A 93,737-nucleotide genomic window follows, 5' to 3' on the forward strand; every position below is an offset into this window, starting at 1 on the left:
TGTTCCACTATTAATACCTTACCTAAGGCTATGCCCGGAGAAGCACTAGTACCTGTAAACATATAATTACCCCTTTCTAAGCTTGATTGAAATTTGATTCTATTAATTTTACTAATCCTTCAACTGCTTCTTTCTCATCGCTACCTTCAGCTATAATTGTAATTATATCTCCTTCAACTGCTCCCATGCTTAAGATTCCCATTATACTCTTAGCATTGTATTCTTTATCACCGTTTATTGCTTTAATTTCTGATTTATATTTAGAGGATTCACTAACAAAAAGACTGGCTGGTCTTGCATGTAATCCTGTTTTATTTGTTATTTTAACTTCACTTTTAATCATATCTTGATAACCTCTTTTCTTTTATTAGTTTATATTTAGATATTCTGCTATTTCTTTATCTATTATTATTGTTACATTAGAATGTACTTGTAGTATAGATGCTGGTACATTTGTACTAACCTTACCATCTATTATTTTAGAGATAATCTCTTTTTTGTTCTCTCCATTGGCCAATAAAAGTATCCTTTTTGATTTCATTATCGATGCTAATCCCATAGTAATTGCTTTCTTAGGTACTTCTTCTATAGAATCGAAGAATCTGCTGTTTGCTTTGATTGTATTTGTCTCTAAATCAACTAGGTGGGTACCAGTAGATAATTCTTCTCCAGGTTCATTAAATCCTATATGTCCATTGACTCCTATTCCTAATAGTTGAAGATCTATTCCACCCTTCTTTTCTATCAAGGCATCATAATCTTTACATTCTTTCTCTATATCTTCTGTTAATCCATTTGGAATATGAGTGTTGTTCATATTAATATTCACATTATTAAATAAATTCTTTTTCATGAAGTATGAATAACTTTGTTCATGAGTTGAATCTAATCCATAGTACTCATCTAAATTAAATGTCTCAACTTTAGAAAAGTCTAAGTCTTCCTCTCTATGCAAATTCACTAGTTCCTTATAGGTACCTATAGGTGTACTCCCTGTAGCTAGACCTAGTATAGGATTAGATTTTGTTTTTATTTCTTGGGCAATTATATCAGCTGCCTTTTTACTTAATTCTTCATAATCTTTCGCTACTATTATTTTCATGTTACTTATCCTCCACTAATAACCTATAGAAACTCTCACCATTTTCAGGGTTTGATACATTAAAATACTCAGCTACTGTAGCTGCTATATCTGATAGAGTCTCTCTCTCTCCGATATTAATATTATTTAACCCTTTGCCATATGCCAGTAGAAATGTTTTTTCTCTAGTATGTTGACTATGACCAATAGTAGGATCATTCCCATGATCTGCACTTATAAAGAGAATATCTTCCTCAGTCATTTTTTCTAATATATTTCCTAGATATTTATCTGCAAGCATAATTTTATCCGCATATCCTTGAATATCTTCTGCATGGCCTCTCAAATCTGTTTCTTGAACGGTGGCTGAGATTAATCCTTCATTCATTTTATCTATATTTTCTATTATTTTTTTCATTACTAGTTCAGTATCTACTGCCGGTATTTTTGTTGCTTTTTCACATTCTATTATATCTTGCATTTTACCTATTAAGGTAACTTCTCTATTTTCTTTAGTTAAAATACTTGAAATTTGTTTAGAAGGGTCTACCCCATATCCCATATGTCTAGCTTGATAATCTTTTTTATATACTCCTGATTTTGGTGAATTAACTCCAACTAAACCATCATCTCGCTGTTCTATGCTATTAATGAGTTGCTCTGGACTAACTTCATGACCCCCTAAGGCTATTACCCTATTTACTTTTACATTTTTCCTTACAACTTGTCCTATTTCCATAACTTTTTCAAAGGATATATAGTCTAATGGAGCACTTATATTGTATATCTGTCCATAATCAGTTTCTATATTATCTGCTACTATAACTACTTTATTAACTAATAAATATTGTTTTTCTAGGTCAGGTATTTCTACTTCATAGCCTTCTTTTTCTAAAGCTTCTTTTACTTCATCTATACAATCAACAAAGGGTTTCATCAAAGGTTTTTTAGGATCAGTACCCATTATTTCCTGATGCCCTGCGTAACTATCTGCTCCATAATGTTTAAGGTTTAGCTTACCATAACTACCTTCATTCTCAACACTTTTTAGTCTCTCATGCTTTAAAATTTTATTTATACCTAACTTTTCTAAATTAGGTATCTCTATTTTATCAGCTTTATCTAATATATGTTGAAAGGTATTAGCTCCTTTATCTTGGGGTCTAGTCTCCACTACATCATCCATGTAGCCCACCCCTAAACTATCTAATATTAGTACAATTGCTCTTTTTTTCAATTAAATCACCGCCTTATCTAAGTTTATTTCCAAAACTGTCATAAACTCCAATAATTCTAGGTTCATCCTTTTGTATTCCTTCTACTAAGACAACTTCACTTCTTGTTACAAATATTTGTGTTCTAAAGGAATAGATTACAGTATCTCCTACTGATGCTTTTTTCTCTCCTATTTTTAAAGTCCCATAATAATCTATAGATTCTGGAGATACTTCTTCCGCTTCTAGTATATTTTCTTTCATAGCTTTAAAGTCTGTACCAACCATTGCTTTTTTTAATCTAGATCTTCTATAAAATCCTCCCCCATATACATAGGCTTTATCTTCAAAACAATGGGATATCTCACTTAAATAAATCATAGCCGGTATCTCTTCTAACACATTATTCCCATGAAGAGGAGTGGTTCCTGTTAGGGCGTGACCTGGTTCTCCATGGGTTCCCCCTATTTCTTTGAGTAATGGTAAAGATGCTATAGTGTTAGCACTAGGAGTATTTATCTGCTTTATATCTATATCCAATTCTTCACTTAGTTTATTTGCACACCTTATTGCTGTATTTGCATTTTCTGTAGGTTGAATTTGATTTTCATTACAGGTATATAAAAAGCATGGGAAGGCTGTAACTCCTACTATATTTACACCTTGTAGCATTTTTATTTCTTTTGCCTTTTTTATTAATTCTTCTTCTTTAAATCCTCCAACTTGACCTTCATAAATCATATCCTTAGATCCTACTACTTTTAGTAGTATATCCTGTTTCATTCCTAAATTTATAGCTTCTTCTGATATCTCTTTTGCTTTTTCTACAGTAAAGACAGTAATAACTTCTGGTTTATAAAATAATATTTGTTTAATCATATTAGTAGGTATTTGAACTAAATGTCCAACATTTCCTAATTTTATCCCAGCTTCAGCTAATCTTATTGCTTCCCAAGGGTCCACTGCCACAGCTTTTTCTATACCACTTTCAGCAATCACTTTAGCTACTTCAGGGTTCCTTCCTATCTGTTTTGTCATCATATATAATTTTATATTTAATTCTTCAGCTTTCTTTGCAAGTTTTGTAGCATTAGATCTTATAGCATCTATATCTAGGATGTATGAATTAGGCTTTATGTCTCCATTTCTATGAAAATCAATTGCGCTTTTTATCAGTCCTTCATTTCTTTTTATCGTCATATCTAGAAACATTTATTTCTCACCTTCCTTTAAAACCCTTTTTATAGATTCTTCTAATACTCGAAGAACTGTATTTGAACCTGATCTCATCGGATTTATACGTATCATATAATCCTCCAATTTAGGATCCGATTTTAGGAAGGTACCTGAAACTCTATAAAACATAGCCGTCACTTCATATCTTGATTCAGCTCCTATTGGGTAAGGTGCCGCACCTAATTTTGTACTGTTTTCTAGAACTTTTTTAGCTATAGGCTCCTCAAATTCTACTAATATTACTCTAGATTGAGCATTTGCTATAAATGCTGATTTAACCCCTTCTACTCTTCCAGCATTTAATATTTCTATTACTTTATTAATTTCCTGAGCTTGTATTGCTAAAGATACAGGAGCATATACTAGGGATCTTAAGGCATCCATAGCTTCATGACCTTGAACTTGGCTACCTCCTGAATAGTTAATTCTTCGTATTTCTTCTATTATATTTTTCTTTCCCACTACACAGCCTACTCCTTGAGGTCCTAATAGTTTAAATAAAGAAAAAGCGCTGACATCTGCTCCTAACTCTATTCCTATTTTTTCAGCTTTCATTACAACATAATTATCATCTATTAATATAGTAATACCCTTATTTACATCTTTAATTTTTTTTATAACTACTTCTAAATCATATTTATCATCTAACTTTTGTCTTGAGTGTTGTATAAGTGCAAAATCTACAGCTTTAAATTTTTCTTTATCTTCCTCTAAAATATTGTTAAAGTCTACCTTCAGAGTTTCCAATCCCATAGATTCTACTATAATCTTTGTTGTTGGATATATAGGAGCATCATGGATTAATATTTTTTGTGTAGGTTTTAGAACTGAATTCATAACATTTCTTATGGCTCCTGTGCCTGACCCTCGAACTAGGACAGCATCTTCTGCTCCAAAAAATTGAGCTAGAACATTTTCCACTTTTCGAGTATATTTAGGTTGACCTATTCCTGGTACTACTCCTAGGTCTCCTCCTTGAAAAAATTCATTCCCATCAAAATTTTGATGGATTATATCAACTAATTTAAATTGCATTTCTTTTGCTTTTTCTATATCTACAGTCCTTATAGGATATGCTTTCATATATAAACCTCCTATATATCTAATAAGTTTTTTGGATTTTGTTTTAACATAGTATCAATTTCTTCTTTACTTACTCCTGCTTTTAAAAGTTTCGGAATAAAATTATCTAATAAATAACTATATCCAATTCCTCCATTGACAGCTAAGTGAGATTTCCTAGTTATGTCTTGAGATAATACTATTTGATTTAAATGTCCTCTATTTATTAACTCTTTAATATGTTTCACCCTATTTTCATCAGATTGATAATTAGATTTACCAATGGTATCAAAGGCCAAGTAACATCCATTATCAGCAATTCTTAGATGATAATCTAAATCACAATTTAAGTCTAAATGACCGATTACCACTTTATTAAGATCAATATTATTTTCTTTCATAAATTTTATTTGCTCTAATGCATAGGTCCCTAATGTTGTATGGGTTGAAAATGGTCTTCCTGTTTCAATGTGTGCCCTTGCTGCTACTTTAAATACCTTGTGTTCCATCGGTGTCATAGTATCTTTACTAGTACCAATTTCTCCTATTACATGAGCTTTTGCATTAGTCCCATCTATTCCTTCTAATATATCTTTAATCAATAATTTACTTAGCTCTTTCTTTTCCATTTCATATACGTAAGATGGTAAAAATGGTTCCTTGTAAAATCCAGTGCTAGCTACTACATGAATTCCCGCCTCATTAGATATTTTTTTCATTACTTCTATGTTTCTACCCATACCTCTATTTGTAACTTCTACAAGAGTATCTATACCTTTTTCCTTTATTAATTTCATTTCTTTAATCAAAGATTCTATATCATCAAATCTCGTATCTAAATCTTTCTTTTGTGATGATAAATCTATACTTAAATGTTCATGTATATAGGTGTTTCCTAAGTCATCTTTATTAATTATTCCATTAATAGTTGCTATACTCATATTATTCCCTCCTAATTTAGTCTAAATAAAGCCCTTATTCTTTTTCTTATATCCTTCTATAAAATATCTGCTATATAATTCTGGAACAGAATACAGTTTTCTTATCATATCACCTAATTTTATAGCTGATTTCCCACTTTCTAGTCCCTTCTTTGCAATAATTAATACTCCTATCCCTAATTCCCTAGTGGGAATAGTTACAGCAGTAGCATCAATCATATTAGCTACTTTTAATAGATATTTTCCAGACTCATTCTGTATATTAGAGCCAACCTTCCCCCATGTACCTAACACTGAATCTCCTAAACCATATATATCTATCGGTCCTTCCATTGTGATGATAATATCTATATCTTCTTTAAATATTTCCTCACAAAAAGGAATCGCCTCAAGTCTACTTTCTATCTTATTAAAATCTTTTTCAATTATTTCTACAGAATCTTTAATCCCATCTATAACTCCATTTAAAGATTCCCTCATGTCTATTCCATTTGGTAATAAAATAGATTCTTTTTTAGGGATAACAATTTTTATTTTTTCATTTTTGTTTTCATCAATACTTACATTTTTTTTAGTTATAAGAGTTTCTATTGCTGATTTACATATATCATAACTATGAGATATAACTCCAATCCCTGGAGTGAACTTTATATTATCAGTTGATGCTTTAATACTAGTTCCTTTAAGCCCCATTCCCTTAGCCATTATCGAAAATAAACCAGTACTAATTGCAGGAGCTAAAACTGATCCGCCCCCATCTGTTCCTATTGCCAAATCATTTATTCCTTTTAGTATGTTAACGCATCCTCCACTGGATGAACCTGTCATTACTCTGCCAGTTAATGGATTTATTAAGTCTATATCTATAGCCCTACCTCTTTCGGACATCTTATCTATAGTATGAAATAAATAACCATTATTTTCTTTTAATCTTTCTACCAGTTTTTTATCTATTTCTTCTGTATTCTTAACACCAAATAATACTAAAGAACTATCCGGATTTTCTTCCAGAGTAATAACAGCTTCTTCCAATATTTCTTTTCTACAATATACTACACTACCTTCTTCTTCCTTAGCCTTTAAGACTGCTTTACTTACTTTATTCATTTGCATTAGTATATTTTTCTGTGTTGAATCCATATTAAAACTCCTTTTTTTCTAATAAAGTCAAGGTTTCCCTTGACTTTATTAGGTTCATTACTATATTTTTTTATGCTGGAGGTGTAAATAATCCTATTACTGAAAGAATGTTAACTAATATTCCTACTATTATTGCAGATATTGGTCCTACTGCCATTTTAACTACTGGTTTACCTGCTATTTCATTTAATATATAAAGACCTATAACAATAAAGAACCCTATACCAGGAGCAATCGCATTAGCAGCATTCATACCCCCTACTAATAGTGCTATTTCTAGAAGTTTTGACATTGCAGTACGGATATTATCGCCAGACTTTCTTACTCCAGGGAATTTATCTAAAAGCTTTGAAATTTTATCTAGGAATAATACTTCTCCACCTATAACAAGAGCACCAGCAATAGCTGCTACGATAGGATTCGCGATAAATAAACCTATTGCGAATACAAATGTCATTCCTACAGGGGCATATACTCCAGTTGCTATAGCAGTTGATGCTATTAAAGGTATAAATCCTATACCTCTTGCTAAAGCTGCAAAACCAGCGTCAATTGCTTTTCCATCTTTTAATAAGTTAAGAGATATTGGGTCTCCTGCCATAAGATCCATAGCAGTAGCTGCTGCCACAAGACCACCCATAACCATTAAGTATGGTACATTTTTCTTGATTCTCTTTACTCTCTCTCCAAATACAGACACTAAGTCCACAGCTTCTTCATCTGATTTTTCTCTTACTGCAAAAATAATTAATATAATCATACCTACAATTAGAGCAGAACCTTCTGGATTAATATTTATTGAAACTGCTCCTATAGCTAATGGACTTACTACTATGGCTAATTGTCTTGCTAATACTGAAAATCCTAAATTTATTAAACCTTTTTTAGCTCCATACTGATATCCAGTAGCAAGAGCTGGGAATGCTGCAAAGGCTATTACTATTGGAGCTCCTACTTCCCCTAAACTTCCCATGAAGTTAACAGGTAGTAATTCGAAAGCTTTTACTATACTTTCTAATCCAAGTAATATTCCTGCACCATATAAAGCACCTATTATCCCAGAGATTACTAGTCCTTTTTTGCCATCTGGTGAAGATGTACCAATTATATCTGTACCTAATAATATTGAATGTATCAGAATAATACTTGCTGTTAATGAAAATGGGATACCAAACCCTATAACTAATCCAAAACTCATTGCAAAAGAAGTAGCTGCAAGTTCTTTTCTACTCATTCTTCCCTCGATATGTTCTGGCATTATAGGTCTTAACCCGTCATTAAATACTGCTATACCTTTATTGGCCATAATAGAAGCTAAGGCTCCAATTAAAGCTATTAATATGATATTCATTGTCTTCCCCCTTAATTATTATTTATTTTTTTAAAATTTCATTTACAATAATAGGAACTGCTTTTTCGTAATGATCACCAGTAAATCCAAATGCTACTTTTCCTTCTGATACTGCCTTAACTATTTCTTCTTCTTTAGGTTGCTTACCTGGCATAGATACTGTTGCACATTTATCTCTAGTTAATAAAGCTATGGCCATACTTAATGCTCCACCACCACCAGTGTGACAAGCTCCTAAATAATAATCAGCCTTTCCTGTCTTAACAGCATTAGCAGCTTGTATATCAGATTTTACTACTACTTCTACCTTTTCACCCCCTAATTCTTTTACTAAATCAGCTATACTCTGTTTTTCTACTTGTCCACCAACTACAAATTTAATCATTTATATTCCTCCTCTTTTTATTTTTTTACTAAAGTACATGCATGCAATGCTAAGAATCCTTTTTCTGATTCTGGTATTTCTATATTTAGTTTTGTTTCAATTGCTTCATAAAATTCAGGTAGTTCACAATAAATTTCACTTTGTTTAACTTCTTCTAATGCCATTTCATTCATCTCTTCTATTTCTTCACCTTTCTTTATCCTAGATAAAGCCATAGCTAAATGAGTCACTAACATAGAGGAATTTTCTTCGGTCATTTCTAAGGAATATTTGTTTTCGAATTTACTAATAAATTCTAAAGTAGCCTCCTTTATATCTTGACTTATCTCGCCAGCTTCTTTTAATATATCCAGTCTTTGTTTCAGTAATTTATCCATTTTTAAAACCCTCCACTCAATGTACATTTTTTTGTATATTAATCTAAAAAAAACTAATATATTGGTATTATTTCATTATTCATAACTTTTTTTTGAATTTTTTCTACTTCTTTTAAATCAATAAATCTATTTAATATATTTCCAAATTCTTTATTATTCTTACTTATTACAACCACTGCTATAGTATCTTCTTTAGCAAGTTCTCTTGTCTTCTTGCTTGATAAAGGACAAATATTATATTCTAGATTTTTTTCCTTTATCTCATCCACATTCCAAATAGCTGCATCAACTTCATCATTCTTCATTTTTTGTAGTATTTGATTATAAGGAGTTTCTACGTACTCCACTTCCTTATCTCTACATTCATTTGAAGTAAGTATTACTTGATCTATAGAATTAGTATCTATTGCTATTCTCATGCCATCTTTAATATTACTTTCATTTTTATCTCTAAAAATCACAACATGATTTCCTACATAACTACCTTCGCCAAATTCATGTACTATTTCAATATCAGAAGATTTTCTTATTTCTAATTTAGCTGCTAACTTTGAAATTATAGTAAAACTATATTTACCTAATGTTAATGCTTCTATTCTTTTTGAAGACCCTCTCATAAAAGCTAAACTGAAAGGTATATCTCTTTCCTCAAAACCTTTATAAAGACCAGTAGCTAACCCCTCATATCTTTTAGAATAAGGTAAAGGCATTACCCCCATTATTACACTGAAATCCGAGACTTCCCATAGTTTTTTATAATTTATTCTAACTATATAAGTACCTAAATGGCCTCTAGATTCTAATTCTAACCCATTAATTTCTTGTAGAAACTTAAGGGCTGATTGAACTGTACCTCTTGCTGTATTAAAAATTTCAGTATATTGACTTACTGTCTTTATTCTATCACCTTCATAATAAGTCAACATTTCTCTAGCTAATAGTATAATTACTCTTCCATTTTTGGACATTAGTTTATTTTTATAATCATTCATATTAAATTCAACCTCTCAGGAGAATACATTTTTTTGTATATTGTAATTCCATTATAACAGATTAAATATAAAATTCAAGGATATAATTATAATTTTCTTTCAATTTTTCTATACAGAAAATATTTCAAAAAAATTTAGTACTAATCAAATAAGGTTATATATGTAATAGAGTACCTAAAAGATTACTACATTTATATCTATGAAAGTATATAATCGTTAAAAAATTAGGTAGTATGTGATAAAATGTTTATGAAGACGAAATATTCGCATCTCGAAATATTATTATGCAAAAAGGATGTTTTAAATGGTAAATTTGTCAGATGATTTAACACCGAAAAAAATGAGAAAAAATATATTGAATTTAGCTTGGCCTGCAGCTCTAAGGATGTTTTTACAAAGTATTGTAGGTATAGTGGATATTATGATGGTGGGAAGTATAGGGGCCCACGCTTTAGCCACTGCTGATGTTAGTAATAGGTTTGTTTTTGTTACTATAGGAATATTATCTGCTTTAACTATGGGCTCTACAGCTTTAGTCGCAAGGTATAAAGGAGCTAAAGACTCTATAAAAACTGATAATATAATAATTCAATCTCTACTAGCTGGTTTTATATTATCCATAATTGTTGCAGTTTTAGGCTTTATTTTTGCTAAGGATATTCTAAATGGAATGATGATATTAATGGATGAAGTTGATCCTTTTATATTAACTGAAGGAAATATATATCTAAAAATAGTATTTACTTCTATGATTTTTGCTCTACCCACTTTGATGATTAATTCTATTCTTCAAGGATTAGGAGATATGAAAACTCCTTTATATATAATGGTACTAACAAATATAGTAAATGTCCTTGGAAATTACTTATTTATTTTTGGTATTGGATTTTTACCACAGCTTGGAGTTACGGGAGCTGCTCTAGGTACTGGCCTTGGAAGACTGGTTGGTTTCTTAGTAGCTATATATGTATTATCAAGTAAAAGAACTGTTATTAAGATACATTTCGATAAGGTAAAGTGGAAGCTTGATTGGGATATTATAAAAGAAATATTAAATATAGGAGTTCCTGCCTCAGTAGAACAATTAGTTAGACAAGGAAGTCAGATAATATATACTATTTTAGTTTCAGGGTTAGGAACTATAACTATAGCATCAAATGCTTTAGCAATGAATATTAATTCCTTACCAATGATGATAGGATTTGGCTTTGGATTAGCTGCTACTACTTTGGTAGGTCAAAGCTTAGGAGCAGGTAAAGAAGATTTAGCCACAGAATATGGGAAGCAGACTACTTATATAACTATGATAATAATGACAATAATATCTATCCCAATGTTTATTTGGGTAGAGCCTATAATCAAACTATATACTACTAACCCTGAAGTTATATCCTTATCCAAACCGGTAGTAAGAATGGTAATAACTATCCAACCTATATTTGCAATCTATATAGTTTTAGTGGGAGCATTAAGAGGTGCTGGTGATACTAGATTTACTATGTTTACTACTATGGTTGGTAATTGGACCGGAAGATTACTTTCAAGTCTTTTCTTTGGATATGTTTTAGGATTAGGACTAATAGGTTTTTGGATAGGAATGATGATAGATATATCATCAAGAGCTTTAATAGTATTTTACCGATTCAAATCTAAGAAGTGGCAAAGAATATATGATAGAAAAGAAAATATAAGTAAAAAAGCAGCTTGAAATAGATAATACCTATACAAGAATTCTTGTATAGGTATTATTCTTTTTTTTACCATATTAAAGCTTAAATTGAAAATTCAAAATCGTCTATTGAATATTCATCATCTTTATCTTCATTTTTATCTTCACTTTCTCTTTTGCAAGAATCAGATAATAGGGGTAAATCACAAGCTTTAGCTCTAGATGGGAAAAGTATCACTTGTTCATAATTAGTCGGATACAAATCTGCATCAAACTCTTCTGTTATTGGTTTATCAATAATGTTGTCATTTTCATCATATTGACTATTTAATACATCTACAATTATATTTCCAATTTGTCTACCTAGCCGTAATCCTTCTGAAAGATCAGCTGGAAAATGTACCCCACCATATAGTCTAGATAATGAATTTTCTTCTGCTAATTCTCTTAACTTATTAGCTTCTGATGGAAAGAAATAGCTTAGTATAACTTCTGCTGTCCCAGAAATAACTGAATGTCCAGAAGGATAAGCTGGAAATTTAGGAGTACATATCTCTGTAACTAATTCTTGATCTAGCTGGTTTGGTCGTGCTACATCCCAAAGATACTTATAGTACCAAGCAACTATAAAAGCATCATTTATACCAGCATGAACTGCTGCTAGTACTCTAGCTGCATATACAGGAGTAAGTCTGTAAGTATCTATTAGTCTATCAATTATGGGTGTCCACTGTTTAGTTGCAGGCCCATCTCCCCAATACTCTGCTATTACTTTCTCCTCCTGAGTCAGATTATCCAGGGTTTCTTTAACTATTAAAAGCTCTTTATTGAAGTTAAAATAGTCTGGATTCAATATATCAAAATTAATAACTTTACCATCTAATGTTGTAAACTCTCCTTCTGTATTTCTATCCATAAAATACAATGGCCATGATCCAGCATTAGGATCTAGTCCCTGGGGAACTGTGTCTTCTCCTGCATATGGTAATTCAGACCATTTTCTTGACAAATTTATATCTGAACATTTTTTATTTTTATATGAGTCTATATTCATAGTAACCCTCCAACATATGACTTTTCTTAGTTCAATATATGTTAGAAAATATTTCTATGATACTAATGGTGTGTTAAATTCAGAATATTTTTTTAATTTTTAGATATATATCATATATTATGATAAAATAGACTATAATATTAAAGGTGGGAGGGTTGTACTTATGGTGAAATCAAGTAAAAACTTAACTTTATTATTTTACTTTTTGATATCTTTTATATATATAGAAATCATTTTTAGAAATTTTACTATCGGTGATATTTGGACTTTTGGACTTATATATTCTTTTATTTTTATGAGTACCATCGGAATTATTTTCTTTATTATATGTAGTTATTTTAATGGAGGAGTACAAAAAATCATAGGAGTTTTATTGTTAACATCTATTGCGTTCATATACTCTTCCCAACTAATCTACTATAAAATATTTAAAACTTTTTATAGCTTATATTCTGCCAGTAATGCTTCTCAAGTTCTAGAGTTTTCTAAAGATATATGGTCAATAACTCAAAATAACTTAATTTTAATCTTCCTATTATTTATTCCATCTATCATGTTAATTATCTTTGGAAATAAAATAATACCTCTTAAAAAAGTCAAATGGTACTATAAAACTGCACTAGTAGGATGTATTATTATATCTCATATTATAGGTATTGTTACTTTGTTTTTCAGTGATAAAGATCAATACTCTGCTTATGATTTATATTTTGATAGTACTTCTATGAATCTATCTGTAAGTAAATTAGGATTAATAACTACAATGAGACTAGATTTACAAAGACAGTTAACTGGATGGTCTCCAGAGTTAAAGACAGACAATATTGATATTGCAGAGTATTCAAAGTATAAAGCTAGTAAAAATATTTTAAAAAAAGAGCCTACAGAACAAACAAAAGTAGAGTACAACACTATGGATATTGACTTTGATGGATTGATATCTACGGAAAGTAATAAATCCATCAAAGAAATGCATGAATACTTTAATTCCATACCTCCTACACCCAAGAATGAATACACTGGGAAGTTTAAAGGATATAACCTTATATTCATAACTGCCGAGAGCTTTTCTCCCTATGCAGTTCATGAAGATTTAACCCCCACTCTCTATAAGTTAGTAAATGAAGGTTATAATTTTACAAACTTTTATAACCCTATCTGGGGTGTAAGTACAACGGATGGTGAATATGTAGCCTGCACTGGATTAATTCCTAAAGATGGAGTATGGAGTTTTCTTAAATCTAGTGATAATCATCTTCCTTTTGTTATGGGAAATCAATTGAAAAATTTAGGATATAAAACAGTAGCATATCATAATCATAGTTATAAATATTATGATAGACATTTATCCCATCCTAATATGGGCTATGAATATAAGGGAATAGGAAATGGTCTTAAAGTAAAAAAAACTTGGCCTGAATCTGATATAGAAATGATGGAGAAAAGCATCCCTGAATATATAGATAACGAGCCTTTCCACGCCTATTATATGACTGTAAGTGGTCATATGCAATATAACTTCTTTGGAAACTATATTGCCTTAAAGAATAAAAAATTAGTAGATCACCTGCCCTACTCTACTGAGGCAAAAGCTTATATATCTACTCAGATTGAATTAGATAAGTCATTGGAGTACCTCCTGGATAAACTAGAAGAAAAGGGTGTGGCTGATAAGACACTTATAGTATTAAGCTCCGATCATTATCCTTATGGACTAAACAAAGAAACAATAGATGAATTAGCCGGTCATCCAGTCGAGGAAAATTTTGAAATATATAAAAGTCCACTCATTATTTATGCTAAAGGTATGGAGCAGGTTACTATTGATAAGCCTTCTTCAAGCTTAGATATAATCCCTACTGTTTCTAATTTACTAGGATTGGAGTATGACTCAAGACTCCTTATGGGTAGGGATATATTCTCTGATTTTGATCCTTTAGTTATCTTTCAGAATAAAAGTTATATAACTAATAGAGGTAAGTATAACTCAATTACTAAAGAGTTTATTCCTAATAAAGATGAGGTAATAGAAAATGAATATATAAATATGTTTTCATATATTGTCAATAGTAAATTCTACTATTCTGCAAAGATTCTTGAAACAGATTATTATAATAAAATATTAGATGAATATAAGAAAAAAATAGCTCAAAATTCAACAGGAGAAGAATAGAATTCCTCTCCTTATTATTTTTCTTTCCAATACTTAGAGCCATCCCTTTTTCTGGACAATAGTTTATAATCAATCATTCCTCTTCTTATCATGAAATAATCTCCATAAGTATGCCATTTATCAATGATATCATTTACTTCTTTTTCACTATATTCTTTACCTTCTTCAAATTTATCAGCTATGTATTTTACTACTTCTATTTTTAATAAATGTTTTGAAGGCCAACTTTTGACTCTTCCCTTTTCATCTAAGAAGTTTTCAAATTTAGACATTTTATCTCCCCTACCTTTCTTTAATCCAATAGCTACTACAATCTTTAGTTCTATCAAAAAATCCATATTCAATTAAATATCGTCTTATAGTAGCTATATCAGGATAAATTAATTTTAATATATTGTTTAATTCTTTTTCTGTGTACTTTTTTTCTTGATCAAATATTGATGCAATCTCTCTTAAAACAGAAATTTTTCTTTTCTCCTTTGATGGAAAGGATTTTAATATTAATGGATCTTGTGATTCAAAATATGTGTTTATTACCTTCTTATGTTCATTATTAGTTATAATGTATCGTTCATCTAACATTTTTGCTCCTCCATGAGGTTTAACTAATCTCTCCTTTGAATCTTGATTAGTTAATAACTCCACCGACTCAAAAATTGCCAGATATAATTTTGCCTGTTTAGCCTTTTCTCTAAGTATGAATCTTTGATGTCTAACTGTGGAAGGGGCTATTCCATTCTTCTTAGCAATTTCCTTGTCCGATAGCCCTTTAGATATATCTTTTAATAAACTACTTTGTTTTTCAGTTATGCCAGTATATTTTTTATCATAACTTAGTAAATTTTCTAATACTCCTCCATGTACTACCTTATTGTGCTCTTTTATTGCTTTATATGCTTCATATAAACGGTTTTCTATTTCATAAATTCGTCCAATCTCAAAGATATCCCCACATTGTAAACATTTATAATGTTCTTCTTTGGAATTAAACTTGTAACCATTTTTTATTTCATTTAACTCCGAATCAAAAATTTGGTTATCCATCATAACCCTCCTTCAGTTTGCTTAATATATAAACATTTTATAATATTGTTTATATATTTGCAATATATTTATTGTGATAAAGGTCGAAATATTCTGATATAATATAGTAAATGGAAATAAAGGGGAGATTGGATGCTTAAATTAATTATAATGAACAATGAAGAATTTGATAACTATATGGAGAACTCTATTGTTCATTATGCGAAAGAATTAGTTAATTCTGGAGCTTATAAAGAGGAGGATTCATTAAAGGTATCTAAAGAGACTTTTAATAGATTCTTACCTGATGCACTAAATACAAAAAGACATAATATAATGAATATATTAAATGAACATGGTGAGAAAATAGGTATGATTTGGTATGGTCCTAAAGGAAATCAAGATAGTGATGAGGCATTTATATATGACTTTTCTATCTCTGAAGATTTTAGAGGTAAAGGATATGGTAAAGAATGTCTGAGCTTTATTGAGGATGAAGCAAAAAATAATAATTTCAATAAAATATCCTTACATGTTTTTGGTCACAATAAAAGAGCAATAGGATTATATAAAAAAATGGGATATGAGCCCTTTAGTATGCATATGTCAAAGGAAATAAAATAAAGATAGGGGACCCCTATCTTTATTTTATTTAGATGAATTTATTATTTCTTCTATGACCCTTTCTTCATTTTTTTCATGTTTTACTATGCCATAGTTTTCTTTGAACTTTCCATGCTTATTCTCATATTTATTAATAGCTTTCTCTACATTACTTCCATCACATGTAATCACTAGCTTAACCTGATTTGAAGGTACTCCTTTCAAAAACGTTCTAATTGCCGGCGCTGGTCCTCCTGCCCATAGAGGGGATAACACTATATATTCTTCAGATCTATCTATTTCCCCATTAATCTTAATACTAACTTCTTTACCTATTGTGGCATAAAAACCACCTTTGATAAATCCTAGTATTCCCTGCCAGCTTTTATTATCAGTTACTTCTATAGCTTTAGTATCTAGTCCATTAGCTACTTTTTCCGCTACTCTTTTACTTACACCTGTCCTTGAGAAATACACTATGTTATATCCCATAACATCATCTCCTTATTATTTCTTAAGAGTCTTTCTATATACTTATAATTAATTATAGGCATATTTTGTTAAATATACAACAAGATTAAAGAGATTATTTTTTAAAACAGGAGTTTATATGATCGTTTATAACTCCTATTGCTTGTAAATGAGCGTATATCGTAACTGACCCTACAAATTTAAAACCCTTCTTTTTTAAATCTTTGCTTACTCTATCTGATAAATCAGATTTAGGTGGAACTTCAGATATATTATCATAATTATTCATTATAACTTCATTATCAGAAAATCCCCATATGTATTTATCAAAGCTCCCATATTCCTTTTGAATTTCCATAAACCTATTAGCATTATTTATTGTTGCTTCAATTTTTCTTCTATATCGTATAATTCCTTCATTATTGAGCAATTCTTGTATTTTATTTTCATCATAGGTAGAAATCTTTTCATAATCAAAATCATCAAAAGCCTTTCTAAAATTCTCTCTTTTTCTTAGTATTGTTATCCAACTAAGTCCTGCCTGCATTGATTCTAACATTAAAAATTCAAAGTGCTTTCTATCATCATGAACTGGTACTCCCCATTCTTCATCATGATATTTTATATATAGGTCATCCCCTTTACACCAGTCACATCTATTCATACAAATACCTCCTTTTCTTTTCATCTTATATTATATAACTTTCTCAACACTAATCCATTATCCTCGGAATAAAATATATAGTAATATATCTTTTATATGAAAGGAGTCTCAATTATGGAATATACAATGATACCATCGGGACAGCATCAGCTACCCCCGTTACCATACTCATATAATGCTTTAGAGCCTATAATTTCTGAAGAAACCTTAAGGTTACATCATGATAAGCACCATAAAGGATACGTGGATAGCCTAAATAATGCCGAAGTTAATCTAGTAGAGTCACGACAAAATAATGCTTATGAATATATAAAATACTGGGAAAATGAATTAGCTTTTAATGGTTCAGGACATATTTTACACAGTATTTACTGGTCTATCATGGCACCTATCGGTATGAGAGGAGAGCCTGGACTTTATACAATGGATGAGATAAATAAGTACTTTGGTAACTTTGAGAATTTTAAAGAACAATTCATCAATGCTACTGCAAAAGTAGAGGGTTCAGGCTGGGGTATACTCACTTGGCAACCTACTTGGAATCACCTGGAAATATTGCAGGCAGAAAAACATCAGAACCTGACTCAGTGGAGCGGGATTCCTATCCTGGTATGTGATGTATGGGAGCATGCATATTATTTAGACTATCAGAACAAAAGAAAAGAATATATTAATGAATGGTGGGACTTGATTAATTGGTATGAAGTCGAAAGAAGACTTTATTTAGCTATGATGGGTCAAGTGCCTATGACTTCCATGAGTTTCTGTTAAATGAAAGAAAGAGGCAGAATAAATTCTGCCTCTTTAATATTATATTTGCTTTTTTATTAATGGATAAAGAATTAAAGCTAGAGCTCCTCCGATCAATGCAGTAAATAACTGTGGTAGAGAAAAGGCAGTAATTATTGGTGAAGGTATTTTAGGCATGAAATAGGGCAATATCATCCTAACTGCCATAGCTAAAAAACCAAATTTAATAAAGGAAGATATTATTATAGCACTCCAGTCTTTCCCTTTAAAATTCATCTTATTATGTATTAAGTAAAATACTACAACTAACACTATATTTCCAGTAATAATTATTGGTATTATTGGAAGTATTCTAATTATACCCACCATAAAGGCAATCATAGGAGTCATTGTTCCAATAAAAATACCAGAAATAGGTCCTGAGATTAAAGTAGCTAGGATCAAAGTCATATTAACTAAAGGTCCTACTAAAGGTTGAGCAAATTCTCTAAACCCTATCTGAAATATAAGAGCTAATGATAATAGAAGTGCTGTTCTAACTAGTTTTTTAGTATCCATTATGAATCCTCCTGTAATAAATATCACTACTACAATTATTATATAATAAATGCTATAGAGTTTTCCATTTTATTATTATTTTAAGGTTTCCTTCATTAAGTTCTGCTGAGATACTATGTCCCATCTGTTCCACTAATTGTTTAGTTATGGCAAGGCCTAACCCTGAGCTATTATCACTTCGGGTTTTATTTGCAGTGAAAAACCTATCAAACAGTCTAGATATATGATCTTTTTCTAAATCTTCAGCATCATTTTCAAAGCTCATTAAAATATAATTATCCTTTTGTTTTAATTCTATTTTCACAAAGCTATTACCGTATTTAATCATATTCTGAATTAGGTTAGAAATAATTCTCCTAACTGCTTTCTCATCTGCAATGGTAGATTCTAAATTATTGTCTATCTCTATAATTGGCTCTATACCTTTTTCTATAAAATCATTATAAAAGGAAGCTATTATATCTGAAGTTACTATAGGTAGTTTTATAGACTTTAATTGAAATTGGTATTCTTTTCCTTCTAGTCTAGAGAATTCATAAAAACTTGATATAAGAATTTCTAGAGATTTAGCTCTTCTTTTTATAATATCAACATATCTTTTTTTGTCATCATCAGATAAGTTATCATCTTCTATAAGCTGAATATATCCCATTATTGATGTCAAGGGTGTCCTTAAATCATGAGACATGTTGGCAATAGCTTGTTTAAGCTCTAAATCCACTTTTTTATATTCACTTTTCATTTCTTGTTTTTCTACTAAAGTTCTATTTATCTCTGTAACTAATTCTTGTAATATCTTATCAGTAGAAGAAAGCTGTATTTTAGAATTCGTATCTATTTTATTTATTCTCTTTAATTGATTAGTTGTATTTTTAATTTCCTTCTTTAAAAATACATAAAGGGTGAAAAGTATACCTATTATAATAATAAGAAAAACAATTATTAAGTTTTGCATATTTTCCACCCTCCTTATATTCTATTTAACTTCTTTCTTGCTAAAGTATATCATACTTGAAATACTAAATACCACTACATAGGATAATCCTACTAATACTGCAAACCTTATTTCAGAATTAGTCAAAGTCTTCGATACAAGAACAGTTAATTGACTAGTTAATAAGATATCAAAGGCATATTGAAATTTATCCCATACAAAGTGGGTTAATAGATTTAATACTTGACCTAAGAATAGAAATAACCCTGCGTATAAAAATCCAAAAATAGTATTTTTGTTCATTACTAAGGCTAAGAATGTTCCTAGGGTAATAGCTCCCATCCATAGGGTAGAGGCAGCAAGTAATCTTATACTAAAATCTTGGAATAAATCTATATTTACATTCTCATCTATTCCGAATATTATGGATCCACTTCCAAAGAATACTGTTAAGATAATTATAGCTGATAGAATAGCTAGAACTGCTGTCACTATTAGTTTTGAAATAACTATTTTATTTCTAGAAATACCAAAGGACATAGCATTCTTTAAGGTTAGATTTTTTTGTTCCTCCGCCGTTACTAAGTCAATGAATATCAATACTAAAAATAAAGGCATGGTTAGCATTCCGATACCAATTTCAAATAAAGTGGATACTCCTATAATTTCCATCCCTGGAGTAACCTTTAAAGCTATATTTAATACTATAGTTAATACAGAAGTAATAACAACAAAATTCCAAAAAGCCATTCTATTAAAATTCCTATAAGCTTCAGCTCTCATATAATTAAGCATTCCCATTACCTCCTACTCTCTTAATAAAGTAATTCTCAAGACTTTCTCCAACTTGATGGGCTGAATAAAGTATTATGTTATTATCTACTAAAGTTTTTATAACTACTTCAGGTGTATCAATTAACTCATATAATCTAATTTCATTTTTATCTCTAACCTCATAATCAGTACAATTTAATTCTTCTTCAATTACTACAGAAGTTTTCTTTGCATCCTTTACCTTTAACGCTAAGGAACGTCTGCATTTTTCTTCTATTTCTTTAGAAGATAATTGTTCAATTAAATCACCATTATTTAAGAACCCATATTTAGTTGCGATCTGAGATAATTCTCCTAATATATGACTAGAAATGATTATAGTTATATTTTTTTCTTTATTAAGTTTAAGAAGTAACTCTCTAATTTCTACTATCCCTGTAGGATCAAGACCATTAATAGGTTCGTCTAATATTAATAAATCTGGGCTTCCTAATATAGCTGCAGCTAATCCTAACCTCTGTTTCATTCCCATTGAAAAGTTCTTAAACTTCTTTTTACCAGTATCACTAAGTCCTACTAACTTAAGGGCTTCATCAATAACATCCTTACCGACAATACCTCTTTGAATTCTAAAATATTCTAGGTTTTTTCTAGCAGATAAATATGGGAAAAAACTTGGAGTTTCTACAATAGCCCCGGTTCTCTTTCTTACTTCGTTTAATCCTTCATTAGAAGTCTCTCCAAAAAGTTGAATCTCTCCCTTTGTAGGTAAAGTTAAGCCTGTTATCATTTTTAATAATGTAGTTTTCCCTGCTCCATTTTTTCCAATAAGTCCATATATATCCCCTGACTTAATTTCTATATTGACATTATTCACAGCCAGTTGATTTCCATATTTTTTTACTAAGTTGTTAGTTTTCAGTATAGTTTCAGACATTTTTAATAACCTCCTTTTCTTTTATACTTATATTGTAGATTAGAATATAAAAGAAAATATAAAGAAAAACTTAAGAAAGTCTTAAGTTTTATCGTTCATCTTGAATCCAATTCCCCAAACTGTATGAATGTATTCTGTATCAGGATCAGCTTTTGCTAGTTTTGACCTTAAATTACTCATATGTACATTAACCGTATTGTCATCTCCTAGATATTCTGAATCCCACACTGATTCAAATAAGTTTGCCTTTGTAAATACTTTATTGGGATGACTCATCATTATCTTTAATAGTTTAAATTCTCTTGCAGTGACTGCTATAGCTTGACCTTTCACTTCTACCTCAAAGGTCTCTGTATTTAAAACTAAATTTTTATGTTTGAATATGTTTGAATTATTATCTCCATTAGAGAATATTAAATATCTTCTTAACTGAGACTCTACTCTTGCAACAACTTCTTCTATATCAAAGGGCTTTGATATGAAATCATCGGCTCCTAATCTTAATACTTCTACTTTAATATCCTGTCCTGGTTTTGCAGAGATGACTAGAATTGGTATTGTTTTAACATTTCTAATGTCTGAAATAAGTTCCTCTCCAGTAATACCAGGAATCATTAAATCTAATAGGACGAGGTGATACTCCTGCTGTTCTAAGCAAAATTTAGCCTCAGATCCAGAGTAAGCACTTCTTACATTATATCCTTGTTTACTCAATATTTTATGTAATAAATTATTAATGTCTGCATCATCTTCAACTACTAATATATTGATATTATCCTTCATTATAAAAACTCCTTTTTAACTTTTCCTAATTCTTTATTCAATATTATACAATAGTTTTCCTGCATTAAATAGGGACAGAATATATTCTGTCCCTATTTATAATATTCTAAATAAAATCCCGATTTATTGAAATAATAAATAATAAATCTAAGGAATGTGTGATTATATGAAAAAAGATATCAATAATAACAAGTATAATAATTTAAAATTTACAGATATACTTGCAGTTGATAGAACAATTCTTGCCAATGAAAGAACTTTTTTAGCTTATATTAGAACTTCATTAAATGTTTTAGCAGCTGGTATATCTTTTATAAAACTTTTTAAATTTTTACCAATTCAAATTTTAGGATATATCTTAGTCCCATTAGGACTAATTATCTTTATTATAGGGCTCTATAGATTCTTAAAAATCAATAAAAACATTCATAAGAATGATTAATATCTACTTTTCTTCTGTTTCTTCTGTTAATTCAATAATTTGATCAACGGTTATCCATTTAAATAGGGACAGAATATATTCTGTCCCTTTAATTTATATTTTTATATATTAGTCTGAGGTTTAACTACTGCCCTAGCTTCTTTAACTATAAATATTATATATCTAAATAATACATATACCACCATAGTAGTAGCCCATATAGTTTCAAAATTAACTACATATTTAAGGAATGGAATACCTTTATCAATACTTAAAAGATATTTATCAGCCATAGTGATAGCAATAGCACTAATTACAAAAGGAAAGGTAAAAGCTGAATAACTAGGATAAAATTTTAGTCTTAGCATTTTTATCATTAAAATTAGACCATAAAGAGTCATAAGTAAAGATAAAGCTATTAAAAAAATAACCATTCCTAAATTCTTATCAGTAAAGGAACTCATATAACCTGCTAATAAAAGACTAGCAGGTGCTGCAAATATTATTGTTATCGGTTGAGCAGGTTCTGGTATTTCCTTAACAGCAAACACTCTATATAACACTAAAGGAATTAATGGTAAATAGACTATTAAACCATACCAAAAGATTATTTGACCTAATTTTGTCATTCCATAAGCAGGAGCAGTAACACTACCTACTACAATTCCTACATATAAAACAAAATAACTAGCAAAAACTTTTTTTATATTAAAATTAAATATAAATCTTTTAGTAAAGTATACCACTAAACTTACATTTAATATCAATGCAAATATCCAAACTGCAAAGGCAAATTGACCTACATAGGGCTTTATATATGTAGATAAAATCATCATCCCCATAGGAAAAGTAGCTAATACTCCTGCAATCACTGGATTTTGTAAACCTTCTAAAATAACCTTAGGAAATAAGAGTAATTTTAATACTAACATAATAAATATCAATCCCGAAATACTACCTAGTAATATACGAGATGATTGACTATAAGGAGCTATTAAATTTCCTAGGGCTGCTAGTCCAAGCATTAATCCACATATCGGTATAGGTAATTTTTTAATTAAAATCATATAGCAAACTCTTTCTCATCAATGTTTATTAAATCTAGTTCTCTTACAATTATCTTTGCAGTACTCTCTGCTATTTCCCCAGTAAAGGATATACATTGTTTTTTATGTTCTCCAGAAGCCATATCCATTCCTTTAGTAAGGATACTACAACATAGAACTTTATGGTTTTTCTTAAATCCTTCTTGTAATTCATTAGCTAATTCTAAGGTTTTAACACTTTTTGGATCTTGAGGATTAGTACCTTCTTTTCTTCCAAAGAAATATCCCATCATCATTATACCACCAGAAACAGCTCCACATACACACTTAGATCTTCCAATCCCTACTGGAAATCCTGATGCCATAGCTATCATTTCTTCTGGCATATCAATTCCAAAATTGTCTCTTATAGAGCTCACTACTGCTTCTGAACAGTAAAATTTACCTTCTCTAAATAATTTTTCTGCATCTTCTCTAACTTTTTTAATACTTATTTCTTTATTCATATTAATTACCCCCAAATATACTTTATCTTTTTCTTGTCAATCTAAGGTAATTATAGAATTTTTAATTTTATCTTTCAATCTTTATAGAATAAAGTAATAATAGAATCCAAAGGTATAAGTTTTATCTATAAAGTAAAGCATCTACCAACAATCGTGGTAGATGCTTTAAAATCTATCATTCTACTTTTCTTCTATTTCTTCTGTTAATTCAATAATTTGATCTATTACTGATCCAATGTACTCTATAGTATCTAATAAAGGTTTATCTGTAGTTATATCTATCCCTGCCATTTTAGCCAGTTCTACTGGTGTTTTTGTTCCTCCTGCTTTTAATACTTCTTTCCAATCCTCTACAGCTTTTTCTCCTTCATTTAATATCCTTTGACTAACTCCAGTTGCTACTGTAAGTCCTGCACTATATGTATAAGGGTATAATCCCATATAATAGTGAGGCTGTCTCATCCAGGTAAGTTCCGCACCTTCATTTATTATTACGTCATCTCCCCAAAATCTTTCTAATACATTTCTCTTTATTTCATTTAACTTTTTAGAATGAACACTTCCACCTTCATCAATTATCTTATAAACTTCTCTTTGATATGCAGCCTCTAATAAGTGAGTTACGAAGTTATGATAGTAAGTATTGCTAATCATCGAAGATAGTACCCATCTTTTAAGTCTTGGATTATCTTCTTTTTTAATAAGATAGTTACTTAGAAGCATTTCATTTATAGTAGATGGTGCTTCTATAAAGTAAAGGGATGGTGCTTCATTAAATAAACTATTATTTTCTTGAGCCATAACAAAGTGTCCTGCATGACCAAGCTCATGAACTAATGTGAATACTTCACTCATAAGTCCATTCCAGGTAAGTAAAATATATGGATGGATACCATAAGGTGTGGCGCAGAAGCCTCCTGTGGATTTACCAATATTTTGAGCAAAGTCAACCCATCTTTCATTATAGGATTTCATCACTATATCTAGATACTCATCTCCCATAATAGATAAAGCACCTTCTATATATTCTTTAGATTGCTCTATAGTTACTTCTGGGTCATAGTCAGGATCTATAGACACTTTAAGATCTGCAAAGGTTACTTCCTCAAGGTCATAGACCTTTTTTATAAGCTTAGCATACTTTCTCATATGGGGTGCTAGTTTATCCATTATAGTATCAATTTGTCTATCGTAAAGCTGCCTTTCAACCTTTTGGTCAAATAGTAAATAATCAAATACAGAAGGAAAATTTCTCATGTTTGCCATGATTTTTTCTTTTTGTACTTGAGTCTGATATGCAGTAGCTACTGTATTCTGGTATTCCTTTAGCTTATCAGAGAATTTATCAAATGCCATTCTTCTCAAATCTGTATTTTTATCTCCTTGATATGTATTTTCAAAAAGTACAAAACTAAGGGGATATTCTTTTCCATCTACCTCAAATTTAGGAAAATCCATATCTACTAATTTTGATTGATTGTATACTTTATAGGGTGCTTCTAATACTGGAGAAATACTAGCAAAGGCTTTCTCTACCTCTGGATGTAAAGTATGAGGTTTACTTCTTTTTATATCCTCAATATATACCTTATATTTTTTCGTTTTTTCTATGGCTTCATCTAATATTTTATCTTCTGCTTCTTTTAATTCACTCTCAATAAAGGTAACTCTACTTAACACTTCTGATAGTATGCTATCATTTTTTATAAGTCTAGCTTGATTTTTATCATCTGTTTCATCTACAGATGTTGCTAAATATGTAAAGTCATTTGTAAGCATTGCTTTCTGATATAATTCCTCATATTCTTCGATGCAATTTAATATGGTATCTGAGTTATTTAAGGATCCTTTATACTTCTTTTCGATTTCTTTTGATTTTTCTACTACTTCATCTAAAGCCTTTTCATATTCCTTTTCTGTTTCAAAAATGTGGGATAAATCCCAAGTAAGTTTCTCGTCTATCTCACTTCTTCTCTTCAATTCGTTACTCATACATATCTCCTTCTTTCTTTAAAATATATTAAATATACTTCTTTAATGTAGGATTGTCCCACATTTGATTTCATGCAAATATTCTGAATTAACTAACTATTGATATTATATCATAATTATTATCCTCTGAATAAGTACAATACTTAATTAGACATTTTGTTTTGATATCTACTTTAGTATTACTCTTCATATTCAGAATAAGCTTTCTGTCTAGAAGAATTAAAGTACTCTTTCAACATTATAGGTCCAGCTAATATTTTCTTACCTACAAATAGGGTACCATCCTTCTTAGTTTTAATTTCCCATTTAACTAACATAATATTTCCTTCTATAATTTCTATTGCTGTTATACCTCGAGGGTGAACACAGCTTCCATCATTAAAATATGGTGGCTCATGTGTTTCAGGAAAAACAGATCTATGAGTATGACCACAAATCATCATCTGATTTTCTTCTATTACCCATTTAGTTAATTTTTGACCCACAGACTTCTTCTTTTCATAGTCTTTTGCTGGACTTGTAGGATCATTTACTCCCCATATCTCCAAAGGTCTCCACAAATACTTCACTAAAAATCTTCTTAACCTCCACATCTTATCATTCATATAATCTATTTGATGTCCATGAACTAAGAAAATTTCACTTTCCATATCTTTATGCTTTAAAACTAATCCTTCATGAATATTTATATTTTTAAATAGTGGGATATATTCTTTTGTTCTCTGATCAAAATAATAGTAAAGATTATTCTTTATAAAGTCTTCATCTTTTTTTACCATATCATGATTACCATAGATAAAATACAATCTATCTTTCTTGTAAAATTCAGATAAAATCCAAAATATATCCTTGTGAACTCGGATAATTTCTTGCATTGTATTATTCTCCCAAAGTTCATCTCCATCACCGATTTCTATATATGTATAGTTTTCATTATAATAATGGGTTAGAGCTGTAAAATAGATATTTTGATTCTTAAAAAATGTATCTGCCCAGCTCCCATCACCTCTATGACAATCACTCATCAGAACAATTTTAGATGAATTATCATAGGAAATTCTTTCAGCTGATTTAAAAAGCTCAGATAAATGTTTAAAACCATACATTTTTACCTCTCCCTTATAAACTAAAATTTAATCCAGAGGGAATTTTCATTCCCTCTAAACTATTATTATATAAACTCACTTTTTATCCAAAAACCACTGTATTTTCATATATATCTCAATCAATTTTCTAATTTTACCTAAACTTTTAATATTTCGATATATTTCCGGTGATTGTTTTTGTAATGCTTGCATTTTATCAGACATATTTTCATAGTTATCAGTTATATACTTATAGTTATCACATAATTTTCTGTTTTTCATTTGCATAATTCTATCTGTTTCTTCAGTTCTAGTATAAGGCTGTGGTGCACGGGGTCTATTATATTTTAACCTTACTGTGTGTTTTTTTATTCTAATCTCATTGTCTTTATAATTTGCATTTCTTAATCCTTGAACAAATGAATTCAACATTATTTCATCTTTTAATTTAATTTTTATATCCATTGATAATTCCCATGGTTCTGAGTACATGCCAAGTATAAATCCCGTTAACCACCAATGCTTTCCTTTCCTTTTGAAAAGAATTCTCCCATCCTTCTTTAATGAATAGGATATTTCAAGCATATCCTCATCACTGGCACAATAGTAAAATGTTCCATTGAAAAAACCATAAATATTTAAATCTGGTCCTGTTGTATTATATACTCCTACTTCACATCCTGTAGTTAAATCATATTGTCCTTTCCAAAACTCAATCATCCATCTTTTATTGTCATACTCAAAGTATATAGGCTCACAATCTATAATCATACCTAAAGGTGCTGCGGCCTCATCATACAATCTACAATATCCCATCTTTCTTTGCCATGCATCCATATTAGAGTAGAATATATTTTGCTTTGGATCATAAGAATATCCACTAATATCTATTACTTTCTCTATGGTCTCATCATATGATTCTTCTCTTTTCTTAGTAAAAAACCCTTCTATAATCTTTATATGTTTTTTGGATATAAATATTCCTATTATAGATATAGTGAGTACAACAGCAATTAAAATCCATTCATCAAAAGTCCCATTACTTAACTTACTATTAGTATTTAATATAATTCCTGCTATCCTATTTCCAAAATTAATATCTATTTGCATAAAGATCACTGTATACAGATATAAGATCCCTTTAGAGAACCAATTCATCATAAAACCACTCCATATTTATTTTATATATTATTGTATTCTCCCTAGGGTCATTCTGCTATTTAGAATAATAGAGTCGTATTTTTAGACTATCCTCCTCGCTTACTTTTTTGTAACCCTTAAATGATAAAGTTCATATATTATATTAGCCTCAGCTAACAAAGTTAGCTTAAGGTAACTTTTATATTTATTCGATTAATAATTAAATTAAAGGAGGATTTTAATATGAATACTAATTTAATTTCACTAGATAGATTACCGATAGGTACTTTTGGTAAAGTTAAAAAGCTTAATTCAGAAGGTATCGCAAGAAGAAGAATGCTAGATTTGGGTCTTATAGAAAATACAACTGTAGAATCTTTAAGAAAAAGTCCTGCAGGAGATCCTATCGCCTATGAAATCAGAGGTGCTGTAATTGCTTTAAGATCAGAAGAATCATCAAAAATATTTGTAGAAATAGTTTAATGTTATAAATAAAGGAGGTTTAATAAATGGGTTTAACAAATCAATCAACAGGTACTGGTGCCTTAAAAGAAATGTTTGAAGTAGAATTAGAATCACTGGAGGATATAGTTGTAGCCTTAGCCGGTAATCCTAATACTGGTAAAAGCACAGTATTTAATAGTTTAACAGGCCTTAATCAACATACAGGTAACTGGCCTGGTAAAACAGTTACTAATGCTCAAGGAAAATATAAATATAATTCTAAAAGATATATTTTAGTAGATCTACCAGGAACTTATTCCCTATTAGCAAATTCTGCAGAGGAGCAAGTAGCAAGGGATTTTGTGTGTTTTGGAAATCCCCATGCCACAGTGGTAGTTACAGATGCCACTTGTTTAGAAAGAAACCTTAATTTAGTTTTACAGATATTGGAGATAACAAACAAGGTTGTAGTATGCGTAAATCTTATGGATGAAGCAAAAAGAAAAAAGATCAATGTAGATCTTAAAAAGTTATCTGAAATATTGGGAGTTCCAGTGGTGGGAACTACTGCAAGAAGTGGTCAAGGACTAGATAAGCTAAAAGATACAGTACAAAAGGTCGCTAAGGGAGAAATAGAAACTAATCCAATTAAAATAAAATATAATAAAATCTTTGAAGATGCTATAGAAGATATAAAGGAGTATTTAGATAACACAGTAGAAGATAAAATCAATACTCATTGGACTTCACTCCGTCTAATAGATGGGGATCAACCTCTGCTAGATTCAATGAATGAGTATCTTAATATAGACTTATCAAAGGATGAACTCTTAAAACAGAAATTAGAGTCTGTCCATGCTAATTTATATAAAGAAAGTATACGAGACCATATAGTATCTTGTATTGTAAAGACTGCTGAAGGTATAAGTAAGAAAACAGTGTTAACAGAAAAGAAAAAACATAATGAAATAGACCGAAAATTTGATAATGTATTAACATCTCGAATCTTTGGTCTACCTATAATGATTGCCCTATTAGGAATTATTTTTTGGTTGACTATTCAAGGGGCAAACTATCCATCCGCCATGTTAGCCCAAGGGCTATTCTGGATTGAAGGACAATTAACTATATTCTTTAATTGGTTAGGTACTCCCACTTGGATACACGATATCTTAATACTAGGTATGTATCGTACATTGGCATGGGTTGTATCCGTTATGCTTCCACCAATGGCTATTTTCTTCCCTATATTTACCTTACTAGAAGATTTGGGATATTTGCCTAGAGTAGCCTTTAATTTAGATCATTACTTTAAAAAAGCTTGTGCCCACGGAAAGCAAGCCCTTACAATGTGTATGGGTTTTGGGTGTAATGCTGCCGGTATCATTGCTTGTAGAATAATTGATTCTCCAAGGGAGAGATTAATTGCAATAATTACTAATAATTTTGTTCCTTGCAATGGTAGATTCCCTACTTTAATAGCTTTAGCTACTATTTTTATAGCCAGCGGAGCTGGTGCTTTTAATTCTGTAGCAGCTACTTTATCTATTTTAATAACTATTATATTAGGAGTATTCATTACTCTTATGATATCTAAAATATTATCAAAAACAATTTTAAAAGGATTACCTTCTTCCTTTACATTAGAATTACCTCCCTATAGAAAACCTCAAGTAGGAAGAGTAATTGTTAGATCTATATTTGACCGTACTTTATTTGTATTAGGTAGAGCAGTAGCAGTAGCTGCTCCTGCTGGTTTAGTTATTTGGGTGATGGCAAATATAGCTGTAGGAAATGTTAGTATATTAACCCACTGTGCTCAATTTTTAGACCCATTTGCTAATTTATTAGGTTTAGATGGATATATACTGATGGCGTTTATATTAGGGTTACCTGCTAATGAGATTGTCATCCCAATATTAATAATGAGCTATATGTCTAAGGGATCGATGCTAGAATTAGATAGTTTATCTGAAATGAGACAATTATTTGTAGATAATGGCTGGACTTGGTTAACTGCAGTATGTACGATGTTATTCTCATTAAATCATTGGCCTTGCGGAACTACTCTTTGGACCATACGGAAAGAAACTCAAAGTCTGAAATGGACTTGGGTATCATTCATAATTCCTACTATCACAGGTATAGTTGTTTGTTTTATAGTAGCTCAAGGTGCAAGATTACTTGGATTAGTATTATAAATAAAAAAATAACCACAAAAATTGTGGTTATTTTTTATCTATAAATTTCTTGAAACTTTCTACAGTTTCTTTATCTTCTCCTTCTAAATACTCTTCAGGTATATCAAAGGTGTCTAACTGTATATTCTCATCTATCATTAATTGTTGTAATTCTTCTATGAATATACCTCTCTTTCCTAAGGTATCACAGGAAGGGCTTCCCATTATTCCTAATATCCCTATGATTTTATATTCATGATTTAAGTATTCTTTCATTTGATTTACTACTTTAGATGCAAGATTTGTACAAATTTCTCTATATTCAGGTGTGTCATATTCCTCTTTTGTTTTTGGTGGGCGATCTTCGCCTAAAAATGTAAATTCAGGACAAGGTAACTGAATAATAGATATATTATTATCTATTATTACTCTAATGATATCATTAAAAGCCCCTTGGGCTCTCTCCCATTCCCTTATTACTGAATTCTGATTTAGTACACAATGAGCTATGTAGATAATCTGTTTTTTCCTATGCATTTTTAGTCCCTTTTTTAAAAATTAAATCTTTAGGCATCTTTTGAACAATAAATACTACTAATAAACAACTAACTATCTTATCTATAATATTACCCGTAACTCTAGGGATAAATGCTGCAGTAAATATTTTTTGTCCACTAGCTAAAAGCCATGCAAATATAACATCAGTTCCTCCTCCTGTTACCCCTCCATATACCAGTACAGCAATTGGTGTTCCTATTAATGGAGCTACTACAGATAAAATAAGACCTGTTATGATTGCATTCTTTATATTGAATTTGTATTTCTTAGCAATAAATCCTACAATGAGACCAATTACAATATTAACAATTGCAAAAGGTATATTTTTAGGATTGGTAATCATTCCTTGAATAATATTAGTTAATCCTCCTGTTAATGCCCCGGCAAAAGGTCCTAGGACTACTGCTATTAATATAGTACCTATTGTATCTAAAAATAATAGTGGGATTTGTAAAGATTGTACTACTGTTCCAAATACAATATTAATAACAATTCCCAACGAAGCTAAAATCATAGCATTAGTTGATTTAAAAGCTGAACTTTTCAATATAATTCCTCCTCAAAATAATATGTAGTATTACAGACTTAATTATAGTTATTTCCTAGATAATAGTAAAATAGAAATATTTGATATTATGAGGAAGAGGTATTCACTTTTTAAATAACATTAAAAAATAAAAGGTAATGGCTTATAAGCCATTACCCTTCTCTTTAATCTTCTCAGATTAAATTCACCTCTGTAATCAATATAATCATCCCCTTTCCTAATGATCTAACCGGTCAATTATATTATCTCACCTATATAAATAATTTGATAGGTAGAAAACAATTATATTTATTTTTTACTATATATGATCTTTTTAATAGTTTCTTCACTTAGGAAAAATCTATCAGCTATTTCATCAATGCATTTACCCATTCTAAACATTTCTACTATTATTTTATTTCTTTTATCTATAGCATTTCTAATACCACTAGAATAACCCCAACCAACCCTTTTACCTTTTTTAGGTATATATATTAATGTTCCATCAATGTACTTCTGAACTTCTTCTAATAGGTGGGCTGGTAATACTTCTATCCCTTTCTTGTAACTCAAATAACATTACCCCCTGTAATAATGATTTAGATTTTTCTATACAATTCATCTCTATAATCATTTTCCCACCTCCTAAAAATTAATTAAATATCTTTCTACTTCCATAATACCATATACTGATAATAAAGTAATTAAAATCCTTAGTATTGAATTCAATACTAAGGATTTTAATTAATCATATGATAGGTGTTATTAGTAAAACTTCTTCATTTTCATCATATATTCTATTAAATTGGGATATAGGTAGTGGATTTCTTCCTAGCCCGGTTTCAAATGTATATCCAGGTCTTCTATATACATCAATAAACCAGTCCTTATAGCCGGCGTAAGCTGCTGCATAAGGAACATCTGATAAAGTATAACCGGTTATATCAGAATAAATTTCTCCTATAGCCCGAGCTCTTGGAGGAGTAATATCAAGGTATTGCCAATAGATAACCCTCCCCTGAGTATGATAAGCTAACACAATATCAAAATCATTCTCCACTGTAAAGTCTACCATAGCTTGAGATTCTGGTTCTGAAAGTGGAGCTGGACCTCCATACCTTGTAGGTCCAGGACCTGTTACTCCTAGATCCTCTTCTTGGTCTTTAGCCTGTTGCCATTCAGCAGGATAGTTTCTATTCAAGTCAACTCCTCTGATATTTGCATTCCATACTTGAGAGAGAGGCTCCCCTGTATCATTCCATTCAAGAATATCTTCATAGTAAGGATTTTCAGGAGTTATCCCGTTTATTACTACATCTACTCCATCAGGATTTACCATGGGTACTATATAAATACTACTACTTTCCCAGATTTCAGGTACATTATATCCCCTTATAAAAGATCCTGTTACATAGGCTTGTAAAAATTTTTCAGCAAACTTCATCATTACTGGAGAATTAATCCACTCCAAGGAATGATGACTGGCATTATAAAATACTTTCCTAGGTCCCCTTCCTAATCTTAAATAGTAAAGTTCTCTTCCTAATACACTTTCTCCTGCACTACCTACTTCTAAGAAAGGATACCTTGCCTGTAATCCTCTGATGTTCATTTCCATAATATCGTAAGTATAACCTACATCTGTTAATACTACATCAATCCCATAGGGCACAGTAATCTGTGTTCCTACAATTAAATTGTTAGGATCTATCCCAGGGTTTGCCACCCTTATTGCATTTACAGTAGTATAGTATCTTCTAGCTATATTATAAAAAGTATCTCCTGGTCTAATGGTATAGGTGTCATATCCTTCGATAAATCGTTCTAATAAATTCCATGTGTTTGGCCCTACTATTCCATCCACAGTAAGACCATTATCTCTCTGAAACTCTATCACTGCCTGTCTAGTAGCATCTCCAAAGACCCCATCAATAGGTCCTGGATCATAGCCCACCTTGCTAAGAACACTCTGTAATAATTTCACATCATTTCCTGTAGAACCAAGCCTCAATGTTTCCATAGTTTCACCCCTATTATATTTCTCTAATATATAATATTAGTGGAGAGGTTTACTTGTGCTTAATCCTTAATATATATTTATCATTTTTTGCTTTCTTTGATTGAACTGAATGTTATCCAATTCACTATATCTTCGAATACTTCATTCTTATTTATCTCATTAATCATTTCATGTCTTCCACCTTCATAAAGTTTAATATCCACATTCTCAATACCTATATTCATATAAGATTCATATAATTTTCGAACTGATTTTCCATATTTTCCTACAGGATCATCCTTCCCAGATAAAATTAATATAGGAAGTTCTTTTGATATGTTATCTAGTCTCTTCTTTTTATATAATGTAGAAAGACCTGTAAAAAAATAATAAAAGAAACCTGTAGTAAATACTGTTCCACAATAAGGGTCTTCATCGTATTTTTTTACCTCTTTTTCATCAGAAGTGAGCCATGCGAATAGTGAATCGGAGTCATTTATTTTCTTATTATAGGTACCAAAACTTAAATTATTAATTAAATTACTCTTTTTCTTATCTCCATTTATTTTTCTCTCTATGCTAGATAAAACTCTACCTAAACTCACATCTACTCCTTTCATCATAGCAGAACCTGATAGTATGACACCTTGAATCTCATTTCCATATCTAATAATATATTCTTGAGCTATAAATGAACCAAAGCTATGTCCAAAAACAATTATAGGAAGCTCTGGATATTTATTTCTTATTAAGTTTTTAATAATGCTCTGATCCTCTACAATATTATTAAATCCATCTTCTCCAATATACCCCAGTTCCTCAATTCTGCCCGCTGTCTTTCCATGACCTCTATGATCATTTGCATACACAATGAACCCCTTATTATTAAGATACTCAGCAAATTCTTTATATCTCTCTGCATGTTCAGCCATTCCATGAAATATATGTATAACTCCTTTTGGGTTCACTACATCATCCCAACAATAGACGTAAACTTTATAGTTGTCCTTTCCAGTAATATAGAAACTATTTTCTATATTCATTTACTTACCATCTCCTTGGAAGTATTTATTTAAATAGTCTTAAAATAACGTCATTTGTTTATTATCATACTTTCTTTTTATTTCTTGGCGTATATCTGACATTTTATATAGTAATCCGTATTTTTTACATTCTGAAGCTAATACTTCATATAACTTCTTCTCATTCACAGATGTACATTCATAACTATCTCCATATGTATTAATGTATTTTTGTTTTAATCCAGGAAATAATTTATCTAATTGTTTGTAATAGTATATTCTTTGATTTTGCCGTAATGTTACTGCAAAGTATCCAGTAACATATTTTGCTCCACTTTCATATGCAGCCCGTACTATACTCTTAACATTTTCTTCTGTATCATTTATGAATGGTAGTATTGGCCAAATATGTACTCCTGTAAATATCCCTTCATCAGATAGCCTTTTTAGAGCTGTGAATCTATCTGATGATACAGTAACATTCGGTTCTACTTTTTTGCAAAGTCCATCATCATAAGTGGTTATAGTAAACTTTACTACTACAGGTGAGTGAGTTTTTATCTTTTTTATTACATCTATATCCCTAACTACCAAATCTGATTTTGTAAGAAGACTAGACCCAAAACCATATTTATTTATCAACTCAAGGGCTCCTCTCGTTAATTCATGTTTTTCTTCTAAAGGATTATAAGGGTCACTCATAGCTCCTGTTGCTATTATTCCTTTTTTTCTTTTTGACATTAATTCTCTTTCTAAAAGTAAAAGCACGTCCTTTTTAGCCCTCACTCTATCAAAATTAAGAACTTGATAACAAGAACTCCTTGAATCACAATATATGCATCCATGACTGCAACCTTTGTATATATTCATATTATAATTACTGCCAAACCAAGTATCTCCATCAGACCAGCTAGATAATATCTGTTTTGCATCTATAAATTCCATCTTAATCCTTCCTCCACTTAAAATCTCCTTATAGTATATATCTTTATTCCTCCTTGCCCTAACTTAACTCTAATTAACTATTAAATCATTTCTTCTTTAAAATATACTCAAAAAATCCTGAGATGTGCTTTTTACCATCTATAAACCGTTCAATGATTTTCTTTTCTTTATATATAATATCTGAATCAACAAAAAACTCTTCAACTTCATTACCTTCATAATGAGCAAATAATATCTTACCTTCTTTATCATCTTGTAAAAATTCTCCCTTATTCTGCACTAATCCTTCACAATATGTAGAACATTCATAAGATAAAAAGTTTACAAATAATAATCCTCCACTTTTCACTACTCTTTCTAATTCTTTCATTGCAATTTTACAATCTTCTTTTGGCATATGAACTGTAGTATTGTATGTATATACAAAACTAAACCTTCTATCTTTAAATGGCAGTTCGTTCATATCACCTTCTATGATGTTTAAATCAACTTTATTTCTTTTACAGAAATCATTTGACTTATCTATTTGTTCTTTAGATATCTCTATTCCATATGTCTTATAACCATATTTTTTAAAAATGAAAAGTGGAGGATAATCCCCTCCTGCACCACAGTCCAAAACTTCTTTATCTAATGAACTTGTATTACAATATTTTAGAAAATTATAAATAGATGCTGGAGCTACAAATTTATCCATAAAACTCCCCCTTGAACTATGTGAATTCTTATTCCCTAGGTTCAAAACTCTTTATGTAATTAATTCTTTTCTTCCCAGGATTATAGCACTGGCACTGTTACCTATTATTATTTTATTACTATGTTGTTTGACTAAAAATTCTGAAAATCTTGAGCGTTTAACTATATCCAATAATTTATATGTATTACCCCTTGCTATATAAATCACTTTACATTCTGATGCTATACTCCAGTCATCGTATAAATCTATCTTTTTTATATTAGTTATCCCATAATTAAGCATTTATTCTTTAAAGAATTCAAGATAAGATGTCTCTGATCTTGTAGTTGCCGAGGGTACAAAGCCAATTAAAGCTTCCTTTGTCATATGAGATAACCATTGTTTATCTATTTCTTCTGATTCTGGGTAATAACTACCACCATTTAATATAATCATTTTCTACTCCTTAATTTATTCCGGGTGTTTTTATCACTCTTTAACCAATGGTTTATTCCTTTTCCAGCATAGGGTTCATCTTTATATCTTGGAGTTACATGTAAATGGGCATGAAAAACAGATTGTCCCCCAACTTCACCAACATTCCATCCCACATTATATCCATCTGGATTAAACTCTTCATCTACAATCCTTTTTACCTCATGAAGCATATCGTATGTTGCTTCCCATTCATCTTTACTCAAATCAAATACCGTTTCTCTGTGCTTCTTAGGTATAATTATTCCTTTACCCTCAAGGTTATGATTATAGTATTGCATATAAATGCAATACTCATTTTCTAACACTACCTTTGCCATCGAGTCACCTTTAAAACCACAAAATGGGCACTCTTTCATAATATTTCTTCCTCCTTATTTCATAAAAGACACTATAAATATATCAATTCTTAAACTAAACTTTTTTCTAAACCTACAAAAGCAAAACTATTTTCATTATACTCTTTATCTCCATATACACCTAAAACTTTATCAAATCCTGCATTTGTCCAAAACCTCAGAGCTTTCCAGTTTTTCAAGTAAACTCCTATGCTAATTCTTCTATAGTTAAGTACTCCTCCTTCTTTAGAAATAAAATCTATAACTTCTTGAGCATAACCTTTCCTTTGATAATCGGGAGCAATCAATAAAATCCCAATAAATAATGTATCTTCTGTTGGATATCCGTGATATGTATCAAAGAAACCTATTATTTTACCTTCTTCTTTGAGATATATTGATTTTAAGGTATATTGTTCTATACTAGCTTCTGGGGTTGGTGGTAAATCTCCTTCTTTAAAGCACTTTTCAATATAATTATTAGGGAATTTACTTCCTTCGAGATATTCCTTATCTCCCTTATTCCATACTTCACATATTTCCTGTAAATCTTCAGACTCTTTTCTTGTTGCATTTCTTATATATAAGTTTTTTGTTTCTTCTTCCCTTTTTAATAATCTTCTCTTTTCCATAACAATCTTCCTCCTTTTTATTAATAACTTAATCTATTTACATTATTTTAAACATGGTTTATCATTGTTTATTAATTATATAAATATAATATTATAAAGTTTGTTTATTTTCAATATTTTCTAGCTATTTCAATACATAATAAAAAACATATACCACTAAGATTTAAATCTTAGTGGTATATGTTTTTTATTAACAAATATATTTTACTTATATGTTAAAATCTATAAAATTAACTATCTCCTCTATATTTTTCTTTTTTCTGAAATCTAATATATTTTTGTTGCTCTTCTGTTTTGCATCTATCATCTCCATAATATGCCTCCAACATATACGATTTCAGATTCTATTCCATTACCTCTACAAGTTCGAATAACTCTACTATAAAGATGGTATCGTCTGTTAAATCTTTATCTTTAACGGTGTTGTACCAAGCTATACAATGATCCTTTTGAAACCTTTCAATATCTTCTCCATCACCTTCTCCCCTTACTAATCTCATATCTGGATTTCCAAAGGTAGTTTCGAAAATATCTAAAATTCTAATATTACATCTTGGTTCTTCTTCATTATTAAATACCGTTACAATTTTACCCTTTCTCCCAAATACTTCTTCCAATTCCTGTTCCTCATAAAGTATTTTAAAACTACAAGTGGCTGTTTTCATTCCATCAATAATTTGTTGGATTAACATCTCTCCAACTCCATTATCTCCATCCCATCCAAAGTATGATTTGTCTTCATAAATTTTCATAGTGACCTTCTCCTTTTATATGTTACTTATCTTTAATTTACATAATAATGGACTTAATTCCTTCAAGGTATTAATCACTTCTATATTATCTTTACTTCCATTATATGTTCCTGCTCGATCTAACCATATTGCCTTCATCCCTGCTTCGCTACTTCCAATCGCGTCTGCATCCCATCTATCCCCTATATATATGCAATCCTGAACATTAACTTGTGCTTTTTCACAGGCATGTAGGAATATTTCTCTTTTAGGTTTAGCAATCCCTAATTCATTAGATGTAACTATCACCTTAAATAAATCAAATATTCCTGTATTTTTTAGTTTATCTGTCTGTTGTGGAAAATAGCCATTACTAATTATTCCGAGTTGACTACTTCTTAAGTTGCTTAAACACTCAATTACATCCTCATACAATCTCCAATTATTTTCATAGGCTTCTAAGTATGTATTAAATGATTCTTCAACTTCTTCATCACTCAAATCTACATCGAATTTCTTATAAAAAGCCTTCATACGCTCTACTCTTTGTTCAGAATGAGATAACTTTCCTTTTAAATATAACTCATAATACTTTTCTAAATTTTCACTCCACACTTTATAAACTTCCTCTTCGCCATAACCCCAATCTATACTCTTTACTTTTATCATTCTTATTAAAGCCTTCTTAACTGCCGAATCATGATCTAATAGTGTTCCATCCAAGTCAAAGAAAATCATAAATACCTCCTCATTTTCTCTATTACTTATTCTATTACTTCTTCCTTCCAAAGGATGCTCCTGTAGCAAATACTATAATCTTTTTAGAGCATAAAACTTATACCTAAGCTCATAAGAATCCCAAATAATATGCTATATATAATCATTTCTAGTTGGAATTTTAGAAAAAATTTCTTAATTAAATATTCCTTTTTAAAATAAACAAAACCTTCTATATTATCTATAAAGGGAGATGTAGAAGCTATATGTGTATATATAAATACTAAGCTGCTAAAAAAGGTAAGTTTTAGTATAAATGATAATTCTCCTAAAGCATTTAATAATGGAAAAAGTACAAGTGACATTAACAATCCTCTTAGAATTTGAGCTGGTAAAAAACAAAGAGAAACATGGATACTCTCTTCTTTATTTGACATATCTCTTAAAAAATCACAATGTCTTTTCTTGCTTTCATAAATATCTTTACTGAACTTCAAAGCTATTGCTCCTGCAATTGTATATGCTAACCCATGAGCTAATACAAATAACAAACTAAACTTTATATAATACATCACATAACCTCCTCATATTTTATTACTCTATACAACTTATCGTATCTAAATATATTAACTAATGCTTCCATCTTCTAATCCTTTCCTAACTATATCCTTTATCTAATTTTTATTATTATGTTTTGCTTCATAGTAAGCTATTCCTAAGGGTTTGGCTTTCTGTACGTGTTCAATAATTTGTGCAATGTATTCCTTGTCTGTCCAATCATTACTAGATCCAACTGCTTCCATTAAAGCTCTTTCCCACGGCTCATATGTATTTGAATCTTTTTTCTCAACTGCTTTTTTTAATAAATTACATAATGTGCGGTCTTTCCATGACATATCTTCTTCATTCCATGCACCTCTACAATAAAAGCAGGGAATATGTGATAATTCCATCTTAAAATTACGTTCTCTTAATTGAGTCATTGCATTTTCATCATAGGGAGATGCTCCTACTGCAAAAACAATAATATCCTTATCTTTTAATCTTCCATAATTTTTTTTAATAAAAGAAATACCTGAAATTCCTGTGGCATATATACCGCCTCCAAGGATGATAACATCGTATTTTTCTACCTCATCAATTGTAGCTTTTTTTGTTTCAATTATGTCACAAGAAAATTCTTCAGATAACCACTCTGCATATTTTTTCGTTGCCCCATACTTAGACTGATAAATTACCACTATGTTATTCATATCTTCTTCCCCCTACTTTAATATATTTTTCCTTATCTCACATATAAATACAAAACACTCTACTACGAGATAAAATTTTACGATTCTAATACATTATCTTACAATATAGTATTAGATTTATACTTATTTATAAATTTCATATACTTGTATAACTTAACCTTTAAAAAAGTGAGCTCTAGAGATTACCTCATATATTTCTATTTTCACTTAATAATATATCTTTAGATGTATATTACTACCAAATGAAAAGTTTTAATATCAACCAACTAACTCCTGAACAAATAGTTATACTTATAATAGCAAGGATAAGACCTTTTCCTAAGCTACCATTAATATGATATCTATAATCTTTATATGAATCATTATCTTCAGTTCCTGGAATTATTAGATATTTTGGAGTAATAGTACAAAATATTAACCAATCCATAATTAATAAGTCAAATATATTCCAGGTCATAATCACTATGAAGCTATGTAGGAATAAAATTGAATATCTTGTTGCGTGCATTGAGTATGCCATTGTAATAGTTCCTAATAAATAAACTATTAGAATAACAAACATAGGAATAGCTAGTATATTGAACTTCTTCTTCTCTTCTTTGGTTTTTGGAACTACAGTTTTTCTTATCTCTAGAGGATAGTTATGTAGCTCAAGTCTTGGATTTATTATTTGAATAAATGTCACCATTGCACCAAATAAAACTGAAAAAATTATACCTTCAAGTAAAGCTCTTCTAAATAATATAATAATATCATCTCCTTTACTGTTAGTTTACTTCCCCCTACTTTAATATATTTTTTTATCACTAATCTTCTTATCTAAATTCCATTGTTGTAATTCATATTAAAATGATTATTGTTATAATATTCATATAATTCTATCTTTATAATGAAAATACCTTTTATATTATTCAATATAACTAGAAGCCCTCCAATATATATTGAAGGACTTCTAATTATTTACTTATTTTACCTTGATTCTTTGTATAAATTCTGCGTTTATTAACTCATTCCCTTTTTTTGTTTCTATCTCAATCCAATTATTATTAACTTCAAGTATTTTTCCTTCTACATTGATACCAAAGGTACCTGTAGATATCTCACATTGCTTTCCTATATACTTATTTATAATTTCATTTATCATAATTCTTACATCTCCTTTATTTTTTATTTTCAAAACTACTCCTTTTATTGCACTTCTTTGCTGAGGTAAAATAATAAAAAACAATACAAACATAGGAAAAAATATAGCAATCCAAATTGCAGGGTTCAAATAGGTATCCTCCTTTTATTTAAATCTTAAAAATCAAATTCATATAAGTAATACTCAAATTCTTTATTATATCCAAACTTCTCTGCCAAAGCTCTTGAACCAAAATTCTTCTCCATACATTCCCAGTAAGGCTCATATCCATTATCTTTACAATACTTCACAAATTGCCCTACAGCTTTAGTTGCAAGGCTTTTTTTCTATGTTCTTCTTTGGTTTTTATATGGGACTCCATAGAGTCTTCTATCATAAAGCTTGTCACACAGGAACATACTGCAGTATTATTATGTAAAATACAATATCCTACTCCATATTTAATAAAATCTTCTATTGAATCCCACCATTCATAAATAGCTTCTTTTACATATTCTAAGTCATATTTATTATTATTTAATAAATCCTCATCTACTTTTCTTAAGTTATATCCTTCTTCTAAAGGTATATGATCAAAGATAGTATCTTGAAGATTCTTATGTTTATAAACAAACTGCTTTGAGATTTCTATATTTCTATTCTCAAATATACTTCTTAGAGTATTATCCCATTCCTTACTGGTACCACTAAATTCAAAGCTATTTAATCCTAGTTCCTTAGCTCTTGGGTATATTTCTTTATCTATGAAATTATTTATATAGTCATTAAATTTAGGATTATTTTCATCTCCAACAAAGTAAAATCCTTCTATTCCTCTAGACCATACCATGCTAGTTTGAGGATTTTCTATATCATCTACAAATACCCAGCCAGGATTGTACCCTTCTACTACTGCTTTTATTTCTAGGTTAATAAAGTCCCCTCTTAATAAAGGCATCACTTTAGAAAATTCTTCTTTTCTTAATTCGTATATCATACTTTTATTCCCCCTTAAATCATACTATATTTTAAATATACCCTCTAATATCATCTTAGCTTTTCCTTGTAATATCACTCTATCTCCTTCTACTCTACATCTTACATAACCTGTCCTCTTTGATGCCTGAAATCCTAATACCTCTTCCTTTTGAAGCTTTTCTATCCAATAAGGTACTAAGTAACATATGAGTCATATATATTTCTTCCTTAATTACTTTAATCCCTTCTATCACACTAAATTATTTCATAATACTCTTAATATTTAATTGCTTTTTATATACTAATAATATATTCTAATTACAAAATCACTACATAGATATTAATTGATAAGGAGGGATTGATTTATGAACTTACTAAAAATCAATGACTTAACTGAAGGGGAAACCTTAAAGATTTTTGATCTAGCTGATAGGTTAAGAGAACAAAAGACTTCTAATATTTTACAAGGAAAAACTTTTGTTTTATTTTTCCCAGAAACCAGTTTAAGAACCAGAGTAACTTTTGAAAAAGGTATCAGTGATTTAGGAGGTAAAACTATTTTATTCCCCCCTAATACCTTAGATAAAAAAGAAAAGCTAGAAGATGTTATAAGTTATATGGAGAATTGGGTAGATGGAGTTATTGTAAGACATAAGGACTATTCTACAATAGAAGAATTAGCTAAGTACGCTTCTATTCCTATTATTAATGCAATGACATCCGAAAATCATCCCTGTGAAATATTATCAGATGTTTATTCAATAAGCAGAATAAGAGATAATTTCACAGATCTAACCTACACTTTTGTTGGAGAAGAGGGTAATATTTTTAATTCTTGGTTTAATATTTCAAAATTAATGAATCTTAATCTTCATCATATATCTCCTAATAATGATATAGAATTAGAGGATGTACTTAGAGTTACAGATATAATCCTAACAGATCCTCTTCCATCAGATCTAATAAATGATGAATATATAAGTAAATATCAAATTACATTAGAACGAATGAAATTAACAAAAAAGAACTCTTTATTAAATCCCTGTCCACCTTTTTTTAGAAATGAAGAAGTAAGTAAGGATGTAATAGATTCTGAATGCTTTGTAGGGTATGAGTTTAAGAAAAATTTAATATATGTGCAACAAGCAATTATTTTATGGTGCTTAGGAATATATGATATTTCTAGTATATAATGACTATTTATATTAGCATATTTATTCCATTATTACACACTCTAATTAATAGAAAGTGAATTCTATAATATTAAAGGAGTGGAAAACCTTGTCTAGAAAAAAACTAGTTGTCCCGGAAGCTCGACAAGCTTTTGAGAAATATAAAATGGAAATTGCTAAGGAATTTGGTGTAGATGACCCAAGAGCTCTAGCTTCACGACATACTGGATATATAGTTAGAGATTTAGTAAAAATGGGTGAAGAACAAATGATTAATAAAGACTCTTAATAATATAAAATCCGAGATAAATCTCGGATTTTATATTATTAAGCTATTTTATTTTTAAGTTTCTAAATCTATTTAAAGTAGCAGCAATCTCATATTTTCTAGGAAGAGCCATGTTACCAGGATTTCCTTGGTATGGAGAAACTGTATCTAAACCTTTTGTATTCATCTCTTCATATACCTTATCCACTGCTTCTTTTAATGTTCTCTTATCATTTGCTATATTATCCATTATATACTTAATTATAAATGAAATAGTATTGGTCTGGTCAGAATGGATTAACTGTTCTAAATTCCTCAATTCAATATCCATTTTATTATATGTAATTGTATCTATTCCTCTAGACTTTATTTTAACTCCTTTTCTTCCTGTGAAAAATGAGGATTTTAATAAAGTTCTAGGTGTATCATCCTTAATTAAAGTGACTTCATCTATTTTCCGTTGATATTTTATTTCCTCAACTATGTCTTTTGCTTCTTTAGTCATATCTTTAGGATGATATTCATCCATCATAATAACATGATCTGCTACCTCAAAGTAATCCCCTGACCCTCCAATTACTAGTACTGTTGACACACCATTTTTTTCATATAATGTTCGCACCTTATCAATAAAAGGTGTGATGGGTTCTTTCTCCTTTTGAACAAGTTTTTGCATTCTTCCATCCCGAATCATAAAATTTGTAGCACTGGTATCTTCATCTATTAATAGTAAATCTGTTCCTATTTCTAGGGCTTCCATTATATTTGCCGCCTGAGAGGTACTTCCACTGGCATTTTCTGTAGAAAATCTCTTAGTATCTTCCCCCATTGGAAGATTGTTAATGAATGGATAAATATTCACCTTTTCAACCTTTCTGCCATCTTCTGATTTTATTTTGACCGCATTTTCTCTAATAACAATATATTCCCTACCATCTCCTAAAATATGGTCGTATACCCCTAGTTCTAAGGCTTTAAGTATAGTAGATTTCCCATGAAATCCTCCTCCAACTATCAGTGTAACCCCTTCTGGAATTCCCATTCCCTTTATAGTTCCTTGATTAGGAAGGTTGATATCTATTTCATATTCTTTAGGACTTAGAAAAGGTACCACTCCTTTTCTCATAGGTTTTTGGGATACTCCACTTTGTCTAGGAATTATACTTCCATTAGCAATAAAGGCTACTAATTCTCTTTTTTCTATCTCTTTCCGTAAATAAGCTTGATCTTCTAATAGATTAATTTGTTTCAAAAGATCCTCTTGTGAGATAGCGTTGAAAAATAGAGATGATTCTACAATCTTAGGTAGAGCTTCAAAGAAGATAGTTTTTGCTTTGTTTCCAAGAATTCTTCGTCCTTCTGCTGGAAGCCCAACTGTAAGTCTAGCTTCAACTATTTTCTCATCAATTATAATATAGTTCCTCTCTAATATTTCCTGTCCACAATGTCCAATAGAAAGAAGTCCACTTTTCCCTGATCCTCCTACATTTTCATAATGCTTATATATATTTTCACCTACAACTCTACTTAAAAAATCTACCACTGCCTTTTTCTTGTATGAAGTATCATATAGTCCAGATGAAAATCCTGATTTATTTCCCGGGACAGTAACCCGAATTCTAGAAGGAGAAGCAAATGGATCTCCTTGAACATAGTCAATAGACAATATAAAGTTAGGGAACTGATATTGCCCCTGAAGTTGTTTATAAGATTTATAGCTTTTACCATCAATTCTATCTATTATTTTCTCTAGTTCTTTAAATGACTTCATTATAATCTCTCCTTATTACTTCAATGCTTATCCTATGTTAATATACTTACCATAAATCTAATCTTCTGCCGCTAACAACTTTACAAAATTTTTAGGTACATGACTTTGAAGTTCTTTCATTTTCTTTAATTCTATATCTGCATCATTTAGATTATTATTGTCTTTATAATAATAGTAGGCAAAACAATGACCCATATATTGATTTCTAGGATCTTTATCTTCAATTAATAGTTGAGTATCCTCTATATTTAATTTAGAATAATCTTTATTAATAGAATAACTTTGTATAAAATTAAATATAGCTAATTCTACCTTTGCGTCATGATCATTTCCCTTCATTCTAAGCCATCTTCCTCCATCAGTATAAAATACTCCAGCCCTAAAGGGGAGTAAAGTAGCTATAGATATACCAACTGCCATAGCCCCTAATAATAGTATAAATAAGTATGACTTATAAAAGAATACTATTAACATTATAACTCCAAATAATAAAGAAGTAAGAGGTCCTGCTATAATCAATCTTCTGAAATTCTTAAAATTATCTTTCTTATCATCAACTGGTACAGTACCCCCTATTCCTCCCCACAACGCTTTATTCTTCTCTATATAAAAAGTTATTTTCCCTTTATCATTTCTCTTTAATCCAAAGGGACCTATTACAAAAAGTATAAAACGAAATCCTGATAGTATTCCTGTTATTATATGACCTAGTTCGTGGATAGTCACCACTATAAAGTAACTTATTAATGCTTGAATTATAAATAATATTATTTCCATATACATTCTCCTTAAGAATAAATTTTCTTATAGTATACTTCTATAATAACTTATTTAAATCCTTTTATTTTTATTAATATAATGGGGCTATAAAGTTATAACTTTATAGCCCCATTATATTAATTTCTACTCTCCACACTCTTCATGATGTAAATGTTGATGACATATTGATCCTGTTGATGCTAGTTCACCTTTTATATATTTACCGGCTATATCATCTACATTTCCTTGAGCACCAGTGATAACCTCAATATCTTTAGAGTTAAATAAATTTATTGCACTAGCTCCCATCCCTCCTGAGATGATAATATTTACTCCTAATTTATTTAGGAAATTGGGTAAATATCCTGGTTTATGTCCTGGGTTTGGAACAGATTCCATGTTGACAATATTATCTTTATCAACTTCATAAATATTGAAATTCTGACAGTGTCCAAAATGTTGAGACACCCTATCTTTTTCACTTGCTACTGCTATTTTCATATAGACTCCTCCTTAATTTTCATTTAATATTTTAATAGTATTATTAAATACTTTTATAGAAGCTTCTCCTGATTCACATTTCACATCAACAATTGTTTTGCCTTTATTAACAGCCTCTATTGCTTTAGTATCAAAGGGTACTTTCCCTACAAATGGTATTTTATTTTCTTCACAAAACATTTGTATCTTTTTACTATTTTTATCATTTATATCATATTTATTTATACATACAGCAGTTTTAGTTCCAAATCTTTGAGATGTTTTTATAATACGTTTCATATCATTAATTCCTGAAATGGAGGGTTCTGCTACTACTAAAACCATATCTACACCAGTTATTGATGCAATAACTGGACATCCTATTCCAGGGGAACCATCTATGATAGCTAATTCTTCTTCTACCTCTGGTATTTTAAGTTGATTTTTCACTTCCGTGACGAGTTTCCCCGATGTACCGCTCCCCATTTTTAATTCTGCAGTAGAGAATATATTATCCTCGGTATATAGTTTTAACTCTCCAGCAATATCAGGCTTTAGTTCTATAGCATCCACTGGACAAATTCTTTCACATACTCCACAACCTTCGCAGCTATAGGGATCAACTTTATATTTATCATCTTTACGTATAGCATCAAAATGGCAATTTTTTTGGCATAAACCACATTCTATACATTTATCAGTGTTGATATCTGCCTTAGACATTCCATAAAAATCAGAAGTTTTTCCTTTATCTAAGTTATTCATAAGTAGATGTAAATTTGGTGCATCTACATCACAATCTGCAAACACTTTATTATTTGCTAACTTTATAAAGGCACTGGTTATAGTAGTTTTCCCTGTACCACCCTTTCCGCTAAGGATTAGTAATTGCTTCATATTTTACCTCCTTAGTAACAGTGTTAAGTAATGATTCAAATACTTCTCTATATTCATCCTTTTCTCTAGATATTATTACTCCATCAGAATTTAGATTTCCTAACTCTTTATCAAAGGGAATCCTATCTAATATCTTTATATTTTTTTCTTTACATAATTTTTCCGTGGGATTATCCTCATTGATATATTTATTTATCACTACACCATGGGGTTTGTTAAATAACTTAACTAATTCATATACCATATTTAAATTATGAGCTCCAAATACAGTGGGTTCTGAGACTAGGATACAATAATCTGCATCCTTGATGCTCTCCATTACTACACAGGCACTTCCTGGAGGACAATCAATTATATTGTAATGGCTATTCTCATCTATGTGATTTAGTAATTCTTTTATTATCGGTACTCCAGAAGGCTCTCCAATATTTAATATTCCTGAGATCACATCAATTCCATTGGATACTCCCTTCTGAACTTCACCAATAACCTTTTCTTTTTCTGATAATGCTCCATTTGGACAAAACCTCATACATCCTCCACAGGAATGGCAAATATCATCAAATATTAATAGTTTATCAGTATAAGCTAATGCATTAAATTTACAAAAATCCACACAGGTTCTACAACCCTCACATAAATCATTATTAACTATAGGAATCTTAACAGAGATATTGTTTTTAATTATATTGTCCGGTTTAAAAAACAGATGACCATTAGGTTCTTCTACATCACAATCAATATATGTAGAATTTTCTGATACTTCAGAAAGGTTTACAGATACTAATGTTTTACCTGCTCCACCTTTCCCACTTAATACTGCAATATTCATCTTTACCTACCTCCATGATGATGGAAACCAGCATGAATATTCTCTAAAGTGCTTAATTCTCCTTCTTGACAGGCTGAAATATTATTTCTAATAGTATCATTCAATGATTGATATATTTTTATATTGGCTTGATTTAAAACATTAGCAGCATTTTCCCCACATCTTGGAGTAATTAAAGCATCTATGTTTTTATCTACTATAACTTGAGCTGCTTTTATACCAGCACCTCCGTGGCTTGCTGCTGCAGGATTATTAAAAAAAGTTCCCTCCTTTGTTTCAGTATCATAAATAAGGAAGTAGGGACTACGTCCAAAGGTATTATTTACTCTTCCTTCCATAGAATCTGTATTAGTTGGCATTGCTAATTTCATTTTTAGTCACCTCTTTATTTTATTCTTCTATTAATAAATCTTCTTCAAGTCTTCGTCTTCTACATCCTCTACCACACTGTTTCTTTCCACCTTCACAAAGTTTGTAGTCTCCACCTTCTATAACTATGATTCTTCCATTTATTAAAGAATCTGCAAGTTTTTTTCTAGCATCATTATAGATACTTTGAACAGTAGTGCGGGCTACATTCATTTGTTCAGAACATTCTTTTTGGGTAAAGTCATTTAGATCAATTAATCTTATGGTTTCATACTCATCCACCGTCATAGTAATATAATCATCTAAAGATTCCTGCCCTCTTACAGGACCAAACCTTTTACTTTCCGGCAGACAACATACTCTTCTTCTTTTCCTAGGCCTCGGCATGATTAATTCACCCCTTTTCAAGTTATTGACATATGCCATTTACATATATAATTATACTCCTTTTATGACATATGTCAATAACTATTCTATAATTTTATAAAAAATTAACTCCCTTAATTATAATTAAGGGAGTTACAATTCAAACCTATATTAAGTTTTCTTTTATGTTCCATTAAATAATAGAGTTAAATATTTTAAAAATCTGTATAACACACAGGTTTTTGACTATAATAAAATGCTCTATCTAACTCATCTAAATACTCTCCCTTATCTATTTCTACTAACCCTAGACTCCAAAGTCCTTTTAAACTGGTAGCTCCTAAAAATAGTGAGGAAAAATCACTAATGTCCATTTTAACCGTTACATCAAATTTTTCCTCATCTAAGATTGCTCTGCCATTCTCAAATTTAACTATTATTTCTTCTTCCTTTTTTGCAATAAATGAATCTTCAATTAAAAACCTTACTCTTATGTTAGCCTTATTATAACTTCTATGACTACACTGAATAAAAGCTTCTCTTATATCAAATATTTTATACATTACTCCTACAGCTTGAGTATTTGTCTCTAAATATCCATAGGGTATATAATTTAATGAATCATTTCTTGGATCATCAAATAGATAATAGAAATTTTCATCTTCTGTATTAAATATTATTAAATGAACTTGATCATCTTGTTTTCTCAAAAATCCTAATAATTTCCTAAGTACTTCTGGATTTTCATATACTAATTCTTTCATATATATATTATTTATAGTATAATTTCCTTCCTTGCCATTTAGGAATTTAAATACTATATATCCCTCAATATTTCCTTCCTTATCATAGCTTCCTATTACCCTATTAAATTCATCCCCAAATATTTGTCTTATCTCATCTCCAAACTTCTTCATCATCCCATGAGTCTTCTCTACTACCCTATTATGACAATCCAATATTTTTTCTAATCCATCTTCATTAATATATCTAATATCAGATTCCTTTCTGTATTCAGGTAATCTTTCAGTAGGTAATCTATATTGATTCATCTTAGTACCAAAACCATAGCCCATTTTTTTATAGAAATCTGGTCTAAAAGGAAGTAAAAGTCCCAAAGGTACATTTTTATTTTTATAGTGTTTTTCATAAAACTCTAGCATATCTCGAGCCACTTTTTTCTTTTTATGCATTAAATGAACCCCTAAAAATCCAATACCAGATACTGGAATTATCTTTCCAAAGAAATTCATCTCAAAATCAAATAGGCGCATTACTCCAATCAACTTGTCATTTTCAAACATCCCATAGAAGGTAACCACTGAATCGTTCTTTAAAATATCTAATGCTTCTTTTTTATATTTATCCATAGCTTTTTTAGTAAAATCCTTAAAACTTGGGTATGCATTAAAAGCAATTTCTGTATATTCATCAATATATTCTTCATTAAGTTTTCTAATTTCTCTCATACTAATCCTCCTTATTAATTTGTAATAAAACACTATTATATTTATTATTCTAATCTACTTATACCCTCACTATTAAGTTCAATAAATATTTTTATATACCTTCTATTTTCACAATACAAACTAACACAAACTATAATTTTTAGTGAATTTTTCTGTGGCGTGACTGCAATCACATCATAATTTTTAAGAATAGTCTATTATATCTGTATACAGTAAAAAGTAATATTCATATATAACAATTAGGAGGAGATTTAACATGTCACAATTCGCTGCCCAGGTGAATGCACCTAAATATGAACCTAAAGATAAACATAGAGTTATTTTTGAAACATTCCATAGTTTAGATAAGGGAGAAAAAATGGAACTTATTAATGATCATGACCCTCGTCCTCTACATTATCAACTAATGGCAGAGTATACTGATCAATTTGAATGGGAGTACTTAGAAGAAGGCCCAGAAATATGGCGAGTTTCTATAGGAAAGAAATAGCATTGTCACATTATATTTTCTTTAGAATAATATATATTGAAAATATATAAAGAGGTGATATTATGAATTATCCTTATAGCCCTATGAATAGATATGAAGATGATTATAGATATGATAGATATCCAAGTATGCAAAAACCTATGCAGGTTTCTAATGTAGATCCTTATGTGGTAGCTGCCCTAATGACCTTAAAAGGTAAAAAGTTAGTTGTGGAAACAGTGAGAGGATCCCTTCATGGTAGACTTTTAGATATTAAACCTGATCATATTGTTATTGGTGAAAGTTCTGATGATTCGAGATTCTTTATACGAATTGCAGAAATTGTACACATTATGCCAGATATTAATAACGATTGTGATCCTAGATATAGATAACAATATTTTTCATAAAATTAAACCCTAGATATCTAGGGTTTAATTTTATGAATTTTTTATAAGGTGTTTAACAATTTCTATTCTATTATGATTTTCTAAAAATTTAGATATTTAATGTAATATAACTTTAATAATACCCTTCTAAAACAGCCTATTTTACCATAAAAATACCCTTTTAACCTAAATTTTGTTATCTAATATTACAATTAAATTACAAAAACCCTTTTATTTAGTCCATCTATACTATATAATAGATAAAGAAAGATAATTAATAATTTTAAGGGGAGGCGTATTAGGTGGTTTTAAAAAAGTACAGTGCTAAAGGTATGATTTATACCCTTACATTAATAGGAGTATTAACCTTTTCTAATGTTCCAGCTTATGCAGATTTAGGTGATCAAGTACTAAGAAAAGGAATGCGTAATAATGATGTAATGGTACTACAACAACATCTGGAGGATCTAGGTCACTTCAACTATCATATGACCACTACATACTTTGGAAATGTTACATTAAACGCAGTTAAAGATTTCCAAAGAGCAAATGGATTAGTGGTAGATGGATACTTTGGTCCAAATTCATATAAAGCTTTAATGAATAAAGTAAGTGGTTCTCCTAGAAAAGAACCAGCAAATAGATCTTCTGAACCAAAGCCTGCACCAGCTCCTAAGACTACTAATAGCTCAGCTTCTAGTTTAAGCTATACTAGACTTCTTAAGAGAGGTGTCACAGGACAAGACGTACAAAACTTACAACAAGCTCTTAAACAATTAGGGCATTTTGATTTTTATAAAACTACAACTTATTTTGGAAGTATTACTACAGATTCAGTAATGTCTTTCCAACGATCTCAAGGTATTCAAGTTGATGGACTTGCTGGTCCTAATACTATTAGAACAATAAATAATGCATTAGGTAATACTAATTCTGCTCCTAGCACACCTGCACCTAAAGAGAATACAAGCAGTGAAAGTAATGGTAGAGAAAATATTACAAATAATATCATAAATGCAGCTAAAAGTTATGTAGGAGTACCTTATAGATATGGTGGAACTAGTTCATCTGGATTTGACTGTTCAGGATTTACTCAAGTTGTATATGATAAATACGGCATAAATATACCTCGTAGTTCCTCAGCTCAAGCTTCTGTAGGTACAAAAATAAGTAAATCTGATTTACAACCAGGAGATTTAGTTATCTTTAGTGGTACTTATAAAGCAGGACCTAGTCATACAGGTATATATTTAGGAAATAATGAGTTCATAAGTGCTACTTCTTCTAAAGGTGTTGCTATTGTAAGTTTGAGTAATAGCTACTGGAATTCCCATTATTCATACGGTAGAAGAGTATATTAATTAAAAACACATAAAAAATAGTGAAGCAATTAATTGCTTCACTATTTTTTATGTGTTAATTATATTTTATCCCTTCATACTATATCTATAAACTTGATCCTTGTTATCTTAACTACTTTTATAACTACATTATGAACAACTACTGTTATAAAGATATTAGTTATGGAAGTAGGAATAACTATAGTAGCAAAAAGAAGATTAAATGGAGCAGGAAGCCCCACCATAAATAATGCTACTGCTAAAAAAACTGTTCCACTTACCATAGTGCCAATAAAGGATATTATACCTATAGTTATTACATTAAATTTAGCTTTACTATAAATCATTATTAAACCATATACTACTAAAGATGTTACAATCTTATCTATAATATTAGCAATTTGACCACCAGGAAAAGTAGTAGTCATTGCTGTTATTATACCCCCTAGCAAAGCTGTTAGAAGAGTGCTTTTAAAATCCTTATTAATAATCAGAGCCACAAACATAAATGATAACATAAAATCAAATTTCATACTTCCTAGTGCTCCAGGTACAACTTGATGCATAATAAATCCTATAGCTAATAATAATGCAGTTAATATATTTTTTCTTAAGTCCATAAAAAATTTCTCCCTAATTTTTATTTTGTTTTGCCAATGAATTTCATCTGATTCATAAGTTCAAGTCATATCTTTTGCACCTCCTTCTAAAATTTTAAAAATAAAAAACCCTTCATCCCTAAAATAAGGGACGAAAGGTTACTTCCGCGATACCACCCAGATTAGATAGCAAAACTATCTCTCTTATCAGATACAGAGAATAGAATCTCGATATCCTGTTTCTATAACGGGAAACCCCCGACACCAACTACTCTCCCCTAAGGATTTGATTGAGCACCTCATAGGACCATTCATCAAATATTCTATATCGGACTCACACCAACTCCGATTCGCTGAAATAGAAAATAATTTAATTACTATTCCTAATCAAAGACTTTAAGTATTTTAAATATTCTAACATTTCAAAATGTTAAAGTCAATAATTTTCTATGGTATCTTAGGGTATTAATATATATAAGAAGAATAAAAGCCTAAACTATAAGTAAAATAATATTATTCAATTAAATTTTAAATAAATCTTCATATAAGGTGGTGTATATAATATGGAAATTAAAGAAGGAGTTATGGTCCCTCTAGGTTATGGTAAATTTGCTCGTTCCGATAAAATCATCAGTTTAGAGCGTATTGAGAATGACCGAGGTCCTGGTAGGAGAACAATCGTACATGTGGAAGAAAATAAATCTCCAATAATAGCTTCTAGAACTGAAAATTCAATTCTAGAAGAAATGGTAGAAATGCCCAGAAGTGAATTAGAAGCTTCTGCTGCCTTAGAACTACTATATGACATTAAAGACGACATTCAACAAATCGGTCCAATGCTTAGAAAGAGCATAAAAAAAGAAGCAAAATTTGATCTTGAGAAAATAGAAAAACGTATAAATGAGATTCTTCTACATGAAATAGATCAAGATGAAATGCATTAATTGAAAACACTAAAAAAGCATTAGAATATAACCATAAAGAAAATACTCTTAATATGTTATTAAGAGTATTTTCTTTATCATACGAATGTAATCGCTTGTTTATACTTTGTTTTTAAAGCAATTCCTTTCCCTTCACTATAATTCTTGATATATTTTCCAAAAAATCTATTGCTAATAAGCCAATTATAAAACTTTTTTGATCCCCTTATATAACAAGCTGCTGCTAATAATAGAAATGGTGTTGTAGGTAATAGAAGGAGAAAAATTCCTATAACTCCAAGAATTACTGATAATGTTCCTATGAAAACTAATATTCCTTTTATAATAAAGAGGTTTAGCTCTATTTATGTTTCCATACAAAAATGATAGTCTTACTTTGTTATGAATTTAATTATTTTTACAACAAATCTTCTAACCTATTGTGATAAAATTATAACAGGAGGTGGGAATATGAATATTTTAGTAGCTGAGGATGAAGGGGACATCCGTGAGTTGATAGTAGACCAATTAAAAAGTGAAGGATACACTGTATATCCAGCAAAAAATGGTATTGAAGCCTTAGAAATTTTTAATAGTGAGGATATAAATTTAGCAATATTAGATGTAATGATGCCTAAGTTAGATGGTTTCAATTTACTTAGAAAAATTAGATCTAAAAGCTATATACCAGTCATATTTTTAACTGCACGAGGTGAAGAAATGGATAAAGTATTAGGCTTAGAACTAGGAGCTGATGATTATCTTATAAAACCTTTTAGTATTGCAGAGCTTAAAGCTAGAATAAATTCTCAACTTAGACGTACAACAATATATAACAGTGAAAGTAAAACTTATAAAGAGTATATTAAATGTGGTGATTTAACCTTAGATAAAGATGCATGTTGTCTATATAAAAAAGGACAAGAAATTATATTAAATGCAAAAGAATATTTACTATTAAGCTATCTAATGGAGCGCTCTGGCAAGGTATTTACAAAAAAACAGTTATATGAAGCAGTATGGGAAGAGGATTATTTTTTTGATAACAATACTGTAATGGTACATATCAGTTATATTCGTAATAAAATTGAAGATGATCCTAAAAACCCTCAATACATCCAAACTATTCGAGGTATTGGTTACAAATTTTCAAAATCAGAGGTTATAAAAGATGAAGCATAGTATATTTAGAAAACTATTGAAAAATTATATATTAATGTTTTTTATATCTACTTTATTAGTGTTTATTGCATATTTTCTTTTGCTATTTGTTGATGGTATCCTAAATAAAGATCTAATAAGTAAAACTTATACAGCTGAAACCTTAATGAAAGATGATTATAATTCTATTCAGGTAGGAGAAGTAATAAAGAATAACGGAAGTGTACAAGTAGTAACACAAAATTTAAAGGTAATTAACCTAGGAGGCACTAAAGGAATAACAAATACTGAGTTGACTACAGAGGAATGGTCTAATTTTTTAATTAATTCCCAAAGGAAAGAAAATAATTATAATTATAGTATAGAGTACAATGAATCCCAGGATTTCTGGTTGGTTGTAACTTTTCCAGTATCTTTACGTATTTTCTTTGGAATTGTAACCAACGAAGAAATTATGTCATCAGATTTTGTCAGAGTTCTTTCAATAATTCTTTCTATTATTATTATATATATAGTAATGCTAGTTATAAGCACTTCCATTTATGCCAAGATATCATCTGCTAATTTTATTAAACCCTTAAGAGAATTATGTAAGAGTACGAAAAATTTAGCTCAAGGAGATTATAAAGAAAGAGTAAATCTACATTTAACAGCAGAATTCGCTGAGTTACAAAAGAATTTTAATCATCTAGCTAGTCAATTAGAAGTTCAAAAGAAATTTAGAGAAGAATCAGAAAGCTTAAGAAAACAAATGATTCTAGATGTATCTCATGATTTAAAGAATCCATTATCTAGCATTCTAGGATATTCAGAATTGTGCTTAGAGAATAATGTGAATAGCACACAAAAACAGAAATATCTAGAAATCATATATAATAATAGTTTAAGAGCAAATGGATTAATTACGGACTTATTTCATCTATCTAAAATAGATAGCCCAGACTTCAAGCTTTCTTTACAAAAAGTTGATATAGGAGAATTTTTAAGAGAAAAAATCTCTGATTCACTTCCTTTATTAGAAGAAAGTGAATTTCAATGGGATTTTAACATTCCTGAGAAAGAAATTATTTTAAGTATAGATCCTCAACAGATGGATAGAGTATTCTTTAATCTATTCACAAATTCAATTAAGTATAACTCTAAAGGAACTACCCTATCAGTAAGTCTATCTAAACAAAAGGATACTGTAAGTATAGTTGTTGCTGACAATGGTATAGGTATAGATAAGGAATTAGAAAAAGAGATTTTTAAGCCTTTTGTCCGAGAAGACAAATCAAGAAATTCCCAAACCGGTGGTAGTGGATTGGGTTTAACCATCGTTAAGAAAATAGTAGAAGCTCATAATGGTACTATTACCCTTCAGACATTTAAAAATGTAGGATGCAAATTCGAAATTATTCTTCCTATTTAAGATAGATTTAAGATTTAGATAAGTTCCTTTTAATTTTACTCTGCTAAAATCTATAGTAGATGATTAAAAGGAGGAGATATTATCATGTTTTCAATGAATAAATGGAGTGTTATTCCAATAGATATGCCTATTGTATTTACAGTACTATTTTTATTGCTTACAATTATTTTATTTATCATAATAAGTAATAAATTTAAAAGTAAAAGAAAAAGAATTATGGGAATATGGAGTTTAGGATGGCTATTATTAGCCGTAATTTTATTAATTACAGGTACCTTTGGTAGATTTGTAAAAGTAGATGAGATTAATACAAAAACTTATTCCAAACAAGAATTAACTAAAGACCTTAACCAGCTAGAAGAAATTGTGATGAACGAGAACCCCCTATATTTTGCAGATAAAGATGAATTAAATCAAAAGATCCAAAATACGCGTAATGAAATTAATGATGGTATGACAGAATTAGATTTTTATCGCTTAATCAATCCTATAATTGCAGATGTTAGATGTGGTCATACTAACCTTTACATTTCAGAAGGATTAGAAAAGAATAGAAAAGATACAGCAAAGTTCTTCCCATTAAAAGTTTCCCTAGTAGATGATCAACTATATTTTTTAGAAGAAGATAAAATAAATGGTATTGAACAAGGAAATAGAATAATATCTATCAATGGAAAAACTACGGATGAAATTATCCATACTTTAGTTGAAAATATTAGTATAGATAGTACGATTGAAGCTAAAGCTCGCTATATCATAAGCAAGCATTTTAATAGTAGGTTCTATGACTTTGTAGATAATTCGGATACTTTTGAAGTTGAAATATTAAATAATAAAGGTATTTCTAGTGTAGTAAATCTAGATGCAAAATACAGAGATGAGTTTAATACTAATGCTTGGTCAATTCATTTTGCTGATTACAAAGACGGTAATTATTATGACGGTAAAGTACATGACGATTATGCAGTACTAGATATTAATGTATTTATGGAAGAAAAAGATAATAAATTTGATGATTTTTTAGAAGAATTCTTTATTCAGTTAAAAAATCAAGATATCTCAAAATTAATAATTGATCTGAGGGGCAACTATGGAGCAGATCCAAAAATGGCTCAAAAGCTAATGACCTATATAATTGATGAAGAAATGAATTATTTTCAAGAAGATGTGCCATTTCTTTTTAATATTTTGGGATTTAATAAAACCCTTACTCCTCAAGAAAATAGATTTGATGGTGATATCTCACTATTAACAGATGGAGCAGTATTTTCTACTGCAGGACATTTTGTATCATTAATAAAATATCATGACTTAGCTACCATAGTAGGAAGTGAAACAGGTGGAACTTATGTATGTACTGATAGGTCAAAGGATACAGTTCTTCCTAATACCCGAATTCGCCTCCATTATTCTACTTTTCCCTTTAAAGTAGACGTTGAAGGATTATCAGATACTAAAGGTGTGGAGCCTGATATTCCTGTATCTCCATCTATAGAAAATATATTGAATAAAGAAAATATTATTATGAAAAAAGGATTAGAAGTATTAGGTTTATAATCATATAAAATAACTAAAGGAAGCCTATATAGGCTTCCTTTAGTTATTACTCTTGGAGAATAAGTAAATACTGCTTTTATTTTTGCATTAATATTGATTTCTCCTACTTGAATTGGAGTAGGTAGAGTGGGTGCTGAAAAAAGTCGCTCATCCCTAAGAATATATTGATAATTTTCTTCGTTAATCCTACCAGGAATATAATTAACTAATATATATAGTTAGTATACATTGGATTTAGATATTTTTTCTTTAGTATTAGGATAATTCCAATAATTCATTATTAATTCCTCTCTATATACTCTTTAAATATTAATCCTTCTATTTATTATATTATCTACATCTTATAATTTGTTCTTCTAAAATTATAAAAACCTATATTTCAATAAAAATAAATATTATTTATATTCTTGAAATTGGGTATATTAATATTATAAAGATATCAAAATATAGAAAGGAGATTTTATGCTATGAGCATTGGAAAATTAATTATTAAAATTATTGTTGCAGCCCTTGCTATCGCTATAGCTACCTTTTTCACCCCGGGAATGTCCAATGAAGGAGGAATCTGGTCTTTAATATTAGCGGCGATTGTTATTGGTATTTTAGACTGGGCTATACTAAAATTCACTAATATTGATGCATCTCCCTTTGGAAGAGGTTTTGTAGGTTTTATTGTAGCAGCAGCTATATTATATATAACGGGAATGATTGTAGAAGGTTTTACTGTAACTATATTTGGAGCTATTATTGGTGCCTTAATATTAGGAGTTGTAGATATATTTATTCCTGAAGATAAAAAAGCAATGTAAAAATAAGGTCATCTTTTGATGGCCTTATTTTAATGTGAAATATACAAATTTATTCCCTTTAAATGGTTTTAAATTATAAGAGTACTGTCTACCCCAATTTGAAGTTTCTATATATTCTTCATGGGTTTTATTGTCTTTATAATACTTTGTAATTGTCTGCCAATGCCAATTATATCCTACTTTTCTATAATATTGTAACATAGCTACAGGTGAATCTACTCTTAATCCTGACTTGATAAACTCTGAAGAATCTGTTTTCCAAGACTTATAATTGGCTTTTAAATTAACGCCTTTACTCTGAGCATATAATACCATACCATGACCTAAGTTATGTACAGTAGGAACCCCTATTAAACTAGGTTTTATAAAAGCAAGTATTTCATTCATATGTTCTATAAAATTTTCTAGAGAGATATCAGCCTTAGAATATAACGCTTCACATCCCGGGACATATTTACTCATATACCAGGCTATATTAGCTGCCGCTACTGTCCCACAACCTTTATCTTGATAAAATTTATCCTTAAACCATTTCTGCTTTCCTCCATAATGGGTACCTCTCCCGTGAAAAACTGGAACAAAAGTTTTATCTGCATTTCCTGTTAGCATAACCACCTCATGATCATTAGGCCTTTTCTCCACTGTCAATTTCCCCCTTTCTATTATATACCCCTATAAATTTATATAACTTACCTTATTTAATTCATTATTAAAACATGTATATTATATATTTTATTCAGACTTAATTTATATACTACCTATCAAATTATAATCACCTCAGACAAATAATCTAAGGTGATTATAATTTGATATTAATAAAATTTTACTTCTACTTTTTAAAAGCTATTAAATAATATTTTTCATCAAGATTCTTTTCTAGATCCTTTATTTTAGATAAATCTTGATTATTAAGATTTGCCAAAGGTACTTCATTTAGTTTATTTTTCATCTCCATTTATAAATTCTTCCCTTCATATAATTTAAATTTAATATTATTTTATCTCAATATATAAAAAAATATTAAATTTAATTTTAAATAATATGATATTATACCTCTTCATCCCATTCTTTCTAATAATCAAGTACAAACTCTTCCATTATCCTATATCGTTTTATCACCTTTTCACACCATTTCTCCTCTTCATTCTCTCTTTCAAAGGTACTAATCTATTCAATCTCTATACCAATTATATAATAAATATGTTTCTTTATATTGGGTATACATTATTTATAATGAACTTATAGAAAGGATGATATGTGTGTCAATATACGATATTAAAGTGAAAGATATTGAAGGCAATGAATTTAAACTTGATAAATACAGAAATCAAGTGATGCTAATAGTTAATACAGCTTCAGAGTGAGGTCTTAAATCCCAATTCGGTGAATTGGAAGAACTTTATCAAAAGTATAAAGATAAGGGATTAATAATATTAGCATTTCCCTGTAATCAATTCAGTAGTCAAGAGCCCTTATCTAACGAAGAAATTAAATCTACTTATGCTAGAGATTATAATATAACCTACCCTATCTTTGAAAAGATTAATGTAAATGGAGATAATGAGGATTCTCTATATTCATATTTGAAAAAAGAACAAAGAGGAGTACTAGGAACTAAAAAAATAAAATGGAATTTCACAAAATTTTTAGTGGATAGAGATGGAAATGTGGTAGAACGATATGCTCCAAAAACAAAACCTAAGAATTTTGAAGATAAAATAAAAAACTTAATATAAAGCAAAAGCACTAGGAAAAGTTCCTAGTGCTTATATTTCTTATCAAAGTATTTGTTTTACTCTACCTACAATTCCATTTTCCAGCATAACTTTAATACCATAGTGATGATTTGGCGAGTTAGTAAGTATCTTCTTAACTACACCTTCTGTTAACTTGCCACTACGTTGATCTTGCTTTTGTACAACCATTACGCTAGCTCCTATTTTAATATTACTTCTTTTAGTTCCGTCCATTATCGGTTATCCTCCTTATACTCCTCTTATATTTTTTATAATGTTTTTTCTCTTTTCTTTCAAAAATCTTATCTCATTTTTAACTAATCCATCTTTTAAATGTCTTTTCTCAACAAAAAACATAGAAAGCCCTCCTGAACCCACATGAGTACCTACTGCTGCTCCCATTTGCATCACATAGATTTCTCCTTTAAAATATGTCTCTTTTTTAATTTTTGATAATAAATCATTGGCAATCTTAATATTTGAAGTATATCCAATGATAATAAAATCTGTAATTTTATCATCTACTCTTCTTATGAATTCTTCCACATAGAATTTTGATACTCTATTTCGACCTCTTACCTTGGCCACTATAGCCCCTTTACCTTTTCTCATTGACATAATAGGCTTAATATTTAGTACTTTACCAATCAATGCACTGGCATTTGTAAGTCTGCCACTTTTAATTAGATTCTTTAAGTCATCTACACACAGAAAATGTTTTACTCGAGTTTTATATGTCTCGTTAAATTCTATAAGCTCATCAAAACTATAGCCTGCTTCAAGTAATTTAGCAGATTTTAATATTAACCATCCGCTTCCATGGCTCATTGATAGAGAGTCTACCACATGTATTTTTATAGAAGATTCTTTATTGTTTTCAAAATAATAATCCTTAGCAATCACTGCAGATTGATATGACCCACTAGTTCCACTAGACATACAAATACATAATATCTCTGTATATCCATTCTCTACAGCCCTATTGATAATCTTTAAATACTCATCTGGACTTGGCATAGACGTAGTAGGACTTTCCTCTAGTGATTCCAGCATTTTATAAAATTCATCCGGTTGTATATCTACTTTATCTCTATAGTTCTTGCCTTTCACAATAATATTAAGAGGTGCCACTCCTAAGTTATATTTATCAATTATATCTTTAGATAAATCACATGTGGAATCTGCCATAATCTTAATCATTTTTATCCCACCTTTTAATCTAATACATTAACAATTTTAGTTAAATTTCTACAATATATTTGTTTACTAGTATAGCATACATCTAATTAATTAGATATATGCCAATTATATAAAACTATTTTTTGTGTTTTATATAATTTAACTTTTGAAAAAAATGATTAAAATATTATGATAAAATATAAAAAGACTTTCTCACAATAACTTTTCTGAGACAGTCCTTCTCATTATTTAACTATAGACTTTGCTAATATATCCATTGGATCTAAAATAGGCTTTTTTACATGTCTATTATTTAAAACTAATGCTATTTCCGTACAACCAGAAACCAAGATCTCTGCTCCATTTCTAATAAGTTCATTTGAAGCATCTTTTAATAGATTAAGGGGATACTCTCCTGTATTACCACTTTTGATTCCCTCTTTTCCATATATAGCTTCCATAACTTTATTTTCTTGTGTTATGGTTTCAGGATATACTATTTCCAAGTTTGAAAGATACTTTTCAAATAATCCAGTATTAATAGTTCCTGTTGTTGCTAGTATACCAATTTTCTTAACTATAGGATAGTTTATTTTAATATACTCATTTAATTCTTCTAAGGCATTCAAGAGTGGAAAAGATAATTCTTTTTGGACCTCTTCTATAAAGTAATGGGCTGTTATACAAGGTATACAACCTACATCTACTCCACTCTTTTCTAGGATTTTTCCGGTTTCAACCATAGATTTTACAGGACTTTCTCCTAGACCCAAGATGAATTGTGTACGATCAGGTATTTTTACATTACTATCTATGATTACACGATAATGATCTTGATCAGCTTTTACTTTTGTAGTTTTGATAATTTTAATAAAAAGGTTAGCTGTTGCTTCTGGACCCATCCCTCCAAGGATACCTATAATTTTATCATTCATTATAAAAATCACTCCTATTTTTCCATTGCATTTATATCCTCAGTTCCTGCCACCCTATTTACTAAAGGCTTATATAAAAGGGTTTTATTAATATCTGGTCTCATTTTATGAATGAGATTTAGAACAGTATGAGCACCATAATCCATCCCTTGACATCCTGCTAGTAATACTACATCACTATCATTTGCTTGAGAAAGGCCTTGTTTTATAGCATCAACTAACTCTTCATGTAAATAAACTTTAATTCCTGCTTTCTTCATAACTTCTTTGAATACTGATAATTCTTCTGTAGTAACTTTATCCTTTTCAGTGACATGAGATTTACTTAAGGTAACAATTATCTCCTTTAATCCTAATTTAGGAGCCCACTTAGCAATAGTTTCAGCATTCTCTCTATTTACAGTAGTTCCACGACTTCCTCTAATTGCATATACTAAAGATAAGTCTTTATATACCATACGTTGTAATGTACCTAATGTAACATCTATATTACCAACATTAGCAAAGTGATCATCTATAATTTTAAAATTATCTTCGAATATGAATTGAAATCTACGTTCTACTCCATAAAAATCTTTAAGACTCTGTTGAATAGTAGATATAGGCACTTCAAATAGAAGTCCTATGGCAATAGCAACCATAGAATTATATACTGAATGATAACCAGGAACAGAAAGTCTGATTCTAAATTCAGTTTGTTTGTAATGGGTTTTACCTACCTTAAAAGGTTTTTGAATCTTTACTGTAAACTCAGCTCTACCAGTTGAAATATCCAGGTCTTTACATACAAGATGACCTTCTTTACTTTCTACTCCAAAGGTTAATACATTAGCATTTGTTTCATTAATTAATGACTTTAGCTTTGGAGAATCTATATTTAAAATAGCCCATTTATTCGGTCCAGCATTTTTTATAAGACTAGCCTTTGCGTTAAAATACTCTTCAAAGGAGCCATGTAAATCAATATGTTCTCTACTTATATTATTAAAAGTAACTATATCAAAGTCTACTTTATCAACTCTATTAAGCTCTAGTGCTGAAGAAGAAACCTCCATGGTAACATGAGAAATATTATGCTTTTTCATTTGATAAAAATAATTCTGTAAGTCTAAAGATTCTGGAGTAGTTAAAGTAGAAGGTATTATAGAATCAGCAAACTTACTTGCAACTGTACCTATAAGTCCAGTGTTATATCCTTGTGCTGACAATATAGCATCAGTCATGAAGGATGTAGTAGTTTTGCCATTTGTAGCAGTTATTCCTATAATCTTCATATCTTTAGAAGGATTATTGTAAAACTCGCTACTTATAGCAGCCAATGCCTTACGACTATTCTCAACTCGATATTGAGGAATGTCCCAACCTTCTTGATATTCTTCTACTATTATTGCAGTTGCACCATTTGCTACTGCACTCATTATGTATCTATGTCCATCAGTTTTATAACCCTTTATGCATACAAATACATTACCAGGTTTTACCTTTTTCGAGTGATAGGCAATACCACTAATGTCTAGATTTATTGAATTCCATGATTCAATGATATCGATCGAGTTTAGTAATCTATTTAATTTAATCATTAGATACTCCTTTCATTTTATCCACAAAAAGTAATTATCATTTTTTATTTAAATACCTTTTTTAGAATCCGTTTCATTATTTTATTTAAAAATACAAAAGATGGTTTTGGATCTTTCCAATCCCAAATGGCGTAAACTTTAGGTTTAAAATAAGATCTTAAAACTTCTGTTAATGTTAATTGTTTAGTTTTTATATAGTCTTTTACGGCTAATAAATCTTCATATGCATACCAAAAAACTAAATTTGTATCATGGGTTATACCTTTGGGCTTTAAAGGAGAACCAATTAAATCCCTATAGGCTATATAAGGCATGTTTAATCCCGCTTTAGAAAGCAAACTGTTTAAATTGGTTGTTCGAGCATTTATCTCGATCAGATAGTACTTACCAGTTTGGGAATCTTTTTTAAATTCAATTTCTGCAAATCCTTTAAACCCTATATCTTCTAGAAATTTAGCCCCTAGGTCATATATTTCTTGAGTATATTTTTGTCCAGTATAAACTGATGCACCAAAGTTAATTGGATATTGACGATACTTTTGACAAGTCATCCAATGAGTCACTTTATTTTCTTGATTTATATAAGCATCAAATGTATACATATGATCATCAAATCCTGGAATAATTCTCTGAACTATTACTTCTAAATTCTCATCAGTAGCTTTTTTAATTGCTTGTTCTAGTTCTTGCTTATTATGGACTTTAAATAACTTTTTTCTGAATCTTGACACGAAACTTGGAGAATCTACTGGTTTAACTAAACATGGATACTTAATAGTATCCTCTATTTTTTCAATAAAATTATCTTCGTTAAGCCTAACAGTTTCAGGCACTAAAACTCCATAATCTTCGGCTATTTTATGAAGGGTTTTTTTATTCATAACTTTTGTATAGAGTCCCTTTTCAGTCTGAGGTATCAAATAGTATTTTTTCAACTCCACCAAATAATTATCAATAAACTCTACATAGGGATCTGCACTGGGAAATAATATAGGCATATACTTTTGTTTTTTTGCATATTCAATCAGAAAATCTACAAGAGCCTTTGGTTCCTCCTTATAATGGGGACCTATAAGGGCTTCATCTAAGTACTTAGAAGCAAATCCATAGGTTCCTTCTCTTGAATAATCTATTGCAGTAACTTTTATACCTTGAGATCCTAAGCATCTTATAATGCTAAGTCCAATATAATAATTGGCCCCAAGAACGATAGCTCTATTATTCATCTATTCACATCCTTAAATATATAGATAATTTTTCAGTCAAGTTTTTAATTTGTTAAATTTAGAAGGCTGCCTTTTACTAGAAGTGATTTTCTATTTTGAGACAGCCTACTTATACTTTCAACTCAGAGTTTAGACTATTTCATACAGTATAATAAGCTTATAAACTTATTTTATTCTTCTAACGGAATAATCTTAAATTCCTTTAGCATATTATCAAATCTTACTCCGTGACCTTCTGAAGCTTCCAAGGAAAATTGATGCTTAATTATAAAGCTGCCTCCCTTAGTATTATCTATAATATAGTATTTTACTACTGTATCATTCCTCTGGTTACCTGTATTAGCGTATAGGTATATTCCTTCTATAGGTTCTTTAACTCTTCCATTACTTTCAGTCATTTTAAAATTATATCTTAATTTCTTTTCTATTTCAATAGCTACCTCTTCAACAGCTTCATTTTCCACTTGTTCTATTTCCATAAATACTTCTGGTAAATTTTCAGCTTTATCTCTTGGAATTATTTTATCTTTATTCTCTGATTTATCCATTGTATACCTGTTTTCATCAATGTAAATTACATACCCCATTTCACTTCTATTCAAACTAACATCAGTTTTTTCTTCTATTCCTTCAATATTTTCCTTAACCTGCTTTTCTGGGACTAATAGATCTTGAATTTTAGTTATAGCTGCCTGACCAGGCTCTGTTCTTACTAAAAAAGCAATCATTAATGAAGCAGCAATTACACTTCCTCCTAAAACCCTTCTGATATTTGCCTTGGAATTTTTACTATTTTAATATCATTCCTTTCATCTTCCTGGATTTTTTTATTTATTCTTTCCCACACTTCATTCTTAAGCTTAGTAGTTTCATCAGTTCCCTTTATTAAAGCATCCTTTATATTATTGTCAAATTTACCCTTCATAATCACTCCACCCTTCATCAAATACTTTTAAAAAATTTTTTAACTTTAATCGTCCTTTATAAAGACGAGATTTTACTGTATTTATATTAAGACTTAAAATATGAGAAATATCTTTCTCACTAAAGCCTTTTAAGTATTTTAAAATAATTGGTATCCTATTAATTTCATCAAGTTTTTCTATTGCAAAATAAAGATCCTCATATTCTTCAAATTTAGGAGTACGATTAACTGATAAGTATAAATCATTTGCCATTATATCCATTGATGAATTTTTTATTGAATTTATCTTAAGTACCCTTCGACACTCATTTATGAGTATTTTATAAAACCATGGATCAAAAGGGTTTTCATCCTTGAAGGTATCAATGTTGCTATTTATTCTAATAAATGTTTCTTGAACCGCATCAGCTGCATTGGCATTACTTCTAGTGACTGCAAAAGCTACCCTTAAAGCATAATCAGCATATTTATTATAAAGGTCTTCAAAGGCTTCCTTATTACCAGACTTTATTTCTCGGATTATATCTTTAGTCATTTCTTCACCTCTCTTTTAGTCTCTTTATATTATATACCTCGAAAACAGAAAAAAAGTTTTCATAAAAATAAATTTTTATGAAAACTTTTTTTCTGTTTTTATATTATTAATTATTGCCATTATTCTTTTTCTTCATTATATATATCTGCAATATCCTCTGCTTTTATAGGCAAATTAGCCTTAAACATAGGTATTGGAACAAATTTAAATCTGCTATTTTTATGCATCTTATCAATAATTTTTTTAGTTGCTTCATTTTCTATATTTCCCTCTCTGATGTAACGATTTAATGTATCATAAGAAAATCCAAGTACATCTTCATCAGTCTTTCCTGTAAGCCCATCTTCCGGGGGCTTGGCAAGAAATTTTTCAGGAACTCCAAGATATCGCCCTACTTGAATAACCTCATCAGTAGTTAGCATTGCTAATGGAGAAAATGCTCCTGCAGTATCACCATAAATTGTTGCATAACCTACCCAATCTTCAGATAGATTACTAGTATTAATAACTCTACTTCCCTCTATAGATTGAGATAGAGCATAAAGTAAAGTCATTCGAACTCTTGGTGGTAAATTTATTCTAGTTTGGTTAGATATTTCAGGAATAAAATCCCCTTTAATTGATTCTAATGTAGTAAGAAATGCATCTGTCATAGGGTGTATAGGGACTACCTCATGGGAAATGTCTAAGTATGAACATATTTCATGGGCATAGTCAATATCCCTTTGTATACCATCAGGCATTAGTACTCCAAAAACATTTTCTTTTCCTATTGCTTTTACACATAAAGATGCTACAACAGAGCTGTCTTTTCCTCCTGATATTCCCACTATAGCTTTAGAGCCTCCACTATCCTTCATCATTGTTCTTATCCATTCAACAAGCTCATTGGTCATACTTTCTAACTTTTCTTTTTCTAATTTCATGTTTAACTCCTCACTTTCATTTGTAAACTCGTCATAATATCTAATGCTTTCTTATGTAAGTCTAGATTAGAACTAGTACATAAACTTTTATATATAATAATTTCTGAATCTGGAAATATATTTTTAACTATTACTGCATTTGATAATACACATACATTAGTCTCTACACCAACAAACTCAATTTTTTTAAATATTTTTCATCTGTCCCATATTTTCCTCTAAATTCTTGAAAATCTTTAGGGGGTATGCCGTGATAATGTTTTTTTAATGGTATATGATTTTCTAGTTTTTCTTTTAATGGTGGATAAAGCTCTTGTCCCCATTCTCTTTCTTCTTTTTTCCACCTATCAGATTCCATATCTTCATGAATATCTAAAGTATAAAATATTATATCATTCTTTTCTTCATACTCCTTAACTTTTTCTAATATACCCTTAACAAGTTTGTCAGATCCTTTTACTGCCATCTTTCCTCTTTCTTGGTCTATAAAATCATTTTGCATGTCAATAATAAAAAGCATATATCCTCCTTGTTCATCAACATTTAATGCTATTGATATATATTTATTTATTATTTACCTTGATATCAATAATATTAAACATTATTATACTATGAATTTTACTAATATTTAGTTCATTTTGTCATTATATATAAATGTTATTATTGTCAATAATAACATTAACACTAGAGATAATAATAAAGTAAAGAAAACTGTCCCATTAAAAAATCCCGAAACAACTGTAGCTAGACTTAATAAAATTAACATACCTACATATATACCCTGAGATGACTTATAAACAATTAGTTGATTTCTCTCGTCTGTTTCTTCTATATATTTTTTTCTCAACACCTCTTCATTCCTTAAAGTAGCTATATAATTTGATATAAAATATAATATTATAAGAGATAATCCAATAAATACGCCTACTTGGAACCCTTTTATAAATTCTGGTACATTTGGTAGTCTATTACGATTTACTGTTAATATTGAAGTAATACTTGTAGCAAATATTAATACAAAGAAAAAAAATCTAACTCGCTTTCTTAACGTTTCCTTAAATACTTCCATCATTGATCCCCTCCACTTCACTAAAATCAAAAACTTCCTCTATACTTAAACCAAAATACTTTGAAATTTTATAAGCCAATACCAAAGATGCAGTATACTTCTCCCCTTCTAAGGATGTAATGGTCTGTCTAGTCACACCAACAATAGAGGCCAATTCATCCTGCGATAGTTTATTTTTTTTACGTAATTCTTGGATTCTTGTTTTCAAATTAAGCCTCCTTTAAGGTTAATTATATTATGTCTTTAGTATAACTTACTTTGCATTTTTTGTAAAGTACGCTTTGCAAAATTTATTATTTATTTTAATCAATAATTGATCATGAATATATTAATAATAAAGATATTTATAACTTTTTCTTTAAATAAAAAGTAGATTTTCTTTATTGTTTCATTCTAGATGATTTTATGATAAAATAAATACGGGTCGTAAAACATACCCCATGGACTTATATAGTCCCATTAAAATTTCATTAATATTATTTTATAATAATTTATTTATGGGTAAAGTATATATAATATATAAAAATAAGGAGGTTACATATGTTAGTATCCGCAAAAGAAATGCTTATCAAAGCAGAAAAAGAGAATTATGCAGTAGGGCAATTTAACATTAATAATTTAGAGTGGACTAAAGCAATCCTATTAACATCAAAGGAAAATAATTCACCAGTTATTTTAGGTGTATCTGAAGGTGCTGGAAAGTATATGGGTGGCTTCAAAACTGTTGTAGGCATGGTTAAAGGTATGATTGAAGAATTAGATATTCATGTTCCTGTAGCTATACATCTAGACCACGGTAGCTATGAAGGAGCACAAAAAGCAATGGATGCTGGATTCACTTCCGTTATGTTCGATGGTTCTCATTATGATATAGAAGAGAATATTACAAAAACAAAAGAAATAGTAGAAATAGCTACTAAAAGAGGTATTTCTGTAGAAGCAGAAGTTGGCTCTATAGGTGGAGAAGAAGACGGTGTTGTAGGTGCTGGAGAAGTAGCTGATCCACAAGAATGTAAATCAATTTCAGAATTAGGTGTTTCCATGTTAGCTGCTGGTATTGGTAATATCCACGGAAAGTATCCAAAAAATTGGAAAGGATTAGATTTTGATGTATTATCTGAAATAAGTGATATCACAGGAGATGTACCTTTAGTTTTACATGGCGGAACTGGTATCCCAGATGATATGATTAGAAAAGCTATTTCTTTAGGAGTTGCAAAGATCAATGTTAATACAGAATGTCAATTAACTTTTGCAGAAGCTACTCGCAAATATATAGAAGAAGGAAAAGATCTTGAAGGAAAAGGATATGATCCTAGAAAATTACTAGCTCCAGGATTTGAAGCTATCAAAAAAACAGTTAAAGAAAAAATGGAGTTATTCGGATCAATAGATAAAGCGTAGTTTTGCCTTCATTTAGTTTAACCCCTATAAAAAATGGTCTCTGTTATTTTAACAGAGACCATTTAAATTTCAGATTAAAAATTAATCAAACAAAATCCCTACCTTTAAGTGTAATATCTTAAGAATTACATCAATTGTGTTTATTCAAGATAACACCTAAAATATTCGTATTCAATTTATCTAATATAATCTTACAATCCTTTAAGTTATCAATCTTTGTCTCTTTATATGCACAAACTAGAATAGTTCCATCAGTAATAGTTGCCAATACTGCTGCATCAGCTACTACTCCTATTGGTGGAGAATCTAAAAGTACAATATCATAATCATTTTCTGCTTCTATTAATAAACGTTTCATGAAGTCAGATCCTAATGCTTCAGAAGGATTCAGACATATACTTCCACCAGACATTATATATAGATTTTCTACCTTAGTAGATTGAGTAAACTTTATATAAGAACTAGTATAATCTTTTAACTCATTGCTGAGACCTTTATACTTCGATATATTAAATAATTTATGAATAGAGGGTTTTCTCATATTACAATCTATAAGTAGTACCTTTTGTCCATTCTGAGCCATAGATATAGCTATATTGGATACAATAGTGCTTTTGCCTTCTAAAGGATCTGCACTTGTTACTAATATAGATCTTATACCATTTTTAGTAAGAGTTAATATATAGGTCCTAAGAAGTCTAAAGGATTCATCCACAGAGGTATCTATATTCTCACTATTTCCTGGGGGAAGTTTTGGTATTTTTCCTATTACAGGTAATTGTACTTTCTGTTCTATATCTTTTGATTTCTTTAATGTATCATCAAAATATTCTAGACAATATATCAAAAGTACTCCTATGATAAGTCCTACCAAAATTCCTATTGCTATATTTAGCTTTAAATTAGGTGTATTTGGAGTTTTCGGTATTTGAGCTTCATTTATTATCTTTACTCTTAATGTCTCAGAATTATTATGGACATATTCTATAAATACTTCTGCTATCTCATTTGCAATATCTCGAGAAATAATAGGATCTTTATTTTTTACTTCTATCTTCATAACCCCGGTATTTTGGATTATAGATACAACTGTTTGATTGTCTATTTTTATCAAGCTATCTTCTAGATTCAAATTATCTCTTACTTTACCTATTATTAAACTACTTTTCATAATCTCTTTTAATGTTCTAATCAATTGTTCATTAGTCACAATCCCTATAAAATCTTCATTATCTTTATAATTCTTAACTTCATTTATTATCAAAGTAGTAGTAGATTTATACTCTGTTTTTAATATAAAGATACTTAATAATATACTAAAAACTACTAATACAGATACGGTTAAAGCAATTATCCAAAATCTCTTCTTTAATATATTAACTATGTCTCTTAAATTAATTTCTTCCATTTATCATCACCCCCATAAGTTACTTCTCAATAAATGGTTTTTTATAATTAGGAACTATCTTTTGTAGACAATCAATAATATCCTTATCTTCTCCATTAATTATTAAATCTCTTAATTCTTCTATTTCTTTTAATAATGCTTTATATTCTTTAAAGTCAGGACTAGCTATATATATCTTCTCATGGGTAGTAGTTAATATTCCTTCTTCATCTAATAGTAATTCCTCATATAATTTCTCTCCTGGTCTCAATCCAGTTATAATTATAGGAATATCCACATAGGGCTCAAATCCCGATAACCTTATTAAATCTTCTGCCAATTTCAGTATTCTTACAGGTTCTCCCATATTTAATATGAAGACCTCTCCTCCTGATGCCATAGTCCCCGCTTGGATAACAAGCTGCACTGCTTCTTGTATAGTCATAAAATATCTTATTACTTCTTCATGGGTTACGGTGACAGGGCCTCCTTCTGATATCTGCTTAGTAAATAAGGGTACAACACTTCCATTACTTCCTAGTACATTTCCAAATCTAACTGCCACAAATTCAGTTTGACTTATTCTGTCCATAGATTGGATATACATTTCACATATTCTTTTAGATGCCCCCATAACATTAGTAGGATTCACTGCTTTATCAGTAGAGATTAATACAAACTTTTTTACTTGCATTTTATCTGCTGCATCAGCGACATTAATCGTTCCGAAAACATTGTTTTTTATAGCTTCCTTAGGATTATCCTCCATCAGAGGAACATGCTTGTGAGCAGCTACATGAAATACTATATCGGGAGTTAAATTTTTCATAACTTCATTTATTCTCTCTCTATCTCTAATAGATGCAATTATAATTTTTGTATTTATATCTTTGAATTTCCTTTTTAGTTCATTCTGTAAATCATAGGCATTATTTTCATAAATATCTAAAATAATAATTTCCTTGGCGTGAAACTTTGCAATTTGTCTACATAACTCAGAGCCTATAGATCCTCCTCCCCCAGTCACTAGTATTTTCTTATCTCTTAAATAATCACTTATCTCTTCTACATTTAATTCCACTTCTTCCCGTCCTAACAAATCCTCTATTTCTACATACCTTAAATAATTTATACTTTGTTTACCTTTTATATATTCAGATATGGTGGGTAAAATCTTTAGTCTACATTGGCTTTTTTTACATTCCTCAACTATTTTCCTGATTTCATTCTTGTTTGCTGATGGAACAGCAATTATTATCTCATCAATATTCTTTCTATCTACAATTTCTTGAATATTATGTCTTTCCCCTACCACAGGTACTCCACTTATTCTTCTTCCTACTTTCTTCCCATCGTCATCTACAACTACCACAGGTTTATATTTCAATTGATTATTATTTTTAAGCTCTTTTATAATTCTTGCTCCAGCATCTCCTGCCCCAAAAATCATAACTCTCTTTACATTACTCTGTTTGCTAAAACTAATATTCTTTATTTTTCTTAATGTCCTATAGCTTAATCTACTACCACCAATAAATAAAATATCAAAAATAAAAAGAAGTATATATATGCTTCTAGGAAATTGAGCATCTATTAGGACTAGATATATTAGAGATATAAAGTTAGAGATTAGTACAGACATCACTATTTGACTTAATTCTTCTATACTTGCATATTCCCACAGGCTTTTGTATAACCTTAGATAGGTGAATATAATGAGCTTTATTAATGTTATAATGAAAAAACTTTCTCGAATTTGATTGAAATATAGTGAAGGAATATTACCCTCAAATCGTAAATAAAATGATAAATAAAGTCCTAGATTAATTAAAATAACATCTATAAAAAATAAGATTATTTTTCTCATTCTTCTATTCATATTAAAACCCCTCTAAATTTCTTTTTCTTTCATATAATCTTCTTATTCAATATAATATGTGTATATTAAAATAATGGTACCTATCTTATCTAAATGAAGAGGGGTTATCCTTATAATTCTTTTTAATAAATATTTAGAGATGTTTTTGTATAATAGTTCTAAAGACTTTATTCTTTCTCAATCCCCCGGCTACTATATCTCCATTTACTAAATGAAAATGAGCATTTCCTTCGATGAGTATAGGTCCTGTATCTGTTATGCCTATATCCCATCCTACTAATCTAAGCGTAGGAATATAGCTTCCCGCTTTTATAACAAACTCTTTCACCTTATCAAAATGGGGTATCTCAAAGCCCTTTAATGTAATCCTAGAGTCAGGATGTAAAGTATACTCTTTTCCACCTAATTTCAAAGGAGTAAATCCTTTAGCTAAAAGTCTACCAGATTCTAAATCTACAGGTACCATAAAACCTCCACTACTTGCATTATCTACTATACCTCCCTTTATTCCAAACTTCATCATTGCTGACATTATTTCGATTTCTCCTTGCTCATTATAAAAAGTATGGATTCTTACTGTATTTAAACTACTAGGATTTACTTTACTCAATACTTCATTTTGAATAACAGTTTCCTGGAACAAAAAATCCTGGGTTTCTATTTTCTTATATAACTCTTTTAATTGATCTTCCTGTTCCTTAATATTTTTTATTTTATAAGTATTCTTTCCCCCAAGGCCATCCAGAGGTTTAATAAATATTGATCCAATTTGTGAATTCTGTAAGATAGTATTAATAACTTCTTTAAAGTAACTATAACTTTCCACAGAATATCTTTTATTAAAAATAAAAAAGTTTTTATTAAAACTATAAGCTAACATTCGTGGCATTGATATATTACAGTAGGAAAAGTAATTCTGAAAAATTAGTTTGTTTTCTAAAATATCTATGTCCTTTGAATTATTTAGCTTAGATTTAAGTTTTATTGCCGTTTTATGACTAATATGATCTAAATATCTGTTATTATCTTTTCTATATAAAAACCCTGTAAAATAATAGTAGGGTATTGTTCTCTCTCTTATCCAACATCGGATGAGTTCATAACATATTTTATATAAAGGCTTTCTTTTTTTATCTTTAATAAAATATTTAAAATCAGTTATTGCACTATCAATTTTTCCTCCCACAATATCCCTCCTCCCTTACTTTAAAATCATTTTTCATTATTATGAAAGTTTTCAATATATTCATTTCTTAAAATCCCCATAATAATTCTATCTCTAAATTCTCCATGGGAAAAAATATCCTTTCTAAGAATTCCTTCAATCTGAAAACCTAACTTTTTATTTAATCCTATAATCTTTTCATTATTAACCCAATTATAAGTGTAGATTTTATTTAAACCAATCTCCATAAATGCATATTCTAATAGAACTTTTCTGCTTTCTTTTGCATAACCCTTACCCCAATACTCTTTTTCTCCTATCCCTATATACATTTCAGCCTTTGAAGATTTGTTATTTATATCTAATAATCCTGTATATCCTATTGGCTTTTCACTTTCTAATAAACATATAATAAATTCTTTTCTACTATTATCAGAAGTGATTTTATTCAACCATTGTTTAGTAGATATTTCTGAGATTGGATAATCAAAATTCAAAGTTTTTCTTACTTCATTATCATTAATCCACTTAACTTTATGTGGAATATCCTTTTCTTCCATTCCTCGTAAAAATACTCTATTTCCTAATAGCACATTAGTCACCTCTTAATATCTATAAAGGACAATTATTATAATTGTCCTTTATAATTAATATTTATATAACTTAATTCCTTCTTTTAATTTTTTCACTACATAATCAATCTCATCAATTGTCAAATTATTATGGAAAGGTAATGCTATAGTAGAATTACTTATTCTTTCAGTTATAGGAAAATCATTTTCTTTGAATCCAAACATTTCCTTCATATAGGGTTGTAAATGTATAGGAGTAAAATATGGTTTACATCCAATTCCATTATTAGTTAAATACTTTAATACACTATTTCTACCAATATTACTGTCTAATCTTACAACATAAACAAACCAACTCATTCTCGTTGTCTCAGAATCAATATAGGGTACTGTAACTCCAGTGACTCCTTCTAATTTTTCATTATACAAGTTTGCAACCCTTTGTCTCTTTTCTATTATTTCATCTAACCTTTCCATCTGCACTACACCTAGAGCTGCCTGAAGCTCATTCATTCGATAGTTATATCCTAATCTATCGTGATGAAGCCAAGTTCCTGTAACTGCTCTACCTTGACTTCTTAAGCTTCTACAAAGGTTAGCTATTTCATCACTATTAGTTAGAATCATTCCACCTTCTCCAGTTGTTATCTGTTTATTAGGATAAAAGGCAAATACTCCACAATCACCTAAGGTTCCTGCCTTAATCCCCTTATTTTCTGATCCAATAGCTTCACAGGAATCTTCAATAACTTTAAGATTATTTTTATTAGCTATCTTATTTACTTCCTCCATATTTACCGGCTGCCCAAAAACATCAACTACTAAAATTGCCTTTGTTTTTTTAGTTATCTTTTCTTCTATCTTATTTATATCAATGTTCATTGTATTTTCATCTATGTCTACAAAGACTGGTTTAGCCTTTTCAAATAAAAAGCAATTAGTTGATGCAACAAAACTAAAGGGAGTAGTTATAACTTCATCTCCTTCTGTGATACCTAAAGCCTTAACTAATAAATGAAGACCACTAGTTCCACTGTTGACCCCTATAGCATGCTTTACTTGAAAGTATTCAGTAACTTTTTGTTCAAATTCCTGAATTTTAGGACCGATACTTAAATACTTGGATTTTAATACTTCTACCACCAAATCAATTTCTTTTTGTGTTATATCCGGGCCCGATAAGTTTACCTTCATATTTTCACCTCTTAATCAATCTTACTTTGAATATTATAACCCTTATATCTTTCTGAAGTCTTTGATACTCCCCAATGAAATAACATAGCAGGAGAAAAGGGATTACAGATATATTTTTTTGGTAAAAAGTTACTATTAATGATATTTTTTATACCAACCTTATTTAATATAAAATTAATTAAAGTTATTAGGAAAAACATACTGTAGCAAAATATATGTTTATAGTTACATATTAATCTTTTTATAGATTTATTTTTCTTATAGTATTCTTTAAAGGATTTAAATGATTTTTTAGACATCCTCTTTTTTATTCTTCTTAAACTAGAATTACTATAATTAAAGCCTAGACCATTTTTTCGGAATCCAAATAGTTCTCTTTTTACTCCCTTTTCCTCTACTATTCTTCGAGGAATAGGTCTATCATAGTCATTACCTAAAGACCACTTCTCCATTTCCTTAGAATTGCTTATGTTATGAATTAATTTATAATTAGTACAACCAAACATAGGTAATGGTATATAAATAAAACCAACTCTAAATCTAAATTCATATAATGAGTTGGGTATAGGGGGAGTAGGTAGTATACTTGAACTAATCCTTTTATCGTTTTTGTTCCAAACTGAATCACCATAGTATCCAGTTAACACCATCTTTTGTTGAATTCCTTCTTCAAATGATGCCATAACTATCGATGAACCTAATTCCCCGGTTGATAAAAACTCAGCTTCCCCAAAATTATTATTTTCTAGATATTCATTGGCACTCTTTTTTATAATATTTTCATAACCTAATAGTCTAGCAATTTCCTCACCACTGTCTTCTCTATATTTTTTAGGATGATTAAAGGTTAGAACTGTCTTACACCCTAATTCAGCTGCTAAAGCAGAGCAGGCTGCTGAATCATATCCTGTGGATATAGTACTTATGAGATCATATTTAATCTTTCTTTTATCTGAAATAGCATTATTAGATATGTTTTTAAGGCTAGTAAGCAAAAAATCATAATATTCTTTATAGGTACTAAACTTTACAGAATTAGATTTAAGAGTTTTATTAATATTTAGCTCTTTATCTATTAATAAGTTACAATAATAATACATCTCTAGCTGTTGATTTCCTTGTAGCGGTATATACTCTGATCCCAATGAAAAATCTGATTCATAAATAGAATAGTCTAGATCCAATTTTTCGTTAGTCATAGTTAATACAAATACTAATGAATTGGATATATATAATTTATCCTTCTTCCTTATGATATGTAACCGTTCAACAATATGGCTAGGTGTAGAAAAAACTACATAGTTATTTTGTATTTTTCCCCCGGACCCCATCAATAAAGAAGATTTATCAAATTCACCCTTCTCAAATTCTCTATCCCATGCTCCTTCTACAAAAAAATTCGAATTAGTTTCAACCCATTCTCCATGAAAAACATCAATGTAATCATTATTTTTCTTCATTATTGCTACCCAAGATAGCTTAGGTAATGTATTACTACAGTGATAAGCAAATTCCATAAATCTCACTCCAATATACAATTAGTATTTAGTTCACTATTACTCTTAACTGTCACTACGTCGTGTTTCATCATATAAATATTCTCTCTATAGTTACCTATATTTTCACTGTTTTCTAATCCAATTAGGTTGTTTTTTATATAAAAGGGAAAATTAGCTCCACATTCATAGGCTAGTAAATAGCCCCCACCAAACCTAGGGTTTATCTCAGAGATATAGTATTCATCCCTTATCTTAAATACATCTATATCTATAGGTCCAACTAGCTTTAGATTAGTAACTAAATCCTCAATAATGTTAAACAGCTCATTATCAGCTATTGATAGGGCTTTATCTGTCTCTCCTGAACGCATTCTAAGCTTTTCTTTAATAAAGACAGATGTAACTTTCTTACTAATAAGATCCACATACACATCTACTCCAAGCTCTTTTCCATCTAGAAACTCTTGGATTAGCATATCTTGATTCCTTTTCATAACTAAAGATAGTTCCTCTATATTATCTATTACTTTAGCATCTATACTTGCACTTCCCTTTCTTGGTTTTACAAAAACAGGAAACTTTATTTTATTAAGTCTATAATCAGCTTTGAAAGACTCTATGTCAATATATGTTTCTGCACATTTTAACCCACACTTTTTAAGAAATTCAAACATTCGAAATTTATCAAAACAGGTTAATACAGCCTCCTTATCAGACACTATTACTTTTACATCTAATTTTTCTAATTCACTTTTCCATTGAGATAAGAGACTCAATTCTGGATCAATAAGAGATAAGACTGCCCCTATACCCTCTTTCTTTATAATTTTCTTTAATGCATCTAAATAACTCTCATCATCAATCCTTGGTACTATATAACCTTTATCTGCAATATATAATGCCGGTGCTAAAGGGTCACAATCTGTTACGATAACTTTACCTAAGCCTTTAAATTCTGCCAAAAAATATTCTATTAGTTTTGTGCGTCTACCTGCACTAGTGAGCAGAATATTCATTTTTAAATTCACCTCACAATTATCAATTCTCATGAACTTTAACTTCTTTTTATTTAAATCTATCACTATGACTAAATACTAAGGGAATACCACCAGTGTGAATGAACAATATCTTTTTTTTCTTAATGTCATATTGCCCTAAGTACTTCAACATTCCCCAAAATGCTTTACCAGTATAAACCGGATCAAGTATTATTCCATCTTTCATGCTAATTTCTTTTATGACTTTAAGTATCCCGTCATTGAAATCTCCATACCCGCCACAAATATAGTCATCAATAAAATTAATTTTTTTCTTATCTATAAAATTAGTCAGAGCAAATTCTTCATTATATGCTTTTATGCTTTTGAATATCTCTTCTTTACCTCTCAATTCATTTCTTGCAATACTTATTCCTATAATCTTTTCTGTTTCATTTCCAGTGAAATGGTTTCCAATAATTAAACCTGCCTGAGTAGTTCCTGTTCCAGAAGCTAGAAATATATAATCAAAAGAAATATTAAGTTCTTTTTTTTGTTCTTCAATTTCATTATAGGCCTCTACATATCCCTGGACTCCACAATTACCATGTCCTCCTCCAGGAATAAAATATGGATTTTTTCCTTTATCCCTAAGTCTTTTCATATGGTATTCAATGGTATTATTAACTTGATCTTTTTTAGTCCATGCTACTTCTGCATTAAATAGATGATGTAAAAAATTATTATGATTATGAGATGCATCATCTAATTGAGCTAAAATTAGCAAACAAGGTATATCTAATATCGAGGCTGCTGCTGCAGTCATAATACAATGATTAGAATGAATTGAACCATAGGTTACTATATAGTCATAAGAATTTTCCAAAACTTGCCCCATAAAAAATTCTAGCTTTCTAGCTTTGTTACCACCAAAGGCCAGGCCTGTCATATCATCTCTTTTTATATAGATATCATTGTTATATTTACTATTTAGCTTATATAGGGGAGTTTTACCTACAACTAGTTGAACCTTCTTCACCAAATCTCAATCCTTTCCACTATATATATTCTCCTTCATTAAAACACAAAGAAAAGTAAGATATATGATTTTTATATCTAAAAATATATTTCTATTTTTTACATATTCAACATCCAGTTTTATTCTTTCATCCCAGTTTAAGCTATTTCTTCCTAATACTTGAGCATAGCCTGTGATTCCTGGTAAAACCGAAAATCTTATTTTTTGTTCATCATTATAATCTTCATATTTATAGGGATGATATGGAACTGGGGGTCTAGGACCAACAAAGCTCATTTCTCCTCTGATTATATTGAACAACTGTGGTAATTCATCAAGACTTGTGATTCTTAGTAAGTAGCCTATTTTTGTAATTCTTTTATCATTATCACTAATAAATATACCTGCCCCTATTTTTTCAGCATTCTTTATCATTGTTCTAAATTTATAGATAACAAAAGGATTTCCATGTTTTCCTAGCCTTTTTTGTTTGAAGAGTATAGGACCTCTAGATGTTGTTTTAACTAAAATTGAAATTAGTAATAGCAAAGGAGATAATATAGTCATTAATATTACACTAAATACCAAGTCTAAAAATCTTTTTATCCTATACATCTTATCTCTCCTCTCAAAACAACAGCCTTAATACACTATATTCTTCTTAGGGTTAAGTTGCTAATAATATATTGAGCAATAAAAAATGCAAACAAGAAACCTGTTTGCATTTTTTATTTATATATTATTTTTTAACAATTGACTTTCTGGGACATTCTTTTCTACTTTTGCTGGGTTACCTATGACTATTTTCCCTGAAGGAATATTTTTGGTGACAACACTTCCTGCTCCCACAAAACCATCTTCTTCTATAACTATCCCAGGGAGAATAGTAGCATTAGCACCTATCCTTCCACCCCTTTTAACTGTAACTCCTTTAAATTGTTTAAACCGCTCTTCTGATCTTCCGGCAAAATTATCATTGGATGTTATTACTCCTGGTGCAATAAAGACATAATCTTCTAGAAGAGAATAAGCAGTTATATAGGAATTTGTTTCTAGTTTACAATAGCTCCCTATGTAACAATAATTCTCAATTGCTACGCCTCTCCCTATAATTGTTTTTTCTCCAATTTTCACCTTTTCTCTTATAGAAGATAAATCAGCCAGTAAACAGTTTTTTTCAATATAGCATCCAGCATATATTATTACATTTGTTCCTATAATACATCCATCTTCTATTACACAAGGGGGCTGTTTATTGTCACCAGTAACCGTACTAGTAATCGCCTTCATTGGCTGTTTACCTATTACAGAATTATCATCTATCCTCACATTATCTCCTATTTCTGTTCCCTCATATACAGTTACATTATTTCCAATCCTACAATTTTCACCGATTACTACTCCTTGTTCTATTATTAGATTATTTCCTAACCTTGTATTCTTTCCAATTATTCTATTAGAGAAAGTAACTTTCATTTCATCTCCCCCTCTAATATATATATCAGTTTTTTGGCAATTTGATCACGATCAAATTTCTCTGATAATTTCAACGAATTCTCACTCATGGTTTTTCTTAACTCTTTATTATTTTTTAACTTCAATATAGTTTCCTTTATCTTTTCTTCATCTTTGTCATTTATATAAAATCCAAATTTATATTCCTCCATAAGGCTAGTAATCTCACCTGTAGTGTTTATTAACATAGGTTTTCCCATTAATATATAATCAAAGAATTTATTCGGTAAAGCATCCTCACCATTCATAAGTTTTTTGCCTTCTTTGTTGAATTCTAATTCTGATTGATATGCAATATCAAATAGTTCTATTATATTTACAACTTCAAATTGGCTATACTTTCCCACTAGCTTTATATTTGTTAATTGTTTATCTTTAATTTCTTTTTCCATTCTATTTCTTTCTTTTCCATCTCCTGCTATAAGAATTACTATATCTACATAATTGTTTAATACTTTAGCCATTTTGATAATACTATCTATATTATTTGTAAATCCTAATGTTCCTGCATATCCTATAACAAACTTATCCTTTAGATCAAACTTTTCAATATAAATATTAATTTTATCTTCATCTAATCCATTTTTTAAGTACTTCCAGCTTCCTATAGGTAATACAGATAATTTATTAGAATTAATATTATATTTAATTTTTACTCTATTAGCCATGGAGTTTGAAATTGCAACTATATGATCTGCTTTCTTGTACACAAAACTACAAAATTTTTCTAAAATTTTTATTATTACTCTATTTTTTACTATTCCAAAATCTTCTATATATTCTGGCCATAAATCCCTAACTTCAAATACAAAAGGAATCTTATTTCTGAATTTTGCTACTAAGGCCGGAATAGCAATAGATAAAGGAGTAGAAGTAGCAAAAACAATATCATAATCTCTTTTCTTCATTAAATATAAAGATGAATAAACCATAAAGAGAATAAAAGAAATTATCCTCTTTATATAACTCATATTTTGAGAATAACTTACATTTATACTTACTACATCTATACCATCTATATTAATAAAGTTTATCTTCTTATCTCCCAAGGAATATTTCTTCCCAATTCTTCGTGAAGATGTAACCATAGTAACTTTATGACCTTTTTCAATTAGTTTCTTTGCGAAGGTATAACTTCTAGTCCCTCCTGATATTTCTGGCGTAGTAAAATATTGATGTAAATAAAGGACATTCATCCTATTTCACCCCACTAGTTAAATAATTTCTTAATATCAAATCCACAATTAAAGATATAATCTATTACAGACATATTCTTTATAAATTCTCCCCATAGTTGTTTATACTCTTTTACTTGAAAATCTGAGTACACTAAATTGATATTATTTTTATCAAATAATTCCAAGTCATTATATGCTTTTGCTCCATGACCGGATAAATAGGTATCAGCATTTAGATATTTACAAATATTAACTATCCTTTCACTTTTATCTCCTTCTATATCTAAATCTGATAGTAATATCATTTCTGTTTTTATATCTAAAACTTCACAAATCATTTTTAATATATTTATATTCAAATCACTTATAGTGTCATAATCCTTCATTACATTCTCTTTAAGGAGATAAAAAAAATCATCGAAATATTTACTTCTTTTGTAGTATTGTTCAATAATTCTTAAGTGTTTCTCCTTCCATCCTAAGTCATCCTTTGTGTGAACTTCGTTGATGTTAGACTTTAAATTGTATTTATAGTCAACGGGTATAGTTAACCACTGTAGCCCTTCTGGTGTTTTTATTTGATTTCTATTAATATATCCTCTCTTTATATACTGAAGATCGTCAGCTATTATAAAGATATCGCTCTTATATATTTTATAAAAATAACCTAACCAAGGTATATAATTAGGTTGATGCAATGAAACAATCATAAAATCCCTTCCTTTTTAATCAATAACTAATCTTATAACCTCAAAAACTTCCGCATAATCACATCCTATTTGCACCCCCCTTGTTCTGGCTAAGTTAAATATAAAGCCCTCAGTAAAATAAACTCTATTTTTTTGAGATTCGTAAGCTCTAAGAGCTTTTGCTTTCATCTTAATATTATACTCTTGTAGTTTTACAAAACATGTTGTATCTATAGTTAAATTATTCCAAGGTAGTTCATAGCCTAATATTGTTGTGTTTTTAAATGCCCTTAATCCTTCTTTAGCAATAGTTATATGATCCTGATGGATATCATGGAGGGAAGGTAGTAGTACTAAATCTGGTTTAATATTTTTTTTGAACTTAATTAAATCTTCTAATATATTTTGTCGCTTTTCATGAAAAGTCCTTACTTCATAATTTAATATAAAAAGATTTTCCTCTTTGATACCTAATATTGATGTAGCTTTTTTTACTTCCATTTTTAAAATATCTTTAGGATATTCTTTAGGAACTGATTTTTCTGCTGAAGAAAAAGCTATATAATAAATTTCACTTCCTATATCCTTTAGTTTAGTAATAAAACCACCACATCCTAATTCTCCATCATCTGTATGGGGGGATAAAATTAAAACCTTATTATACATTTATATATCACCTAACTCTCTATACACATGTAAAAGTCGTCCTTCTACTACTGACCAATTATATTTCTTTTTAAATGCTTCAAATCCATTACTCCCCATTTCTTTCATTAAATCTCTATCTTTACATAACTTGATTAATACCTCACCTATCTCCTGAGGATTCATAGGGTTAGCATATACTCCACAATTTTCAGACTCCAGTATAGTTCTATGAGCTGGGTTATTACTTGAATATATAGGAATCCCACATTGCATATATTCAAATAGTTTAATAGCACAAGAATGTAAATTCCTTTTATCAAGGTAATCATTTACCATACCAAAATCACTCTGCATCATCATATTTATAACTTCACTATGTTCTTTTTTCCCTAGAAATGCTACTTCCTTTGATAAATCCTTTTTCCTTATGATATCTTTACAATAGTCTACAAATCTATCACTATACCAGCCTATAAATATCATAGCTATTTTGTACCCTTTATTTTTTACTATGCTATTTGCTTCAATTAGTTCTATAATTCCTCTTTCTTTATAGATGCCTCCTGCAAAAATTCCTACAATATATCCTTTATCCTTTAAGGCGCTTATATAGCTATCCTCTTTATGAATAATATCTTCATTGTTAACTGCATAATTAGGCAAAAGTGCAGTTTTACATCCCCAGGATTTAAATTTTTCTACTAATTCTTCATTAACTGTTATTACATAATCAGTCTTTCTGGCAAAATATTTTTCTAACCTATATATGGTATGAAATAAAACTTTACTAATTACTCCTTTATACCTTTCAGCAAAATGTTCAGGATGGTACTCATGAGAATCATAAATAAGTTTTGCGCCATATTTTCTTTTTAACAAGTAGCCTATAACTAGTGCATCTGGTTCATGACAATGATATATATCTGCTTTACACTTTAAAGCTTTTCTATATAAATCCTTTACAGGTTTGAACCTATCTTTAAAGGAATTACTCTTTCTCTTTTTAAAACCAATTATTTTAACTCCATCAATCTCATCAAGCTCTTTATGATATGGACAAATAATTGTAATATCTTTAAATCCGTTATTTAACAAAGTCTTTACTTCCTTAGTAAATATACGACCATCTGTAGGTTCATGACCTGTGGTCAATATACATATTTTCATCACTATCTCCTGCCTTTCTCCCTAAGTAAGGGGATATAGAAAGTAAACCAATAAAAGTAAACATCAATCTATTATCATTTAAGCTGCCTGATACATTTGCATTAATTAGTAAATATAAAAATACTAATATTAACCCCATTTGCAAATGGTCAATTCCTTTAAATTTATTTTTAAATATTACCCACCCTTTATAAAAAGAGGTTCCAATCCACCATGTAAAAATTCCAAATCCTAATATACCTAACTCACATAATATCTCTAAAAATATATTATGGGGATAGTCTCTCACATCAAATCCACTATAAAATATAGGAAAGCTTCCTACTCCATTACCTATTAAAGGTTTATCCCCCCACATTTTTAGAGCAGTTATATATCTATCAATCCTGCCTAAAGCTGAAGTATCTTTACCTATAGATAGAATTAATTCAGATAGCCTACTTATTACTACATCAAACATACCTAGTCTCCCTAATACAATAATGATAGGGACCAATATAATCGTTAGTACTATCACCTTTTTCATACCATTTCTTAAATATATACTGATTCGATTAGACGTAGATGAAAATATAAAGTATAGAAATAATACCACTACAATAGATAATACTGGCATTTTACCTCCTGAAATAAGGAGAGCTATGGACATCTGTAGAATTGCTAAAATAAATAATATAGACTTAAATCTTTTATTTTCATTAATGAAATATAAAAATACTATAATAATGCCTATCCCTACTGTTCTACCTAAAGCCAAGTAATTTGATCCAAGAACAGAAATGAAACTCCAATTCCCTTTTTGAACAAATATAAATTGGTATATAGCCACTCCGCTCATTATCAATCCCAAAAAAATTATTGTATTTAAAAATCGCTTTAAAGAATCTTCGTTCTTGATTAGAAAAAAAACTCCTAGAAAGGCCCAACTAGTTATTATTAGAAATCTTAAGACTTTATCCAATGAATAAATAGTACTTGGAGTATAAAATAAACTGCCTAGGAGCACTGCAATAAATGTTAAATATATAGCTATGTCATGTACATACTCTTTTAATAAAGAAGGCTTAATAATCAATCTTTTAGCAGATATCAATATAGATAAAGTAAAAAAAAGTATGGTCACATCTAAATAATCCGGTAAAAAAGTTAAAGAGGATTTAAAATTTCCCGCTAGAAGAAACAATGCAAAAATAACTTCACCTCTAAAAATACTATTAATTTTATTTATAATATTAATAAAACTTCTTCTCACTTATCCCACTCCATAGCTTTTTTGTCATATACATATAGAGATAGACTCTTTTCAAATTAAATTTATTCTGATATTTTAATATATGTCTTATATTCGATTTAGTTACTTTACTAAGCTTTAATCAAAAAGAGAAAGATGCCTATAGGCATCTTTTTCTTAAAATAAACTCTTTTATATATTTAACAAGTAATTTTACTTCTTCAATTTTTAATAGATAACATAATACCAAGTAAATAATACCTCCACTTAAGATTGTTAATATCAAAAATATTAAACTAAGTATATTACTACTTCCTATATTACTTAAGAAGGTATTTAAAAAGTAAACAAATATACCCATTACTCCGGCTGAAATTCCTAACTTCCCCAAGTATACAGTATAGTATTTTAGGCCTATACCTCCAATTTTCCTTCTTAAGTTAAAAAGCAATAATAAGGCACCAGATATCTCAGCAATACTAGTTCCTAAAGCTAAACCTACATGAGCCATAGTTTTGACTAAAATTAGGTTTAAAATAATATTGATAATTACGGTTAAGACTCCATTTTTCATAGGAGTTTTAGTATCTTTAAAAGAATAGAAGGTCTTATTAAATATATTCCTTAAGCTCATTCCTATTAATCCAATTGAGTAAAATACTAAGGCTAAAGAGGTCATCCGGGTAGCATTACTATCAAATGCACCTCTTTCTAAAAGTAATTTTATTATAGGTGTAGAAAGTATCATTATTCCAACAGTTGTTGGGATAATAATTAATAAAATTATATTCATTCCCTTCTTTAATATTGACTGAGCTGAGTCTATATTCCTATTGGAAAACTCTTTAGATAGCATAGGATATATAACTGTAGTTATACCTATAACAAAAACATTTAAAATTAATGAATTCAATCTATTGGAATAGTTTAAAGCTGATATACTTCCTTTTGTTAATTCTGATGCTAATGTTTTATCTACGATACTATTTATTTTATCTACCATTGTTCCTATAACTACAGGAGCAATAATATATAAGGTATTTATAATATCTTTATCTTTGAAATTTAGTTTTGGTTTATAAGAGTAATTAAGCTTATGTACGGAATAAGCCTGTAATAAAAATTGAGAGGATACTGCAAAGACTGAAGCTATCATTAATCCTCGTATACCAAACCTCTCTGAATAAAATAAGAGAAATATAATAAAAACAATATTATATGGTATTCCAATGGCAGCAGTAGTATTAAATTTTTCTTTCCCTTGTAAAAGACCAGAGAAAATACTACTACAAGCTATAAAAAAAACCATCGGTACCCCTATTTTTGTTAATTCAACTGCTAATATAAACTGATTTCCTTTAAATCCTTTAGCAAATACTTTTACTAATAAAGGAGCACCAAACCAAGTCATCAATGATACTACTAAAGCAAATAATATAATTATATTAAGGAGATTACTTATATAATTATCTGTATTTTTAAGAGAACCTGATTCAGTTTTACAATTATATCTAATTTTATTTCCTTTTCCCGATATAGTTATGAAGCCTAAACTCTTAAATCTATATATAAAATTTTTAGTAATAGAACTTTCTTCTGTGCCAGATATTATTGGTACCAAGGTGACAGATAAACCGTTACCTATAATACCTATAAAAAAAACACAAGCTGTACTTGCCACAAAATAGGCATCAGTTTCCATACCGGAACCAAACTTTGATGCTATTAAAATATCTCTAAAGAATCCTAGAAATTTACTAATTAATAAAAACATCATTATTAATATAGCAGATTTAGCTACTTTTCTTGTTTCATTTATAGCTTTCATCATTTAAACTCTAAAGTAGATACATTACCTACAGGGAATAATATTTTTTTGCTATAATATTGAGATTTATATGCTGCTAGAACTATTTCTAAGGATTTTTTTCCTTCTTCTCCAGTTATATAGGGTTCTCTATCCTGTTTTATTGCATCAATCGTATCCTTAAATAAAGGAGTGTGTCCATCTCCATATACACCAGTAGTATAGATTTCCTGATTTTCAACATCACTTTCTATATTCTCTTTATCTTCAAAATTCCATGTTTCTATCTTATTAACTGCTATACCGCCTATCACAGCTGTACCCTTTTCTCCAAATATACTTAAGGTCTCTTCTAAATTTTCTGGATATACACAAACGCTTCCCTCTACCATACCTATAGCTTCATTTTGAAACCTTATTATTATTACACCAAAGTCTTCAGCCTCTATATTTCTTAGGAAATTTCCTGTATTAGCATAAACTCTATCTACCTTACCTCCTAACATCCATTGTAGAAGATCAATATTGTGAATACACTGATTCATCAAGGCACCACCATCTAACTCCCAAGTACCTCTCCAATCTGATTGCTTATAATAATTGTCATCTCTATTCCATAATATCCTAGCTGTACCATTTACTATTTTTCCAAATCTCTTTTCTTCAATTGCTTTTCTTAATTTTTGTATAGGTGGATTAAATCTATTTTGATAGCATACAGTTAGCTTCAAGTTTTTCTTTCTACTTGTTGATATCATTTCTTCAGCATCTTCTAAGGATAATGCCATTGGCTTCTCAACTATCACATGCTTACCCCTATTCAAACAATCTATAGTGATTTTAGCATGATAGCCGCTTTGTGTTGCGATAGCAACAACATCTATGCTTTCATCCTTTAACATTTCTTTATAATCTAAATATTTCTTTATATTATTATTGATATTTGATTTATTAATGGATAGGATTTCATAATATTTATCTATTGTAGCTTCCATTTTCTTATCCTTATGATCACATACAGCTATAAGCTCAACTTCCCTATGATTATTTGCTATTGCTTCTGCATGCTTCTTAGATATTCGTCCACATCCTAATATAGCAAACCTTAGTTTACCCATTCATAATCACCCTTCTCAACTATAAAAATCTAATATAACTACAACTTATAAATCCTTTCTCGATTTACTTTTATATCTTTAGTTACATTTCTTGTATCAAATACTATTTTAGAATTCTCTACAATATATTGATATTCATAGCAGGAATGATCTGTCACAATTACTGTTATATCCACAGACTTAAGAAACTCTTCCGTAAGATCCTTTGACTTATATTTAATCCCATTATGAGTAAATTCAGAAACATAAGGATCATTATATTCAACTACTGCTTTTTCTTTTCTTAGATAGTCAATTATTTTTAATGATGGAGATTCTCTTAAATCATCAATATCTTTTTTATAGGTAGCTCCAATCAATAATACTTTAGATCCATTTATCGGTTTGCTATATTTATTTAATATCTTCATAATTCTCTCAACCACATATTGAGGCATATAATTATTAATCTCTCCAGCCACCTCTATTAGCTTTGTATGATAATTATATTCTCTAGCCTTCCATGTTAAATAATAAGGATCTATTGGTATACAATGTCCCCCTATCCCCGGTCCTGGATAAAAGGGCATAAATCCATAGGGTTTTGTCTTAGCTGCCTCTATAACCTCCCAGATGTCTATTCCCATCTTTTCACATAATATTGTCATTTCATTTATCACTGAAATATTTATATTTCTAAAGGTATTTTCCAAAATCTTCTCTATTTCTGCTACCGCTGGACTACTTACTTTATGAATAGATCCTTGTAAAAATTTTTCGTATAATAATGCTGCTAATTCAGTACAGTTTTCAGTTACTCCTCCTACTATTTTAGGAGTATTTTTAATATTATATTGTTTATTCCCTGGATCAACCCTCTCAGGAGAAAATGCAAGAAAGAAATCTTCTCCACATTTAAGGCCGGTAGCTTCTAAAATTGGCTTTATCACTTCCTCAGTTGTTCCAGGGTAAGTAGTGCTTTCTAAAACTATTAACATCCCTCTTCTTAAATACTTGGAAATATCTCTAGTTGACTGTTCAATATAGGAGGTGTCTGGCTGCTGGTGTCTATCCAAGGGTGTTGGCACACAAATCATTACACAATCTGCCTTAGATAAAACACTATAATCAGTACTAGCTTCTATCATATTTTTATCTACAAGTTCTTTTAGATCATCATCAACTATATCTCCGATATAATTGATCCCATCATTAACCATATCTACTCTTTTTTGCTGAATATCTATTCCTATAACTTTATAGCCAGACTTTGCCTTTTCTACTACTAAGGGTAACCCCACATATCCTAATCCTATTACAGATAAAATGGCAGTTTTATCTGTAATTTTTCTCTTTAAAAGATTAGTAACTTTGGTTTTCTCTCTTACTTTAATTTTATAAAAATCTTTAATTTTTTCAATTATATAGTCTTGTTCCTCTTCTTCTAATTCAGGAAATAAAGGTAATGCAAGGGTTCGTTCAGAAACATATTCACAGTTTGGAAAATCTCCATTTTTGTAATTTAAATTTTTATAGGCTTTTTGTAAATGTAATGGGATAGGATAATATTCTGCTGTGTCTATTCCATTATTTTCAAGATACTCTTTTAGCTCTTTTTTTTCAGCTAATTCAATAATATATAAATGATAGACATGTTTAACTCCTGATTTTTCTACTGGTAATTTGATTGGTAAGTCTTTTAAGAATTCATTATATCTATGGGATAATTCCCTTCTTTTTCCATTCCAGTCATCCAAGTATTTTAATTTAACTCTTAAAATAGCTGCTTGTATTTCATCTAACCTACTGTTATATCCTAAAATTTCATTAGTATATTTTATTTTCTGTCCATGAAATCTTAGCATTTTTAATTTCTCTGCGATATTATCATCATTGGTTAATATCATACCTCCATCTCCATATCCTCCTAAATTCTTAGTAGGAAAAAAAGAAAAACATGAAGTATGACCTATCGATCCTATCTTTGATCCATTATATTCAGATCCTATTGCCTGACAAGCATCTTCTATCACGATGAGATTGTTCTTATTAGCAATTTCCATTATCTTATCCATATTTGCTGGATTTCCAAATATATGAACTGGAATGATGGCCTTCGTTCTCTCAGTAATTTTCTCTTCTATTTTATTTTCGTCTATATTATAAGTATCTAAATCAATGTCAACAAATATAGGTTTAGCTCCTACTTGAGATATGGCTTCAGCTGTAGCAATAAAAGTAAAAGGAGTAGTTATTACTTCATCTCCTACTCCAATATCATAGGCTCTTAAGGCTAATAATAATGCATCTGTTCCATTAGCCACACCTATGGCATGTTTCACTCCAATAAAGTTACATATCTCCTTTTCAAAATTATCTACCTTAGGACCTAGTATAAACCTAGAACTATCAAGAACCTCTTTTATTCCCTTATTAATTTCATCTTTTATAGTTTTATATTGTCTATTAAGCTCCAATAATTTTATATCCATATACTTTTCTCCTTACTTAGGATTTATTTCATTTTTCTTTCCTGATGTGAGTATATTATTCATATTAAATATATATATAGGGATAGTGATTTCTGGCAGCTTATCTAATGTCTCCTTTGACAAGCTATCTAGAGTATCAATTATCTTATCAATACATTCTTTATTAATACTTTTTAATTGCCCTTGTGAAAGTGAATTTTCATCCGATTTTACTTCAATTTCATTTTTATTTCCAGATATATTAACAATAGATATTTTAATTTCAGGATGTTTTTCTTCTTCTATTGGTTGATTATAATCTTTCTTTTTATTTTTATTATTTTTATTAGATTGGTGTGGAAGTACTTCCTTATAATTAGGACTAATTTTGCTATATTTCATATTACTTTTAGATTTACTAATTTGTATTTTTATACCTTCCATACTTGTAGCTTTAGATAAATCTATATTATTATTTATTGATTTTACCTGGTCAAACTTAATCATATAACCATCCTTTCCCATAGGTTACTAAGGCTAAAAAAGATATTTCTATATCCATGATATTCCTAATAAAAAAAGATGTGAAATAAAAAGGGACCATAAGACTAAACTATAAAGTGGACCCCATGTCAAGGACATTTAAAAAAAAGAGCTTAGATAGTACTCTTATGTCACATTTGTGATATAAGGGTACTTTTTATGCTT

106 protein-coding genes, 1 pseudogene and 1 other annotated feature are annotated in these 93,737 nt (G+C 29.6%); of the genes and pseudogenes, 19 read left to right on the forward strand and 88 right to left on the reverse strand.

Going from position 1 to position 93,737, the window contains the following annotated elements:
* Nucleotides 1-76: 76 nt before the first annotated feature.
* From GOQ27_RS09665 to yhfZ, 11 genes are all read right to left on the reverse strand, one after another.
* Complete coding sequence (locus GOQ27_RS09665; RefSeq protein ID WP_203366656.1) at nt 77-343, reverse strand: HPr family phosphocarrier protein; 267 nt, start codon at nt 341-343, stop codon at nt 77-79.
* A 24-nt stretch (nt 344-367) separates the two neighbouring features.
* Nucleotides 368-1,102 (reverse strand): glucosamine-6-phosphate deaminase, encoded by a 735-nt coding sequence (gene nagB, locus GOQ27_RS09670; RefSeq protein ID WP_203366657.1) that lies wholly within the window; start codon nt 1,100-1,102, stop codon nt 368-370.
* Nucleotide 1,103: 1 nt separating this feature from the next.
* Nucleotides 1,104-2,318: a phosphopentomutase gene (locus GOQ27_RS09675; RefSeq protein WP_252187800.1), complete on the reverse strand. Its 1,215-nt coding sequence runs from the start codon at nt 2,316-2,318 to the stop codon at nt 1,104-1,106.
* Between the two features lie 13 nt (nt 2,319-2,331).
* On the reverse strand, nt 2,332-3,507 hold the full coding sequence (locus GOQ27_RS09680) for a YhfX family PLP-dependent enzyme (protein WP_203366658.1): 1,176 nt from the start codon (nt 3,505-3,507) through the stop codon (nt 2,332-2,334).
* Nucleotides 3,508-4,614: an aminotransferase class V-fold PLP-dependent enzyme gene (locus tag GOQ27_RS09685; RefSeq protein ID WP_203366659.1), complete on the reverse strand. Its 1,107-nt coding sequence runs from the start codon at nt 4,612-4,614 to the stop codon at nt 3,508-3,510.
* An 11-nt stretch (nt 4,615-4,625) separates the two neighbouring features.
* Nucleotides 4,626-5,534, reverse strand: coding sequence for a phosphotriesterase family protein (locus tag GOQ27_RS09690; protein ID WP_203366660.1), 909 nt, complete (start codon nt 5,532-5,534; stop codon nt 4,626-4,628).
* Between the two features lie 21 nt (nt 5,535-5,555).
* Complete coding sequence (locus GOQ27_RS09695) at nt 5,556-6,674, reverse strand: amidase family protein (RefSeq protein ID WP_203366661.1); 1,119 nt, start codon at nt 6,672-6,674, stop codon at nt 5,556-5,558.
* Nucleotides 6,675-6,744: 70 nt separating this feature from the next.
* Nucleotides 6,745-8,025, reverse strand: coding sequence for a YhfT family protein (locus tag GOQ27_RS09700; RefSeq protein ID WP_203366662.1), 1,281 nt, complete (start codon nt 8,023-8,025; stop codon nt 6,745-6,747).
* 22 nt (nt 8,026-8,047) lie between these two features.
* Nucleotides 8,048-8,410, reverse strand: coding sequence for a DUF2620 domain-containing protein (locus tag GOQ27_RS09705; protein ID WP_203366663.1), 363 nt, complete (start codon nt 8,408-8,410; stop codon nt 8,048-8,050).
* A 17-nt stretch (nt 8,411-8,427) separates the two neighbouring features.
* The gene (locus GOQ27_RS09710) at nt 8,428-8,787 is read right to left on the reverse strand and encodes a PRD domain-containing protein (RefSeq protein WP_203366664.1); all 360 of its coding nucleotides are present in this window, start codon (nt 8,785-8,787) and stop codon (nt 8,428-8,430) included.
* Between the two features lie 53 nt (nt 8,788-8,840).
* The gene (yhfZ, locus tag GOQ27_RS09715) at nt 8,841-9,779 is read right to left on the reverse strand and encodes a GntR family transcriptional regulator YhfZ (protein ID WP_203366665.1); all 939 of its coding nucleotides are present in this window, start codon (nt 9,777-9,779) and stop codon (nt 8,841-8,843) included.
* 304 nt (nt 9,780-10,083) lie between these two features.
* On the opposite strand from yhfZ, the gene GOQ27_RS09720 reads away from it, so the two are divergent.
* Nucleotides 10,084-11,487 (forward strand): MATE family efflux transporter, encoded by a 1,404-nt coding sequence (locus tag GOQ27_RS09720; protein ID WP_203366666.1) that lies wholly within the window; start codon nt 10,084-10,086, stop codon nt 11,485-11,487.
* Between the two features lie 64 nt (nt 11,488-11,551).
* On the opposite strand, the gene GOQ27_RS09725 is transcribed toward GOQ27_RS09720, so the two are convergent.
* The gene (locus GOQ27_RS09725; RefSeq protein ID WP_203366667.1) at nt 11,552-12,502 is read right to left on the reverse strand and encodes a vanadium-dependent haloperoxidase; all 951 of its coding nucleotides are present in this window, start codon (nt 12,500-12,502) and stop codon (nt 11,552-11,554) included.
* A 163-nt stretch (nt 12,503-12,665) separates the two neighbouring features.
* On the opposite strand from GOQ27_RS09725, the gene GOQ27_RS09730 reads away from it, so the two are divergent.
* Entirely contained in the window at nt 12,666-14,675 is a 2,010-nt protein-coding gene (locus tag GOQ27_RS09730; RefSeq protein ID WP_203366668.1) for an LTA synthase family protein, read from the forward strand.
* A 14-nt stretch (nt 14,676-14,689) separates the two neighbouring features.
* Here the strand turns inward: GOQ27_RS09730 and GOQ27_RS09735 are convergent, their stop codons facing one another.
* Nucleotides 14,690-14,947, reverse strand: a complete 258-nt coding sequence (locus GOQ27_RS09735) for a DUF2087 domain-containing protein (protein ID WP_203366669.1) — start codon at nt 14,945-14,947, stop codon at nt 14,690-14,692.
* 10 nt (nt 14,948-14,957) lie between these two features.
* Nucleotides 14,958-15,719 carry a DUF2087 domain-containing protein gene (locus GOQ27_RS09740; protein ID WP_350445898.1) on the reverse strand — a complete coding sequence of 254 codons (762 nt, stop codon included), beginning with the start codon at nt 15,717-15,719 and terminating at the stop codon, nt 14,958-14,960.
* Between the two features lie 132 nt (nt 15,720-15,851).
* Here GOQ27_RS09740 and GOQ27_RS09745 point away from each other — a divergent pair, with 132 nt between their 5' ends.
* Complete coding sequence (locus GOQ27_RS09745) at nt 15,852-16,322, forward strand: GNAT family N-acetyltransferase (protein ID WP_203366671.1); 471 nt, start codon at nt 15,852-15,854, stop codon at nt 16,320-16,322.
* Nucleotides 16,323-16,346: 24 nt separating this feature from the next.
* Here the strand turns inward: GOQ27_RS09745 and GOQ27_RS09750 are convergent, their stop codons facing one another.
* Together GOQ27_RS09750 and GOQ27_RS09755 are read right to left on the reverse strand one after the other, a co-directional pair.
* Nucleotides 16,347-16,793 carry a flavodoxin family protein gene (locus GOQ27_RS09750; protein WP_203366672.1) on the reverse strand — a complete coding sequence of 149 codons (447 nt, stop codon included), beginning with the start codon at nt 16,791-16,793 and terminating at the stop codon, nt 16,347-16,349.
* 94 nt (nt 16,794-16,887) lie between these two features.
* Nucleotides 16,888-17,436 (reverse strand): DNA-3-methyladenine glycosylase I, encoded by a 549-nt coding sequence (locus tag GOQ27_RS09755; protein WP_203366673.1) that lies wholly within the window; start codon nt 17,434-17,436, stop codon nt 16,888-16,890.
* A 114-nt stretch (nt 17,437-17,550) separates the two neighbouring features.
* On the opposite strand from GOQ27_RS09755, the gene GOQ27_RS09760 reads away from it, so the two are divergent.
* A complete protein-coding gene (locus GOQ27_RS09760; protein ID WP_203366674.1) occupies nt 17,551-18,207 on the forward strand; it encodes a superoxide dismutase in 657 nt (218 codons plus the stop codon).
* A 39-nt stretch (nt 18,208-18,246) separates the two neighbouring features.
* Here GOQ27_RS09760 and GOQ27_RS09765 read toward each other — a convergent pair whose 3' ends face one another.
* The 5 genes from GOQ27_RS09765 to GOQ27_RS09785 form a co-directional block, all read right to left on the reverse strand.
* Nucleotides 18,247-18,744 (reverse strand): ECF transporter S component, encoded by a 498-nt coding sequence (locus GOQ27_RS09765; RefSeq protein WP_203366675.1) that lies wholly within the window; start codon nt 18,742-18,744, stop codon nt 18,247-18,249.
* A gap of 52 nt (nt 18,745-18,796) precedes the next feature.
* Nucleotides 18,797-19,699 carry a sensor histidine kinase gene (locus GOQ27_RS09770; protein WP_203366676.1) on the reverse strand — a complete coding sequence of 301 codons (903 nt, stop codon included), beginning with the start codon at nt 19,697-19,699 and terminating at the stop codon, nt 18,797-18,799.
* A gap of 21 nt (nt 19,700-19,720) precedes the next feature.
* Nucleotides 19,721-20,473: an ABC-2 family transporter permease gene (locus GOQ27_RS09775; protein WP_203366677.1), complete on the reverse strand. Its 753-nt coding sequence runs from the start codon at nt 20,471-20,473 to the stop codon at nt 19,721-19,723.
* Nucleotides 20,466-21,389: an ATP-binding cassette domain-containing protein gene (locus tag GOQ27_RS09780; protein WP_203366678.1), complete on the reverse strand. Its 924-nt coding sequence runs from the start codon at nt 21,387-21,389 to the stop codon at nt 20,466-20,468. Before GOQ27_RS09780 ends, GOQ27_RS09775 begins: the two co-directional genes overlap by 8 nt.
* 81 nt (nt 21,390-21,470) lie before the next feature.
* Nucleotides 21,471-22,172 carry a response regulator transcription factor gene (locus GOQ27_RS09785; RefSeq protein ID WP_203366679.1) on the reverse strand — a complete coding sequence of 234 codons (702 nt, stop codon included), beginning with the start codon at nt 22,170-22,172 and terminating at the stop codon, nt 21,471-21,473.
* A gap of 166 nt (nt 22,173-22,338) precedes the next feature.
* On the opposite strand from GOQ27_RS09785, the gene GOQ27_RS09790 reads away from it, so the two are divergent.
* On the forward strand, nt 22,339-22,614 hold the full coding sequence (locus tag GOQ27_RS09790; protein WP_203366680.1) for a YidH family protein: 276 nt from the start codon (nt 22,339-22,341) through the stop codon (nt 22,612-22,614).
* Between the two features lie 101 nt (nt 22,615-22,715).
* Here the strand turns inward: GOQ27_RS09790 and GOQ27_RS09795 are convergent, their stop codons facing one another.
* The 5 genes from GOQ27_RS09795 to GOQ27_RS09815 all read right to left on the reverse strand — a co-directional run bounded on the left by GOQ27_RS09795 (nt 22,716) and on the right by GOQ27_RS09815 (nt 28,383).
* A complete protein-coding gene (locus GOQ27_RS09795; RefSeq protein WP_203366681.1) occupies nt 22,716-23,660 on the reverse strand; it encodes a TDT family transporter in 945 nt (314 codons plus the stop codon).
* Nucleotides 23,657-24,145 carry a C-GCAxxG-C-C family protein gene (locus tag GOQ27_RS09800; RefSeq protein ID WP_203366682.1) on the reverse strand — a complete coding sequence of 163 codons (489 nt, stop codon included), beginning with the start codon at nt 24,143-24,145 and terminating at the stop codon, nt 23,657-23,659. Before GOQ27_RS09800 ends, GOQ27_RS09795 begins: the two co-directional genes overlap by 4 nt.
* Before the next feature lie 180 nt (nt 24,146-24,325).
* A complete protein-coding gene (pepF, locus tag GOQ27_RS09805) occupies nt 24,326-26,137 on the reverse strand; it encodes an oligoendopeptidase F (protein WP_203366683.1) in 1,812 nt (603 codons plus the stop codon).
* 179 nt (nt 26,138-26,316) lie between these two features.
* On the reverse strand, nt 26,317-27,243 hold the full coding sequence (locus GOQ27_RS09810) for a metallophosphoesterase (protein ID WP_203366684.1): 927 nt from the start codon (nt 27,241-27,243) through the stop codon (nt 26,317-26,319).
* 75 nt (nt 27,244-27,318) lie between these two features.
* On the reverse strand, nt 27,319-28,383 hold the full coding sequence (locus tag GOQ27_RS09815; protein WP_252187801.1) for a DUF4474 domain-containing protein: 1,065 nt from the start codon (nt 28,381-28,383) through the stop codon (nt 27,319-27,321).
* Between the two features lie 222 nt (nt 28,384-28,605).
* Between GOQ27_RS09815 and GOQ27_RS09820 the strand changes: the two genes are divergently transcribed.
* Nucleotides 28,606-28,845 (forward strand): FeoA family protein, encoded by a 240-nt coding sequence (locus GOQ27_RS09820; RefSeq protein ID WP_203366685.1) that lies wholly within the window; start codon nt 28,606-28,608, stop codon nt 28,843-28,845.
* A gap of 26 nt (nt 28,846-28,871) precedes the next feature.
* Nucleotides 28,872-31,007: a ferrous iron transport protein B gene (gene feoB, locus GOQ27_RS09825; RefSeq protein WP_203366686.1), complete on the forward strand. Its 2,136-nt coding sequence runs from the start codon at nt 28,872-28,874 to the stop codon at nt 31,005-31,007.
* A 27-nt stretch (nt 31,008-31,034) separates the two neighbouring features.
* On the opposite strand, the gene GOQ27_RS09830 is transcribed toward feoB, so the two are convergent.
* The 18 genes and pseudogenes from GOQ27_RS09830 to GOQ27_RS09920 all read right to left on the reverse strand — a co-directional run bounded on the left by GOQ27_RS09830 (nt 31,035) and on the right by GOQ27_RS09920 (nt 42,998).
* Nucleotides 31,035-31,523, reverse strand: coding sequence for a CD3072 family TudS-related putative desulfidase (locus tag GOQ27_RS09830; RefSeq protein WP_203366687.1), 489 nt, complete (start codon nt 31,521-31,523; stop codon nt 31,035-31,037).
* Entirely contained in the window at nt 31,516-32,091 is a 576-nt protein-coding gene (locus GOQ27_RS09835) for a CD3073 family putative ECF transporter S component (protein ID WP_252187802.1), read from the reverse strand. Before GOQ27_RS09835 ends, GOQ27_RS09830 begins: the two co-directional genes overlap by 8 nt.
* Before the next feature lie 288 nt (nt 32,092-32,379).
* On the reverse strand, nt 32,380-32,643 hold the full coding sequence (locus GOQ27_RS09840; RefSeq protein WP_203366688.1) for a CD3324 family protein: 264 nt from the start codon (nt 32,641-32,643) through the stop codon (nt 32,380-32,382).
* Nucleotides 32,644-32,818: 175 nt separating this feature from the next.
* Nucleotides 32,819-34,090, reverse strand: a complete 1,272-nt coding sequence (locus GOQ27_RS09845; RefSeq protein WP_203366689.1) for a M14 family metallopeptidase — start codon at nt 34,088-34,090, stop codon at nt 32,819-32,821.
* 80 nt (nt 34,091-34,170) lie between these two features.
* Nucleotides 34,171-35,112, reverse strand: coding sequence for an alpha/beta hydrolase (locus GOQ27_RS09850; protein ID WP_203366690.1), 942 nt, complete (start codon nt 35,110-35,112; stop codon nt 34,171-34,173).
* 39 nt (nt 35,113-35,151) lie between these two features.
* Nucleotides 35,152-36,036, reverse strand: a complete 885-nt coding sequence (locus tag GOQ27_RS09855; RefSeq protein WP_203366691.1) for an SPL family radical SAM protein — start codon at nt 36,034-36,036, stop codon at nt 35,152-35,154.
* Nucleotides 36,037-36,121: 85 nt separating this feature from the next.
* Complete coding sequence (locus GOQ27_RS09860) at nt 36,122-36,733, reverse strand: class I SAM-dependent methyltransferase (protein ID WP_203366692.1); 612 nt, start codon at nt 36,731-36,733, stop codon at nt 36,122-36,124.
* Nucleotides 36,734-36,784: 51 nt separating this feature from the next.
* Complete coding sequence (locus GOQ27_RS09865) at nt 36,785-37,015, reverse strand: Type 1 glutamine amidotransferase-like domain-containing protein (protein ID WP_203366693.1); 231 nt, start codon at nt 37,013-37,015, stop codon at nt 36,785-36,787.
* On the reverse strand, nt 37,016-37,168 hold the full coding sequence (locus GOQ27_RS09870) for a hypothetical protein (RefSeq protein WP_203366694.1): 153 nt from the start codon (nt 37,166-37,168) through the stop codon (nt 37,016-37,018).
* Complete coding sequence (locus GOQ27_RS09875; protein ID WP_203366695.1) at nt 37,165-37,566, reverse strand: HIT family protein; 402 nt, start codon at nt 37,564-37,566, stop codon at nt 37,165-37,167. The genes GOQ27_RS09870 and GOQ27_RS09875 overlap by 4 nt, the downstream gene beginning before the upstream one ends.
* A gap of 50 nt (nt 37,567-37,616) precedes the next feature.
* The gene (locus GOQ27_RS09880) at nt 37,617-38,177 is read right to left on the reverse strand and encodes a GNAT family N-acetyltransferase (RefSeq protein ID WP_203366696.1); all 561 of its coding nucleotides are present in this window, start codon (nt 38,175-38,177) and stop codon (nt 37,617-37,619) included.
* A 344-nt stretch (nt 38,178-38,521) separates the two neighbouring features.
* Nucleotides 38,522-38,929 carry a hypothetical protein gene (locus GOQ27_RS09885; RefSeq protein WP_203366697.1) on the reverse strand — a complete coding sequence of 136 codons (408 nt, stop codon included), beginning with the start codon at nt 38,927-38,929 and terminating at the stop codon, nt 38,522-38,524.
* A 15-nt stretch (nt 38,930-38,944) separates the two neighbouring features.
* Nucleotides 38,945-39,697, reverse strand: coding sequence for an HAD family hydrolase (locus GOQ27_RS09890; protein ID WP_203366698.1), 753 nt, complete (start codon nt 39,695-39,697; stop codon nt 38,945-38,947).
* 32 nt (nt 39,698-39,729) lie between these two features.
* Nucleotides 39,730-40,197: a hypothetical protein gene (locus GOQ27_RS09895; protein ID WP_203366699.1), complete on the reverse strand. Its 468-nt coding sequence runs from the start codon at nt 40,195-40,197 to the stop codon at nt 39,730-39,732.
* A gap of 102 nt (nt 40,198-40,299) precedes the next feature.
* Nucleotides 40,300-40,878: a flavodoxin domain-containing protein gene (locus tag GOQ27_RS09900; RefSeq protein WP_203366700.1), complete on the reverse strand. Its 579-nt coding sequence runs from the start codon at nt 40,876-40,878 to the stop codon at nt 40,300-40,302.
* Nucleotides 40,879-41,113: 235 nt separating this feature from the next.
* On the reverse strand, nt 41,114-41,566 hold the full coding sequence (locus GOQ27_RS09905; RefSeq protein ID WP_203366701.1) for a hypothetical protein: 453 nt from the start codon (nt 41,564-41,566) through the stop codon (nt 41,114-41,116).
* Nucleotides 41,567-41,842: 276 nt separating this feature from the next.
* Nucleotides 41,843-42,151: a DUF6897 domain-containing protein gene (locus GOQ27_RS17150; protein ID WP_252187803.1), complete on the reverse strand. Its 309-nt coding sequence runs from the start codon at nt 42,149-42,151 to the stop codon at nt 41,843-41,845.
* A gap of 26 nt (nt 42,152-42,177) precedes the next feature.
* A pseudogene (locus GOQ27_RS09920) lies at nt 42,178-42,998 on the reverse strand (GNAT family N-acetyltransferase).
* Nucleotides 42,999-43,344: 346 nt separating this feature from the next.
* Here GOQ27_RS09920 and GOQ27_RS09925 point away from each other — a divergent pair.
* Complete coding sequence (locus GOQ27_RS09925) at nt 43,345-44,172, forward strand: ornithine carbamoyltransferase (protein ID WP_203366704.1); 828 nt, start codon at nt 43,345-43,347, stop codon at nt 44,170-44,172.
* 88 nt (nt 44,173-44,260) lie between these two features.
* On the forward strand, nt 44,261-44,440 hold the full coding sequence (locus GOQ27_RS09930) for an alpha/beta-type small acid-soluble spore protein (protein WP_203366705.1): 180 nt from the start codon (nt 44,261-44,263) through the stop codon (nt 44,438-44,440).
* A gap of 43 nt (nt 44,441-44,483) precedes the next feature.
* Here the strand turns inward: GOQ27_RS09930 and GOQ27_RS09935 are convergent, their stop codons facing one another.
* The 8 genes from GOQ27_RS09935 to GOQ27_RS09970 form a co-directional block, all read right to left on the reverse strand.
* Nucleotides 44,484-46,190 (reverse strand): ABC-ATPase domain-containing protein, encoded by a 1,707-nt coding sequence (locus tag GOQ27_RS09935; protein ID WP_203366706.1) that lies wholly within the window; start codon nt 46,188-46,190, stop codon nt 44,484-44,486.
* A 57-nt stretch (nt 46,191-46,247) separates the two neighbouring features.
* Entirely contained in the window at nt 46,248-46,967 is a 720-nt protein-coding gene (locus GOQ27_RS09940; protein WP_203366707.1) for a M50 family metallopeptidase, read from the reverse strand.
* 126 nt (nt 46,968-47,093) lie between these two features.
* Entirely contained in the window at nt 47,094-47,450 is a 357-nt protein-coding gene (locus tag GOQ27_RS09945) for a NifB/NifX family molybdenum-iron cluster-binding protein (protein WP_203366708.1), read from the reverse strand.
* 12 nt (nt 47,451-47,462) lie between these two features.
* On the reverse strand, nt 47,463-48,326 hold the full coding sequence (locus tag GOQ27_RS09950) for an ATP-binding protein (protein WP_203366709.1): 864 nt from the start codon (nt 48,324-48,326) through the stop codon (nt 47,463-47,465).
* Nucleotides 48,304-49,158 carry a nucleotide-binding protein gene (locus GOQ27_RS09955; protein ID WP_203366710.1) on the reverse strand — a complete coding sequence of 285 codons (855 nt, stop codon included), beginning with the start codon at nt 49,156-49,158 and terminating at the stop codon, nt 48,304-48,306. Before GOQ27_RS09955 ends, GOQ27_RS09950 begins: the two co-directional genes overlap by 23 nt.
* A 2-nt stretch (nt 49,159-49,160) precedes the next feature.
* Nucleotides 49,161-49,529 (reverse strand): NifB/NifX family molybdenum-iron cluster-binding protein, encoded by a 369-nt coding sequence (locus GOQ27_RS09960; protein ID WP_203366711.1) that lies wholly within the window; start codon nt 49,527-49,529, stop codon nt 49,161-49,163.
* A 19-nt stretch (nt 49,530-49,548) separates the two neighbouring features.
* Entirely contained in the window at nt 49,549-49,914 is a 366-nt protein-coding gene (locus GOQ27_RS09965; protein ID WP_203366712.1) for a DUF134 domain-containing protein, read from the reverse strand.
* Nucleotides 49,915-50,108: 194 nt separating this feature from the next.
* Complete coding sequence (locus GOQ27_RS09970; RefSeq protein WP_203366713.1) at nt 50,109-51,362, reverse strand: GNAT family N-acetyltransferase; 1,254 nt, start codon at nt 51,360-51,362, stop codon at nt 50,109-50,111.
* A gap of 256 nt (nt 51,363-51,618) precedes the next feature.
* On the opposite strand from GOQ27_RS09970, the gene GOQ27_RS09975 reads away from it, so the two are divergent.
* The 3 genes from GOQ27_RS09975 to GOQ27_RS09985 all read left to right on the forward strand — a co-directional run bounded on the left by GOQ27_RS09975 (nt 51,619) and on the right by GOQ27_RS09985 (nt 53,581).
* A complete protein-coding gene (locus GOQ27_RS09975) occupies nt 51,619-51,852 on the forward strand; it encodes a DUF2249 domain-containing protein (protein ID WP_203366714.1) in 234 nt (77 codons plus the stop codon).
* Nucleotides 51,853-51,935: 83 nt separating this feature from the next.
* Nucleotides 51,936-52,226: a YuzF family protein gene (locus GOQ27_RS09980; protein WP_203366715.1), complete on the forward strand. Its 291-nt coding sequence runs from the start codon at nt 51,936-51,938 to the stop codon at nt 52,224-52,226.
* Nucleotides 52,227-52,522: 296 nt separating this feature from the next.
* A complete protein-coding gene (locus tag GOQ27_RS09985; protein ID WP_203366716.1) occupies nt 52,523-53,581 on the forward strand; it encodes a C40 family peptidase in 1,059 nt (352 codons plus the stop codon).
* 74 nt (nt 53,582-53,655) lie between these two features.
* Here the strand turns inward: GOQ27_RS09985 and GOQ27_RS09990 are convergent, their stop codons facing one another.
* Nucleotides 53,656-54,180 (reverse strand): tryptophan transporter, encoded by a 525-nt coding sequence (locus GOQ27_RS09990; protein WP_203366717.1) that lies wholly within the window; start codon nt 54,178-54,180, stop codon nt 53,656-53,658.
* 123 nt (nt 54,181-54,303) lie between these two features.
* Nucleotides 54,304-54,559: a binding site (T-box leader), on the reverse strand.
* Nucleotides 54,560-54,722: 163 nt separating this feature from the next.
* Here GOQ27_RS09990 and GOQ27_RS09995 point away from each other — a divergent pair.
* The gene (locus GOQ27_RS09995) at nt 54,723-55,103 is read left to right on the forward strand and encodes a hypothetical protein (RefSeq protein WP_203366718.1); all 381 of its coding nucleotides are present in this window, start codon (nt 54,723-54,725) and stop codon (nt 55,101-55,103) included.
* A gap of 77 nt (nt 55,104-55,180) precedes the next feature.
* Here GOQ27_RS09995 and GOQ27_RS17500 read toward each other — a convergent pair whose 3' ends face one another.
* Nucleotides 55,181-55,447 (reverse strand): DUF454 family protein, encoded by a 267-nt coding sequence (locus GOQ27_RS17500; RefSeq protein WP_203366759.1) that lies wholly within the window; start codon nt 55,445-55,447, stop codon nt 55,181-55,183.
* Between the two features lie 106 nt (nt 55,448-55,553).
* Here GOQ27_RS17500 and GOQ27_RS10005 point away from each other — a divergent pair, with 106 nt between their 5' ends.
* The 4 genes from GOQ27_RS10005 (at nt 55,554) to GOQ27_RS10020 (ending at nt 60,020) form a co-directional block, all read left to right on the forward strand.
* The gene (locus GOQ27_RS10005; RefSeq protein WP_203366719.1) at nt 55,554-56,264 is read left to right on the forward strand and encodes a response regulator transcription factor; all 711 of its coding nucleotides are present in this window, start codon (nt 55,554-55,556) and stop codon (nt 56,262-56,264) included.
* Nucleotides 56,254-57,654, forward strand: a complete 1,401-nt coding sequence (locus GOQ27_RS10010) for a HAMP domain-containing sensor histidine kinase (protein WP_203366720.1) — start codon at nt 56,254-56,256, stop codon at nt 57,652-57,654. Before GOQ27_RS10005 ends, GOQ27_RS10010 begins: the two co-directional genes overlap by 11 nt.
* Nucleotides 57,655-57,747: 93 nt before the next feature.
* The gene (locus GOQ27_RS10015; protein ID WP_203366721.1) at nt 57,748-59,211 is read left to right on the forward strand and encodes a S41 family peptidase; all 1,464 of its coding nucleotides are present in this window, start codon (nt 57,748-57,750) and stop codon (nt 59,209-59,211) included.
* Between the two features lie 467 nt (nt 59,212-59,678).
* The gene (locus GOQ27_RS10020; protein ID WP_203366722.1) at nt 59,679-60,020 is read left to right on the forward strand and encodes a phage holin family protein; all 342 of its coding nucleotides are present in this window, start codon (nt 59,679-59,681) and stop codon (nt 60,018-60,020) included.
* Between the two features lie 24 nt (nt 60,021-60,044).
* On the opposite strand, the gene GOQ27_RS10025 is transcribed toward GOQ27_RS10020, so the two are convergent.
* Nucleotides 60,045-60,662 carry a hypothetical protein gene (locus GOQ27_RS10025; protein WP_203366723.1) on the reverse strand — a complete coding sequence of 206 codons (618 nt, stop codon included), beginning with the start codon at nt 60,660-60,662 and terminating at the stop codon, nt 60,045-60,047.
* Nucleotides 60,663-60,849: 187 nt separating this feature from the next.
* The gene (locus tag GOQ27_RS17335; protein ID WP_286673024.1) at nt 60,850-60,975 is read right to left on the reverse strand and encodes a hypothetical protein; all 126 of its coding nucleotides are present in this window, start codon (nt 60,973-60,975) and stop codon (nt 60,850-60,852) included.
* Between the two features lie 295 nt (nt 60,976-61,270).
* Here GOQ27_RS17335 and GOQ27_RS10030 point away from each other — a divergent pair, with 295 nt between their 5' ends.
* Nucleotides 61,271-61,756 carry a glutathione peroxidase gene (locus GOQ27_RS10030; RefSeq protein ID WP_207751297.1) on the forward strand — a complete coding sequence of 162 codons (486 nt, stop codon included), beginning with the start codon at nt 61,271-61,273 and terminating at the stop codon, nt 61,754-61,756.
* Nucleotides 61,757-61,798: 42 nt separating this feature from the next.
* Here GOQ27_RS10030 and GOQ27_RS10035 read toward each other — a convergent pair whose 3' ends face one another.
* From GOQ27_RS10035 to GOQ27_RS10095, 13 genes are all read right to left on the reverse strand, one after another.
* The gene (locus GOQ27_RS10035; protein ID WP_203366725.1) at nt 61,799-61,990 is read right to left on the reverse strand and encodes a YwbE family protein; all 192 of its coding nucleotides are present in this window, start codon (nt 61,988-61,990) and stop codon (nt 61,799-61,801) included.
* Between the two features lie 15 nt (nt 61,991-62,005).
* Complete coding sequence (locus GOQ27_RS10040) at nt 62,006-62,956, reverse strand: DegV family protein (protein WP_203366726.1); 951 nt, start codon at nt 62,954-62,956, stop codon at nt 62,006-62,008.
* A gap of 224 nt (nt 62,957-63,180) precedes the next feature.
* Nucleotides 63,181-63,870: a cysteate racemase gene (gene cuyB, locus GOQ27_RS10045; protein ID WP_203366727.1), complete on the reverse strand. Its 690-nt coding sequence runs from the start codon at nt 63,868-63,870 to the stop codon at nt 63,181-63,183.
* 14 nt (nt 63,871-63,884) lie between these two features.
* Entirely contained in the window at nt 63,885-65,450 is a 1,566-nt protein-coding gene (locus GOQ27_RS10050; protein WP_203366728.1) for a Mur ligase family protein, read from the reverse strand.
* Nucleotides 65,451-65,494: 44 nt separating this feature from the next.
* Nucleotides 65,495-66,676 (reverse strand): carboxylate--amine ligase, encoded by a 1,182-nt coding sequence (locus GOQ27_RS10055; protein WP_203366729.1) that lies wholly within the window; start codon nt 66,674-66,676, stop codon nt 65,495-65,497.
* A 170-nt stretch (nt 66,677-66,846) separates the two neighbouring features.
* Nucleotides 66,847-67,404, reverse strand: coding sequence for a hypothetical protein (locus GOQ27_RS10060; RefSeq protein WP_203366730.1), 558 nt, complete (start codon nt 67,402-67,404; stop codon nt 66,847-66,849).
* Between the two features lie 26 nt (nt 67,405-67,430).
* Nucleotides 67,431-67,601 (reverse strand): hypothetical protein, encoded by a 171-nt coding sequence (locus GOQ27_RS10065; RefSeq protein WP_203366731.1) that lies wholly within the window; start codon nt 67,599-67,601, stop codon nt 67,431-67,433.
* Complete coding sequence (locus GOQ27_RS10070) at nt 67,591-68,136, reverse strand: RNA polymerase sigma factor (protein WP_203366732.1); 546 nt, start codon at nt 68,134-68,136, stop codon at nt 67,591-67,593. Before GOQ27_RS10070 ends, GOQ27_RS10065 begins: the two co-directional genes overlap by 11 nt.
* Nucleotides 68,137-68,255: 119 nt before the next feature.
* Complete coding sequence (nadE, locus tag GOQ27_RS10075; RefSeq protein ID WP_203366733.1) at nt 68,256-69,062, reverse strand: NAD(+) synthase; 807 nt, start codon at nt 69,060-69,062, stop codon at nt 68,256-68,258.
* A 2-nt stretch (nt 69,063-69,064) separates the two neighbouring features.
* Nucleotides 69,065-69,256 carry an isochorismatase family protein gene (locus GOQ27_RS17505; RefSeq protein WP_203366760.1) on the reverse strand — a complete coding sequence of 64 codons (192 nt, stop codon included), beginning with the start codon at nt 69,254-69,256 and terminating at the stop codon, nt 69,065-69,067.
* A complete protein-coding gene (locus GOQ27_RS10085) occupies nt 69,226-69,582 on the reverse strand; it encodes a cysteine hydrolase family protein (protein ID WP_203366734.1) in 357 nt (118 codons plus the stop codon). The genes GOQ27_RS17505 and GOQ27_RS10085 overlap by 31 nt, the downstream gene beginning before the upstream one ends.
* A gap of 108 nt (nt 69,583-69,690) precedes the next feature.
* Complete coding sequence (locus tag GOQ27_RS10090) at nt 69,691-70,131, reverse strand: hypothetical protein (protein WP_203366735.1); 441 nt, start codon at nt 70,129-70,131, stop codon at nt 69,691-69,693.
* Entirely contained in the window at nt 70,118-70,339 is a 222-nt protein-coding gene (locus tag GOQ27_RS10095) for a helix-turn-helix transcriptional regulator (RefSeq protein WP_203366736.1), read from the reverse strand. The genes GOQ27_RS10090 and GOQ27_RS10095 overlap by 14 nt, the downstream gene beginning before the upstream one ends.
* 332 nt (nt 70,340-70,671) lie before the next feature.
* Here GOQ27_RS10095 and fba point away from each other — a divergent pair, with 332 nt between their 5' ends.
* Nucleotides 70,672-71,535 (forward strand): class II fructose-1,6-bisphosphate aldolase, encoded by an 864-nt coding sequence (gene fba / locus GOQ27_RS10100; protein WP_203366737.1) that lies wholly within the window; start codon nt 70,672-70,674, stop codon nt 71,533-71,535.
* A 130-nt stretch (nt 71,536-71,665) separates the two neighbouring features.
* Here the strand turns inward: fba and GOQ27_RS10105 are convergent, their stop codons facing one another.
* The 19 genes from GOQ27_RS10105 to GOQ27_RS10200 form a co-directional block, all read right to left on the reverse strand.
* Nucleotides 71,666-72,943, reverse strand: a complete 1,278-nt coding sequence (locus GOQ27_RS10105) for a tyrosine-protein kinase domain-containing protein (RefSeq protein ID WP_203366738.1) — start codon at nt 72,941-72,943, stop codon at nt 71,666-71,668.
* 19 nt (nt 72,944-72,962) lie between these two features.
* The gene (locus GOQ27_RS10110; protein ID WP_203366739.1) at nt 72,963-74,801 is read right to left on the reverse strand and encodes a polysaccharide biosynthesis protein; all 1,839 of its coding nucleotides are present in this window, start codon (nt 74,799-74,801) and stop codon (nt 72,963-72,965) included.
* 133 nt (nt 74,802-74,934) lie between these two features.
* The gene (locus GOQ27_RS10115) at nt 74,935-75,987 is read right to left on the reverse strand and encodes a sugar-transfer associated ATP-grasp domain-containing protein (protein ID WP_203366740.1); all 1,053 of its coding nucleotides are present in this window, start codon (nt 75,985-75,987) and stop codon (nt 74,935-74,937) included.
* Between the two features lie 26 nt (nt 75,988-76,013).
* Nucleotides 76,014-76,559 (reverse strand): GNAT family N-acetyltransferase, encoded by a 546-nt coding sequence (locus tag GOQ27_RS10120; protein ID WP_203366741.1) that lies wholly within the window; start codon nt 76,557-76,559, stop codon nt 76,014-76,016.
* Nucleotides 76,560-76,613: 54 nt separating this feature from the next.
* A complete protein-coding gene (locus tag GOQ27_RS10125; RefSeq protein ID WP_203366742.1) occupies nt 76,614-77,732 on the reverse strand; it encodes a DegT/DnrJ/EryC1/StrS family aminotransferase in 1,119 nt (372 codons plus the stop codon).
* Between the two features lie 11 nt (nt 77,733-77,743).
* Nucleotides 77,744-79,249, reverse strand: coding sequence for a hypothetical protein (locus GOQ27_RS10130; RefSeq protein WP_203366743.1), 1,506 nt, complete (start codon nt 79,247-79,249; stop codon nt 77,744-77,746).
* A 5-nt stretch (nt 79,250-79,254) separates the two neighbouring features.
* Nucleotides 79,255-80,259, reverse strand: coding sequence for an ATP-grasp domain-containing protein (locus GOQ27_RS10135; RefSeq protein ID WP_350445899.1), 1,005 nt, complete (start codon nt 80,257-80,259; stop codon nt 79,255-79,257).
* 37 nt (nt 80,260-80,296) lie between these two features.
* Nucleotides 80,297-81,247 carry a 1-aminocyclopropane-1-carboxylate deaminase/D-cysteine desulfhydrase gene (locus GOQ27_RS10140; protein WP_203366744.1) on the reverse strand — a complete coding sequence of 317 codons (951 nt, stop codon included), beginning with the start codon at nt 81,245-81,247 and terminating at the stop codon, nt 80,297-80,299.
* 6 nt (nt 81,248-81,253) lie between these two features.
* Nucleotides 81,254-81,841, reverse strand: a complete 588-nt coding sequence (locus GOQ27_RS10145; RefSeq protein WP_203366745.1) for a sugar transferase — start codon at nt 81,839-81,841, stop codon at nt 81,254-81,256.
* 117 nt (nt 81,842-81,958) lie between these two features.
* Nucleotides 81,959-82,702 (reverse strand): acyltransferase, encoded by a 744-nt coding sequence (locus GOQ27_RS10150; RefSeq protein WP_203366746.1) that lies wholly within the window; start codon nt 82,700-82,702, stop codon nt 81,959-81,961.
* Nucleotides 82,699-83,937 carry a glycosyltransferase family 4 protein gene (locus GOQ27_RS10155; protein ID WP_203366747.1) on the reverse strand — a complete coding sequence of 413 codons (1,239 nt, stop codon included), beginning with the start codon at nt 83,935-83,937 and terminating at the stop codon, nt 82,699-82,701. The genes GOQ27_RS10150 and GOQ27_RS10155 overlap by 4 nt, the downstream gene beginning before the upstream one ends.
* Before the next feature lie 14 nt (nt 83,938-83,951).
* Entirely contained in the window at nt 83,952-84,629 is a 678-nt protein-coding gene (locus GOQ27_RS10160; RefSeq protein ID WP_203366748.1) for a WbqC family protein, read from the reverse strand.
* A 15-nt stretch (nt 84,630-84,644) separates the two neighbouring features.
* The gene (locus tag GOQ27_RS10165) at nt 84,645-85,274 is read right to left on the reverse strand and encodes a PIG-L deacetylase family protein (protein ID WP_203366749.1); all 630 of its coding nucleotides are present in this window, start codon (nt 85,272-85,274) and stop codon (nt 84,645-84,647) included.
* Nucleotides 85,275-86,423, reverse strand: a complete 1,149-nt coding sequence (locus tag GOQ27_RS10170) for a glycosyltransferase family 4 protein (RefSeq protein WP_203366750.1) — start codon at nt 86,421-86,423, stop codon at nt 85,275-85,277. It abuts the gene before it with no gap.
* Nucleotides 86,392-87,675, reverse strand: a complete 1,284-nt coding sequence (locus GOQ27_RS10175; RefSeq protein WP_203366751.1) for an O-antigen ligase family protein — start codon at nt 87,673-87,675, stop codon at nt 86,392-86,394. The genes GOQ27_RS10170 and GOQ27_RS10175 overlap by 32 nt, the downstream gene beginning before the upstream one ends.
* A gap of 139 nt (nt 87,676-87,814) precedes the next feature.
* Nucleotides 87,815-89,482 carry a murein biosynthesis integral membrane protein MurJ gene (murJ, locus tag GOQ27_RS10180; RefSeq protein ID WP_203366752.1) on the reverse strand — a complete coding sequence of 556 codons (1,668 nt, stop codon included), beginning with the start codon at nt 89,480-89,482 and terminating at the stop codon, nt 87,815-87,817.
* Nucleotides 89,482-90,579: a Gfo/Idh/MocA family protein gene (locus GOQ27_RS10185; RefSeq protein WP_203366753.1), complete on the reverse strand. Its 1,098-nt coding sequence runs from the start codon at nt 90,577-90,579 to the stop codon at nt 89,482-89,484. The genes murJ and GOQ27_RS10185 overlap by 1 nt, the downstream gene beginning before the upstream one ends.
* Nucleotides 90,580-90,617: 38 nt before the next feature.
* Complete coding sequence (locus GOQ27_RS17615; protein ID WP_484477118.1) at nt 90,618-93,050, reverse strand: nucleotide sugar dehydrogenase; 2,433 nt, start codon at nt 93,048-93,050, stop codon at nt 90,618-90,620.
* Nucleotides 93,051-93,062: 12 nt separating this feature from the next.
* Nucleotides 93,063-93,536, reverse strand: coding sequence for a hypothetical protein (locus GOQ27_RS10200; RefSeq protein WP_203366754.1), 474 nt, complete (start codon nt 93,534-93,536; stop codon nt 93,063-93,065).
* Between the last annotated feature and the right edge of the window lie 201 nt (nt 93,537-93,737).

It is taken from the genome of Anaeromonas frigoriresistens, assembly GCF_016820655.1.
Lineage (GTDB): Bacteria > Bacillota > Clostridia > Tissierellales > SIT17 > Anaeromonas > Anaeromonas frigoriresistens.

Coding starts and splice junctions, on each gene's coding strand:
- GOQ27_RS09850 (WP_203366690.1), bottom strand. CDS start 35,112: ATGAATATAGAAAATAGTTTCTATATTACTGGAAAGGACAACTATAAA.
- murJ (WP_203366752.1), bottom strand. CDS start 89,482: ATGAAAGCTATAAATGAAACAAGAAAAGTAGCTAAATCTGCTATATTA.
- GOQ27_RS10130 (WP_203366743.1), bottom strand. CDS start 79,249: ATGGAATTTGCTTATCACTGTAGTAATACATTACCTAAGCTATCTTGG.
- GOQ27_RS09955 (WP_203366710.1), bottom strand. CDS start 49,158: ATGAATATTGCAGTATTAAGTGGGAAAGGTGGAGCAGGTAAAACATTA.
- GOQ27_RS09970 (WP_203366713.1), bottom strand. CDS start 51,362: ATGAGAGAAATTAGAAAACTTAATGAAGAATATATTGATGAATATACA.
- feoB (WP_203366686.1), top strand. CDS start 28,872: ATGGGTTTAACAAATCAATCAACAGGTACTGGTGCCTTAAAAGAAATG.
- GOQ27_RS09755 (WP_203366673.1), bottom strand. CDS start 17,436: ATGAATAGATGTGACTGGTGTAAAGGGGATGACCTATATATAAAATAT.
- GOQ27_RS09790 (WP_203366680.1), top strand. CDS start 22,339: ATGAAAAAAGATATCAATAATAACAAGTATAATAATTTAAAATTTACA.
- GOQ27_RS17615 (WP_484477118.1), bottom strand. CDS start 93,050: ATGGATATAAAATTATTGGAGCTTAATAGACAATATAAAACTATAAAA.
- GOQ27_RS10125 (WP_203366742.1), bottom strand. CDS start 77,732: ATGAAGGTAAACTTATCGGGCCCGGATATAACACAAAAAGAAATTGAT.
- GOQ27_RS09965 (WP_203366712.1), bottom strand. CDS start 49,914: ATGCCGAGGCCTAGGAAAAGAAGAAGAGTATGTTGTCTGCCGGAAAGT.
- GOQ27_RS09690 (WP_203366660.1), bottom strand. CDS start 5,534: ATGAGTATAGCAACTATTAATGGAATAATTAATAAAGATGACTTAGGA.
- GOQ27_RS10150 (WP_203366746.1), bottom strand. CDS start 82,702: ATGAAAGTTACTTTCTCTAATAGAATAATTGGAAAGAATACAAGGTTA.
- GOQ27_RS09820 (WP_203366685.1), top strand. CDS start 28,606: ATGAATACTAATTTAATTTCACTAGATAGATTACCGATAGGTACTTTT.
- GOQ27_RS09765 (WP_203366675.1), bottom strand. CDS start 18,744: ATGGATACTAAAAAACTAGTTAGAACAGCACTTCTATTATCATTAGCT.
- GOQ27_RS09810 (WP_203366684.1), bottom strand. CDS start 27,243: ATGTATGGTTTTAAACATTTATCTGAGCTTTTTAAATCAGCTGAAAGA.
- GOQ27_RS09800 (WP_203366682.1), bottom strand. CDS start 24,145: ATGAATAAAGAAATAAGTATTAAAAAAGTTAGAGAAGATGCAGAAAAA.
- cuyB (WP_203366727.1), bottom strand. CDS start 63,870: ATGAATGATAAAATTATAGGTATCCTTGGAGGGATGGGTCCAGAAGCA.
- GOQ27_RS09795 (WP_203366681.1), bottom strand. CDS start 23,660: ATGATTTTAATTAAAAAATTACCTATACCGATATGTGGATTAATGCTT.
- GOQ27_RS10015 (WP_203366721.1), top strand. CDS start 57,748: ATGAATAAATGGAGTGTTATTCCAATAGATATGCCTATTGTATTTACA.
- GOQ27_RS09865 (WP_203366693.1), bottom strand. CDS start 37,015: ATGCTTAATTATGGGATAACTAATATAAAAAAGATAGATTTATACGAT.
- GOQ27_RS09875 (WP_203366695.1), bottom strand. CDS start 37,566: ATGAAAGAGTGCCCATTTTGTGGTTTTAAAGGTGACTCGATGGCAAAG.
- GOQ27_RS09785 (WP_203366679.1), bottom strand. CDS start 22,172: ATGAAGGATAATATCAATATATTAGTAGTTGAAGATGATGCAGACATT.
- GOQ27_RS10020 (WP_203366722.1), top strand. CDS start 59,679: ATGAGCATTGGAAAATTAATTATTAAAATTATTGTTGCAGCCCTTGCT.
- GOQ27_RS09905 (WP_203366701.1), bottom strand. CDS start 41,566: ATGGTGACATTTATTCAAATAATAAATCCAAGACTTGAGCTACATAAC.
- GOQ27_RS09665 (WP_203366656.1), bottom strand. CDS start 343: ATGATTAAAAGTGAAGTTAAAATAACAAATAAAACAGGATTACATGCA.
- GOQ27_RS09895 (WP_203366699.1), bottom strand. CDS start 40,197: ATGTATTATATAAAGTTTAGTTTGTTATTTGTATTAGCTCATGGGTTA.
- GOQ27_RS10035 (WP_203366725.1), bottom strand. CDS start 61,990: ATGGACGGAACTAAAAGAAGTAATATTAAAATAGGAGCTAGCGTAATG.
- GOQ27_RS09975 (WP_203366714.1), top strand. CDS start 51,619: ATGTCACAATTCGCTGCCCAGGTGAATGCACCTAAATATGAACCTAAA.
- GOQ27_RS09870 (WP_203366694.1), bottom strand. CDS start 37,168: ATGATTATATTAAATGGTGGTAGTTATTACCCAGAATCAGAAGAAATA.
- GOQ27_RS10155 (WP_203366747.1), bottom strand. CDS start 83,937: ATGAATGTCCTTTATTTACATCAATATTTTACTACGCCAGAAATATCA.
- GOQ27_RS09740 (WP_350445898.1), bottom strand. CDS start 15,719: ATGGATAACCAAATTTTTGATTCGGAGTTAAATGAAATAAAAAATGGT.
- GOQ27_RS10060 (WP_203366730.1), bottom strand. CDS start 67,404: ATGATTGCTTTTTTAGTAAGAACAGAGCCTGGTCAGGCAGCTATAACT.
- GOQ27_RS10090 (WP_203366735.1), bottom strand. CDS start 70,131: ATGGAAGTATTTAAGGAAACGTTAAGAAAGCGAGTTAGATTTTTTTTC.
- GOQ27_RS09950 (WP_203366709.1), bottom strand. CDS start 48,326: ATGAAGCAATTACTAATCCTTAGCGGAAAGGGTGGTACAGGGAAAACT.
- GOQ27_RS10105 (WP_203366738.1), bottom strand. CDS start 72,943: ATGGAAGAAATTAATTTAAGAGACATAGTTAATATATTAAAGAAGAGA.
- yhfZ (WP_203366665.1), bottom strand. CDS start 9,779: ATGAATGATTATAAAAATAAACTAATGTCCAAAAATGGAAGAGTAATT.
- GOQ27_RS09960 (WP_203366711.1), bottom strand. CDS start 49,529: ATGAAATTAGCAATGCCAACTAATACAGATTCTATGGAAGGAAGAGTA.
- GOQ27_RS09685 (WP_203366659.1), bottom strand. CDS start 4,614: ATGAAAGCATATCCTATAAGGACTGTAGATATAGAAAAAGCAAAAGAA.
- nadE (WP_203366733.1), bottom strand. CDS start 69,062: ATGAAATTAGAAAAAGAAAAGTTAGAAAGTATGACCAATGAGCTTGTT.
- GOQ27_RS10145 (WP_203366745.1), bottom strand. CDS start 81,841: ATGTATAGGATAAAAAGATTTTTAGACTTGGTATTTAGTGTAATATTA.
- GOQ27_RS10065 (WP_203366731.1), bottom strand. CDS start 67,601: ATGAAGGGTAAATTTGACAATAATATAAAGGATGCTTTAATAAAGGGA.
- GOQ27_RS10055 (WP_203366729.1), bottom strand. CDS start 66,676: ATGAATAATAGAGCTATCGTTCTTGGGGCCAATTATTATATTGGACTT.
- GOQ27_RS09745 (WP_203366671.1), top strand. CDS start 15,852: ATGCTTAAATTAATTATAATGAACAATGAAGAATTTGATAACTATATG.
- GOQ27_RS09855 (WP_203366691.1), bottom strand. CDS start 36,036: ATGGAATTTATAGATGCAAAACAGATATTATCTAGCTGGTCTGATGGA.
- pepF (WP_203366683.1), bottom strand. CDS start 26,137: ATGAGTAACGAATTGAAGAGAAGAAGTGAGATAGACGAGAAACTTACT.
- GOQ27_RS09830 (WP_203366687.1), bottom strand. CDS start 31,523: ATGCATAGGAAAAAACAGATTATCTACATAGCTCATTGTGTACTAAAT.
- GOQ27_RS09940 (WP_203366707.1), bottom strand. CDS start 46,967: ATGGAAATAATATTATTTATAATTCAAGCATTAATAAGTTACTTTATA.
- GOQ27_RS09725 (WP_203366667.1), bottom strand. CDS start 12,502: ATGAATATAGACTCATATAAAAATAAAAAATGTTCAGATATAAATTTG.
- GOQ27_RS10085 (WP_203366734.1), bottom strand. CDS start 69,582: ATGCTTTTTATTATTGACATGCAAAATGATTTTATAGACCAAGAAAGA.
- GOQ27_RS09995 (WP_203366718.1), top strand. CDS start 54,723: ATGGAAATTAAAGAAGGAGTTATGGTCCCTCTAGGTTATGGTAAATTT.
- GOQ27_RS09770 (WP_203366676.1), bottom strand. CDS start 19,699: ATGCAAAACTTAATAATTGTTTTTCTTATTATTATAATAGGTATACTT.
- GOQ27_RS09860 (WP_203366692.1), bottom strand. CDS start 36,733: ATGGATAAATTTGTAGCTCCAGCATCTATTTATAATTTTCTAAAATAT.
- GOQ27_RS09750 (WP_203366672.1), bottom strand. CDS start 16,793: ATGGGATATAACATAGTGTATTTCTCAAGGACAGGTGTAAGTAAAAGA.
- nagB (WP_203366657.1), bottom strand. CDS start 1,102: ATGAAAATAATAGTAGCGAAAGATTATGAAGAATTAAGTAAAAAGGCA.
- GOQ27_RS10070 (WP_203366732.1), bottom strand. CDS start 68,136: ATGACTAAAGATATAATCCGAGAAATAAAGTCTGGTAATAAGGAAGCC.
- GOQ27_RS09735 (WP_203366669.1), bottom strand. CDS start 14,947: ATGTCTAAATTTGAAAACTTCTTAGATGAAAAGGGAAGAGTCAAAAGT.
- GOQ27_RS09775 (WP_203366677.1), bottom strand. CDS start 20,473: ATGCTTAATTATATGAGAGCTGAAGCTTATAGGAATTTTAATAGAATG.
- GOQ27_RS10110 (WP_203366739.1), bottom strand. CDS start 74,801: ATGAATAGAAGAATGAGAAAAATAATCTTATTTTTTATAGATGTTATT.
- GOQ27_RS10040 (WP_203366726.1), bottom strand. CDS start 62,956: ATGATTAAGATTATGGCAGATTCCACATGTGATTTATCTAAAGATATA.
- GOQ27_RS09700 (WP_203366662.1), bottom strand. CDS start 8,025: ATGAATATCATATTAATAGCTTTAATTGGAGCCTTAGCTTCTATTATG.
- GOQ27_RS09880 (WP_203366696.1), bottom strand. CDS start 38,177: ATGGAAAAGAGAAGATTATTAAAAAGGGAAGAAGAAACAAAAAACTTA.
- GOQ27_RS10165 (WP_203366749.1), bottom strand. CDS start 85,274: ATGTATAATAAGGTTTTAATTTTATCCCCCCATACAGATGATGGAGAA.
- GOQ27_RS10050 (WP_203366728.1), bottom strand. CDS start 65,450: ATGATTAAATTAAATAGATTACTAAACTCGATCGATATCATTGAATCA.
- GOQ27_RS09710 (WP_203366664.1), bottom strand. CDS start 8,787: ATGGATAAATTACTGAAACAAAGACTGGATATATTAAAAGAAGCTGGC.
- GOQ27_RS10170 (WP_203366750.1), bottom strand. CDS start 86,423: ATGAAAATATGTATATTGACCACAGGTCATGAACCTACAGATGGTCGT.
- GOQ27_RS09815 (WP_252187801.1), bottom strand. CDS start 28,383: ATGATGAATTGGTTCTCTAAAGGGATCTTATATCTGTATACAGTGATC.
- GOQ27_RS09990 (WP_203366717.1), bottom strand. CDS start 54,180: ATGGACTTAAGAAAAAATATATTAACTGCATTATTATTAGCTATAGGA.
- GOQ27_RS10185 (WP_203366753.1), bottom strand. CDS start 90,579: ATGGGTAAACTAAGGTTTGCTATATTAGGATGTGGACGAATATCTAAG.
- GOQ27_RS09760 (WP_203366674.1), top strand. CDS start 17,551: ATGGAATATACAATGATACCATCGGGACAGCATCAGCTACCCCCGTTA.
- GOQ27_RS09935 (WP_203366706.1), bottom strand. CDS start 46,190: ATGAAGTCATTTAAAGAACTAGAGAAAATAATAGATAGAATTGATGGT.
- GOQ27_RS10160 (WP_203366748.1), bottom strand. CDS start 84,629: ATGATTGTTTCATTGCATCAACCTAATTATATACCTTGGTTAGGTTAT.
- GOQ27_RS09720 (WP_203366666.1), top strand. CDS start 10,084: ATGGTAAATTTGTCAGATGATTTAACACCGAAAAAAATGAGAAAAAAT.
- fba (WP_203366737.1), top strand. CDS start 70,672: ATGTTAGTATCCGCAAAAGAAATGCTTATCAAAGCAGAAAAAGAGAAT.
- GOQ27_RS09885 (WP_203366697.1), bottom strand. CDS start 38,929: ATGAAAATTTATGAAGACAAATCATACTTTGGATGGGATGGAGATAAT.
- GOQ27_RS09705 (WP_203366663.1), bottom strand. CDS start 8,410: ATGATTAAATTTGTAGTTGGTGGACAAGTAGAAAAACAGAGTATAGCT.
- GOQ27_RS09925 (WP_203366704.1), top strand. CDS start 43,345: ATGAACTTACTAAAAATCAATGACTTAACTGAAGGGGAAACCTTAAAG.
- GOQ27_RS17335 (WP_286673024.1), bottom strand. CDS start 60,975: ATGGAGATGAAAAATAAACTAAATGAAGTACCTTTGGCAAATCTTAAT.
- GOQ27_RS09980 (WP_203366715.1), top strand. CDS start 51,936: ATGAATAGATATGAAGATGATTATAGATATGATAGATATCCAAGTATG.
- GOQ27_RS10200 (WP_203366754.1), bottom strand. CDS start 93,536: ATGATTAAGTTTGACCAGGTAAAATCAATAAATAATAATATAGATTTA.
- GOQ27_RS09695 (WP_203366661.1), bottom strand. CDS start 6,674: ATGGATTCAACACAGAAAAATATACTAATGCAAATGAATAAAGTAAGT.
- GOQ27_RS09900 (WP_203366700.1), bottom strand. CDS start 40,878: ATGAATAACATAGTGGTAATTTATCAGTCTAAGTATGGGGCAACGAAA.
- GOQ27_RS09845 (WP_203366689.1), bottom strand. CDS start 34,090: ATGGAAACATTGAGGCTTGGTTCTACAGGAAATGATGTGAAATTATTA.
- GOQ27_RS09780 (WP_203366678.1), bottom strand. CDS start 21,389: ATGTCTGAAACTATACTGAAAACTAACAACTTAGTAAAAAAATATGGA.
- GOQ27_RS10005 (WP_203366719.1), top strand. CDS start 55,554: ATGAATATTTTAGTAGCTGAGGATGAAGGGGACATCCGTGAGTTGATA.
- GOQ27_RS09730 (WP_203366668.1), top strand. CDS start 12,666: ATGGTGAAATCAAGTAAAAACTTAACTTTATTATTTTACTTTTTGATA.
- GOQ27_RS10010 (WP_203366720.1), top strand. CDS start 56,254: ATGAAGCATAGTATATTTAGAAAACTATTGAAAAATTATATATTAATG.
- GOQ27_RS09945 (WP_203366708.1), bottom strand. CDS start 47,450: ATGAAAATAGCAGTAGCAAGTGAAAAAGATAGGGTGTCTCAACATTTT.
- GOQ27_RS09680 (WP_203366658.1), bottom strand. CDS start 3,507: ATGTTTCTAGATATGACGATAAAAAGAAATGAAGGACTGATAAAAAGC.